Source organism: Haloarcula sp. H-hyl6 (assembly GCF_056934455.1).
The window spans coordinates 768,122-877,106 of record NZ_JBRIIK010000001.1; the positions used below are offsets into that span (position 1 = coordinate 768,122).

A 108,985-nucleotide genomic window follows, 5' to 3' on the forward strand; every position below is an offset into this window, starting at 1 on the left:
CGATACGCAACGTGCGGAACACGCTGGAACTGGCCGACCGCGTGGATACCGACGTTCACGGCCTCGTCCTGACGAAGTCCGGCACGGGCGCTTCGCCCGGAGCCGAGCGGATTGCCGAGTTCCTCGACGTCACCCTCCTCGGGCACGTCCCCGAGGACGACGCCGTCCCCCACTCGCAGGACAAGGGCTACCCGGTGGTGTCGAACGCCCCCAAGAGCGGCGCCGCAATCGCCTACCGGAAGATAGCCCGCCAACTCGTCGAGAGTCCGCCCGCCGACGACCTCGGGGTCGACGACGCCGCGGTCCCGTCCGAGCGAGACGACGAAGTCGAGACAGAGAGCGACCCCCCAACTGCCTCGTCCGGTGTGGCGGACGAGAGTTCGCACGCCGGCCAGACAGTCTCCCCACCGGAGTACGGACGAGCGACGACCGTAGGTCCACCGCCCGAGTCGCCCGATGGCGAACCGGTGAGTGCGGACCCGGCCGAGACCGAACCCAGCGACGGCGACCTGCTGACCGAGGCCGGCAATCGGACGACTGGCGGTGCTGACTCGCCGGTGGACCGGGAGGAGGCCGTCGAGACGGTGGCAGAGCGAGAGACCGCCGGAGCCGTGACCGAGGCGGGCCCTGCGGAGGACAGCGGGTCCGACCGAGGCGACCGAGGAGAGGACGTGACCGACGGCGAGGAGGCGGGCCCGCAGGAGAGCGCCGACGACCGACAGGACGACACGGCGACGGAGACGGAGCCCCAGCCGAGTCAGCGGACGGCGGCGGCCGACGGAGAACCGAGTGTCGCGGCTACCGAGTCGAGAACGGACCGAGAGAAGTCTGGCGACGAGGACGACCCGGAGGCAGAGTCAAAGAACAGTAAGTCTCTCGGCGCCCAGATACGGTCGCTGTTCGGGTTCTAGGCCTCGACGGCGAGGCCGGCCTCGCGGAGTGCGTCGGCGGCCTCGACGTCGTCGTGGACGACGCTGGCGACGGCGCGCGTAATCTTCTCTGGGTCGTCGTGCTGGAAGATGGACCGACCCATCGAGACGCCGGCGGCACCGGCGTCCACCGCGCCCCGGACCATGTCGAGGGTCTCCTCGTCGGTGCCCTTCGCGCCGCCGGCGATGACCACCGGGAGCGACGTCGACTCGACGACGTGCTGGAAGCTCTCGGCGTCGCCGGTGTACCCCGTCTTCACGACGTCCGAGCCGAGTTCCTCGGCGAGGCGGACGGCGTGGCCGACGTACTGGTTGTAGTCGTCGGCCTCGGGGTCGATGTCGGGGCCGCGGGCGTAGGCCATCGCCAGCACGGGCAGGCCGTAGCGTTCGGCCTCGCTGGTCAGGTCCGAGAGCGCGGCGATTTGCTCGCGCTCGTACTCGCTGCCGACGTTGATGTGGAAGGAGACGGCGTCGGCGCCGACGCGGATGGCGTCCTCGACAGTTCCGGTCCGGCGCTTGTCGTTCTCGTCCGGTCCGATGGTCGTCGACCCGTTGAGGTGGACGATGTAGCCCGCGTCGTTCTTGTTCGGGTGGACGCGGTCGGCGATGCCTCGCTGGGTGAGGACGGCGTCGGCCCCGCCGCGAGTGATGGCGTCGATGGTCGATTCGATGTCTTTGAGCCCCGTTACGGCGCCCATGGTGATGCCGTGGTCCATCGGGACGACGACGTACTGGTCGTCTGTCCCGATGCGGTCGAGTCGTGCGCGTGTCCCTGTGTTCATGATATGCGAGAGTGTGGCAAGAGCGATTATGTGCGTTCCGGTTGCGGCCGTTCCTGTGCGCCCCGTAGGGCCCCCTGCTTGAGTTCGCGGGCCAGCGATTCGAGTCGGTCGGCGACGTCCTCTGTCGGGTCGTCGTTCTCGTGACCCTCGGCGACGATGTCGACGAGCGCGGACCCGACGATGACGCCGTCGGCCCCGGACGCGACGATTTCCGCGGCGTGGTCGCCCGTCTTGATGCCGAACCCGACGGCCTTGGGCACGTCCCAATCGGAAAGCCGGGCCAGCGACGACTCGGTGGCGTCGTCCACGTCGTCGCGCGCGCCGGTGACGCCCAGACGGGCCTGCACGTAGACGTACCCCGACACCTGGTCCATCATCCGGTCGAGGCGGTCGCCCCGCGTCGTCGGCGCGACGATGAACACGAGGTCCAGTCCGAACTCGTCGCAGGCCTCCCGGAGCGGGCCGGCCTCCTCTGCGGGCAAGTCCGGGACGACGAACCCCTCGATGCCCACGTCGGCGGCTTTCTCGACGAAGGGACGGGGACCCTCCTCGCTGCCATATTGATAGATGAGGTTGTAGTAGGTCATACAGACCAGCGGCACGTCCACGTCGAGGTCTTCGACGAACTCGAAGAAGCGGTCGGGCGTCATCCCCGACTCCAGCGACCGGACGATAGCGTCCTGAATCGTCTTCCCCTCGGCGATGGGTTCCGAGAACGGCAGGCCGAGTTCGATGACGTCCGCGCCGCCCTCGGCGAGGGCTTCGACGTACGCCAGCGAGTCCTCGTAGTTCGGGTCGCCCGCGGCGAGGTACGGGACGAACGCCGGTTCGTCCGCGAAGGCGCGTTCCAGCCCCATCAGAGGTCACCCCCGCCCACGCGGTTGAGGATAGACATGTCCGGCGCGATGTCGAGGTCACGCTTGCTCGTCTCCTCGATGACGGTTTCGAGGTCCTTGTCGCCGCGGCCGGAGACGTTGACGACGACGGTGTCGCCGAGTTCGTCGTGGTGCTCTTCGAGGTAGCCGAACGCGTGCGCGGTTTCGAGCGCCGGGATGACCCCCTCGTCCTGCGAGAGGCGGTGGAACGCCTCTAGGGCCGCCTCGTCGTCGACGTTGACCGGCGTCACGCGACCCTCGTCGACGAGATAGGCGAGTTCCGGCCCGACGCCGGCGTAGTCCAGTCCGGCCGAGACCGAGTGGGACTCCATAATCTGACCGTCCGAATCCTGCAAGAGTTTCGTCCGTGCGCCGTGGAGGACGCCCTCGTCTCCGGTCGAGAGGGTCGCGGAGTTGGGTGCGACGCCCGTCTCCTCGTCGACGGTGAGCGAGGACCCACCGGCCTCGACGGCCACGAGGTCGACTCGCCCTCGCGGCTCATCGCCGCTCGGGTTCTTCGCGGAACTACGTTCCGCGCCATCGTCTCCGACGAACTCGGCGAACGCGCCCATCGTGTTCGACCCGCCGCCGGCGCAGGCGACGACCGAATCCGGGAGGCCGCCCGTCTTCTCGATAGACTGCTCGCGGGCCTCCTCGGAGATGACCGCCTGAAAGTCCCGCACCATCTTGGGGAACGGGTGCGGGCCGACGACGCTGCCGATGACGTAGTGGGTGTTCTCGACGGTGGTCGCCCAGTCGCGCATCGTCTCCGAGATGGCCTCCTTGAGGGTGCCGCGGCCGACCGTGACCGGGTTGACCTCGGCCCCGTTGATGCGCATCCGGAAGACGTTGGGTCGCTGGCGCGCGATGTCCGTCTCGCCCATGTAAATTTCGCAGGGCATGTCCAGATGGGCGGCGGCCATCGCCGTCGCGGTGCCGTGCTGTCCGGCGCCGGTCTCGGCGATGATGCGCTCTTTGCCCATGTACTTCGCCAGCAGGACCTGTCCGAGCGCGTTGTTGAGTTTGTGCGCGCCGCCGTGGAGCAAGTCCTCCCGCTTGAGGTAGACGTCCGTGTCGTACCGAGCGGAGAGTTGCTCGGCGTGCTGGAGCGGCGTGGGCCGGCCGCCGAAGTCGGCCAGCCGCGCCCGGAAGTCGTCCATGAAACCGTCCTCGTTGTCCAGTACGTACCGCTGGTAGGCGTCCGTTAACTCCTCGATGGCCGGCATCAGCGCCTCCGGAACGTACTGGCCGCCGTACTCGCCGAACTTGGGGTCGTGTGCGTCGTCAGTGCTCATGTCTGTGTCTCAGTCTCCGCGTCTGTCAGTCGCCGCGTGTTCTCGGCCACGTCGGAGTCGCCGCCGTGGTCCATGATGGCCGACCCGACGAGCAAGGCGTCGGCGCCGGCCGCGCGCATCCGCGCGACGTCGTCCGCTGTCCCTATGCCGCTTTCCGCAATGAGCGTGACGCTCTCGGGGGCGGCCGCGGCCGCCGCCGGGAACGTGTCGAGGTCCACCTCCAGTTTCGCCAAGTCGCGGTTGTTAACGCCGACCACGTCGGCACCCGCCTCGACGGCCCGTTCGACCTCCTCAGCGGTGTGGGCCTCGACGAGTACCTGAAACCCGCGGTCGCGCGCCGCCGAGAGGAGCGTTTCGAGGTCGTCGGTCCCCTCTTCCTCCAAGAACCGGACGATGAGGAGGACCACGTCGGCCTCGACCACGTCCAGTTGGGCCTCGTGGAGGACGAAGTCCTTTCGGAGGACCGGGACGTCGACGGCCGCACGGACGCGTTCGAGCGTCTCGGCGGACCCGCCGAAGTGCTCCGGTTCGGTCAGGACCGAGAGGGCGGCCGCGCCGCCCTCGACCATCCGTTCGGCCAGCTCGACCGGGTCGTCCGTTCGCTCGCCCTCGGCGGTCGGACTCGTCGGCTTGACCTCCGCGACAATCGGGACGCGTCCCTCCGTTTCGGCCGCGTCGAAGGCGTCGGTGAGCGACCGCGCGTCGACGCTCACTCGCTCACCCCCACCGCCTCGCTCGCGTGCCGCCGCCAGTATCGACTCGACTGCCGGTGCCATTCCCGCATCGGATTCCATTACTGGTCACTAACGTACAGAAGTGTACATAAGTGTTGTCGTCGCCGTCCGTGCCAATCTTGAAGGCCCGACCGGTCCTCGACTCCGCCATGGAGACTCCGACGAGTGATGCAGGCATCTACGCCCGGGAGTCGGCGTACCTGGACCGCTTCGTCCAGTTCGGCGAGGCGGGCGACCGGGTCATCTCCCTCTCGTTTCCGACGGCCCCGGACGACGACAGCGACTCCGACCACCCGCTGCTGGACCGAATCGAGGACTACCTCAACGGGGCCGAAGACGACTTCGCGGACGTGACTGTCGGCCTGACGGTGCCGACCGACCGGCGGAAAGTGCTCGAGGCCGTGCGAGAGGTTCCCTACGGCGATGACGCGACGGTCGAACAGATTGCGCGGATGACCCCGGACTTCGACGCCGGCGAGCAGGACGACCTGACGCGGGTACGAGAGGCGCTGGCCGCGAACCCCGTCCCCCTACTCATCCCGGACCACCGCGTGCGCGACGGGCCGAGCGCCGCACCGCCGCCGGTCGAACAGAAGTTGCGCGCCGTCGAAGGGCTGTAAGCGGCTTCTGCCGGCCGCGTTAGGCCCGCGTCGAGAAGCGACTGACGCCCAGTCCCTCGTGGACGACGAGTTCCAGCGCGTTCACGAGGTAGTGGGCGACGACGACGGCGAGGAGACTGTTCGTGAGGACGAACAGCGCCGCCAGCGCCGCGCCGAGGACGCCGGTGACGACGATTCCGACCCGGCCCTGCGCGCCGTGTCCGAGCGCGAACGCCACCGACGAGATTACCACCATCGCCCACGCGGGCGCGCCCAGACCGGCGACGGGCACGCCGACGGCCGCCGCGCGGAAGAGCAGTTCCTCGACGACGGCGATGATGGGCAAGACCCCACCGAGGAGGACGACCCACCCGCCGAGCGAGTCCGGCGCGAGCAGTTCTCTGAGCGACTCGTCGAAGGCGATGCCGAACCCGTCGGCGAGTACCGCCGCGAGTTCGTTCCCGACCCAGAACCCGACGCCGGCGGCGACGCCGATGCCGAGCGCCGGCAGCCCCGTCGAGAGCGGGTCGCCGGTGATGCCGAACGCGGAGAGCGGCACTGCGAAGTAGAACGCCCCGCCCACGAGGACGGCGCCGAACAGTCCCTGCGTGAGTGCGACGTTCGCCAGCAACGCACCCGTCGAGAACTCGTCCGGGGCGAGTTGTCGCTCGAGGTGGTCCCGCTGTCGGGCGGCCTCGGCCGTCTCGAACCGTGGGAACGTGGGGTCCTCGGGGACCGTGGGTCCCGCGCGGCCGAGGCCGTCGGCCCGGGCCACCTCGCCCTCGGAGAGCGACCGCTGGGAGAGTCGAGCGAGCGCGAGAAGCGCGGTTAGAAGGAATCCCGTCAGGCCGACGAAGCCGGCCCACTGGGGCATCTACTGCGGGCTGGGACTGCCGCTACCCTGTCGCCCGACCTCGTGTTCGAGCGCCTTGCCCGTGATGGACTTGAGGCGGTCGACCAGCGAGTCCTTCTCGGGTTCGCCGGCGAGTGCGACCTCCAGCACCTCGGAGATGTGGGAGACGGGGATTATCTCTATCATGTCCTCGTACTCCTCCTCTATCATCACGTCCTGCGTGTTGGCCTCGGGGATGATGACCGTATCGAGGCCGGCCTTCGCGGCGGCCTCTATCTTGTGCGTGACGCCGCCGACGGGGAGGACGTCCCCGCGGACCGACAGGGAGCCGGTCATGGCGATGTTCTGCTCGACGGGGACGTTCTCCAGCGCGCTGATGACCGCGGTGGCGACGGTGATGGAGGCGGAGTCGCCGTCGACGCCGCCCTCACCCGCCTGCACGAACTGGATATGGACGTCCTTCTCGGAGATGTCCTCGTCGCTGAACTTCTTGATGATGGCCGAGACGTTCTGGACGGCCTCCTCGGCCATCTCCTGCAGTTGGCCGGTGGCGATGACCTGTCCGGGCCCCTGCGAGGGCGTCACTTCGGCCATCACCGGGAGGACGATACCCGAGTCCTCGCCCATGACGGCGAGACCGTTGACGCGGCCGATGACGTCGCCCGCGTTGACGGTGAGTTCGTAGTCCTTCCGGCGTTCGATGTAGTTGTCCGCGAGCTGTTGCTCGATGGAGCGCGAGCGCTCCTTGGCCTGCAGCACGTCGGCCCGTTCGGTGAAGTCCTTGTCCTCGGCGCGGGCGATGTCGCCGGCGACGCGGACGAGGCCACCGAGGTCACGGAACTTCAGGGTGAGGTGGCCCTTCCGGCCCGCGCGACGGCGGGCTTCGAGGATTATCTCCTCGACGGCCTCCTCGGTGAAGTGAGGGAGCCGACCGTCGTTCTCGACTTCTTGGGCGACGAACCGGGTGTACTTCCGGCGCATCTCGGGGTCGTCCTCGATGGTGTCGTCCATGTACACCTCGTAGCCGTACCCCTTGATGCGGGAGCGCAGCGCGGGGTGCATGTTCTCCATCGCGTCGAGGTTCCCCGCGGCGATCATGATGAAGTCACACGGAACCGGTTCCGTCTGGACCATCGCACCGGAGGAGCGCTCGGACTGCCCGGTGATGCCGAACTCGCCCTCCTGGATGGCCGTCATCAGCTTCTGCTGCGAGCGGATGTCGAGCGTGTTTATCTCGTCGATGAACAGCACGCCCTTGTTGGCCTTGTGGATGGCGCCGGGTTCCACGCGGTCGTGGCTCGGCGTCTCCATCCCGCCGGACTGGAACGGGTCGTGGCGGACGTCGCCCAGCAGCGCACCGGCGTGGGCGCCCGTCGCGTCCTCGAACGGCGCGGTCTTCTGGCTGGCGTTGTTGACCAGCAGGTTCGGAATCATCGCGTCGCTACCGCGGGACCCGTAGCGGAAGGCGAGGTAGATGACACCGGCCGCGAGGATGCCCAGCAGAATCTGCTGGACGATTATCAGCGAGTACCCGATGACGATGGCGATGATGATCCACATCAGGAAGGTCCGCATCTGGTTTCGCTTGCGGGCCTCTTCCTTGTGTGCCTCGACTATCTGTTCGCCCTTGCCGCCGGGCACGGTGCGGACTTTCGGCTCGTTGCCGTCGTCGGGGTTGTGATAGACGAGAACGTCCTGCAGTTCCTCGCGGGGGAGCAACTGGCTCATCGCCTTCGCGAGCATCGACTTGCCCGTCCCGGGCGAGCCGATCATCATCACGTGGCGGCGCTGCTTGGCCGCCTTCTTGATGACGTCGCGTGCGTGGTCCTGCCCGATGACCTGGTCTACGAGGCGCTCGGGCACCTCTATCTCCGAGGTCGAGTCGATGTCGAGACCGCCGAGTAGGTTCTCCTCGTTTTCCCGGAGGTTCGCCTCTCCCTCCACCTCGACATCGCTGCCGAGTGTCGTATCGGACGAAGCTCCCTCCCCGTTCGAGGACTCGTCGACCGAGGGGTCCGACGCCTGTTCGTCGGCCGTCGTGGCCTCGTCGGCGTCGGTCCCGTCCCGGTCCGGGTCGGGGGCCGCGTCAGTGTCGGTGTTGTCGCTCATACAAACGTTGCTAACACTCGCTTGGAAGGACTGTCGACTGATATACTTTCTCCCCGCGTCCGACCTTGCCACACCCCTAGAACCGCCAGACAGCGCCGGAGTAAGCAGTTCCGAACCGGGTCCGACGGGCCCGTCGTCGGGTTTATCAAACCACCCACCACACACTCCGGTATGCGAGGGTTCTACATCGGGCGGTTCCAGCCCTATCACGACGGTCACCACGCGATGGTCGGCCGTATAGCCGACGAGGTGGACGAACTGGTGTTGGGCATCGGGAGCGCCGACGACTCACACACGACCCACGACCCGTTCACCGCGGGCGAGCGCATCATGATGATAACGCAGGCGGTCAAGGACTTCGACCTGACCACCTACGTCGTCCCGTTAGAGGACATCAACCGCAACGCCGTCTGGGTGAGCCACGTCGAGAGCATGTGTCCGGACTTCGACGTGGCGTACTCGAACAACCCGCTGGTCGTCCGCCTGTTCGAGGAGAGCGGCATAGAGGTCCGCCAGTCGCCGATGTTCGACCGGGACCGGTTGGAGGGCAGCGAGATACGCGAGCGGATGATTCGAGACGAGTCGTGGCGTGACCGGGTGCCCGACCCGGTCGTGGACACCATCGAGGAGATAAACGGCGTCAAGCGCCTCCAACACGTCTCGGACACCGACTCGCTCGACCGCTACACGGCCGAGGACGAGGCCGTCGAGGAACCCGACATCGGCGACGAGGAATGATTACGCTGAGTTCGGACTTCGGGTCACCCTATCCCGCCGCGATGAAGGGCGTCGTCTGCCAGCGCACGGACGCTCGCATCGAGGACGTCGCACACGACTTCTCCCGACAGGACGTCCGTACCGCGGCGTTCTGGCTGACACAGACGCTTCCGTACTTCCCGCCGGCCGTCCACTGCGTGGTCGTGGACCCCGGCGTGGGCACGGACCGGGACGCGCTCGTCGTCCGCGCTGACGGCCACGCTCTGGTCGGCCCCGACAACGGCGTCCTCCTGCCAGTCGCTCGCGAGTTGGCCGACGACTACGAGGTGTTCACGTGGGCCTACGACGACCCCGCGAGCACGACGTTCCACGGCCGAGACGTGTTCGCGCCCGCGGCCGCGGCGGTCCACGAGGCCGGCGTCGACGCCGTCGGCGACCTCTCGAAGACGTCGCGCGCGGACGGTTACGAGGACCTCCGGTTCCCCGACGCGACGGTCACCAGCGAGGGAGCGACGGGCGAGGTACTCGTCGTCGACGACTTCGGGAACGCCGTCACGAACGTCCCGGGCGACGCGATTGCCGACCGATTCGGCGAGACGGTCGGCGTGGACGGCGCGTCCGTCCCCGTACGGCGGGCATACGCCGAGTTGGACCCCGGTGCGCGACTCGTCACCGTCGGGAGTCACGGCAACGTCGAACTCGCGGTGAACCGCGGGCGGGGCGACGAGGCGTTCGGCCTCGGCGTCGGCGACGCCGTCGACCTGACGTGGTGAGCGCACCGGCGTTCGACCCGGTCTGATTTAGGCTAGCCGAAAAACCGACACGCTTTTGTTCTTTAGGGACGCCTAAACGAACGCATGAAGGAGAGCCCGACACGGTGGTCGAGACGTGGTCGCCGCGCCTCCGACGAGACGGTCGCCACCGGCCGGGAGGCGCCGCTGACGGCAGAGACGGGAGGTGACCGCGACGACGAGTGAGCCAGTCCCCGTTCGGTCCTCGCGGCGACGGCTACCGTGGGCACGGTTCGCCGGTCCAGTCGGACCGGCGGCGTCGCCGCACCGCGAGTGAGCGTGTCTGTCCCAGTTCTCCGCTCACTGTCCCAGCGATTTCGGGCGCCGGTTCTGGCGCCCTCGGTCGTCACCTGACGACCGCGTCGACTGCGAGTTCCTCCAGCAACAGCAAGGCGTTGTACGCGGCCGTCCCGACGAACCCCGCGAGAAAGTAGACGAAGACCGGGCGGCGCTGTCCCGCGACGGTCACGAGCGCGTAGATTGCCGCCAGCGTCCCGCCAGTCGCCAGTACGTGGATGGTCGAGACGACCAGCGAGGACGGCGACTCCGGCGGCTTCGCAACCTCCGAGACGCCCTGAAACGCGACGACCGCGAGCGACCCGAACCCCACCAGCGCGCCCGCGACGTACGCCAGCGCCCACGTGACGCCGGGGATGCCGAACGTGTGGATGAGCAGCGCCCCGCCGCCCCATATCGACAGCGTGTAGCCGTACGCCTCCGATTCGGCCGCCAGATTCGCCTCAAGACGAGTCCGTGCGTCCATCGAGCGGACGGACGCACCCGAGCCGAGTAAACCTTCAGTCTCCGAGTCCGAGGACGCCGCGGTCGGTCGCCTCCAACTGTTCGATTTCGGACTCCAGATACGACCGCTCGAAGTACAGCAGTTCGACGCCGACGACGACGGCGGCGACCACCAACACGGTATAGAACGTGTTCGGCTCCCGGTTGTAGAGGTTGAACAGCATCAGCGGGAAAAAGCCAGACGCGCCGACGGTGCCCACCGCCGGCAGGACGGTGCTCACGGTTCCCTCGCGCTGGCGGAACGCGAGATAGCTCATCCCGCCGAAGACGACGATGAACGACAGCGACGCGAACGAGGTGATGGCACCGAGGCTCCCGACGGCCGAGAAGGCGGCCGTGACGGCCCCGATGAACAGCATCGTGCGCTCGGGAGCACCGTCCGCGTCGGCGTCGCCGAGGTCGTCGGGGAGGAGGTCGTCCGTGAGCATCCCCTTCGCGAAGTGCGCGGCGGAGAACAGCGTCGCGTTGATTGCGCTCCCGGTGGAGAACAGCGCCGACACCGAGAGGAGGACCGCGCCGACGGTCCCCAGTCCGTACGGCGACAGCATCGTCGACGCCGCGTCCTTCAGCGCGACGTGAGGATGGCTCGTCAGCGCGTTCGGCGCGAGGTTGACGGTCACGACGCCGACGAGGACGTAGACGGCGACGGCCGCCGGGATAGAGATGTAGACGGCCTTCCGGATGGTGTCGACCGGGTCGGAGATGCTCCCTTGGTCGTAGAAGAGCAGTTGCCACCCCTGGAACGCCACGAAGGAGATGGCCGCCGCCACGACGGGGCTCACGGTCGTCAGCCGACCGAACCCGAGTCGGAGCGGCTGGCCGCTGTACCCGAAGGCGTACACCAACCCGAGAATCCCGAACCCGACGAGGATGGCCACCTTCAGCGCCACGAGGACGTTCTCCGCTACCCCCGTCGTGCGCGCCCCGAGCAGGTTCAACCCGACGAACCCGGCGACGGCCAGCACCGAGACGAGCGGCCGTATCGGCAGGCCCGCCACCGACTGCGGGAGGCCCAGCGTGACGGCGAACTCCGCGAACGCGAAGGCGTACATCGCCATCGACCCGATGTACCCGAACAGGAGCGTCCACCCGACCATCCCGGCCAGCGTCGAGTTGCCGAGGTACTGCTGGACGAACGACACCGACCCGCCGCGGGTGTCGCTCTGTGCGTTGAGCCTGTTGTAGGAGTAGCCCGCGCACGTGGCGACGACGCCGGCGAGGACGAACGACGCCCACGTCGCCGCCATCGTTATCTGTGCGACGACCCCGAGGACGGCGTAGATTCCGCCCCCAATCATGCCACCGAGGGCAATCGAGACGCTCTCGGTCAGGCCGAGGTCGGACTCGCTCATACCGCCGGATGTATTCGCGGCTCAGCCGTTTCAAAGTGGTGACTGTCTAGGTCGGGTCGTGCCGCAAAAATTAGGTCGACGTCTGGGAAGCCGTCTCGGCGACGGTGTTCGACGACGCGACTTACGACGAGGAGATGACGTCGTCGATGCGGACGATCATCGTCGCCGCCTCCGTCGCGGAGTCGACGGCCTCGCGCTTGACCGCCGCGGGGTCGAGGATGCCGTACTCGACGGGGTCGCCGACGATGCCCGTCTGGCCCTCGCTGATGACGCCGGCGATACCCTCGCTCTCGTGTTCGGAGCGCAGGTCGACGAGCGCGTCGATGGCGTCCAGACCCGTGTTCTCCGCGAGCGTGCGGGGCAGGACGTCGACGGCGTCGGCGAACGCCTCGACGGCGAGTTGCTTGCGGCCCTCGATGGAGGCCGCCTGCGAGCGGATGTGGTCCGCGATGGCGATTTCGGTGGCCCCGGCGCCGGGGACGACCCCGCCGGCGTCGAGCGCGGCGACGACGACGTCGAGAGCGTCGTTGAGCGCGCGCTCGATTTCGTCGACCACGTGTTCGGTCGAACCGCGGGCGAAGACGGTCACCGACTCGGCGTCGGCGCCGCCCTTGATGAAGGTGACCTCCTCGTCGCCGTGCTTCTGGACGCTGATGCTCTCGGCGAAGCCGAGCGCGTCCTCCGAGAGGTCTTCGACGGAGCCGAGGCGCTTTGCCCCCGTGGACTCGACGACGTCCTTGGCCGTCGAGGAGCTGACGCTCTCGATGGCGAGGACGCCTTCCTTGGCGAGCTGGGAGGCGACGCGGTCGGCGATGTCGTCGGTGACGAAGACCACGTCGGCCCCGGAGTCGACGACGGCCTGCGCGTAGCCGCGGAGTTCCTCCTCCTCGGCGTCGAGCGCGGCGTTGAGCTGGTCGACGTTGGTGACGTTGTACTCGGCGTCGACGTTGCTCTCGCGGACGTCGAGTTCGGTGTCGAGGACGGCGACGGACGCGTCGTCGACGGAGCGGGGCATGTTGTCGTGGACGGGGGTGTCGTCGATGATGACGCCCTCGATGAGCTCCGTCGCGGACGTGGCCGCGCCGGTCTGGGTGTGGACCTCGATGTTGTCGCGGATGACGCCGTTGTCGGCCTTGGCGTGGCGGACGGCCTCGACGACGACTTCGGCGAGGCGGTGGGCGTCGACGTCGCCGGTGCCCTTGCCGGTCATCGAGGACTCGGCGACTTCGACGAGCGTGTCGTCGTCGAGGTCGACGTCGAGCACTTCCGCCTCGATGGCTTCCTGGGCGAGCTGGGAGGCCTCGTGGTACCCCTCGACGATGGTCGTCGGGTGGACGTCGTCGTCGAGGAGGTCCTCGGCCTTCGCCAGCAGTTCGCCGGCCAGCACGGACGCGGTCGTGGTCCCGTCACCGACCTCGTCCTCCTGGGTCTGGGCCACTTCGACGATCATCTGTGCGGCCGGGTGCTCGATGTCCATCTCCGAGAGGATGGTGGCGCCGTCGTTCGTGATGACGACGTCGCCGCTGTCGGAGACGAGCATCTTGTCCATGCCGCGTGGGCCGAGCGTGGTGCGTACAGACTCGCTGACGGCCTTGCCGGCGGAGATGTTCGACGACTGTGCGTCCTTGCCGTGTGTGCGCTGGGCGTCCTCGTCGAGAATGAAGAGGGGCTGGCCGCCCATGCGTCGCTGGCCAGATGACATAGCTGTGTAACCTCACCTAAATCATCGTAAGCGGTTCTATATAAATCTTCCTAACGTAGCCCCACCGGACGCCGCCACGGACCGACGGACGCGGCACCGATAGGCCGGGCCTGCCGACCGCTCGGCCGGGGTCCGACGGCCCGATAATTTAATACCGGGTTCCGCACACAGTGGGGTAGATGCTGGAGCTGGAACACGGGTTCCGGGTCGTCGACGTCCACGCGCGGATAGAGCCCGACGAACAGCGTCGGGACAGACCCGGACTGGGTGACCCGGAGCAACTCGAACGGGAGATGCACCAGGCAGGGGTGGTCCGGGCCGTCGTCTATCCGGGTGCACGGGACGGGAGCTACCTGAAAGCGAACAACGCCGTCGCCCGCATGACCGTGGGTCGGCCGCTCGTGGCGTTCGCACGGGTCAACGGTGCTCGCGACGCGGGGAGCGGCCCCGGCTCGGCACTCCGGAACCTCAGGAGCAGTCGGAACGAGGCCCACACGTCGCCCGAGGACGTCGAGCAGTACGCCTACGACGACCGCTTCTGTGGCTTCAAACTCCACCCGCCGACCGACGGCCTCCCCGACGAGGAGGTGCTGGCGGAACTGGCGGACGTCTCGCTCCCCGTCCTCGTCCACGGCGGCGAGGCGTTCCCGCCGGACGCCGTGGCCGCCGAACTGCTCGACTACGAGTTCCCCGTCGTCCTCTCGCACTTCGGCGCACACCCGCTCCGCGAAGACCTGATGTCGGAGGCCATCGACCTGCTGGAGCAGTACGACGACCTGTATCTCGACACGAGCGCCGTCCGTTACCGAGACCCGCTGGAACGGGCCATCCTCGAACACCCCGACCGCGTCCTGTTCGGGAGCGGTGCCCCCAACGCTCACCCGAACGTCGCGGTGATGGAGATACTGACCCTCGACGTGCCGGAGGACGCGATGAAGAAGGTGTTCTCGAACAACCCGGGCCGCGTCGTCGACGAACTCGCGCCCTGAGTCGGGTCAGCGCCAGTCGTACACCGCGACCGCTCGGTCCGCGCGGACCGAGCGACCGTTGGGGTTCCGACAGTCGGTCCGGTCCCGGTACCGGGCGAGGAAGCCGTGGACCGCGCCCATCCCCGCCCCACGAACGACGTCCCGACCGGTACCGAGCCACTGGGACGGCGGCGTCTCGCCACGTGCGACGTCTTTCAGCGCCTCCGCGGCGTCGCGGCCGGCGTGGCTCACCACGCGCCGGAGGACGGTCGGTCGCACGCCGTAGTTCTTCGCCATCCGGTAGGCCAGCGAGCGGTACTTCCAGTTCCAGTCGGTCTCACGGATGCCGCCGTCGGCCTCGAACTCGCGGCTGACGCACATCCCGGCGTCCCAGCCGACGGTGTACCCCCGTGCGGCCAGTCGGTGGGCCACGTCGCGCGACCCGCCTATCTCCAGGTACTCGTCGAACCCGTCGAGCGCGTCCAGCGCCGTCCGGCGGAACGCGACGTTTCCGGGATTGAAGTACGTCACTTCACGACCGGCGATGGTGCGGGTCTCCTTCTGCTCGGTGGTCATCCCCGCGACGAGTTGCTCGTGGGTCGGACCGGTGACCGCCACCGAGTCGGCGACGCCGGCCCGTACGGCGTCGGCCCATCCGGATTCGACAGAGAGTCCCTGATTGACGAGCGCGACGGCGTCCCCCGTCGCCCGGTCGAGGCCGGCGTTCCGGGCGACGTTGACCGAGCGGTCCGCTATCTCGACCAGCACGTCCACGCCCGGTCTGTCTCGGACCATCCCCGTCGTCCCGTCGGCGGAGGGACCGTTGACGACGATAGTCTCCGCGTCGGGCACCTCCTCGGCGAGTGCGTCCAGACAGCCGGCCAGCTCCTCGCGGCCGTTCAGCGTCGGGACCACCACCGATAGCTCCATACTGCTGGTTACCTCTCCGGAGCCGCTTAAAAGTCGCGGGCGAGCGGACGCGAGACGTGTGATAGCGTCGACCAGTCGCCGGTCGGGACGGCCGGGAACCGTCAGACGTGGGTGTTCCAGTAGGAGACGGAGGCCAGTTTGTCGCCCAGCGGCGTCCCGCCGATGGCGGTGTCGATGGAGCGGAACGAGGCGGCCAGTTCGTTGGGAATCTTTCGGTAGAAGCCGTACGGGAGGACCCAGTCGTGGGCTTCCTCGGTCAGTTCCAGTCCCGCTCCGTCGAGCAGTCGGTCTATCTCCCACCGGGAGTAGAGCCGAGAGCCCATCGGGAGCGCCCAGTTGTACAGCGAGCGCGTGGAGAAGCGGTTGAACGTGTCGAAGAACACCTGTTCCTTCGCGACCCGGCGCATCTCTGCGAGGAACGCCGCCGGCGTGTCCGCGAGGTGGAAAAAGCGCATCGCCAACACCGTATCGAAGTAGTCGTCCGGGAACGGGAGGCGTGCGGCGTCGCCGCGCATGAACTCCACGTGGTCGGCGACGTCGGCGGCCTTGGCCTTCTGGCGGCCCTGCTGGAGCATCGGTCCGGAGATGTCGAGACCGGTGATGTCCGCGCCGCGCTCCGCGAGCATCACGGTGAACCGGCCGGTGCCACAGGCGACTTCGAGAACCTTCTTGTCGTCGACGGGGCCGATAGCGTCGAGGACGGCCTGCTTCTCCCGGCGGTCGATGAGACGACCACCGCGGGAGAAACGCTTGGCCTCGTACTCTTCGGCCACCGTGTCGGCCTGATACCACTCCTGCCCTTTCACGCTACAATCGTCGCCGCCCGGGGGATAAAACGATACTGGAATCGTGGTTCCGCGCCGCCGTCACCCCGACCCGACGCCCCCTGCCGTCGGGACCGGTCGCTCGACCGGCCGCACCCGCGGACAAGCGAACCCCGAAGCGGGATTGTATAAGGTGACATTATACACATTTCACAATCTGTATTGTTTGGTCATGCATATAGCTAAGTTTTACCAGTATCGTTGGACCATCGGTCAGTATGAGCACCACTACCGCGGAGGACGTAACTGCTTCCCCCTTCAGCGAAGACGAGTTCCGCGAGCGTCTGCGCGAACTCCCGCCGAGCGCCAAACTCGTCGCGAAGGTACTCGAAGACGACGCACCGCTCTCACAGGGGCAACTCGCCGAATCCTCGCTCCTGCCGGACCGGACGGTCCGCTACGCGCTGAACCGTCTCGAAGAGTCCGAACTCGTCGAGTCCCGGTACAGTTTCACGGACGCCCGCAAGCAGGTCTACTTCCTCACCGCGTAACCGCATCCGCCGGAGTTTTCCTCGCTCGTCCCCACCGAGTAGCAGATGACGTGGACACGGTTCGACGTCCCGGTAGCGACGCGCGCGCCGACCGGTCGGACGGCCGCGTACCTCCGTGCCGGCCCCGACGCCGTGCTCGTGGACCCCTGCGGGCGGACCGACGCACTCGACGAGGCCGTCGCCGAGGCGGGCGTCGGTCACGTCGCCGTCACGCACCACCACCCCGACCACGTCGGCGGGGTCGCACACTACGCCGCAGAGACGGGGGCCACCGTCTGGGCACGCCGCGGGCGCGCGGACGATTTCGAGGCGGCGACGGGCGTCACACCCGACCGGACGTTCACCGAAGGGACGACGATTTCGGCCGGCGACGGCGTCACGGTCGTCGAGTTGCCCGGCCACGCGCCGGAACACGTCGGCTTCGCCACCCCGTCGGGCGTCGTCAGCGGCGACGTGGCCGTCGCGGAGGGGAGCGTCGTCGTCGGCGCTCCCGAGGGCGACCTCCGCGCGTATCTGACCTCGCTCCGGCGTCTCCACGCCCGACAGCCACCGCGTCTGTTCCCCGGTCACGGCCCCACAATCACCGACCCGCGGGACGCGTGTGCGCGACTCCTCCGCCACCGACTGGCCCGCGAGCGCCGCGTCAGAGACGCCGTCGAGGAAGGAGCGACGACACCCGAGGACGTCCTCGACCGGGCCTACGAGAAGGACCTCACGGGCGTCCGTGACCTCGCGCGGGCCACCGTCGTCGCCCATCTGGAGAAGTTGGCCGTCGAGGGAGCGGTGCGGTGGGACGGCCGGCGCGCGACCGAGATAGTCTGACCACCCCACGTGAGGACGACACATCAATCAGTATCCAGATAGGTGTGTAAAAAGTACCATGCCACACCTTGCACCACGAATACGGAGCGTAATGTGAACAATTCCCCACGTGCACTGGCACCACTCGCCATTTCCTGTACGAAATCATATACTTTTTCACGCGCAGTGTTGTACTGGTGAGTACAGACGCCGGCCCCTGCGCCGGTCCCCGTCACACGACGTATGACACGACTCTCGCCCACCACCATCGCACACGGCGCACCGCCCGCTGACGACCACACCCTCGGTTCCACCCTCGCGTTCCCGCTCGTTCTCGCGGCACTCGTCCTCGCGGCGAGTTACCCGGTGGCGACGGCGCTGACCGTCGCCGGCACGGCCCTCCTCCTGAAGGCCGGACAACTCGGCCTCGCGGCCCTCGTCCGCCGGGCCGGTGACCGCATCGGCCAGGTCGAACTCCCCGGCGTCGGCACGGTCAGTGTCCGCATCTCGCCGCGGTGAGAGACGTATTCGGACGACGCGCGCCGACTGACGCCTTTTTCAGCCTCGACGCCAACGGCTAGCCATGGAGTCGCTCGAATCCGAACTCGAACGCGCCCGCGGGTTGGACGTCGCGGCGCTGGCCGACGCCATCGAGACCATCGGGTTCGAGTGTACGCGCTGTGGGGCCTGCTGTAAGGGCGAGACGACCTGTGGGGACGAACCCGACGACGAGACGGACCCCGACCCCCACACGGCGACGGTGTTTCCCGACGAGATTCGGACGTTGCAAGCGGCCGGGGACTACGACTTCCGCGACGTGGCCCGTCCCATGCCCTACGGCGTCGAGGAGACGCCCGAGGGTCCGCACGGCGAGACGTTCGAGTGGGCGCTCCAGACCGACGCCTGTGGCGACTGCACCTTCTACGCGGAGGGCGACGACGGCACCGGCGCGTGTACGGTCCACGAGGACCGCCCGCTCATCTGCCGGACCTACCCGTTCAGCGTCGCTCTCGGCGGGACGAGCCAACCCATGGGCGAGACCGTCGACAGCGTCGCGCTGGAAGGGCAACGGGACGCCGGTGACACCGACGACGAGGAGGTGGCGGTCCGCGCTCACGAGTGCGAGGGACTCGGCCGGGACATCGACCGGAGCGAGGCCGAGGAACTGGCCGCGGCGCTCAAAGAGCGGGCGGTTCGCGAACTCGAAGAGGCCATCGGCGTCAGAGAGAACTACCGGCCGGTCGACGCCGACGGCGTCGTCGTCCACGACTCCGAGGGACAGAAGCGGCCCGACGGGACGTCGCTGGACGGGTGAACCACCGACCCCCGACGACGGCGCAATCGCTGTGAGTCTGCGGCCGCGAGCGGTGACGGCCGTGCCCTACACGTCCTCGTCGAGAATCTCGCCGACCGCGAAGTTCGATTTGACCTCCGTCACCTCTATCTTCACCCGTTCCCCGATGTCCGCGCCGGGGACGATGATGACGTAGCCGCGTTCGACGCGAGCGATGCCGTCGCCCTGCTTGCCGATGTCCTCGATTTCGACGTAGCGGGTCTCGCCCGGTTCGACCGGCGGTTGGGGCTGGTCCGGCGGCGTCTCCGTCTCGGCGCTCTCGGTCGTGTCGTCGCTCTCTACGTCCGCGGAGATGAGTGCGACGCGATACGTCCCCCCGGCGTCGACGGCCCCCGTCTCGACTTCGCGCCGCGGCACTTCCACGACGTATCGCTCGCCGTCGTCGCTAACCTCAGCACTGAACAGACACAGGAGTTCGTCCGAGATTTCCAATGTAGTAGACCTCCGTTCGGCATACTGGCCCCCACTATTAAAGAACTGCCGGACGCACAGACCAGAGCGCTCGTCGCCGCTGTCGCGGGTTTCCCCGACGTACCAACCGCGCCGGTGGCGCTCCGATAGCCGTCCCATTCGAACGCGTTTCGACGACAAAACCGCAAGACAGCGGGCCGTTAACCGACTGTACCAAACCCACTAAGGGTGCACCTACCGAACAACCGTGTGTAGCAATGAGCGCGACTGCACAGGCGGCCGACGGCCCACTTTCGGAGAAACAGCGGCGCATTCTGGAGTACCTCCAGTCCAACGCCGACGAGCAAACCTACTTCAAGTCACGGCTCATCGGCGACGAACTCGGCCTCTCGGCGAAGGAAGTGGGGACGAACATGACGGCGATTGCCAGCGGCGACCACGACATCGACGTCGAGAAGTGGGGGTACTCCTCCTCGACGACGTGGATGGTCGAGGCCTGACTGTTCACGGTTGCACCACCGTCGGCCTCGTTCTCCGTTCTCCGACCCGCGAGCGACCGCTACGGGTCGTATCGGAACAGCGAGTCGGCCTCGCTCGCCAGTTCGACCGCGTCGTCGCCGAACGAATCGGCGTACCGAATCAGGAGCGTCAGCACCGTCTCCGGTTCGGTGACGGCGTAGCCGTCGTCGCGTGAGAGCAGGCCCGCCGACTCCAGGTCGGCGGCGTAGTTACTGATTGTGGGCCGGGAGACGTCCAGCGCCGACGCCAGTCCGGAAGCGGTCACCGTCGGGTCCCGGAGGAGCGTCACCAGCATCCCCCGGGGCGTGGCCCGTCGCAGGTAGCCGAGCGTGGTCTGTTCGAACTCGCTGAACTGGTCGGCCGGGAAGTAGCGGCGGTAGTCGCCGTCCTTCCGGGAGGTGACGACGCCCTCGTTTTCGAGGCGGTGGAGGTGATGCTGGGCCTCGCCGGTGCCCAGTTGCAGGTCGTCGCGCAGTTTCGAGAAGTGGGTGCCCGGGTGGGCGGAGACGTAGCCCGCGATGGCGTCGGGAGCGTCGCTGTCGCTCCCGTCGTCGGTGAAGCGGACGAACGGACTGGCGGCGCCGAGAGCGGCGAAGCGGCGAAGCGTCGCGCGCTTGTCCTCGTCGACGCCACCGTCCCGTGACATACTCAGGGAGAGGCGATTCGGCTACAAAACGTCTTCGGCTAGGCTTATTGGTCGTCGCGCGACGTGTCGTCGGGGCCACCGGCGACGTCCGTCTTCTCGCCGTCGATTTCGGCGTCCATCTGCTCGATGACCTCGTCGGCGCTATCGACGCCGGCGTCCTCGCCGTGCTTTATCTTCTGGGCTTCCTCCTCCATGGCTTCGACGTCGACTTCGGCCTCCTGGTCTATCTGGCCGAGAATCTCCTCGATGTCGTCCAGTCCGAGCATCTCGCGGGTCTCCTCGTCGAAGTCCAGTCCGTCGAGGACGTGACCGTTCTCCTTGACGTCCGACCCGGTGAGGTGTTTGCCGTAGCGGCCCACGAGCGACGTGAGTTCCTGCGGGAGGATGAACGTCGTCGACTCGGACCCGCCGATTTCGGCGAGCGTCTCCATGCCCTTGTCGATGACGGCGCGTTCGCCCATCGACTCGGCGGACTTCGCGCGCAGCACCGTCGAGATGGCGTCACCCTGCGCTTCGAGAATCTGGCTCTGCTTCTCACCCTGCGCGCGGATGATGTTGGACTGCTTGTCACCTTCCGCCGTCTCGATGGCGGAGCGGCGTTCACCCTGCGCTTCGAGAATCATCGCACGGCGTTTCCGCTCGGCGGAGGTCTGTTGCTCCATTGCCTGCTGGACGTCCTTCGAGGGGTTGACCTCGCGGACCTCCACGCTCTCGACCCGGACGCCCCACTCGTCGGTGGGTTCGTCCAGTTCGCGGCGGATGCGGGCGTTTATCTCCTGTCGCTTGTTGAGCGTGTCGTCCAGTTCCATGTCGCCCAGCACGGCACGGAGGGTCGTCTGGGCGAGGTTCGAGACGGCGCGCTCGTAGTTGTCGACTTCGAGGAACGCCTTCTTCGGGTCCATCACCTTGATGTAGACGACGGCGTCGGCGGTCACCGGCGAGTTGTCGCGGGTGATTGCTTCCTGTCGCGGGACGTCGAGCGTCTGGGTCCGCATGTCGAAGCGGGTGACGTCCGAGACGAAGGGGTAGATGAAGTGAATCCCCTGGTCGAGGATACCCCGGTACGTCCCGAGGACGGTGTACGCGCCCTTCTGGTACGGGCGGATGATGACGACGCTGGAGTACACCAGCGCGATGGCGATGAGGAGGAGTATCACCGTCACGAAGCCGATGATACCGCCTCCGAGGCTCTGCAGCGGCACTAACGCGGGGAACATGACGGTTGAGACTCGGTGACGCTGAAAGAAAAGCCTTCGGTGCCTGTGTCACAAACTCACGTTTCGCAAGGTCAGGCACGCTCGGACTCGGTGTCGCGTTCCGCCTCGCTCGACCGGTCGCGTTCCAGCGCCCGGTCGATGTCGTCGTCCTTCCCGCTGACCGCCTCCACGGTGAGGACGTTCCCGCCGCCCGGGTCCACCACCATCACTTCGGCCCCCTCCTCGATGACGCCGTCGACGCTCCGGGCCTGATAGTACGGGTTGAAGCCGCCGTCCTCCAGTTTGACCTCGCCGGAACTCTTCGTGACGCGTTCGGTGACGGTGCCGAACTGCCCTTGGAGCGAACTCGAACTCAGCGTCTGGCCACGGCCACCCCCGGCGAAGTCGAGTTGGCGATACCCCCACAGGGTCGCGGCCGTCGTCGCCAGCACCACGGCGGCGAGGATGATAGGCGCGAGGATGCCGAGACTCGCCGGGATGAACAGGCCGACGAGGCCGGCCGTCAACAGGGCGATGCCGAGGACGAAGAAGTGCGTCCCCGGAGCGAACGCCTCGGCGACCACGAGACCCGCACCGACGAGAAACAGCAGCAAAGAGAGCGACAGACTGAACAGTGGGTCGACCTGGGCGGGCGCGAGAGAGAGGGAGACCAGGGGGACTACCATGTACGGACTTAGGGCGGGCGCGGGATTAAGTGTCGGGGTCCGTCCGGACGAGAATCCCGTAGCAGACCAGCGTTCCGACGGCGACGGCGGCCGTAATCGCCGCCAGCGTCTGAGGCGCGTAGACGACCGGTCCGGCGAACATCTGTCCGACGGCGAGGATGGCGACGTACACTCCGAGGGCGACGAACAGGACGTTCTCGGGGGCCGGTGACCCCGGCCGGACCTCGACGGCCGGCGCGAACGACCCCGCGACCGCACCCTCCTCGGTCTCGTCACTGTCTTCGACGTCGATGACGTCGGCCTCGGTGGCGAACTCGTACTCCTCGACGAACCCGTCGTCTCCGTCGGCGACGCGGTCCTCGTCGTTCCCGTCGGCGTCCATATGTCCCGCCGTACGCGCGGCGGCTACAAAAAGGGACGGCGACGCCGTGGCCGTTACTGCACTCGCGTCCCGAGCGGTGCGTCCTCGTGGGTGGTCAGCAGGTCGGCCTCGTCGCCGGCCGCCAGCACCATCCCGTCGGATTCGATACCGAACAGTTCCGCCTTCTCCATGTTCGCCAGCAGGATGACCCGCGTCCCCGGCAGGTCGTCGACGTCGTGGAGTTTGGCGAGGCCGGCGACGACCTGTCGGACCTCGTGGCCGATGTCGACCTCCAGTTCGAGGAGTTTGTCGGCCCCGTCGACCGGTTGGGCCGAGACGATTTCGCCGACCCGCATGTCGACGCCCTCGAAGTCCTCGAAGCCGATGCGCTCCTCGACGAGAGGTTCGAGGTCGGCGGCCTCGTCACCCGCGCTGTCGTCCTCCTCGTCCACGTCCTCGCTCTCGTCGTCTTCGCTGGCCGCTTCGACTCGTTCCTGCAGTTCCTCGTTCAGCCCCTCGATGTGGTCGTCCTCGACCTGTTCGAACAGTTCGTCGGGGGCGTCGAACTCCGCGGGCGGGGCCTCCAGCGCGGTGTCGAGCGAAACGTCCGCGACGGAGCCCTCCTCACCCAACTGCCCCCAGAGCCGTTCGGCCTTCCCCGGCAGGACCGGTTGCATGACCACGGCGACGGCCTTCGTCAACTGGACGCAGTCCCGGATGACCTGTTCGGCCCGCTCCGGGTCGTCGTCGACGAGGTTCCACGGCTCGTTGCGCTGGATGTACTCGTTGCCGTAGTTCGAGAGGTCGGTGGCGACGTCGGCGAGCGTCCGCACGTCGTAGTCACGCACCGCGGCTGCGAAGTCGTCGAGCGCCTCCTCGATGCGGTCACGCACGTCGTCGCTGACGTCGGCGTCTGGCGTGCCGTCGTAGTTGCGCTCGGCAAAGAGCAGCGAGCGGTAGATGAAGTTGCCGACGTTCCCCACGAGTTCGCCGTTGACGCGCTCCTGGAAGCGGTCCCACGAGAAGTCCACGTCCGTCTCGAGGCTCGCGCCGGTGGCGATGTAGTAGCGGAACAGGTCGGGGTGGAAGCCCGCGTCTAAGTACTCGTCGGCCCACACCGCGCGGTTCCGAGAGGTCGAGAGCGCCTTGCCGTCGATGCCGACGAACCCGGTGGCGAGGATGGTCCGCGGTTCGTTGTAGCCCGCGCCGCGGAGCATGGCCGGCCAGAAGACGGCGTGGTGCTGGATGATGTCGCGGCCGATGACGTGGATTATCTCGCCGCTGTCCTCGCTCCACGCCTCGTCCCACTCGGTGCCGTGTCGGGTCTCGCCGCCGACCTTCCAGACCTGCTCCCAGTCGTACTCGTCCGCGCCGACCCGCTCCGAATACTGCTTCGTGGAGGCGACGTACTCGATGGGGGCGTCGACCCAGACGTACAGGACGAGGTCCTCGGGGTCGTCTTCGTCTTTCGCGGGGTAGTCGATACCCCAGTCCATGTCTCGCGTGATACAGAGGTCCTGCAGTTCGCCCTCTATCCACTCGCGGGGCTGGTTCTGGGCGTTGTCGGTGCCCTCGACGCGGTCGAGGAACCCCTGTAGGTACTCCTGAAAGTCCGACAGGCGGAGGAACTTGTGTTCACGGGTGCGGTACTCGGCGGGGTTGCCGGTGATGGTGCTGACGGGGTCCTCTATCTCGCCGGGTTCGAGGTGGCGCTGACAGCCCTCGTCGCACTCGTCGCCGCGGGCCTGTTCGCCGCAGTACGGACAGGTGCCCTCCACGAAGCGGTCGGGGAGTGGCTGGTCCTCCTCGGTGTCCCACGCGACCTGAATCTCCTTCTCGTGGACGTGGTCGTTGTCGACCCACGAGCGGACGAACTCCTGTGTGAGTTCGGTGTTGGTCTCGTCGTCCGTGTGGCCGTAGTTGTCGAACTCGACGTTGAACTGCGGGAACGTCTCGGCGTACGTCTCGTGGTACTCCAAGGCGAACTCGCGGGGTTCGACGCCCTCCTCGGCGGCGTTGACGGCGACGGGCGTGCCGTGCATGTCCGACCCGCAGACGAAGGCGGTCTGCTGGCCGAGGCGTCGCAGGGCCCGCGAGAGGGCGTCCCCGTCGACGTAGGTCCGCAGGTGGCCGACGTGCAGGTCGCCGTTCGCGTACGGCAACCCGCAGGTCACCACCGCTGGCTGCTCTGTCGGGAACTCGTCGTGGCTCATACCTGTTCGTGAACCGCCCACGGGTCAAAAGGGGGTTGGTTTGGCGCGCCGGAACGTCCCGGCGAGTCAGCTAGTCACGCTGACGCCGCCGAAACTCGCGAGGCCGGTGACGACGAGGTCGACCGCCTCGTGTTCCTCCGGCGACCGGGTCCGCTCGTCGGCGGCGGCACCCAGAATCGGGAGGACGTCCATCCGGACGTTCCACTCCCGGGGGACGACGACTTCGACGCCGCCGAAGATGGCCGTGGCGTTGACCGTCGCCGTCTCGCCGTCGGGAATCGCGGCGTCTCTGAGGTCCAGTTCCGCGCCGCCGAAGATGGCCGTGAGGTCCGCGCCGCGGAACGCCTGCGAGGCTGACCGCTGTTCGCTCCCGCCGAAGACGGCGAGACCGGTGACGGTCCCCGCCGTCGTCTCCCGCGCTCGGGTCCTGAACTGCCCGAGCAGGAGGGAGACGCCGAAGAGGACGACGGCGAGCGGCCAGAACTGCCAGACGTCGCCCCACGCGAGATAGTCGAGCGCGACGGCCTGCCACGCCCCGGCGACGAGGACGACCAGGAGGGGACCCGTGACGTTGCGGAGTCCGCTCGTCACCAGCGCGTACAGGCCGACGAGGACGAACAGCGAGGGGACGAACCGCAGGAGGTCCGCCGACGGGTAGAGACCGGTCGTCTGACCCAGCAGGACCGCCCCGACGAGGACGACGAGCACCCCGACGAGGGTCTGTGGTGAGGGGGTTCTGTACTCCATGCTAGATGTTCGACGCCGGAGGCGATAAAGTTCGACTGACGGCCAGTGACACGGTACCGCGGCGCTCAGAGCAACGCGAGCGTGCCGCTCGCCAGTCCGAGCGTGAAGAGCAAGCGCCCGGCACTACCGGCGAAAGTGGCCGCGCCGAACCGGAGGTAATCCTCTTCGAGGACGGTGAACGCGTATATCGAGAGCGTGTCGGGGAAGAACGGCACGCAGAGCGCCAGCGCGAGGCCGACGTAGCCGTACTTCTTGGCGAGTTTGATGGTGTTCTTCTCGGACCACGCGATGATGTCGAACCGAGAGCGCTGAATCCGCCGGACGAGCGGACCGTACTCCTTGGCCTCCTGTCCGATGTGGAAGGCGAAGAGGCTCCCGACGGCCTTGCCGAACGCGCTGACGACGATGATGGCCGCGAGGTTGCCCGTCGTCGAGAAGCCGAGTCGAAGCGTCTCGGCCGGGACGAGGACGACTTCGCTCGGGAGGGGGAGGATGAAGGCGATGAGAAACGAGTAGACGGCGATGATGGCCAGCCCCGTCGGGCCAGTGGCAGTGCAGACGGCCTCCTCTAAGGGGGAGAGGGCGGACCCTGTCGTACACTCGCCGACCAAGGCAATCAGCGCCGGAAGCGGGACTACCGAATCCACACCCCCCGATTACCCATACGGGGTCCTAAATCTTGGTATGTTCACTCGGGAGCCCTCTGTATATCGACAGTTCGGGGACCCGACGGCGGCCACGAGCGACAGCGCTCAGTACCCGCGAACAGCAACCCACAGTACTCAGAGCGACTGCTCTCAGTACCAGTCTAGGTCCGCCACGAACGACCGCAGCATCGACCGCGTCACGTGGGGCATACAGACGACGCGCATCTCCCCGGCACCGGTCTTCGAGACGCGCCACCCGCGGTCACGCAGTTCGTCGGTCATCGGGACCGAGAGGTCCGCCGCGACGAGGGGGAGTTCCGGGTCCACGACGTCGTGACCGCGTGCCCGCAACTGCTCGGCCAACCAGTTTGCGTTCTCCATCGAGCGGTCGTACTGCTCCCGGTAGCCCGCGGGCCACAGCGACTCCATCGCCGCGACGGCAGAGGCGACGCCGGCCCCCGACCGTGTGCCCGTCAGCGTCAACTGGCTCGTGGATTCGAGGTAGGGCGTCTCGACGGCCAACTCGTCCAGTAGCGTCCCGTCCCGCGCCAGCAACCCGCCCGCCGGCACCGCCGCCTGTCCGACCTTGTGGGGGTCGATGGTCATCGTGTCCACGTCGGCGTGCCCGAAGTGCCAGTCGTGGCCGGTAAACGGGAGGTAGAAGCCGCCCCACGCCGCGTCGACGTGACAGAGGGCGTCGGCGTCGTGCGCGAGTTCGGCGATAGCCGGGATGGGGTCGACGTAGCCGTACTCGGTGGACCCTGCGACCCCCACCACGCAGACGGTGTCTTCGTCTATCAGTTTGGCCATGGCCTCGAGGTTCACGCGGTAGCCCTCGGCCGGCGCCGTCCGTAACTCCACCCCGAGGACGTCCGCCGCCTTGGTAAAGGAGAAGTGGGCGTGGACGGGCGCCACGACGTTCGGGTCGTCGGTGTCGGCGCGGTTGCGGGCGATGCGGACCGCCTGCACGTTGGCTTCGGTGCCGCCGGAGGCGACGTACCCCGACGGGTCCGGGAGGCCGGTCACCTCGCCGAGGTAGTCGACGGCCTCGGTTTCGAGTTCGGCCACCGTCTCGTAGGTGCCGGGGTCGCCCGGGTTGGTGGCGAGGAAGCGTTCGGCGGCGTCGCGGGCCGCGGGGTGCGGGACGGTACACATCGAGGAGAGCACTCGGTCGAAGTCCTGTGGCTCGGCCCGCTGGAGCATTCTATCGGTAGGCATGGGGGCGAGCGGTTTAGCCGTTTTGCTCGGCCGAGCGTCACGTCGTCGACTCGCTCACCAGTTCGAGGGGTCCGACACGAATCGTAGACGCGTCTCGAAACCGTTCGAGCGCAAAGGCGGTCAGAAAGCGCGATATCTACCGATAGATGTCCGTCAGCGGACCGATTCGAGGAGCAGGCGCTGTTCGACGCGCTTGACCTCGTGTTGCACGTCGCGCACGGCGTCGATGTTCGCGGAGATGGAGGTGACGCCCTCGTCGACGAGGAACTGGACCATCTCCGGTTTCGAGGCCGCCTGCCCGCAGATGCTGGTCGCCACGTCGTACTCGCGACAGGTGCCGATGACCCGTCCCATCAGGTCCAGCACGGCGGGGTGGAGTTCGTCGAAGCGGCCGGCGACGTTGCCGTTGTTGCGGTCGACGGCCAGCGTGTACTGGGTGAGGTCGTTCGTCCCGAAGGAGACGAAGTCCAACCCCGTCTCACAGAGGTCCTCGATGCACAGCGCGCTGGCCGGCGTCTCGACCATCACGCCCCAGTCTCGCTTCTCGGGGTCGATGCCGACCTCCTGCATCAGCGACTTCGCCCGCAGGACGTCCTCGGCGTCGGTCACCAGCGGCAGCATCAACTCGACGTTGTCGTAGCCGAGTTCGTAGAGGCGCTCGAACGCCCGGAGTTCGAGTTTGAACTCGCCGGGCCGGTCGAGCGACCGCCGGATGCCCCGATAGCCGAGCATGGGGTTGTGCTCGCTGGGTTCGTCCTCGCCGCCCTGCAACTGGCGGAACTCGTCGGAGGGTGCATCGAGGGTACGTACGCGTACCGGCCGGGGGTAGAACGCCTCGGCGACGCTCCGTACCCCTTCGACTATCTCCTCGATGTAGGCCCGTTCGCCGTGGTCCTCGACGTAGCGGGACGGGGTCTTGTCCGTCGAGAGAATCATGTGCTCGATGCGGAGCAACCCGACGCCGTCCGCGCCCGTCGCGGCGGCCCGTTCGGCCGCCTCCGGGATGGAGACGTTGACCTTCACCTCGGTCCCGGTCATCGGCTTGACCGGGGAGTGTTGCTGGTCCACGTCGGGGGCGGCGGGTTCCTCGTCTTCGTCGGCCTCGGCTATCTCGGTGCCCTGTTCGACGGTGCCCATGTCTCCGTCGATGGTGACCGTCTGGCCGTCCCGGAGTTTGTCGGTCGCGTCCTCGGCCCCGACGACGGCCGGGACGCCGAGTTCGCGGGAGACGATGGCGGCGTGACTCGTCATCCCGCCTTGGTCGGTGACGATGCCGGCGGCGCGTTTCATCGCCGGCACCATGTCGGGGGTGGTCATCTCCGTGACGATGATGTCGCCCTCCTCGACCTTGTCGAGGTTGTCGAGTTTCGTCACGATGCGGACCTCGCCGGTCGCTTTACCGGGGCTAGAGCCGATACCCGACAGACGCACGTCCTCGGACTGGCTCTGCATCGACCCGCCGTCGGCGACGCCCGCGCTGTCGCCGGCCCCGCCGGACGCCTCGGCGTCGATGCTCTCGTCGATAGTCGTTATCGGGCGGGACTGGAGGAGGTACACCTCGCCCTCGTAGACCGCCCACTCCACGTCCTGCGGAGTGCCGTAGTGGTCCTCCACGCGTTCACCGACCTCGACGAGGCGGTGAATCTCCTCGGGGGAGAGGACGCGCTCGTTCCGTTTCTCCTCGGGGACCGAGCGCTCGACCGTCTCGCCGTCGTCGCCGCGGACGCACATCACCTTCTTGTCGGCGACGGTGACCTCCTCTATCTCCTCGGTCTCGCGGTCGACGACGTAGTTGTCGGGCGAGACCGCGCCGGAGACGACCGCTTCGCCGAGTCCCCACGCGGCTTCGAGGATGGCCGTGTTCGCGCCGGTCGAGGGGTGGCTCGTGAACATCACGCCGGACTTCTCGGCGTCGACCATCTGCTGGACGACCACCGCGATGTCGACCAAGTCGTGGTCGAACCCCTGCTCGTTGCGGTAGTAGATGGCCCGCTGGGTGAACAGCGACGCCCAGCACTCCTTGACCCGCTGGAGGAGGTCCGCCCGCGAGACGTTCAGGTACGTGTCCTGTTGGCCGGCAAAGGAGGCGTCGGGGAGGTCCTCGGCCGTCGCGGAGGACCGCACCGCCACGTCCTCGTCGCCCATCTCGTCGTAGGCCGCGAGTAGGTCCTCCCGGACCGACGGGGGCGTGTCGGTCGAGAGAATCAGGTCCTGTGCGCGCTCTGCCGCCTCCGCGAGCGCCTGCGAGTCGTCGCTGTCGACGTCGACGACGGCGAACAGTTCCTCCTCGATACCAGTTTCTTCGATGAACGACCGATACGTGTCGGCAGTGACGACGAAAGCCGACGGGACAGGGAGCCCCGCCGCGGTCAGTTCTCCGAGGGACGCCGCCTTGCCGCCGACCCGCTCTAGGTCGTCGGCACCGATTTCGTCGAGCCACAATGTTGGCATTGACTCACGTTCTGGTTCATGAACGACTGTTATGGACTTTCCGGTGGCGGCATCTTCGGGGGGTCGTTCACTCGAATCCGAGCGAATCAGACCTCCAGAATCTCGTCGTCCTCGTCCGCCTCGGGAACGGTCAGCGTGCCCGAGAGCGTCGTCACCGCCCGCCCGCCGACCCACACTTCGGTCCCGTCGGTGTCGACGCGGACGGTGCCCGGCCGGTCGAGGAAGTGGCCCTGTTCGACGACCACCTGTTCGATAGTGTCGTCGAGCGCGCCGTACCGGCGGACGTACGCGCCACAGGCCCCGGCAGCGGTCCCCGTCACGGGGTCCTCGCTGATGCCCGCCCGCGGCGCGAACGCCCGGCCGTGCAGGGTCGACTGGCCGTCGATGGTGTCGAAGGTGAACGCGTACAGGCCCATCGCGTCGACGGATTCACACACCGACGCGACCGCCGACTGGTCCGGGTCGGCGCCGCTCAGGTGTTGGAAGTAGTTGACCGGCACGAGGAGCCACGGGAACCCGGTGTCGGCGACGGCGAGCGGGAGGTCAGCGCCGACGTCCTGCAACGTCGCCACGTCGACGCCGATGGCGTCGGCCGCGTCCTCGAGCGCACAGTCGACCTCGCGGACGTCGGCGTCGCCCTGTTCCATCCACACCGTCCCGTCGGCCTTCGTCTCCACGTCGAGGGCGCCCCGTTCGGTCGCCATCGTGTGCTGGCCCGTCTCGACAGCACCGCGTTCGAACAGGGCGGCGTGGGCCGCGACAGTCGCGTGCCCGCAGAGGTCCACCTCCCGTTCGGGCGTGAAAAAGCGGAGGCGACGGTCTGTCGCCTCGTCCGCGAAGACGAACGCCGTCTCGCTGGCCCCCAGTTCGCCCGCGATGGCCCGCATCTGGTCGTCGGTCAGTCCGTCGGCGTCCGGCACCACCCCGGCCGGGTTGCCAGCCATCGGTTCCGCGGCGAACGCGTCGACGAGCAGCGCTTCTCGCGTCTCCATGGCACCGTCTTGTGGGACCCCGCGGATAACAGTTCGTGCTGTTCGAGCGAGTTACGCCTGTGACAAACGGTAACAAACGACAAACGATTAAGCGCCCGGTCCGCGAACAACTAGCCTGCATGACAGTACTGGAACCGCTGGCGTTCGAAACCGAGGGGGACAGGCGCATCTACCAGTACGTCGAGCGACACGGCAGACCGGCCACCGAGGAGGTGGCGGAGGCCGTCGGCCTCCCGTCCGACGAGTTCGAGGCGCGACTCGACTACCTCGCAGAGCGGGGGTACGTCGGCCGGACCGACGGACACCTCGAACTCGAACTCGACGTCGGGACCGAGCGAGAACACGAGACGCAGGACGTCACGTACGTCGTTCGACCGGCCCGCGAGGAGGACTTCGAGGAGTTGGTCGACACTATCGTGACCGTCACGGACAAGCAGACGTACGTCATCGGCGAGAGCCTCGCCGAGGAGTTGCAGTACGAGAACACCGTCACGCGACACAACACCGTCTGGTCGCGTCTCTTCTTCGTCGCCACCGTCGACGACCACGTCGTCGGGTGGTCCCACCTCGCGCTGCCGCAGGTCGAGAAATTGCGGGACACCGCGGAGTTGACGCTGGGGGTCCGGCAGGAGTACCGTGGCTACGGCATCGGCGAGCGGCTCCTCGAACGGGCGCTGGACTGGGCGGAGGCCCACGGCTACTGGAAGGTGTACAACAGCCTCGCGCGGACCAACGGGAACGCCATCACGTTCCTCGAACGGCATGGCTGGGAGACGGAGGCGGTCCGGGAGGACCACTACCGCCTCGGCGAGAACCGGGTGGACGAGGTGATGCTGGCGTACACGTTCTGAAACCGTTAAGGTCGCCCGTCCACGCTCTCCCCTATGGGCGAGTTACCGGAGGAGTTCCAGTGTACCATCACCAACTGGGAGTACATCTACGGCCTGTGTCGGGACGTCTCGGACGACGTGAAGGCCGCCGACTTCGAACCCGACGTGGTCGTGGCGTTGGCGCGCGGCGGGTGGTTTGCCGGGCGCTGTCTCTGTGACTTCCTCGGACTCGACGACTTGGCGAGTCTGAAGGTCGAACACTACGTCGGCACCGCGGAGAAGGGCGACGAACCCGAGGTGCGCTACCCGCTGGCCGACGGGGCCGTCGAGAACAAAGACGTCCTCGTCGTCGACGACATCGCCGACACCGGCCAGTCTATCGAGACGGCCGCCGAGTGCGTCCGCGACCGGAACCCGAACAGCGTGCGGACGGCGACGCTCCAGTTGCTCCAGACCAGCGAGCACGAACCGGAGTTCGTCGGCGAGCGTCTCGACGAGTGGGCGTGGGTCGTCTACCCGTGGAACTTCGTCGAGGACATGATAGAACTCCTCACCGGCGTCATGGAGAAGAGCGACCAGCGAGTGCACACCGAGGAGGACGTGCGCAAACTCCTCAAGGAGTACCACGACGTGAGCCACACGGCGATGGAGATAGCCCAACCCGACCGGTTCGACGAGGTGATGGCGGAGATGGTCCGCCGGGACGTGGCGGTCGCTACCGACGACGGCTGGCGACTCAGCGACGACTAGAACGGGCTCTGCCTGCGGTCTCGGCGCTCAGCGACGGCGGCGGCCGTCGTCGCGCACGTACTCCAGCGCGGCGACGAACTGCTCGGTATCGACGCGGCCCTCCGACTCTTCCAGTCGTTCCCGTATCTTGGTCGGAGTCATGGTCACTGGTAACATACTACTTGGAACGGCATAGTTCTTTCTCCCAGCTAACAGTTCCGCGTCGCGGGCTCTGGCCCACAGCTACTTCGGCCCGGACCGCGTCTGTGGACGCATGTCACGAACTACCGTCATCGCCGGCGTCGGACCCGGCCTCGGCGCGTCGCTCGCGCGTCGGTTCGTCGCGGAGGGCTGTAACGTGGGCCTGTTCGCTCGCTCGGAGGACTACGTCACCGGCCTCGCCGACGAACTCGGTGAGAGCGCGCTCGCCGTTCCCACGGACGTGACTGACCCGGAGGCCGTCGCCGCCGGGTTCGAGCGGGTGCGTGACGAGTTCGGTCCCGTCGACGTGCTACTCAACAACGCCAGCGGCGGCGCGTGGAAGGGCCTGCGAGGCATCTCCGACGAGGAGTTCGCACACGCCCTCGACGTCGGACCGAAGGGTGGCCTCTACTGCTCGCAGGAGGCCGTCGCGGACATGCTCGACGGCGGGGGCGGAACTGTCGTCTTCACCGGTGCCACCTCCGCGGTCCGGGGCCGTGGGGGTGCCATCGGCTTCAGCGCCGCGAAGTTCGCCGTCCGGGGGATGGCCGAGTCGATGGCCCGGGAACTCGGTCCCGAGGGAATCCACGTCGCCCACGTCGTCGTCGACGGCCAGATTCTCGGCCCCGACGCTCCCGCGCCGGACCGCGACCCCGAGGAGTACCTCGACCCCGACGAGATAGCGGCGTCGTACTGGCACCTCGTCGAACAGGACCGCTCGGCGTGGACGCTCGAACTCGACCTGCGACCCCACGTCGAGTCGTTCTAGTCGTCGCTCCGTCGCTCGACGGTCCGGTCCTCGTGGAGTTCTATCCACTCTCTGAGCGGCTGGCGGATGCCGTCGACGGTGACCGTCACGTCGCCGTCGAACCGCCACCGCGCCCGCGGCGCGTCGTCGCCGAACCGTATCGGCACGTCCACCTCCAAGTCCTCGACGGACACCGCGAGCGCGTCCTCCCGGTCGACCGTCTCGTCCAGGAGTCGCTCGACCGCCGTGCGGAGTTGCTCGAAGTCCGGTTCCGGAACGCCCGCTGACTCGCTCATAGGCCCGTGTTCACGCTCCACCTATCTCCGTGTTTCCCCCGTCGGCCTACCGAGCGGACCCGTCGGAACCCGCGGAGTCTTACCGGCCCGGCCGATACTGTCCCCATGGAGCAGCGAACGGGTCGGTTCCGGGTCTATCGGGTCGTCGAGTCCGTCCCGCACGTCAACTTCTTCGACGCGGCGGCCGCGCGACTGTACACGGTGTACCAGTCGGGATACGGGGACCGACAGGAGCGCATCGATGCGCTCCGGACCGGTGACCTCGTGAACGCGACGCTAGCGGGCGACCCCGACGACCCCGAGGAGGCGTGGTCCATCCAGTCGCTGGAGCGCGTCGGCGGCGTCCGGACGTCCTTCGTCGTCAACGCCGACGTCCCCGCCGTCGCCGACAACCTCTGGTCGGACGGACGGACCCGCCCGGTCAGTACCGTCCTCGAAGCGAACGGCGACCCGGTCGCCGAACTGCACGTCCAGCCCCGCGCCCCACTCCCCGGCGGGTCGTTCGTTCCGAGCGTTCTCACCGGTCTGGTCCCGATGGAGGAGACGCTCTCGACGCTTCCGACCGTCGGCGACCCGGTGACCGACGCCCTCTTTCTCGACCCCGATCCGCCCGACGCCGACCGCTACTCCCGACCGTTCGGCGTCGTCGTCCTGTTCGGAGAGCGAGCAGACGCCCTGCTGACGGAGTGGTGCGAGCGATACGGCGTGGACCCCGAGTCGGACACTCGTCCGGCGTACGACCCGTACGGCATCTGAGCCCCCGACCGGCGGTCAGAGCGAGATGGCGATGGGGACGGGCGCGAAACACAGCAGTCCGAGGAGGAGCGTCACCGCGCCGACCGCCCGCCGCTTCGGGCCGACCGGCGTCTCGTCCAGCGGCGTCACGGACCCGACGCGGCCGAAGATGAGCGTCAGGACGCCCCAGAACCCCCACAGCATCGCCGCCTCGCCGTTCTCGAAGAGGAAGAGGTAACCGGCGAGTCCGAACAGGACCGCCGGGACGGCCGCCTGCACCGCGGACATGCGCTCACCGAGGAGCGAGCGGGTGACGTGTGCGCCGTCGAGTTGCCCCACCGGCAAGAGGTTCAGGAACGTGACGAACGCGCCGACCCACGCGCCGATGACGACGGGGTTGGGAATCAGGGACGGGTCGGCGTAGACCACCTGCTCGCCCATGAGCGCCGCGATACCTCGAATCAACAGCGGGTAGCCGAGGTCCACCTGTGCGGCGACGCCGCCGGTAACCCGAATCGGGTCCAGCGTGACGCCGACGACAGTCACCGCTATCGTCGCCGCGAGGCCGGCGAGCGGACCGGCCACCCCGATGTCGAACAGCGCCTCCCGGTCGGGCATGTTGTCGTTCATCCGGATGACCGCCCCGAGCGTCCCGATGACGTTGAACGGGAGCGGGATGAAGTACGGCAGACTGGCCTGCACCTCGTGGTACCGCGAGAGCGCGTAGTGGCCGAACTCGTGGACGGCGAGGATTCCCAACACTGCGGCCGCGAACGGCCACGCCCCCACGATGGCGGCGGGGTCCTCGACCACGGCGATGCCGTACCACCGACTCCCCGCGTACAGCGTCGAGAGGAGCGTCGCAATCGCCAGCGCGACGTTGGTCCACGGCACGCCGTCGACGCCCAGCGACCGTTCGCTGGCGACGAGGACGTGTTCGCCCATCTCCCGTTGGAGGCGGACCCGATAGCCGCGCCGGCGGAACGTCGGTCCCACCAGCCTGAGGACCTGTTCGGAGTCGGCCACCGGTTCGCCGTAGTACCGGACGCCGTCCTCTCCAGAGGCGTCTACCTCGTAGACCTGAAACGCGTCGGCCAGTCGCTCGGGCTCCGGAGGGTCGGTCGGCACCGACTGCTGGGCCATTGACGACGCTACGGGCTCGACTCGTTTGAACCTGTTTGCCAGAACACACGCGGCGCGGGCGTCGTCAGTCCGCGAGTGCTTCCTCGGACCCGCTCACGGCGTTCGGGTCCTGAATCCATAGGTCGCCGAACACGTCGTCCTGCTGGAGGTGGACCTGCCCGCGGTGGGCCAGAAAGAGGAGGCCGAGGAACGTCTCGACGCGGGACCCGCCCGCGTCCTCGACTTCGCGGTACAGCACCTCCTCGCGCCCCTGGTCGTACTGCTCGCGGACCGCCGCGTACACGTCGTCGATGATGTCGTCTATCTGCTCGGCGTGGGCCGTGCCGGTGACGTCCGCCGCCGACGGTTCGTCGTCCATTCGCATGTCGTCGGCGCTCCGGTAGTCCAGTTCCTGCGTGCCCCGCTGGAACCCGCTCGGCGACCCGCTGGTGTCGTACTCGCGGGACTCCTTCCACCACGAGTCGCGTTCGGCGTCCCGCAGGTCACGGACAAGTTCGTCCAGCGTCTGGGGCATCCCGCGGGCCCGGCGGCGTTCGAGTCGCCGGTCCATCTCGGACTCCAGAGCGGCGAACGGGTCCGGTTCCTCGATGGGAGCGTCCTCGGTCATCGCCTGCTCCCACGGTTCCGCGGGCGGGTCCTCCGCCTCGCCCTCGCCGAGCATCGCGTCGCTCTTCATTCGGACGAGGACGGACGCGTAGAACAGCGCCCGCCCGCCGGTGCGGAGGTCACCCTCGTCGATGCGGGCGAGGAACTTGTCGGTGACCTCCACCACGTCGATGTCCCACGGGTCTATCTCGCCGTCGTCGGCCAGTTGGACGAGCACCTCGACGGGTTCGGCGACCTCGTCTTCCTCGTCGGCCTCGCTTCCGGACTCGTTCAGCAACTCGACGTCCTCGGGGGTGTCGTCCTCGCTCTCCTCGGCTTCCTCGTCGTCCCCGAACAGCGACGACGCCGAGTCGCCCGGTGGCTCGCGGTCTTCGTGTCCCGTGATGTCCAGCGGGATGTCGTCGTCAGTCATCGCTCACTACCGCCTCCTCCTCGTCCGGTCCCTCGCCCGAGAGGTCGATGCCGGTCACGGCGCTCACGTTGTCGCCCTGCATCATCACGCCGATGGCTCGCTCCGAGCGTTCCAGCAGGGCCGAGCGGTGCGAGACGACGACGAACTGCGCGTCGCCGGCGAGTTCGTCGACCATCTCGCCCACGAGGTCGGCGTTGGCTGCGTCGAGGAACGCGTCCACCTCGTCCAGCGCGTAGAACGGCGCGGGGTTGTGCCGCTGGATGGCGAAGATAAAGGCCAGCGCCGTCAGCGACTTCTCGCCGCCGGACATCGCCGCCAGCCGCTGGATGGGCTTGTCGCCCGGTTGGGCCTTCATCGTGAGGCCGCCGTCGAAGGGGTCGTCCTCGTTCTCCAGGTGGAGGTGTCCGGTCCCGCTGGAGAGGCGCTCGAAGATGTCCTGAAACTGCTCGTTTATCTCGTCGAACGACTCCATGAACGTCTCCTTCTTGCGGGCCTCGTAGCTGTCGATGCGGTCGCGGATGCCCTCGGCCTCCTCGACCAAGGTCTCCTTCTGGTCTTCGAGGTCGGCGAGGTCCTCGGCCACGCGGTCGTACTCATCGATGGCGCGCATGTTGACCGGCTCTAAGGCCTCCATCTCTCCGGTCAGCCGCTCGATTTCGGCTTCCACGGTGTCGTGGTCCGGAACGTCCTCGGGGTCGTAGTCGCCGACCTGCGCTTCGAGTTCGTCTATCTCCCACTCCAGTCGCTCCTCGTCCTCGCGTTCGTCTTCGAGGTCACGTTCCACGTCGGTGACCTTCGACTGCTGTTCGTCGCGGGCCTCCTTCGCGTCCTGCAGGTCCTCGCGCAGGTCCTCGCGTTCCGCTTTGAGGTCGGCGAGTTCCTCCTCCAAGTCGGCGACCTCTTGCTCTTTCTCGGCTTTGAGTTCCTGCTTCTCGGCGACCTGTGCCTCTAGCTCGGCGATGCGCTCTTCCTTCTCTGCCTTGCGGTTCTGGGCGGCCTCGATGTCGTCGTGGAGGTCCTCGATGGCGTCCTCGGCGTACTGCTTCTCCAGTTGCAGTTCGTTGAGTTGGGCGTCCAAGTCGTCGAGTCGGTCCTCCAGCGTGTCTATCTCGCCCTCGATGGCCTCGCGTTCGTCGGTGAGGTCCGGCAGGTCCGAGTCCTGCACCTCGGCTTCGAGGTCGTCGATGTCGGCCTCGACCGCCGCGATGGCCTCGTTCTTGGCCTCGATGTCGGCCTCCAACTCGTCCATCTCGTCGGCGACCTCCTCGCGTTCGGCCGCGATGTCTTCGAGGTCGGATTCGAGCGACGCGATGCGCTCTCGCGCGTCCGTGAGCGCGGACTCCTTGCGCTCGATGCTCGTCTCGATGTCTCGGACCTGTTCGGTCGCGTCGGACTCCCGGTCGCGGGCGTCGTCGAGTCGGTCCTCCACGTCCCGCAGGTCGTCGCGCACGTCCGCTCGTTCGTCCTCCAGTTCGTTGATGCGCTTGGCGACGCGTTCGAGTTGCCCGGCGCCGCCGGAGAAGGAGTAGCGCGTCCCCGACGACGACCCACCGGTCATGGCGCCCGACTTCTCGACGAGGTCGCCGTCCAGCGTCACCATGCGGTACTCGCCCATCAGGTCGCGGGCGGTGTCCATGCTGTCGACGACCACGGTGTCGCCCAGCACGTACGAGAAGATGCCCGCGTACTCGGGGTCGAAGTCCACGAGTTCGTACGCGAAGTCGACCACCCCGTCCGCGCTCGGGAGCGAGGGGAGCGAGCGGTTCTGCATCTGCGTGATGGGCAGGAACGTCGCTCGCCCGGCGTTGCGCGACTTCAGGTACTCGATGCAGGACTGGCCGACGCCGTCGTCGTCCACGACGACGTGGGCGAGTCGGCCGCCGGCCGCCGTCTCACAGGCCGTCGCGTACTCGGGGTCGACCCCACCCAACTGGCCGACGGTGCCGTGGACGCCGCCGCGGTCGGCGTTCAGGATGGCCGTCACCGCGCGGCCGTACGAGGAGTCGCCGTCCTCGCCGGCCTTCGCCTCGAGTTGGGCGTACTCCTGCTGTTTGGCGCTAATCTCGTCTTCGAGGTCGTCTAAGTCCGACTGGAGTTCGCGCTTCTCGGCGCGCAGGTCGTCGACCACGTCGCCGATGGTCGCCTTGTTCTTCTGGGCTTTCTCCAGTTCGGACTCCAAGTCCTCGACGTCGGCCTCCAGCGAGGGTATCTCCGCCTCGGCCTCCTCGATGGCCGCTCGCTTCTCGTCTTCCTCGTTGGAGCGCCGGCGGGCCTCGTCCAGCAGACGGTCCTGCTCCCGCTGGAGGTCGTTGCGCTCGCTCTTGAGCTGTTCGAGGCGGTCGCGCTTCGTCTCGAGTTCGTCCTTTATCTCCTCGAACTCCTCGCCGATGTCGTCGATGCGCTGCTGGACGTCGGCGAGGTCGCTCTCCTTGCTCGCGACGTCCGCCTTGACGTTGGACTTCTCGACTTTCGTCTCGCGGATGTCGGCTTCGAGGTCGTCGATGGTCTCCTGCTTGCGGTCTATCTGGACGAACGCCTGTCGCCGCTCGTTCTCGGCGTCCTCGACGGCCTCCTCGGCGGTCTCTATCTTGTCCTCCAGTCGAGAGATGTCGCCCTTTATCTCCTCGATGTCGCGCTTGATGGCGAGTTGCTCGTCCTCGCCCTTGCGCTCTATCTCCTGGTTGAGTTCGTGGAGTTCGTCCTCCAGACGGACGACCTTGCCCTGCCGCGAGTCGAGTTCTTCCTGCAGGTCCGCGAGTTCGGCCTCCAACTCGGCGATGCGGTCGGAGACGGCGGCGAGTTCGTCGTGCTTGTCTTCGAGTTCGGCGGCCTTCCGGTAGCCCTCGTACTCCTCTTTCTTCTCGCGGAGCGACTGGTACTCCAGCGCCGTCTCGCGTTCGTCCTCCAGTTGGTCGAGACGGGTCTGTTTCTCCTCGATGCGGAGTTCCGCCTCGTCGATGCGGTCCTGTACGACCTCCAGTTCGTCGAAGGCGTCGGCCTTCTTCTGGTCGAACTGGGCGACGCCGGCTATCTCGTCGATAATCTCGCGACGAGACCCGGGCGTCATGTTGATTATCTCGGTGACGTCGCCCTGCATCACGACGTTGTACCCCTCCGGGGTGACGCCGGCCTGCGCGAGCAGGTCCTGGATGTCCGAGAGGTTGACCGAGCGACCGTTGATGTAGTAGTAGGAGTAGTAGTTGTCCTCCGTCTCCTTGACACGGCGCTTGATGGATATCTCGTCGACGTCGCCGACGTCCTCGGTGCCGGCGGCGTTGACGACCTGCGGCCGTTCGAGGGTCCGGTCCTCGTTGGCGAGGATGACCTCGACGCTGGCCTGTCGCTCGCCCGAGACGTCGACGTCCTCGTCGGCGTGACCCGGGTTGTAGATTAGGTCGGTCAGTTTCTCGGCCCGGATGCCCGAGGTACGGGCCAAGCCGAGGGCGAACAGGACGGCGTCGATGATGTTCGACTTCCCAGAGCCGTTCGGGCCGCTGATGGTAGTGAAATCTTCGTAGAACGGGATTCGAGTCTTCCGCCCGAAGCTCTTGAAGTTGTCGAGGACGAGCTCTTTGATGTGCATACGGTGGTCGGCCGTCTCCTACGCGACGATGATGTCGGACCCGGAGTCCTCTTCAGACTCCGACTCGGACGCGGCCTCGGCCTCCTTGTCGGTGTCGTCGGTGGCCTCCGTGTTAGGTGTGTCGGCCTCCGGCGTCAGAATCTCGTCTTCGTTGCTCCCCCGGTCGGCGGCGGCCTCCTCGGCGCCGCCCTTGTGAGCGTCGGCCCCGAAGCCGCTGTCCTCGTCGACGGTGTTCTCCAGTTCGCGGAGACGGACCTTGCACTCGACGAGTTCGTCGGTCAGCCCCTCGACCGACGCCTTCAGTTCCTTGACTTGCTCTTCTAGCTCCTCGACGCGGTTGCCGCACATATCCGAGAACGAGCCACGCTATCATCATAAACTTACGTCAGACATTGACAGTTAATTTGATACGTCGGTCTCGAGGCCGAAACCGGCTCGTTGGCTGTCCTCAGTCGATGGGATACGACAGTCACTGTTCCTGTCGGAGACGAAGAGTCAGGACGCTGGTACTGCACGATTCCCGAGACGTGTCCGAGTAGACAGTAGTTCGAACCGCTCCGGCCGCCGAGATATCTCCGGTTCGGCGAGCGGCCGACTGGTCGGACCCATCACGGTTATGTGTTAGACAGTCAAAACTTCACAGTGAGTTGCCATGGTATCAGTTACCGAATTGCAAGATATGTACGTCGACATGGTGACGGCTCGCCATTACGAAGAGCGGTTGCAGGAGGAGTATCTGGAGGGGAAACAGCCGGCGTTCGACATCTCGGCCGGGCCGATTCCCGGCGAGTTGCACCTCGCCGCTGGCCACGAGGCGGCGGCCGCCGGAGTCTGTCAGCACCTGCGGGACGACGACACGGTGACGGCGACACACCGGCCACACCACGTCGCCATCGCGAAGGGCGTCGACCTCGAGCGGATGACCGCCGAGATATTCGGCCGCGAGACCGGTCTCGGGAAGGGGAAGGGCGGCCACATGCACCTGTTCGACCCCGACGTCAACTTCGCGTGTAGCGGTATCATCGCCGAGGGGTGTCCACCCGCGGCCGGGGCCGCGCTCGCCGCGAAGAAGCGCAACACCGACAGCGTCGCGGTCTCCTATCTGGGCGAGGGCGCTATCGACCAAGGGGCGTTTCTGGAGTCGCTGAACTTCGCGGCCGTCCACGACCTGCCGGTCGTCTTCGTCGTCGAGGACAACGACTGGGCCATCAGTATGCCCAAGGGGCGGGTCACCGACGTCGAAGCGGGGTCACAGCGAGCCAGCGGGTTCGACATGCCCGGCGTCCGCGTCGACAGCGACGACGCCGTCGCTATCTACGACGCCGCGAAGGACGCCATCGGCCGCGCTCGCGACCGGAACGGGCCGACGCTCATCGAGGTGCAGGTCCACCGGCGGATGGGCCACTTCATGGGCGACCCCGAGAGCTACCGCCCGGAAGAGGACCAGGAGGCCGCCGCCGAGCGAGACAGCATCGCCCGGCTGGAAGCCGACCTGCAGTCCCACGGCGTCGACGCCGAGGCCATCGAGGAGATGCGGGACGACGCCCACGAACGCGTCGAGGACGCCATCGAGTTCGCGAAAGACCAGCCAGAACCCGACCCGGACGCGGCACACGAAGATATGTTCGTCAATCCACCGAGCGGCGTGACAGACAGTGAACCTGAGTACGACCTCGCGGGGGGTGGCGACTGATGGCACAGAAAGAGCAACCCGAGGTAATCGAACGCGACCTGACCATGAGCAGGGCGATGGTCGAAGCCATCGCCCACGAGATGCGGGAGAACGAGGAGGTGTTCTACATGGGCGAGGACGTCGCCGATTACGGCGGCATCTTCGACTCCACGCAGGGCCTCTTAGACGAGTTCGGCTACGACCGCATCATGGACGTCCCCATCAGCGAGACGGCCTACCTCGGCGCGGCCGTCGGTGCCGCACAGGAGGGGATGCGGCCCATCGCCGAACTGATGTTCGTCGACTTCTTCGGCGTCGCGATGGACCAGATATACAACCAGATGGCGAAGAACACGTACATGAGCGGCGGCAACGTGAGCGTTCCGCTCGTGTTGACGGCCGCCGTCGGCGGCACCTACAACGACGCCGCCCAGCACTCCCAGACGCTGTACGGAACCTTCGCGCACGTGCCCGGGCTGAAGGTCGTCGTGCCGTCGACGGCCTACGACGCCAAGGGCCTGATGCACAACGCCATCCGTGACGACGACCCGGTGATGTACATGTTCCACAAGCGGCTGATGGGCATCGGGTGGCTCCCGGCCCCCGACGGGCCGAAGACGCCCGTCCCCGAGGAGGACTACACCATCCCCTTCGGCAGTGCCGACGTCAAGCGGGAGGGCGACGACGTGACCATCGTCACTCTCGGTCTGCACGTCCACCGGGCGCTGGAGGCCGCCGAGTCGCTGGCCGACGACGGCGTCAGCGCGGAGGTCGTCGACCTGCGGTCGCTGGTCCCGCTGGACACCGACACCGTCGTCGAGTCCGTCGAGAAGACCGGGAACCTCGTGGTCGTCGACGAGGATTACCGCTCGTTCGGCGTCACCGGCGAGATCGTCGCCAGCGTGGCCGAGGAGACCCTCGACGCTCTCGACAGCGTCGAGCGACTCGCGATTCCGGACGTGCCGATTCCGTACTCCCGGCCGCTGGAGAACGAGGTCGTCCCCGACGTCGAGGACATCGAAGCGGCGGTCGAGCGGACACAGTGACCGATGAGCGGGGACACAGACCGGGTCGAAGTGACGGTCGGAGAGTGGCCCGACGACGCCGACAGCGACGAGGGCGTCGTCGTCAACTGGTTCACGCGGGAGGGCGCGAGCGTCACCGAAGGCGATAGCCTGTGTGAGGTACAGATAGAGAAGGTGAGTCTCGACGTTCTCGCGCCAGCCGACGGCACGCTCGTCGAGGTCGTCTGCGGCGAGGACGACGAGTTCACACGCGGGGACACCCTCGCGTGGGTGGACCCAGCATGACCGACGACGAAGCCGCGGAGCGGACCGTCCGCGAGGAGCGGTCGCTGAGCCCGATGCGCAAGACCATCGCCAGTCGGTTACAGGAGAGCTATCAGGAGGCCGTCCACGTGACCGTCACTCGCAACGTGGACGCGGAGGCACTGCTGAGTGCCGTCGCCGCCGCCGACGCGACCGACGAGGGCGTCAGTCCCTCGATGGTCGACGTGCTCCTCGCCGCGCTCTCGGACACGCTCGACGAACACCGCGCGTTCAACGCCACGTTCGAGGACGAGACGCACGTGCTGTACGAGGAACACAACATCGGCGTCGCCGTGGCTATCGACGACGGCCTCGTCACGCCCGTTGTGGCCGACGTTGGGTCGAAGTCGCTCGGTGAACTCGCCACCGAGCGCCACGAGTTGACAGCGCGCGTCAAGGAGGGCGAGTACACGATGAGCACGTTCCGCGGCGGGACGTTCACCGTCTCGAACCTCGGACCGCTCGGGGTCGACTCCTTCGACCCCATCATCAACCCGCCCGAAGTCGCCATCCTCGGCGTCGGACGTATCAGCGAGCGGGCCACACAGACCGAGGACGGCGTCGCGTTCCGCCGACAGGTGCCGCTGGACCTGAGTTTCGACCACCGCGTCGTCGACGGGGCGGACGCCGCCCGATTCCTCGGGACGCTCGCGGAGCATCTCGACGCGGCCGAACAGTACGTCTGAGACGCCGCGTCGGAGCACTTCACCGCTCGAAACAGCGAGGGAGAGTGACTACTGTACGTACTGTGCGCCGGCCTCGTACGCCCGCGGATAGGCGTCGGCCATCTCGAAGCGACGGAACTCCTCGGAGAGGATTTCGAGGCCCCACGGCCCGTCGAACCCGCCGTCGCGGACGGCGCTGACCCAGTCGGAGATGGGGAACTCGCCCTCGCTCGGTAACTTCCGCAGGGCGATGGTCTCTTCGAGGACCCACCCGAAAAGTCGTCGGGGCGTGGTCTCGTCAGTCCTTCGGCGATATGTCGGCGGCCAGCGTCTGGGCGACGATTTCCCCGTCGCGGACGACGAACGTGTCAGAGGCGTACTCGTAGACGTTCTCGGGCGTCTCCGCGTGCCAGACGATGTAGGCGTACTCGCCTGTGACGACCTGTTCGTCGAGCGATACCGATACCGAGGGGGCGTCGAACTCGTCCAGTAGGTCGACGTACATCGACCGGATGTCGTCGCGGCCGACGAGCATCCCGTCCGCGGAGATGAAGACGGCGTCGTCCGAGTAGTCGTTCATCAGACCGTCAAGGTCGCCCTCACCGAACATCTCGAGGTGGTGCTCCAGCACTGACTGGGTCGAGCTCATGTTATATAATCAACCATTCCGCCCAAATATTTCTATCGGTTGAAACGACTGGGCGGAGCGACAGGGAAGCGACGGCACGACGCCGCCGGGGGTCGTTACCCTTTAGCCAGCCGACGCCGAACGACGGGTAATGACTGCGCAAGCCGCCGAGTCCCGCGAACTCGCGGCCGTCATCGGGCTGGAAGTCCACGTCCAGCTAGAGACGGAGACGAAGATATTCTGCGGGTGCTCGACCGAGCCAACCGAGGAGCCAAACACCCACACCTGCCCGGTCTGTCTGGGCCTGCCGGGCGCTCTGCCGGTCGTCAACGAGGGTGCCGTCGAGGCGGCCGTGAAGGTGGGGAAGGCCATCGACGCCGACATCCCCGAGGAGACCACCTTCCACCGGAAGAACTACTACTACCCCGACCTCCCGAAGAACTTCCAGATAACGCAGTACGACGCCCCCATCTGTCAGGACGGCGAACTGGAGTTCAGCGTCGAGAGCGAGCGACGCGCCGTCGACATCCGGCGGGCACACCTCGAAGAGGACCCCGGGTCCATCAAGCACGTCCGCGAGGGGACCGGTCCGCTCGAATCCCGGACCTGCTCCATCGAGCGCGCGGACTACACCCTCATCGACTACAACCGCGCCGGCACCCCGCTGATGGAAATCGTCACGGAACCGGACTTCCGCGACCCGGGCGAGGTCCGCGCGTTCCTCGAGAAACTGGAGGAAGTCCTCGAGTATCTCGGCGTCTTCGACGCCACGCGGGACGGCAGTCTCCGCATCGACGCCAACCTCTCGATGGTCGACGCCGACGAGGTGGCCGAGGACGGCCACATCGACGAGTCCGTCCTCGAAGACGCCAACCGCACCGAGGTCAAGAACATCTCCAGCCACAAGGGCGCCGAACAGGCGCTCTCGTTCGAGGCATCCCGACAGCGCAAACTCATCCAGTCGGGCCGCGCCGTCGAACAGGAGACCCGACACTTCAACGAGACCCACGGCAACACCGTCTCGATGCGCTCGAAGGAGGAAGAGAAGGACTACCGCTACTTCCACGAGGCCGACATCCCGCCGCTCCGGGTGTCCAGTTGGAAGGAGGAGATAGCCATCCCGGAACTGCCCGACGCCCGCCGCGAGCGGTTCGTCGCCGAGTACGGCCTCTCCGACGAGGCCGCCTCGAAGCTCACGAGCACGAAACAGGTGGCGGACTTCTTCGAGAGCGTCGCCGAGCGATTCGACGCCGACCTCGCCGCGACGTGGGTGGCCGACAACCTGCTGGGCGAACTGAACTACCGCGACATGGAGATTACCGACGTGGACGACCGCTTCGACGAGGTGACGCGCCTGGTCGAACTCGTCGCCGAGGACGAGATTACCGCGAAGAACGCCCGCGAGACGGTCCTGCGGGACATGCTCGACGAGGGCGACGACCCCGACGCCGTCGTCGAGCGTGAGGGCCTCGGCAAGACCTCCGGCGACGAGGTTCAGCAGGCCGTCGAGGAGGCTATCGAGGAGAACCCCGACGCCGTCGAGGACTACCACAGCGGCGAGGGCGGTGCCCTGAACTTCCTCGTCGGGCAGGTGATGCAGAAGACCGGCGGGAGCGCGGACCCCGGCGAGGTCAACGAGATGTTGCGCGAAGAACTGGACGAGGAGTAACGTACCGCTCGCCGAGAGCGAGTGGTTCTTCGCGGACGAGGCGACGCCGGACGTCCGGTAGAAGATATTTACCAGCGCCCCCGGTAGCCGCCGCGTATGCCCTCCCAGCGCTCTCGCCGGTCGGTCCTCGCGGCCTGTACCGGCTTGCTCGCCGCCGGTGGCTGTCTCGAGACCGGGAGCGACTCGCCGGCGACCGGCACGACGACTACCGTGGAACGGACCGACCCCACGACGACCACGGAAGAACAGACCGACGCCGTGACGCCCGACCTCGGCACCGTCTGGGTGACAGACAGCGTCGTCCACACTGCGATGGTGGACAGTCGGATGGTCTCGGGGTCGCCCGACGGGACACAGTTGGTGTTCGCGAGTTGCGTCGACGAGAGTCGCGTCGACCCGGAGGCGTTCTCGCTGGTCGTCGACGGCGAGCGATACGCGCCGAAACCGCCCAGGGACGCCTACGCGGACTTCGACACCATCGCGAACTCGACCGACCGGGTCGCCGACGACGAGACTGTCACCGGGTTCGTCGTGGACGTGCGCGACACCGTGGACAGCGCGACGCTCGAATACGGCGAGGCGTGGTCACACGACCTGTCGGACCCACAGCGCGAGCGACTGACCGGCGACCCGTCCTTCGAGGTGCGCGAGTTCGCGGTCCCCGACACCGTCTCGCCCGGCGACTCGTTGGTCGCCGACGTCACCGTCGCCAACGTGGGGACGGGACCGGGAGCGTTTCGGGCGACCGTCCCGCGGGCGACGGTGTGGCCGACGCTGATAGAACGCGACGTGGCGGCCGGTGAGACTGTGACCGTCACCAGACGGATAACGTGGGGCGCAAGCGACGGCGCACCGCTGGACCGATTGGCGGGCGAGGACTACGAACTCGTGTTGTCGTGGCCCGACGGCCAGCGGTCGGCGACGATTACCGTCACCGAGCAGTCGACGACCACGGACGACTAACTCTCGCTCGCGCTGTCGGCCTCGGCCCGTTCCGCGTGTTCGTTCGGAACGATAGCGGGGTCCTTCCAGAGGAGCGTCACGAAGATGGCGACGCCGAGGGACTCGATGGTCTTGATGGCCGTCTCCAGCGGTTCCGTGTCGAAGTGGTCGAGGATGAGGAACACAGTGCTCTGACTCCCGTGACTGTGGCCGCCACCAGTGGACGCGGCTTGGGCCCCGTCGGCGAGGAAGGCCCCGTGACCGGTGGCGTGCCAGAACACCCACGCGGCGATAGAGCCGAGGAGCAGGACGGTCCCCCCGACGTACGCGGTTCGCAGGCTGACGACCCGGCGAGTCACGAGATAGGGGCCGGACAGCAGGAGCACCGCGAAGACGACGAAGAGGTACGGCCGCGGGTCCGGGACGATACCGCCCGCCGGGAACAATCCGTAGGCCTGAAAGTAGACGATGCTCCGCGGCAGGCCCCACCAGAGGTGAAACGCCGCCGTAGCGAGGACGAGGGCGGCGGCGGCGGCACGGAGTGCCCTGACGGTGCGTCGCTCCATACCGGCAGTTCGACAGAGGGCGACAAGAGGGCATCGGAGTTCGGACCGGTCGTGCGCAAGCGGTGAACAGTCGGTTACGAACCGGTACCCACCAGTCCACAGAGTCTCGAAGCGTTTAATCCCGGGACCCACCGAAAGCGAGTGTGCTCTCCGGTCGTCTCTCGCGCCGAACGCTCGCTCGCGGCGTCGTCCTGTTGCTCGTCGTCGCCCTGCTCACGCCCTCGGTGGTCAGCGCCGTGGCCTACGAACCGAGCGACACGGGGTCGCTCCAGCGCGGCACGGTCACGTCACCGGCCAACGGGACGACAGTCGTCAGCACGCAGGGGTACACCTTCCGCGGGAACACGAACCCCAAGAAGCCCGCCCGACTCGTGGCGCTAGACGAACGGGCCACCTTGGACTGGACCTACCAGAGTCGGCAGGGGACCGACGCGTGGTTCTTCGACGTGGACCCGCTTCCGAACGGGAACCTGCTGGTCGTCTCGCCGCGTTCGGGTAACACCCTCGTCTACGAACTCGACCCGGAGACGCGGACCCGCGAGTGGGAGCAGTTGCTCCCCTACGAGGACACCCACGACGTCGACAAACTCAACGACACCGCGCTGGTCGTCTCGCACATGCGGGCGTGGAACGAGAGCCGGAAGGTGTCCAACGACGAAATCGTCGTCTACAACCGCACCCGCGACGCGGTGACGTGGCGCTGGCGCTACCGGAATCACTTCCCGAACAGCACCGACGGCGGGATGAACCACGACTGGAGCCACAGCAACGACGTCGACGCAGTCGGCGACGACCAGTTCCTGATTTCGCCGCGGAACTTCGACCAAGTGTTGCTCGTCAACCGGACCACCAAGGAGATAGACCGTCGACTCGGCGAAGACGACAACTACAGCGTCCTCCGCGAACAGCACAACCCCGACTACCTCGAAGGGGAGAACGGGACGCCGACGCTCCTCGTGGCCGACAGCGGCAACAACCGCGTCGTCGAGTACGCCTACACGAACGGGACGTGGACCCGGACGTGGAGCGTCGGGTCGAACTCGCTGAACTGGCCGCGGGACGCCGACCGCCTCCCGAACGGGAACACGCTCATCACGGACACGCTGAACCACCGCGTCATCGAGGTGACGCCCACCGGCGAAATCGTCTGGGAGTACTACGCGACCTGGGGGCCCTACGACGCCGAACGGGTCACCCACGGCGACCACTCCACCGGGCCGACCATCCGCGAGCAGAACGCGACGGGCACCTACGAGATAACCGGCAGCGCGGGACTGGTCGCCGGGAGCGGTCAGCGGACGAGCGTCGGGACGTTCATCGCGACGCTGCTCGCCGGGACGCCGCTGTCGAGCGTCGGCGAGGAACTCGGGACCCTGTGGGGCCACTACGCGCCGTGGCTCCGCCCGGTGTGGATGACCGGGTGGGACCTGTTCTACGCGGCCGCTGCGGGCCTGCTCGCTGCGGGGTGGCTCCTGACGGAGTTAGGGGCGGCCGGCTATCGGCGTCTCGGCGACCACGACTCGCTGGACGTCCCGCGCCTCCGCCGCGGGGATTGAGCGACGCGACGGTCGGGACGACACCTTCGCGTGCGCGCCCGTATCGCCCGTAGGCGCCCGCACACCCGCGCTGTCGGCCGATTTTCGCCGAAAGTCTTTAGAACGTCTCCGGGCGTATCGACCCCCAATGACTACCGCAGGTGGTGTCCGATGGAGCTAATCATCACGGAGAAGGACAACGCCGCCCGCCGCATCGCCGAGATTCTCTCGGAGGGGAGCGCGACGGGCGAGCGACGGAACGGCGTCAACGTCTATCGGTGGGGCGACACCCGCGTCGTCGGCCTCTCGGGCCACGTCGTCGGCGTCGACTTCCCGCCGGAGTACAACGACTGGCGCGACGTCGAACCCGCCGAACTCATCGACGCGGACGTGACGAAAGAACCCACACAGGAGAACATCGTCACGACGCTGCAGACGCTCGCTCGCCGCGCCGACGAGGCCGTCGTCGCAACTGACTACGACCGCGAGGGCGAACTCATCGGGAAGGAGGCCTACGAACTCATCCGCGAGGAGACCGACATCCCCGTCTCCCGCGTGCGGTTCTCCTCGATTACCGAACGCGAGGTCCGCGAGGCCTTCGCCGACCCCGAGGAGATAGACTTCGACCTCGCGGCCGCCGGCGAGGCCCGCCAGATTATCGACCTCGTGTGGGGCGCGGCACTCACGCGATTCCTCTCGCTGTCGGCCCGCCAGTTGGGCGACGACTTCATCTCCGTCGGTCGGGTCCAGTCGCCGACGCTGAAACTCATCGTCGACCGCGAGCGCGAAATCGAGGCGTTCGACCCCGAGGACTACTGGGAGATATTCGCCGACCTCCAGAAGAACGGGTCGGGCTTCGAGGCCCAGTACTTCTACGACGACGACGGTAGCGAGGCCGAACGCGTCTGGGACGAGGCCGAGGCCGACGCCGCCTACGCCGACCTGACGAGCGTCGACGCGGCGACGGTGACGAGCGTCCGGCGGCGCACCCGCACCGACAGTCCGCCGACGCCGTTCAACACCACCGCCTTCATCTCCGCGGCGAGTTCGCTGGGCTACTCCGCCCAGCGCGCGATGTCCATCGCCGAGGAACTGTACACGGCCGGTTACATGACCTACCCCCGGACGGACAACACCGTCTACCCCGAGGACCTAGAGGAGGACGCCCTGCTCGACGAGTTCGTCGGGTCGGCGACCTTCGGCGAGGACGCCGAGTCCCTGCTGGAACAGGACGACATCGTCGCCACCGAGGGCGACGAGGAGACCACCGACCACCCGCCGATTCACCCGACCGGCGAACTCCCGTCGAAGGCCGACCTCTCGGAGGACGAGTGGGAGATTTACGAACTCGTCGTCCGGCGCTTCTTCGCCACCGTCGCGGAAGCGGCGACGTGGGAGCGCCTGCGCGTGGTCTGTGAGGCCGGCGGTCGCTCGCTGAAGGCCAACGGCAAGCGCCTGGTCGAACCCGGCTACCACGCCGTCTACCCCTACTCCAGTGCCAGCGAGAACCACGTCCCCGACGTCGAGGAGGGCGAGGAACTGGCGATTTCGGAGGTCCGGTTGGAGGCCAAGCAGACCCAACCGCCGCGGCGCTACGGGCAGTCCCGCCTCATCGAGACGATGGAGGACTTGGGACTCGGGACGAAGGCGACCCGCCACAACACCCTCGAAAAACTGTACGACCGCGGCTACATCGAGGGCAACCCGCCACGGCCGACGGCGCTCGCCAACGCCGTCGTCGAGGCCGCCGAAGAGTTCGCCGACCGGGTCGTCAGCGACGACATGACCGCCCAGTTGGAGCGGGACATGACCCGCATCGCCAACGGGGAGGCCACGCTGGACGAGGTTGCCGACGAGTCCCGGGAGATGCTCCAGCAGGTGTTCGAGGAACTGGCCGCGTCCCGCGAGGCAATCGGTGACCACCTGCAGGAGTCGCTGAAGGCCGACAAGACGCTGGGGCCGTGTCCCGAGTGCGGCGAGAGCATGCTCGTCCGGCGGTCCCGGCAAGGGTCGTACTTCGTCGGGTGTGACGGCTTCCCCGAGTGTCGGAACACCCTCCCGCTCCCCTCGACGGGAGAACCGCTCGTGCTGGACGAGACGTGCGAGGAACACGACATGCACCACGTGAAGATGCTCGCCGGACGGGACACCTTCGTCCACGGCTGTCCGCGCTGTGAGGCCGAGAAGGCCGACGAGAGCGACGACGAGATCATCGGGCCGTGCCCCGAGTGTGGCGTTGCTCCGGAAGAGCAACGAGACGAAGGCGGTGAAGCCGCCGAAGGAGGCGACGAGGAGGGCGGCGAGTTGGCCATCAAGCACCTCCGCTCGGGGTCCCGGCTGGTCGGGTGTACGCGCTACCCCGACTGCGACTACTCGCTACCGCTCCCGCGCAACGGCGACATCGAGGTGACCGAGGAGTTCTGCGAGGAGCACGACCTGCCGGAACTCGTCGTCGACCCCGACAGCGACGACCCGTGGGAACTGGGCTGTCCCATCTGCAACTTCGAGGAGTATCAGGCCCGCAACGCCGTCGAGGACCTCGAAGACCTGAACGGCATCGGCGCCGCCACGGCGGAGAAACTCGCGGCCGCCGGCGTCGAGTCGCTGGACGACCTGCGAGAGGCCGACCCGGACGGCATCGCCGCCGAAGTGCAGGGCGTCAGCGCCGGACAGGTGCAGGACTGGCAGTCCGAACTGGAAGCCTGACCGGGCGTCGTCGCTTCGACGGTCGCTTCTCACTCGTCGACGACGAAGGTCACGCCGTCACACACCGGACACTCGATAGCGTCGGCGTTCTCGGCGGTCACCGAGTCGGCGGCCCCGTAGACGACGGCGTGGGCCACCGCGTCGGCGAGTTGCCGGCCACAGAGCGGACACTCGACGACGCCCGACCGGAGGTCCTCGCGGTCGACGACGTTGGCGTCCCGGTCGCCCGGTTCTCGACCCTCGTCGTCTCTGTCGGTCATGGGTAGCTACAACTGCAGGTGCGACGTCGAACTCGGTCCCTCGTCGTCGTCCGTCCCGCCCTCGTGGTGGAACTCGTAGTCGTCGTCGACCAGAAAGACCGTGCCGTGGCGCTCCGCGACATCGACGCCGGGCAGGGTCGTCCCCGCGGCCTCGCCGTTGTCACAGTCGCCCTCGCAGGCGTCGAACATGGACCCGTGGCGCGGGCAAATTAGCTGGCCGTCGCGCATCGGGACCCCCCGGCCGGTGTCGAACCGCTGGTCCTCGTGGGTACAGCGGTTGACCCACGCCTCGACGCCGTCCTCGCAGGGGACGACGACCACTTCCTCGAGGCCGCCGTGGGGCCCCGCCACGGTGAATAGGTAGGACCCGGTGTCGTGGACCGTCTCCACGGTCGTGAGTTGGTGCATACGGCAGTACGAGGCCGCCGACGGCTAAGAACTGATGGTCGACTCACTCCACGAACGGCGGTGCCGCCCGCGACCGGTGCCACTCCAGATAGCGGAGCGTGGGCGTCTCGTCGGTCGGTATCTGGTCGTACGGGCGCAGGAACACGAGGACTCCCCGCCGGCGGCCGTCTCGGAACCGGCCTGCGAGGGCAGGCTATTTCGGAGGACGCCTCGGAGAAAAGCGCCGTGTGGTCGCGTCCGGCGGGGCCTAACCGCTGTCCGCGGACTCGACCTGTCGGCGTTCGAACCGGTCTGTTCCGCCTTCCGAAGCCGTTATGCCCACAGGCAAAAGTCAAAGCGGTATGAGCGACTGGGCGGACTGGGACCACATCGTCAAAATCGACCCCGACAAGACGCTGGTCGACGGCGAGACGTTCGAGGACGTTGCCGCGACCGGGACCGACGCCATCGAGGTCGGTGGCACCACCGGGATGACCGAGGAGAAGATGCAACGGGTCGTCGACGCCTGCGGGAAGTACGACATCCCCGTCTACATCGAACCGTCGAACCCCGCGTCGGTGGTCCACAGCGACCGCCACGACGGCTACCTCATCCCCGTCGTGATGAACGCCGGCGACGTGACGTGGATAACCGGTGCCCACAAGGAGTGGATTCGCATCGACGACGAGATAGACTGGTCCCGCACGTTCACCGAGGCGTACATCGTGATGAACCCCGACGCCTCCGTCGCCGCCTACACGCAGGCCAACTGCGACTTGGACGCCGACGAAGTGGCCGCCTACGCCGAGGCCGCCGAACACCTGTTGGGACAGGAAATCGTCTACGTCGAGTACTCCGGGATGCTCGGCGACACCGAGAAAGTCGCCGCCGCGGCCGACATCCTGGACGACGCCACGCTGTTCTACGGCGGTGGCATCCACGACTACGACTCCGCGCGGACGATGGCCGAACACGCAGACACGATCATCGTCGGCGACCTCGTCCACGACGAGGGCGTCGACGCGGTGCGGGAGACGGTGAAGGGCGCGCAGGACGCGAAAGCCGCGACGGCCGACCGGTAAGCCACCGTTCTCGTAGCCCCGTTTTGCCGTTCTTTCACGGCGTCGAGTGCTGGCACCGCTCACGGTTCGCGTTGCTCGCCACTTCGCTGTTCGCGGGTCGTTCCTCCCCGCTCGCTTTTCGAGGGCCACTCCCGCCGGTCGTGCCCCTCGCCTCCCTCGCTACGAATGACTTTCCTTAAGTCCCGGCCACCAGAACGCATCCCCATGGAAGACCGCACCTACACCGCGGACGCCGAGCCCGGTGACGAAGTCACCGTCGCTGGCTGGGTTCACGAGATTCGGGACCTCGGTGGCATCGCGTTCCTCATCCTCCGAGACACGACCGGAAAGATTCAGGTCAAGTTCGAGAAGGACGAGATGGACGAGGACCTCGTGGAGACGGGACTGAACGTCCACCGCGAGTCGGTCATCTCGGTGACCGGCGCCGTCGAGGAGGAACCGCGCGCGCCCACCGGCGTCGAAGTCACGCCCCAGAGCGTCGACGTCATCGCGGAGGCCGACCCGGAACTGCCGCTGGACCCCTCCGGCAAGGTCGACGCCGAACTCCCGACTCGACTGGACAACCGGACGCTGGACCTCCGCAAGGAGGAGGTCAAGGCTATCTTCGAGATTCGCGCCGAGGTCCTGCGCTCGGTGCGCGAGGCCTTCCGCTCGCTGAACTGCACGGAAATCAACACGCCGAAAATCGTCGCCACGGGGACCGAGGGCGGCACGGAACTGTTCCCCATCACGTACTTCGGCCGCGAGGCGTTCATGAACCAGAGCCCCCAGTTGTTCAAGCAACTGATGGTCGGCTCCGGCCTCGAACGCGTCTTCGAAATCGGCCCCATCTTCCGTGCCGAGGAACACAACACGCCCCGACACCTCAACGAGGCGACCTCCATCGACTTCGAGTCGGCGTTCTACGACCACACCGAGGCGATGGACGCCTGCGAGCACGTCGTCAAGGCCGCCTACGAGGGCGTCGCCGAGAACTGCGCCGAGGAACTCGAAGCCCTCGGCCTCGAAGAAGAGTTCGAGGCGCCCGAGGGCGAGTTCCCGCGTCTCAGCTATCAGGAGGCCATCGACAGAATCAACGCCACCGGCGAACTCGACGAACCGCTGGTCTGGGGCGACGACCTCTCTACGGAGGCCGAACACGTCCTCGGACAGGAGGTCGGCGAGCACTACTTCATCACGGACTGGCCCAGCGACATCAAGCCGTTCTACATCAAGGACCACGACGACGACGACGAGGTGTCGACCGGGTTCGACATGATGCACCCGTCGATGGAACTGGTCTCGGGCGGCCAGCGTGAACACCGCTACGACCAACTCGTCGCCGGGTTCGAACAGCAGGGTCTCGACCCCGAGGCGTTCGAGTACTACACGAAGATGTTCAAGTACGGCATGCCGCCCCACGCCGGGTGGGGCCTCGGTGGCGAGCGCCTCGTCATGACGATGCTCGGCCTCGACAACATCCGCGAAGCCGTCCTCTTCCCGCGAGACCGGCAGCGGTTGTCTCCCTGACCGTCGGCGAACGTCCTTTTTCAGTCCCGTAACCACGTCGGAACGCCGTCGTCGTCCGTCGTCGGTGGCTCGGCCGACCCGCCGGCCGCGGCGGCCCGCTTCCGGACGACGCCGTCTGCGTGCAGGTAGTTCGGGACGTGGTGGACCCGAATCGGGTCGCCGTGTTCGTGCCTGACTTCCACGTGACCCACGCGCTCGTCGCCGAGCGGTTCCGGGTTGTCGGTCGGATAGAGGTCGCTGGGCTTCAGCGACCCCAGTACCTCGACGCCCGTCACGTCCCGGAGTCTGGCCGTCTCGTCGCGGGCCAGCGGACGGGTCACCGCCACGCTCTCGCCCGAGACGGACATCGTCGCGCCGAGGTCAGCGTACCGGCCGCGGTAGTACCAGACGTGGAGGAGACAGACCAGCGCGAACAGTGCCGCCGGGAGGTACGCGAGGGGGTGGACTGTCCCGGGCGTGGCCTTCGGGACGGCGACCAGCGTCGCGACGAACGCCACGGGCCCCGGCCACACTCTCAGCGCCAGCGTGTACCAGTCGGGTGAGAACGTCACCGTCTCCTCGGCACTCATACGTTCAGGAGCCCGTGGGGCGCAAAAAGCGTTGTCGGTCAGCTCACTCCGGGAACAACTCTTCTTCGCGCTCGATGGCCTCGATGCGCGCTACGTCGTCGGAGTCCAGTTCGAGGTCGGCGGCCGCGAGGTTCGCTTCGAGGTGCGCCCGCGAGGACGCCTTCGGGATGGTGACGACGTTGTCGTAGGACGTGGCCCACGCGATACTGACGGCGGCGGGCGACGCGTCGTGTTTCTCGGCGATGGCTCGAATCGTCGGGTCCTCGAACACCGCGCCGCCGGCCAGCGGCGAGTACGCCACCAGCGGGTAGCCGTGTCGCTGGGCGTCCTCGAGGAGCGACTCGTGCCAGAAGTACGGGTGGAACTCGACCTGATGGGCAGCGACGGTGTCGAGGTGGTCGCGCGCGACGTCGAGTTGGTCCGGTTCGAAGTTCGAGAGACCGACGGCGGCGGTCAGACCGGCCTCGCGCACCGCGTCGACGGCCGGCAGGGTCGTCTCTGGGTCGTAGTCCCCGCGCGGCCGGTGGACGTACAGGATGTCCACGTTGTCGAGTCCGAGACGGTCGAGACTTTCCTCCGTCCCGGGCCGAACCTCGTCCTCGGCGAGACGGTCTATCCACAGTTTCGTCGCCACGGTCAGAGCGTCTCGGTCGACGTCGGCCGCCGCGACGGCGTCCCCGACGACCCGTTCGTTCTCGTACACCTGTGCCGTATCGAGGTGGCGGTACCCGACGTCGATGGCGGCCTCGACGGTGGCCGCGTCGTCGATGCCCATCGTCCCGAGACCGACTGTTGGAAGGTCCATAGTCGTCGCTCGGTCGACGGGAAGAAGGGCGTGTCGGTCGTACTGTCGGCCGTAGCGTCGGGGAGCAGTTCACCACGTCGGCGTGGCGAACTCTGTCACGGGAGTACGGCTGACAGTATCAGAAGTCGGTGCGTTCGGTGACGGCCGCGGCGTGGTCGGCCCACTTCTCCAGCGTCGGCGACCCCCAGTACCGGACGGCCTCGCTCCGTTCGTCGAAGTCGAGGACGCCGATGCGGTGGAGCGCCGGCAGGTGCGTCTCTACGAGAGCGGTTTCGACGGCGTCGACCCGCGTCTCGGCCGCCGGTAGACCAGTTGCCTGTCCCCGTTCCGCGACGGCGGCGGCCAGCGTCGAGACGGCGACGCCGTCCTCGTCACACTCCACGAGATACTGGCAGGCGGCCCGTCGCCGCCAATCCGACAACGCTTCGAATACGCCGTCGACCATAGGCGTCGTGAGGCCTCGGTTCTGTGGTGTCATCCCCCGCCACTCCTCACTGTCTGGCCCACGTGGCTGATTGCTCATGGTCGATTGTGTGTCCCATCGTAGTATCGGAGTATCAACGCAACACCTAGTCTTCTAGGTCCGTCGCGAGAGGACAGCAACACCCCCCTCAGAGGTCCAACAAGCCGTCGAGCAGATTCCGTTCGGCCCGACGGAGGTGCTGGTGGAGGGTCGGGGAGGAGATGTCGAGGGTCTCCGCGAGTTGCTCGGCGGTCGTGTCCCGGGGCCACTCGTAGTACCCCGCGAGGTACGCGGCGCGGAGCACCTCCAGTTGTCGGTCGGTCAGGCGCTCTGCCAACGGCGAGTGGTCGACCACTCGCTTCGGTTGGTGCTCGCGCTCCCGTTTGGCGACGAGCGTGAACGTCCCCCCGGTGGCCGAGAGCGTCTCCTGTATCGTCCGCGGTTCGGCGTCCATCGGCGCCTCGACGGTCACGTTGATTCTGGTCCCGTCCGCGACGGCACCGACGAGACGGACCCCGACGTCGAGGAGCAGCGACTTGTAGCTCTCGTGCTGTCGAAGTTCGAGGACCCCATCGTCCCCCTCCGCGCGGATGACCCGCCCGTCGAGAATCTCCGGGCGCTCCAAGAGGCTGTCGAGGACGACAGACGGCACCGCCCCCTCCACCGAGAGGTACTGCAGAACGTCCTCCCCGATGTCGACACAGCCAGCCGTCTCGAACCGACAGTCGTGTTCGCGGGCCGTCCCGATGAGGGGCGACTCGGCGTCCTCCGAGCGGAACTCCATCTCGACGACCCGGTCGCGTGCCAGCAACCGCCGGTTCTGGACGGCGGTGAAGGCGAACCCGACCATCTCTCCGAGCGCGGTGAAGGCCTCGACGGCCCGGTCGCTGAACGCCTCGGGCCGGTTCGCGTAGACGACGAGCGCCCCGTGGATGGCGTCGTCGTGGCGGAGCGGAACGACGATAGCGGAGCGGTAGTTCCGGGCCAGCGCCTCCTCTGTCCACGACCCCATCCGGTCGTCGGCCGCGAAGTCCTCGACGACCTGCACCTCGCCGGTCCGTATGGCCGCCGTTCCGGGGCCGCTGTCTCGCTCGGCCGACGACGCGCGTTCTGAAACGACGTCGAGGTAGCCCGCGTCGTCGCCGGCGACGGCGTCCTTGGTGAGACGGTTGTCCGGCCCCTCCCGTTCACCGACCCACGCGAGTTCGTAGAGGTCGGATTCGACCAGCCTGTGACAGACGGTCTCGGATATCTCGTGGCGGGTCGCCGCCGACCCCAGTACCCGGATGACGTCCTGAATGAGAACGTGGACCTGTGCGAGCGTCGCCAGTTCGTCGCGCTGTGCCTCCAGTTCCTGCTGGCGTTCCTTCCGGTCGGTGATGTCCTGATGGATGCCGACCATTCGCACCGGGTCCCCCTCGTCGTCGCGTTCAGACACGCGGCCGATGTCACGTATCCACTTGTAGTCGCCGTCTCTCGTCCGCATGCGGTGGTCGCACTGATAGATGTCCGTCTTCCCCTCGAAGTGCGCCTCGATGGCCGCCCACGCCCGGTCGAGGTCGTCGGGGTGGACCAGTTCCTCCCACGTCTCGACCTGCGGGTCGAGGTCGGACTTCGAGTACCCGACCATCTCGGCCCACCGCTCGTCGAAGGTGACCTCCCCGGCCGCCACGTTCCAGTCCCAGACGCCGAGTTCGGCCCCTTCGAGCGCGAGTTCGAGGCGCTCGGTCGTCCGCTCTAGCTCTCGCTTCTGTTCGGTCGCGTCCGTGACGTCTCGATAGAGCCAGAGGTTCGCCTCCCCGTCGGGCAGGTCGACCGGGAGGTAACTCCGCTGCACCATCCGTCCGTCGGCCAGTTGGAGGTCCTCACGGAGCCGCGGCTCCCGGTCCGTAATCGACCGCTCGACCTCGTCGAGGAACGCCTCCGGGTCGGCGAACTGCTCGCTCGCTCGCTCGGCCGCCACGGAACAGTCCGCCCCGACCAACTCCTCGGGTGACTCCGGCACGTCGAAGAGGTCCACGAACCGCTGGTTGGCCGCCAACACTTCCCGGTCGCTGTCCCCGACGAGGATGCCGACCGGCAGGGCGTCGAACAGCGTCGACAGCAGCGCGTTCGACTGTTCGAGTTCGCGTTCCCGCTCGATTCGGTCGGTGACGTTCTGCGAGACGGCCATCCCCGAGACGACGTCGCCGTCGGCGTCGCGTATCGGTATCACCTGCACGTAGTAGTGCCGCCCCTGAAACCCGTCCACGAAGGAGGTCGTTCGACCGGCGAGGGCCGCTTCGTAGGCCTCTTCGAGGAGTTCCGCGTTCTCCGGCGGGAACAGTTCTCCCGGCGTCTTCCCGACGAAGTCTGACGGTTCGAACCCGAGGTCTGCGAGGTCCTCGCCGCCCGCCGCCGTGTACCGGAACTCCTCGTCGAAGAGGAACACGCCGCCGTTCGGGAAGTGCTCGACGAGCCCGTCGAACAGTGCCTTGCGCTCTCTGAGTTCGCGCTCTCGCTCGCGTCGCGCCGAGATGTCCCGGACGACGCCCATCAACCCACGGTACGCGCCGTCGTCGTCGCGGAGGAGCGTGTAGTGGATGGACACCTCACGTTCCGCCCCGTCCTTGCACTGGAGGGTGAGGCCCACGGTTGTCTCCTCCTCGTCGGCCGCGAGCAGGTCCGCTATCGTCTGCTGGCCGGCCTCCAGTTCGCCCGGGACGAGTGTGACGGCCGCGTGCTCGCCGCGCAACTCCTCGGGGTCGTACCCCAACATCTCGGCGAACGAGTCGTTACAGAAGTCGATGACACCCCGTTCGTCGAGAGTGTACAGGCCGTCTTCCGCCCGTTCGGTCAGCAGTTCGAGCATGGACAGTCTGGCCGCTCGGTCGGCCCGGCGGGTGACGTCCTCGACTTCGAGCACTCGGAGCGACCCGGCCGCATCCGGGAGGTCGTACCCCTGCCAGCGGAGGTAGCGCTCGCCGTCCGCCGACTCGACGCGGACCGTCACCGGGTCGGTCGGGTCCGCCCGTAGCCTGTCGGCCGGCGACTCGCCGTCGGGAGCGGCGGCGAGCGAGCGGAGCGCCTCGTAGACGTTCGTCTCCCCGAGGTCGGGGACGCCCCCCAGCGACCCCCGGGACCAGACCGGGTCGCCCGCGTCGTCGACGAGCACTCGCACCCCCTCGTCGGCCCGGGCCTCGACGTCGTCGAGCGCCTGCTGGAACGCCGACGTCGGTCGGTCGGCTACCCTGTCGGTGACGCTGATGGCCTTCTCCGCGAGAAATCCGCCCCGCTGGTCGTCACCTTTCTCGACGAGGGTGGTGGACGCGTCGCGCAGCGTCTCGTCGACGTCGACAGGGTCCCGACTCGTGTAGAGTATCACGGGACAGTCGGCCCGGTCGACGAGTCGCTCGGCGTCGTCGAGTCCGACCGGGTCCACCACGAGACAGTCCGGTGGCGACACCTCGGCCACGTCGAGGGCCCCGTCTGTGCTATCGACTGCCGAGACGTCGATGCTGGCCCGCTGTTCGGCCATCGCGGCCCGTGTGGCCTCCCGCGTCTGGGCGTCGGCGTCCGCGTACAATACCGCGACAGCGTCCGACGTCGCCTCGCTCGACGACGGCCTCTCGGACGCCCTCTGTCGCTTCGGATTCTCTGTCATACGCTAGTACAGTCCGTCGATACTACGCGTACCCACCACCTCTGTCAACTATATACTGTCGGTCAGTTTACGCGCATCGAGGTGCAGAATTTTCTCTCCGCGAACGGACTACTGGTCGACGCCGGCCGCCTCGGCGACGCCCGTCAGCGTCAGCCACGTGTTACACCCGGCCCGGAGGGCGACGAGGTCGTCGGCGAGGACGGTGAGTTCCAGCGTCGCACCGTCCCGGGTGAGCGTCGCCCGCGTCCGGTCGCCGTCGATAGCGCCGAGTTCCGGGCGGATGCTCCGCTCGACGCGGCGTGCCCGCTCCGCGTCGGCGTAGTCGAGCGTGAAAACGGTTCGGTGGGGGGTCGCCACGTCAGTTGACGTCGATTTCTTTGACGTCCGGCGACCGCTCCTTGAGCAGGACGCGGTGGCCGCAGTACGGACAGCGGACGCCACCGTACTCGTCGAGTGTTACGTCGCGCTTACAGCGTGAACACTTGTAGCTCATACCAGATGGGAAGGCGTCGAGGCCCTTTACTCCTCGTCTTCGGCCAGTGCGGCGCGAATCGAGCGGCGGACCGTCTTGCCACCGGGGGTCTCGGGCTTGTAGCTCCCGCCGGTGTACGTGTAGTCACAGTAGCTGCACTGCCAGATGCCGGTGCCCTGCCGGTCGACACGGTCCTCCCCGCAGTTCGGGCAGGTGTGGTCGTCGTTCATGTCCGACTCGATTTCGGCGACGCGGCGGCGAGCGACGCGACCGTAGCGGGCGCCGAATCGGCCGGCGCTCCCGGTTCGTCCTCTCTTGTTGGCCATAGTACTCTGTGGTCGGCCCAGCGGCCACATAAGCCCTTCGAGACGAACGCAGGCCGCCGACTCGGGGCCGAGAGCACACACCACCGTCGACCGCCGGCCACAGCCATTAACCCGCCGCATCTCGAATGGCACGGACGCTATGGACGAAGCACTCGAAGTACTCGAAGTCGTCGCCGACTCCGAACTCGAGGGTGTCGTCACATGGCTACTGCGCCTCGTGGGGCTAATCGTACTGCTCTCGGGGCTGGGACTGTGGCTGTTCACCGAGATGGGACTGCTCGTGCTCCCGGCGTTGCTCATGCTCGTGGGCATCGTGTTACTGGCTGCACCGAGCGTCCTCCTGCTGGCCGCGGAGCTAGCGTAGGGGCAGCCACACCCATTACCGTCGAGACCGAACGGCCAGCGATGGCACCGACCGAGACGCTCCAGGCGCACCTCACCGCCGTCGCACCCGCCACCAGCGGCCGCCTCTCCGACTCCGAGTTCCTGCTGGCCGGGACCGCCGCGGGGGCGCTCGGCTGAGGCGGCACGCAGGCGCTCTCGTGGCTCGACCCGCCGCGGGCCGCCCTCGCCGCGACGGCGCTGTGGGTCGTCCTCGTGAGCCTGTTCGCCGGCGTCACGGTGTTGCACGGCCCCGACGCCGTCCGTTTCTCCGACCCGATGTTCGTCTGGGGAACGGTCAACGGGACGGCGATGGTCGTGACCCTCGCCGGCCTCAGTCCTGTAACTCGGCGTCCCGAAGCGCCTCGTTCAGGTCGGCGCGGACGTGTTCGCCCAGTTCCCGGTCACCGGCCGTCGTGACGACGCGGGTCTCCTGCACGCTGGACCCGTCGCGGATGAGCACTCGGACGTTGCCGTTGGTGTCCGCGCGGGTCGCCTTCGCCCGGACGCCCGTTCGGGACCCCGACCCGCCGGCGTCGATTGGACCGGGGATGACCTTCTTGACGTGGGGGTGGCCCGCGACGGTTTGGATGACCCGCTGGCCCGTCCGGCCGCCGATGAGCGTCGAGTGGCTTCCGCCCAACTTCTCGGCCGGCGCGGCGTCGACGACTTCCAGCGCCGGTTCGCCCTGCCGGTCCAGCACCCGCTGGACGGGGTCCTCGCCCTTCACGCGGAAGAACTCGTGATGTAACTGGCCCCGCACCGCGGCGATGACGTCCCGGTCGCCGGTGACGTACACCTCCTCGGGGCGCTTGCGCCGCACCTCGTCGGCGACGAGGCCCGCGAAGTTCCGCAGTTCGACGACGGCCTTCTCGTCGCTGCCGTCGCCCTCCGGCGTCGTCGTCACCGTCCGCTGGCCGACGACCGACTCGTCGGCGATACAGGAGACGGTCGCTCGGTCCCGGCCGAGTTCGATGACGACCGCCTCCGTGTTGGCAGTGTGACAGACCAGACAGTAGTCGCCCGGTCGGTCGAGCGGCGTCGCACACTGCCGGCAGTCCATGTCTGGACGTAGGGGCGCTCGGCCGGATAAGCCAGACGGTTCGGACCGCCGCCTACGCGTCGGGGTCGCCCTTTCGGAACTCGCGTAAGAGGACCGTCGCGTAGCTTCCCTTCGGCAGCGAGAACGAGAACGTCAGGTCGTCGCCGGTGCGGTCGACGCCGAGGTCCGTCCGGACCATCACGGCCCGCCGCGTCCCGTCGCTGTCGAATTCCCCCGGTAGGTCGAAGTCCCCGGGTTCGAGGCCCACGTCGGCCAGCACCTCGCGCTCTATCTCGCCGGGTTCGCCGTCCGCCAGTTCCGTCTCGGTGCCGACGAGCGGTGCGGTGACGAACGCGCGGCCCCGTTCGCAGTGGCGCTCGACGGTTCGCAGGCGCTTCTCGGTCACGCGCTGAGTGCGGTCGGCGTCGGGCAATCGGAGTCCCTCCGGCGCATCGCTGACCGCGAAGCAGACCACGTCGCCCTCGACGGGCCGGTCGAACGGCAGGCCACGTTCCAGTCGCGCAGAGAGGATGCGGTTGAACACGTACGACTGGGCGGCGTTGACGAACAGCGTCTGGAGGTTCGTCGGGAGCGTCTCGACCGCCTCGCGGAAGTCCGCTGGCGAGTCGGCACCGTTCTCGACGAGCGCGTGACACATCGACCGCTCGTACCCCAGCGCCCGCGGGAGGCGGTCTAGCGCGCCCGCCCAGTCGTGGGTCTCGTCGACGTAGGCGCGGGCGGCCTGCGTGTCCTCGGGTTCCCGTTCGTGCGGGTTGCCCACGTAGGCCAGGACCGCCGCCTCCCACTCCTCGCGGACGATGGCCAGTCCGACCTCGTGGGTGACCGGACGCCGCGACCCGAACCGCTGTTGGCCGAAGTAGTTCGGGACGCCGACGGTCGACTCGGCGGACGGGAGCGAGTCGGCGTCAAGGTCCTCCCGCTCAGTGCCTGCAAAGGCCCGCAAATCTGCCAGTACGCTCGCGGCGTTCTCGGGGTTCTCGCTGTCCCGCACCACGATTTCGAAGGCGTTGCCCGCGAGGTCACCGAACAGCACGGGCCGGCCGGCCCGGCCGACCACCTCGACGTCCGCCCCGTCCACCCTTGGCACGTCGTCGGGAGCGATGCCCTTCACCGAGAACAGTTGTCGGGTGACCGCCCGCTTGTCCTTCGTTCCGGCCCACGAGACGCGTTCACGAGAGATGCCCAGTTTGTCCGAGAGCGCGCTGGCGAAGTCGTTCGTGTCCCAGTCGTGCAACTCGACGCGGAGGACGAGGTGCGGGTAGGCCCCCGTGTCGGCGTCGACGGGCGACGTGTCGAACGCCTCCAGCTCGGTGACGCGGAAGTCCTCGGGCGAGACTCTGAGACGGCCGCCCACGCCGTCGGCGTCGCTGACGTAGTACTCCATGCCGACGACCTGCTCAATCGGGTGGGCCTCGCGCATTGGTCGACTGTTCGGCCGGCCGGGTTTAGCGTTGGCGTTCGTCGTTTGTGAGTCGCGGTTGTGTGAGGAGATGGACACGTGACGGGTGGCAGTCGGAGAGACGCTGGTAGCGCCGAAGAGTAGAGTCGCTGGTTCGTGAAAACGGGACTGTCGAGGTGACCGGGCACTACGAACAGTCGAGCGCGGGTTTAGCGGGGCCGCCGGTCTCTGTCTCACCGAAGCAAGATGAGTACGGCACCGACGAGCAGTTGGCCAACCGGGGCCAAAGCGAGTGCCCCGACCGCCCGGATACCCCGCGTTCGGCCGGCCGCCATCGCCGCGGCGACGGGGACCAACAGGAAGCCCAGATAGAGGACGAGGACGAACCCGAGCGCGACGACCGGTGGTCGAACCGTCGCCGGCGGGAAGCCGAGCGTGAGGACGACGAACCCGGCGAGCGCCAACACTGACGTGACGAGTAGCCAGCCACCGACCGTCGCCACGAGAACCGGGCTCCCGCCCGGTCGTTCGCGGGCGAAGGCCGCCGTGGCCGCGACGGCGGGAACACACGCGTACACGATGGGATACCAGATGCCGTCGGCGAGGCCGAGATCGGCCTCGATAGCGAACGCGAGCACCGCGCCGAGAGCGCCCACGGCGACGGCGAACACGGCCAACTGTCTGTTCCGTTCCATGCGTCGACACCGTACGTATCGACCGCCCAGTCCCTCAACCTGCCGGTCAGTCCGTCACGCGTACGCCTCGAACTCCTCGCCGAAGACGAGGAAGTACGCGACGCCGAGGACGCCGACGGCCGTGGCCAGGCCGAAGGCCAGTTCCGGGCCGGCACGCACCGTCACCCACGCCACGTCGACGGCCCGCGAACTCCCGTAGAGCCACCCGCCGAGCGCGGCGCTCGGGATGACGAGCGTGTTTCGGACGAGGTAGTAACTCCCGGTGACGCGGCCGCCGGCGTCTCGCTGGGCCGGGCCGACGATGAGCGCCTTGTGGGCGGGCAGGCCGGCGAAGCGCAGGCCGGAGTACGCGAAGAGCACGAGCAGTATCCACTGGTCCGCGGGCGCGTAGATGAGCGCCAGCGGAAAGAGCGCGTACACCGAGAAGCCGAGCGCGACGGCGGGTTTCAGGCCGGCGTACTCGGCGAGTTTCGAGACGGGTGCCATCGAGAGGATGGCGACGACCATCTCCACGCCCAGCAGGACGCCGAAGAAGGCGTCGGGTCGCAGGGAGAACCCGAACCCGGTGAACCCCACCGAGAGGAAGTCCGTGACGACGATGACGAAGAAGACGTACACCATGCCGTTGGCGAACCGGACGAGCGTGTCCGCGACGAGCAGTGGTCGGAGCGTCCTCGGCATCCCGCGCAGGTCGTCGAGGACTTGCTGGAACCCCTCGAAGGACTTGCCCAAGGTGTCCTCGCTGGCGTCGTAGAGGGCGTGCTGGGCCACCGTCGCCACCGCGCCGCAGGCGACGGCGACGAGCAAGACGAGTTGGAACCCCCCGACGAACGTCGCCGAGACTGCCAGGAGGCCGGCGGCGAGGAGTGGTCCGACGAGGAACCCGAGGCGGCGGAACACTTCCGTGCTGGCGAATCCCATCGCCAGTCGCTCGGGCGGGACGCTCTGCTTGACGATGGCGAACGTCGCGCCGAGGCCGAAGGACTTCCACGCCTGCGCCAGAAAGAGGCCGACGAAGACGAACGCCCACGCCGGGACGGTCAGCGGCCCGACGGCGACGGTGCCGACGACGGCGGCGAGGTACCAGACGCCGAAGCCGACGGTGGCGAGGACGGCGAAGGCCGTCAGCGCGAACCGGGAACCGAGGCGGTCCGAGACGGCCCCGCCGGGGTAGGGGTAGACGGCGCTGATGAGGTTCCCGACGCTCCCGTACAGGCCGATGACGCTCGCGCTCGCACCCAGCACGCGCATGTACTCGGGGACGTACCGGCTGGTCATCTGGAAGGCCAGCGAGAACGCCAGCATCGACAGCGAGAGCACCAGTACGTCCCGCTCCAGCGCGAAGAACTGCCGGAACGCGTCGAGGAAGTCGACGTCGTCCTCGGCGTGGTCCGTAGCCATCGACCGAAGCAAGAGGCGGCCGGCACTTATACCTGCTTTCCGTCGGTTTCAGGGACTACGTACCGCTAGATACTGCTCTGGAACCGCGCCGTCGGACGGTGGTTAGCATCTCCATAACGAGGACGGTGGGCGGCCGAGGTCCACCCGAGCAAGGACCGTGACCGAACCCGAACCCGAACACACGCCCGACCGCAGACGCGACGACATGGCCGACCGCGTCGAACAGTGGCGCGACAGTGACGTCGAGATAACGGAGTTCAGCGGCCGCACCGTCGCGTACCTCCCCGACGCCGACGAGGCGTGGATATGCGGCTGGGTCGACGTACCGCGCTAAGCGCCGCTCGTGCGACGGAGAAACAGAGCGAAGAAACCGCCGACGGCCGCTCAGGCCGCCGACTCGTAGTCGTCGAAGCGGTCGATGTCGACGCCGTCGCTCGTAACCTCCGCGAGGACGACGCCGTTGCCCGACCCGGTGTCGCGCTCTGCGGCCGCCTCCACGGCGCGGATGGCCAGCGCACGGGCGTCTTCGAGGCTCATCTCGGGGTCGTACTCGCCCTCGATGGTCCCCGTCGCGACCATCGTCCCGGACCCGGTGACGGTGTAGTCGTCCTCTAAGACGCCACCGGCGGGGTCGATGCTGTAGACGTGGCTGCCCTCAGCGTCGACGCCGCCGAGGATGGGGTTGATAGCGAAGAACGGGCCGCCACGGGCGAAGTTACCCGCGAGCGTCGCCAGCGCGTGAATCGAGAGGGGTTCGTCGCGGCGCACCTCGTAGAGGTTCGCCTCCGAGCGAAGCGAGCGGATGAACGACTGCGCGCCGCCGACGCTGCCGACCAGCGTCAGGGCCGCCGTCGGGTGAATCTGCTCGACCTTCTGGACGTTCTTGTTCGAGACGAACCGGCCGCCCAGCGAGGCGCGCCGGTCCGTCGCGATGACGACGCCGTCGTCGGTGCTGATACCGACGGTGGTCGTCCCCGTCTTGGTGACCGTCTCCTCGTCGCGGCCGCTGTCGTCGTTGGGGAGCGTGCCGACTTCGGGTTCGTAGGCGTCGGTCAGTCGGTCGTCGGGGTCGTACATCAGTTCTCACCTCCGAGTTCGAACTCCTCGATGCGACCCGCGATGTCGTCCTCCTCGAGTTTGCTGAACTGCTCCGTCTCGACGTCGATGGTGGCGATGTCGACGCCCGTCGCGTCGAGGCCGTCGTCGTTGACCGAGGCGAGGGCCCGAAGCGCCAGTTCGACGCCGCCTTCGAGGTCCGTCTCCTCGGCGTACTCGTCTTCGAGGAAGGACTGGAGGTCCTCGCGGTTGCCGCCGATGGCCACGGCCTGCCACTCGTAGGGCGTCCCCGAGGGGTCCGTCTCGAACAGGCGCGGTTCGCCGTCCTCGATGCCGCCGACCAGCAGTGCGACCCCGAACGGGCGAGCGCCGCCGGTCTGGGTGTACTGCTGGATGTAGTCGGTGACCTCCTTCGTCAGCGACTCGACGCTGGCCGGTTCGTCGTAGCGCAGGCGGTTGACCTGTGCCTGCCGGCGGGCGACGTCGATGAGTTGACGGGCGTCGGCGACGTGGCCGGCGCTCGCGACGCCGACGTGGTCGTCGATTTCGTGAATCTTCTCGATGCTGTCGCGTTCGATGAGCGGCGAGCGAGCGCGTCGGTCGGCCGCGAGGACGACGCCGTCGGCGGTTCGGACGCCGACGCTCGCGGTCCCTCGCTTGACTGCCTCACGAGCGTACTCGACCTGATAGAGGCGCCCGTCCGGCGAGAAGATGGTTATCCCGCGGTCGTACGCCTGCTGTTCGTTTCCTTGCATTGTGGGTGCTCTCTGGTATTCACCTGAGGTTAGGGTTTCTTGTATATAACGACATCGGCGATGTCGTCCCCGCTGTCCTCAGTACAGCGAGAGGTCGCCAGTGACGCGGTCCACCAGTTCGTCCTCGGCCGGCCCCACCGCGAGGGCGGTGACCGTCCCGGGGTCGAGTTGGGTGTGGCCGGCGTCCCTGACGACGGCATGCGGCAGGCCCTCGCGCTCGGCGACGTCGGCGAGTTCGAACAGTTCGGACTCGCTCGTCGCCTTCAGGACCACCTTCTTCTGGCCCTCGCCTTTCCAGGCTTTGCGGGCCTTCCGACCGGCGTCCTCGTAGGCCGACAGCGAGGCGTGGGCGACCTGCGCGGCGAGTTTTCCCTCGCCCATCCCGACGTCGGCCCGGGCGACGATGGCCTGCTTCATACCCCACACGTAGCGACCCGGACTTAAACTCCCGTCGGAGTACCCGACTGGTTGCACGTACCACAGGGCACTTACCCCGTCGGTGTGCACTCCCGGAGAGTGTCCGCCACAGTCACGACGTTTCTCCTCCGTCCAGGCGCGTTCTTCGAACGGCGCGACGGCCGCCTCAGCGGCGTTCACGGCGCGGGTCTGGCCGCCGTACTCGGCCTCGTCACGACGGTCGTCATCGCCGTCACGCTCTGGCTGTTCAGTCAGCAGTTCACCGGGACGACGACCGTAGACAACCCCGCCTACCCCGGGGACGTGTTCTGCGACGGCGGCACCGGGATGACACCCACTGGCTGTGACGCGTCCCCGACGACGACCGTCGAAATCAGTTCGCTCCTCTGGCGGGAGATACGCGGGACGCTCCCGTGGCTGTTCGTCGGCTTCCTCATCCTCTGGGTCGGTCTCGCCGTGGTCCTCCACGTCGGCGCGTGGCTGGGCGGCGGGACCGGACGCTTCGGCGAGACCCTCGAAGTCACCGCGTGGGGACTGGTGCCGACGGTGGCCGTCACCGTCGTCGCCGGCGCCGTGCTGGTCTTTTTCGCCGCGGGTTTGGACCTCTCGGGGGCGACGCCGGAGACGGTCCTCCCGCGGGTCAGAACGCTCCAGTCGGGCGTCTCGGGGCTCGCCTTCCTGCTGATTCAAATCGCGGGGGCCGTCTGGCAAGCGCTCGTCTGGGCCGGCGGCCTGCGCGTCGCCCACGAACTCAGTCGGCGTGCGGCCCTCGTCGTGGCCGTACTGGTGGCGACGGCCCCGGTGATACTCTCCTGAGTGCGGTCTGTCTCACTCGACCCGTGCGTCGGCCTCGCCGAGACGCTCGTCGTCGTGCAGGAGCGTGACCTCGAACGACGAGCCCTCGGGGACCGAACTGAAGTTCATGGCCACCGTGACGGACCCGTCGTCCTGCACCGTCGCCGTCCGCTGGCGCAGGAAGGGTGCGTCGGAGTCGGTGCTTCGCGCGCGGACGGTGACGGTCGTCCCCGGGTCGAGGTCAGTCGTCCCGCGAATCGTCTGGTCCGCGGCGTTCTGGACCGTCAGCGTCTCGCCCTCGTAGTCGAACGGAGTGTCCGAGTCCGCGCCGGCCCCATCGTCCGACGCGCCCGGGACGTGGACGACCCGCGCGGTGCGGTTGGTGAGTTCCTCGTCGTCGTAGCGGACGGAGACGGTCGCCGAGGCGTTCTCCGGCACCGAAGAGAGGTCGACCGGCACCGAGAACGTCCCGTTCGAACCGACCGTCGCCTCCCGCTGATAGAGGAACGGCGACGCCGTCCCGTCGCTCTGGATTCGGACGGTCACGTTCTCCCCCGTTTCGAGGTCGGTCGCGCCCGCGACAGTCTCGTTCGCCCGGGTCTCGAGGACGAGCGAGTCGTTCACCGGGTAGACGACGGTCCCGTTCACCGCCGGCGGCGTCTCGCCGTCCGCGGGAGCGGTAGGCTGGTCGGACAGCGCCGGGAGCGCGAACAGACCGCCGGCGAGGAGGAGAGCGCCGACGGCCACGACGCTGACGACGGCGGTTCGTCGGGTGTTCATGGACTCACCCCTCGGGCGGTCGGTCGGTCAGTCGGACTGTGCAACCTGTCTTGGAGGGCAGGTGGGCGGCTAGCTGGCATGCACTCGACGCTAAGGGAGACACTCAAATACCCCCGACGGATGCTAAAATTCAGCGTTGAACGGTACGGCCGCCGGCGGCGCCGAGACGGGACGCTTTAGGTATCCGGCCCCGCTACGTCGGGTAATGATACTCTCCGACGCCGACATCGAGCGTCGCCTCAGAGAGGGTGACCTCGTGGTCGAACCGCTCGACGACCCCGACATCCAGATTCAACCGGCGAGCGTCGACCTCCGACTCGGCCGCGAGTTCCTCGAGTTCCAGCACGCCAACATCCCCTGTATCCACCCGAACGCGGAGGGGGAGGTCGCGGACTACGTCGAGGAGACCGAAGTCGACGCCGACGGCGAGTACATCCTCCACCCCGGCGACTTCGTCTTGGGGACGACCCACGAACGCGTCGAGATTCCCGACGACCTCATCGCCCACGTCGAGGGGCGGTCCTCGCTCGGCCGCCTCGCCATCGTCGTCCACGCCACCGCCGGCCTCTGTGACCCCGGCTACAAGGGCCAGATTACGCTCGAACTGTCGAACCTCGGCACCGCACCCGTCGCGCTCACGCCCGGCATGCGCATCTCGCAACTCACCTTCACCGAACTGAAGACGCCCGCCGAGCGCCCCTACGGGTCCGAGCGCGGCTCGAAGTATCAGGACCAGAGCGGGCCGCAAGCGAGCAAGATACAGGGGGACCGCGAGTTCGGAGGCGACCAATGAGCGACGCGTGTGTCGCTCGCACGTCGGCGAGAAACGAAGTGGAGTTCGGAGGCGACCAGTAAGATGCACTTCGTCGAGGAAATCGTCGTCGACGAGTTTCTGCCCACCTTCCGGTCGATGCTGGCCGAGGCGCTCCGCGAGCGCGGTCTGACCCAGTCCGAGGTGGCGGAGCTACTTGGCATCAGTCAGAGCGCCGTCTCGAAGTACGTCCACGGCGACGTCGAGCGAAACGAGGCGCTCCTCGACCACCGAGGCTTGAACGAACTCGTCGAGCGACTGGCCGAGGGACTGGCCGACGGCGACGTGAGTCCGGTACAGGCGCTCGTCGAAGCCGAGGTGTTCGTCCGCGAACTCGAACAGGGCGGCCTGCTCGCGTCCCTCCACGAGGAGGCGGTGCCGGAACTGGCGGAGTACGGCGGCGAGTTCAGCGTCCACGACCCGGACTCGAAGCTCCGGGCGGCCGAGCGGACCCTCTCGACGGTCCGGCAGGGACTCCGGGTGCTCGAGAACACCAGCGGCTTCGCCACGCTCATCCCGGCCGTCGGGTCGAACCTCGTGCAGGCGCTCCCCGACGCCGACGGCATCGAGGACGTGGCCGCCGTCCCTGGCCGGATTCTGGACGTGAAGGGGCGGGCGACCATCCCCGCCGAACCCGAGTACGGCGTGAGCGAACACGTCGCCACGGTGTTGCTCGCCGCCCGGGCCGCCGGGAGCGACGCCCGCGCCGCGCTGAACGTCCGCTACGACGACACCATCGTCGCGGCGCTGGAAGACGCCGGCCACGCCACCGTCGAGTTCGACGCCGAGGAAGCGCTCGAACCCGCAATCGCCGAGGCCCTCGCCGACGCCCCCGACGCCGACGTCATCTACCAGACCGGGGGGATGGGCGTCGAACCGGTCGTGTACCTGCTCGGCGAGGACGCGACGGCCGTCGCCGGATGGGCAAGAGACCTTCTGTGAGCGACGCTCGCGCCGTCTACGGGCGGTGGGCCACGCTGTACGACCGGGTCGCGGCGCTCCCGGTCGTCCAGTCGTGGCGCGCCCGCGCGGCCGACGAACTAGCACTTTCGGCCGGCGAGACGGTCGTCGAGATGGGGTGTGGCACCGGCGCGAACGTGCCGGTCCTCCGCCAGCGAGTCGGGCCGGCGGGCCGCGTCGTCGGCGTGGACCTGACCCGCGAGATGCTCGCACGGGCACGCGGCCACCGCGACCGGACCGGCGACGGCGTCCAGTACGTCCTCGGCGACGCCGCGCGACCCCCGGTCGACGGCGTGGACGCGGTGCTTTCGACGTTCGTCGCCGGCATCTTCGCGGACCCCGCCGCGGCCGTCGACGCGTGGTGTGACTGCGTCGACCCGGGCGGCCGCGTCGCGCTGTTGAACTTCCAGCGGAGCGACAGTCCGGTCGCGGCGCCGCTGAACGTCGCCTTCGAGGGATTCGTCCGGCTCTCCGCCCCCGGGTCGCGGCTCTCGCGGCAGTCGCACGCCGACGCGTTCGAGCGACGGGTCGCCGCCGCCCGCGACCGGTTGACCGAACGGACCGTGGACCGGCGCTACGAGACGTTCGCCGGTGGCTATCTCGGCCTCGTCTCCGGACAGGTGGAGTGACTGGCGACCGGCTTGTAGCGCTCGTCGTCGAGCGAGCCGTCTCCGAGCCACCCGTAGCGTCCTCGACACGTAAACTGGGTGGGACGGCTGACCACTGCCGGAGTGGCTAGGCCTGTCGGTACCGCTCGGCGTGGGCCGGACAGAACTCCGGGTCCCGTAACTGCGCCGCGACGACGCCCGGTTGCCGGTGGGGGTTGTGCAGGCGACAGTGCTCCTCGTCGCAGAACGCCTCGCCGGTCGCGAGGTAGTGGTACGCCTGCAGGACGTACCCCTTCAGGGCCTCGGTGGTCCGCGGGTCGTCGGCCACCAGAAACTCGCCCTCGACCTCGTTCTCCAGTACCTCGCGCGGCGGGGCATCCCCCGAGAGCATCGCGTGTTTCTGCTGTTCCTTGTAGTACTGTTCGGGTTTCGCCGGGGCCTCGTACAGCCCCGGGACGGAGACGAGCGCCGGTTGGCCGAGGACGTTCACGCGCTTGTGCCACCGGCCGTCGTGGTCGCCCCACGTCCCGACCACGCGGTCCGAGAGGACGAGGTGCAGATGGGAGAGCGACCGCTCGGCCTCGGGTATCCGGCGGTGCAAGAGCCGCTGGAGTTCGAGTCCGTCGTAGATGACGCCGCCCGCCCGTTCCGGGTGCTCGATGGCGCGCTCCTCGTAGCGGACGATACCGAGCATCGTGTTGCCCGTCTCACGGTCGTACGGGTCCAGCACGCGCACGTCGGCCAGTTCCTCGGGGAGCGAGTCGTCGGCGTACAGCGAGAGGAAGCGGTCCGAGACGGTCACCGTCGCCTCGACGCGTTCGTCCAGCCACTCGGCCATGGCGTCGGCGTCGGCGGCCGTCGTCGGCGCGCGATAGAGCGTGACCTGCTCGACCATATATGTCGGTGGTACTCTCCAGTGATACGTGTTGTGGAGCGGCCTCTCACTCTCCGAGCGGCGGTCGAGTGGGGACGACGACACCGGAGCGCCGAACCGCAGTCAGGACGGTTCGTGGTCGGTCGTCGGAAGCGCGCTGTCGGAGACCCGTTCGAGCGGTGCCGACGCGTCGTCTTCGAGGACGTCGAGGAACTCGGGGACCGTCCACGTGTGTCCGCCGTCGGTGCAGGGGTAGACGCCGATGACGGCGTCGCCCTCGCGCAGACTCGCCAGCAGCATCGGCGTCGTCAACACCTCCTTGCTGCCGCCGACCAGCGACGACGCCGTTCGCATCTCGAACGGCGGCCGCAGGCTCACGCCGTTGTCGGCCGCCCACGCTTCGAACTCCTCTATGGTCGCCAACAGTTCGCTGTGTCGGTTCCGGTCGGAGACCACTATCTCGTCCGGCCACGTCGTGACCGAGAAGTCCGAGATGGTTTCCGCCGTCCGGAGACTGCTCAACCGGTCGACGACGGTGGCCCGCGGCCCGCACACCGGCCGGCGCGTCCAGAGGTCGACCGTGAGGCTGTTCGTCCCACCCGTCTCGGGCGCCGTCTCGTTCAGGTGCTGTAACCCGTTCGACATTGCTTGTCAATCACTAACAAGAGTGGATGGATATACATAATCGTTGGCACTAGCGCAATATTACTGTAAATGTATGAATGAAAGTGAGTCTTTATAGTTCGTTTGTCTCAGGTGCTCTCGCTATCGCCCATCTTCGTCCAGTAGTCTCTGGGAAGTCGTGATTGTACGATAGAGTACACACTGGCACATCAGTCCGGTCCAGCAGTTCGACGTCGGGGAGCCGTTCCGATTCGTCGGACGGACAGTCGAGGAGTGCAGACGGGGGTTCGGTCTGGAGGGGACGACACTCCGCGGACGGACGGTCCTCGATTGTCCCGGTGGCCCGGGGTCGTTCACGGCCGCCGGGGCGACCGGCCTGTCGGCCCGCCTCGTGCCCGTCGACTACGAGTTCCGACCCGGCGCGACGGAGATGCTCGTCGTCGAGGGTACCGGCGGCTACGGCGGCAGATAAATCGAGAGAACGAGAGCGACGCCGTCAGTCGTCGGCGGTCGCGGCGGCGTCGCGGCTCGTGATGTCGACCGGGTCGGCGTCGACGTCCAGTTCGTCGAGGGCGACCTGCGCGGCGCGCTTGCCCGAGACGAGCATCGCGCCGAACGTCGGTCCCATGCGCGGCAGACCGTACGTCGTCGCGGTGGCCATGCCGGTCACGACGAGGCCGTCGTGTGCGAGACCGGTGTGTTCGACGACGGCGTCCTCGCTCTCGCCGACCCACATCGAGTCGTGCCCCGGCGAGTCGTGCCCCGGCGCGCCGTATGAGTCGTCCCCCGTCTGGTCCATCCCCGAGTTCGTCTTCGAGTCCTCGATGCCCGGCGCGTTCAACACGCCGCGTTCGTCCAGTTTCTTCACCGCCATCGCGTCGTGGCCCGTCGCGTCGACGACGAGGTCCGCCTCCACCGCGATTGGGTCGACGCACGTGATTTCGCGCGGCAGGGCGTGGACCGGCGTCCAGTTCATCACGATGCCGCCCACCCGGTGGTCTTCACGGATGACGATGTCCGTGAACTCCGTCATGTTCTGCATCTTCGCGCCGGCGTCACAGGCCGCCTTGATGAGCCCCGAACACGCTTCCGGCCCGTTGGCGACGTACAGCCCCTCGCTGTCTTTGGACTGCTTGTAGTCCACGTCGAGTTCGTCGAGGACCTGTTGAGCCGGGTCGCGCACCGTGACCTTGTTCATCAGGAACCCGCCGAGCCAGAACCCGCCGCCGAGGTAGTTGTTCTTCTCGACGACCATCGTCTGTACCCCCCGCTCCGAGAGTTCCTTCGCGGCCATCAGGCCGGAGGGACCGCCACCGACGACGATGACGTCCGAGTCCGAGAAGTCCATGAACTCCTCGGTCCACTCCTGACCGATTGCCCGTGTCACTTCCGCCTCGCCGACGTCGCTGAACTTGTCGAAATCGCTCATACAACTTAGTGGTATTCTAGCGTGGTAAATAGGTGTTGTGGTGATGGCGGCGGACCGTCGGTGCCGACCCCACTTATAAATCCCACGCCACAGGGTGGTTTCAGGACTAACACTTTGATGCTGATAGTGTGTGGTAATGTCTACCGAAACAGGCAAAACCTACACAGTCGACACCGAACCGGCGGTCGAGAGCCTCGAGGAGATAGACCTCAACGAGTACGACGTGCGCCCGGTGACGAAGTTCGTCGTCGCGTTCCTCATCGGCGGCGTGTTCTTCCTCCTGCCGGTGCCCTATCAGGGAGAGGTGACGGTGCCGTTCGACATCGTCGTGAGCAACGTCACCGAGACGTTCCCGGACGCCGTCGGCGTCTACTCGCTGGCTATCATCGTCGCGGGCGGCGTCCTGACGACGCTGGCGATGGTCGGCGATAGCGAGGTCGGCGGGTACGACCTGTCGTACTTCGAGACGTCGACGGTCTTCTGGGCGCTCCGGGTCGCCGGCCTCGTGTTAGCGCCGGTGATGTTCTTCAAACTCGGTCCGGAGTGGTTGCACACCCCCGGGACGGGCGGCCTGATGTGGAACACGCTGGTATACAGCGTCGGCGTCATCATCCCCATCGGGGCCATCTTCATCACCATCTTCGTCGAACTCGGCGGGCTGGAGTTCGTCGGGACGATGGCCAGACCGGTGATGCGGCCGCTGTTCAAGGTGCCCGGTCGGGCCGCCCTCGACAGCCTCGCGTCGTGGGTCGGGTCCTACAGCGTCGGTCTGTACGTCACCCGCAACGTCTTCGAGGACGGTGGCTACCACAAGCGCGACGTGTTCACCATCGCCACCTGCTTCTCGACGGTGTCTATCGGGTTCGTCGGCGTCGTCGCGGCCACGCTGGAAATTCTGCCGCTGTTCCCGCTGGTCTTCGGCGCGTACTTCCTCTGTGTCGTCGTGACGGGCGCGATTCTCGTGCGCCTACCGCCAATCGCGACGACGCCCGAGGAGTACATCGCCGAACCGGACCCCGAAGTCGCCTTCTCCGGGTCGCCGACCGACTACGTCCGACTGGCTATCAGCGAGGCCGTCGGGAAAGCCGAGGAGGGCGAGACGTTCGCGCAGGCGGCGAAACGCGGCTTCGTCGACGGCCTGAAACTCACGAGCCTCATCCTCGGGACCATCCTCGCGGTGGGGCTGGCGGCGACCCTGCTGTCGGCGCACACGCCGCTGTTCGACATCCTCGGCCAGCCGCTGACGCCCGTGGTCGCGGCGCTGGGCATCCCGAACGCCGAAGTCGTCGCGCCCGCCACCATCGTCGGCATCACGGAGATGTACGTCCCCGTCCTGCTGGTGACCGAGACGGCGACGAAGGCGAAGTTCTTCGTCGCGGTGCTCGCCGTCTCACAGCTCATCTTCTTCTCCAGCGTCGGCCCGATGATAATGGACATGTTCAGCGACGTGCCCGTCCGCTTCCGTGACCTCGTGGCCCTGTTCGTGATGCGGACCGTCATCCTCCTCCCGCTCATCGCGGGTATCACCCACGCGCTGGCTGCGTTGGGCCTCCTGTGAAGGCAGTAGACCGCGTGGTGCGGTCGCAGTTTTTCGCCGCGTCGAACCGACGCGGCGACGGGAAGCGCCTGTGAACGACCTGCTGGGAGTTCAGAGAGATACGGCCGACCTTCGCGAACCGATACCGGACGCGTAGCATCGGTCCCGTGCCTTACTCCCACCCGCTGGGCCCGATGCCGAGTCTCCTCACGAGAGGGCGATACGCGAAGGCGACGACCAAGACGACCGCCAATTCGACCCAAAAACCGACGTCGCCCACAACTGCTCGAACGGCCGCGAGAACCAGAAATATCAGCATCAACATCGCGATGTAGTGTGGAACGAGCTCCAGCAAACGGCCACTGTCCATACGTCGCCGTACGGGTGGAACACCCTCAAACCCTTCCCCCGCCGCTGCTGGATGGAACCCCGATAGTCAGCACGGCGTGCGTGACGAGGGTCGAAACCGTAGTTAGGACCGTTTTTCGGCGGTCCGCACCTCTCGCGTTCTCCCGCCGAAGAGGGTTCGAGAACTGCTCTCCGACCCCCTACACGAACTCGACGAGCGAGTCGGCCAACTTCTTCTCCGCTCGCCGCAGGTGTTCTTCGGCCGTCCGACGGGTCACGCCGACGGCCTCGGCGATGGCCGCCGTCGACGTCTCCCGCGGGAGTTCGTAGTAGCCGAGGTCGTAGGCCGTCAGGAACACCTCGCGCTGGCGGGCCGAGAGGTCCGGTAGGACGGCGTCGACGGTCAACAGCGGCGCGTCGGGCGTCACCGACCGAATCTCGCGCTTCGACTCGACGGTGACCGCGTAGTCCTCGGCCATCGCCGCGTACACGCCGGACAGCGACTCGGCGTCGAGCGCGAGGACGCGGGCGAGTTTCGTCCCCTCGGTGTACTGGAGCGGCGGCACCAGCAGACACCCGTGGTCCGCGAGGTACCCCTCGACGTTGTGTTCGAGGTGGCCGATGAGACACTCGGCGGTGACCAGTACCAGTTCGTCCCCCTGTCGGAGGTGGTCACCGACGCCGACGGTGTCGCGGACCTCCTCGAGGACGGCGTCGGCACCGCGTCCGCTGACGTGTAGGAGGTCGCGGTGGTCGTTACACCACAGTTCGATGGTCGTGTCGGTGTCGTCGGTGGCCTCGGCGTATGCGCCGTCACCGGCGACGCGGAAGACGGCCTCGTACATAGCTACCAGTACACACATATAATATAAAACAATCACCGTGCGGAGGGGGTTCGCTATCCCGTTCGCGGCCATATGTCGTGCCATGTCACAGCAACACGCATCCGAGGCCGACCACGACGTCGGCGAACCGTCCGAGCAGTGGCGCGAGTATCAGGGCGCACCGACCGGGACCGACATCGAGTGTGAGGGCTGGCGACAGGAGGCCGCCCTCCGGATGTTGAACAACAACTTAGACCCCGAAGTGGGCGAGAGACCGGAGGACCTCGTCGTCTACGGCGGTACCGGCCGGGCCGCCCGGTCGTGGGACGCCTACGACGCCATCGTGGACGAACTCCGCGAACTCGGCGACACGGAGACGTTGCTGGTCCAGAGCGGCAAGCCAGTCGGTCGCTTCGAGACCCACGAGAAGGCCCCTCGGGTCCTCATCGCCAACTCCAACCTCGTGGGTAAGTGGGACAACTGGGAGCACTTCCACGAACTCGAAGCGAAGGGCCTCATCATGTACGGCCAGATGACCGCCGGGTCGTGGGCGTACATCGGCACGCAGGGCATCATTCAGGGCACCTACGAGACGCTGGCCGCCCTCGCGCGGGAGCACTACCCCGAGAACGACGGCCTGCGCGGGAAAGTCGTCGTCACCGGCGGCCTCGGCGGGATGGGCGGCGCCCAACCCCTCGCGGTGACGATGAACCACGGCGTCTGCATCGCCGCCGAGGTGGACGAGGACCGCATCGACCGCCGCATCGAGACGGACTACTGTCAGGCGAAGACCGACGACTTGGACGAGGCCATCGAACGCGCGAGAGAAGCGGCCGAGAACGGCGAATCTTACAGCGTGGGCGTCCACATGAACGCCGCGGATATGCTGGAGGGGATGCTCGAACGCGGGTTCGTCCCGGACGTAATCACCGACCAGACCAGCGCCCACGACGAACTCGAGGGCTACTACCCGTCGGGATACACGGTCGCCGAGGCCGACGAACTCCGCGAGGAGGACCCCGAGAGATACGTCACCGAGAGCCTCGACACGATGGAACGGCACGTCGAGGGGATTCTGGAGATGCAGGACCGCGGCGCTATCGCCTTCGAGTACGGCAACAACATCCGCGGGCAGGTGCAGGAGCACCGTGAAATGACGAACGCGTTCGACTTCCCCGGGTTCGTCCCCGCCTACATCCGCCCGCTGTTCTGTCAGGGGAAGGGCCCGTTCCGCTGGGCCGCCCTCTCGGGCGACTCCGCCGACATCCACCGGACCGACGAGGCCGTCGAGGAACTGTTCCCCGAGAAGGACGACCTCCACCGCTGGATAGAGTTGGCACAGGAGCAGGTGTCCTTCCAGGGGCTCCCCTCGCGGGTGTGCTGGCTGGGCTACGCCACGGAGGACGGTCTGACAGAGCGCGCCCGGTTCGCCCTGCGAATCAACGAACTCGTCGCCGAGGGGGAGATTTCGGCCCCCATCGTCGTCACGCGCGACCACTTGGACGCCGGGAGCGTCGCCTCGCCCAACCGCGAGACGGAGGCCATGCGGGACGGGTCGGACGCCGTCGCCGACTGGCCCATCCTGAACGCCCTGCTGAACTGCGCGGCGGGCGCGGACATCGTCAGCGTCCACGACGGCGGCGGCGTCGGCATCGGCAACTCCCTGCACACGAACAACCACGTCGTCCTCGACGGGTCGGACCTCGCCGCCGAGAAGGCCCGCCGCGTGTTCACCACCGACCCCGGGATGGGCGTGATTCGCCACGCCGACGCCGGCTACGACGTGGCGCTCGAACAGGCCGACGCCGACGACGTGGCCGTGCCGATGCGGGACCGCGAGCGATGACCGACCTCACCCCTCCGCCGGCGTGGGACGGCCCCTCCGAGGACCCGAACGACGAGCAGTTCGGCGACGTAATCGGGGGGGCGACACTGGACGCCGCGGGCGAGTACCGCGCCGTCCTCGTCGGCGAACCGTACGACGGCGCGGTCATCGGCCGGAAGGGGGCGCGCGAGGGCCCCGAAGCCATCCGGCGGGAACTCGCCGGGACAAAGACCCACCACGTCGACCGTGGCGCGGTCGGTTCGGTCGCGGACCTCGGCGACGTGGCGATACCCGAGGGCGGCGTCGAGGCGGTCCAGTCCGCCGTCCGCGAGGTCACGGCGCCGGTGTACGATGCAGGTGCGTTCCCCGTCTTCCTCGGCGGCGACAACTCGCTGACGTACCCGAACGCCGCGCCGCTACTCGAGTCGGGGACGCTCGGGGCGCTGAGTTTCGACGCGCACCTCGACTGCCGGGCGGTCCGAGACACGCCGACCAGCGGCACCCCCTACCGGCAACTCCACGAGGCGGGACTCGACGCCTTCGCCGTCGTCGGCGCGCGTCACTTCGAGACGTCCACCGCGTACCACGAGTACGTCGCCGACCACGGCGGGCACGTCACGACGCCCGAGGTCGTCGAGTCGGACCCAACAGCGGCGGTGGACGACGCTCTCGACGCGATGGGCGGCGTCGATTCCATCTACGTCAGCCTCGACCTCGACGTCCTCGAGGCGGCGGTCGCCCCCGGCGTGAGCGCGCCGACCCCCGGCGGTCTCACGCCCCGCGAACTGTTCACGATGCTCGGCCACGTCGCCGGCCACGAACGGGTGGCCGGGTTCGAGGTGGTCGAGTGCGCGCCGCCGCTCGAGGACGGGTTCCGCACCGCTCGCGTCGCCGCCCGCGCCGTCGCGCACTTCCTCGCCGGACTGGAGGTGGCCCGATGACCGACCTCGACGCGGTGGTCCACGGCGCGAGCGAACTCGTCGTCGGCCCGGACGAGAGCGGTCGGGGCCTCGAAACCGTCGCGGACGGTGCGGTCGCCGTCGTGGACGGCGAAGTGGCGACCGTCGGCCCGACCGACGAAGTCACGCGAGAGTACCCGCCCGCGAACGCCCGCCGTGCCGTCGACACCAGTGGTCGGGCCGTCCTCCCCGGGTTCGTCGACCCGCACACCCACGGCCTGTTCGCGGGCGACCGCTCCGACGAGTTCGCCGCGAAACTCCGCGGGAAGTCCTATCAGGACATCCTCGCCGAGGGCGGCGGCATCCTCCGGACCGTGCGGGCGGTCCGAGAGGCCGACGACAAGACCCTCCTCTCGAACCTGCTCGGCCACCTCGACACGATGCTCGCCCACGGGACGACCACCGTCGAGGTGAAGTCGGGGTACGGGCTCGACACGGAGACGGAACTCCGGATGCTCGACGTCGTCGCCCGCGCGGACGACCGCCACCCGGTCGACGTAGTTCCGACGTTCATGGGCGCACACGCCGTCCCCGAGGGACGCGACGCCGACGACTACGTCGACGAGGTGGTCGAAGAGCAGATGCCCGCCGTCGAGTCGCAGGGCGTCGCCGAGTTCTGCGACGTGTTCTGCGAGGAGGGCGTCTTCTCCGTGTCGCAATCCCGGCGCGTCCTCGAAGCGGGAGAGGCGGCGGGGCTGACCCCGAAAGTCCACGCCGAGGAACTGGCCCACGTCGGCGGGACGCAACTCGCCGCCGAGGTGGGCGCGGCCAGCGCCGACCACCTCCTGCACGCGACGGAGGAAGATATCGACGCCCTCGTCGACTCCGGCGTCACGCCCGTCCTCCTCCCCGGAACGGCGTTCGGCCTCGGCGCGGAGTACGCCGACGCGAGCGCGTTTCTGGAGGCGGGCGCACCGGTCGCCGTGGCGACGGACTTCAACCCCAACTGCCACAGCCACAGCATGGGCTTCGCCATGGCGCTGTCCTGCGTCGAGATGCGGATGACTCCCGCGGAGGCGCTGATTGCCGGAACGCACAACGCCGCGCTGGCGCTGGACCGCGAGGACGGCCGCGGGACGCTCCGTGAAGGTGCACCCGGCGACGTCCTCGTCCTCGACGCGCCGACCCACGTCCACGTCCCCTACCAGTACGGCACGAACCTCGTCGACACCGTCCTCGTCGACGGCGCCGTCGTCTGCGCGGACGGGAGAACGACGTATCAGTGAGTGGTACGTACGTCGACACATGTCACGAGTTGGCACGGATAGCGTCGTCCTCGACGGCGCATCGCTCACCCCCGAGGCGATAGTCGCCGTCGCCCGCGAGGACGCCGCCGTCTCCATCGCCGAGGAGTCGCGGGCGGCCGTTCGCGAATCCCGCGAGCGCGTCGAGTCCGTTCTGGAGAGCGGCGAGGCGGTGTACGGCGTCAACACGGGGTTCGGCGAGCTAGTCGACGAGCGAATCCCACGCTCGGACCTCGAAGCCCTCCAGACGAATCTCCTGCGGAGCCACGCCGCCGGCGTCGGTCGGGAACTGACCCGCGAGGAGGTCAGGGCGATGCTGGTCGCACGCGCGAACGCGCTCGTGAAGGGGTACTCGGGCGTCCGCGAAGCGGTGGTCGACCTGCTCGTCGCCATGCTGAACGAACAGGTCCACCCGGTGGTCCCCTCGCGCGGGAGCCTCGGCGCGAGCGGTGACCTCGCGCCGCTCGCACACGCGTCGTTGGTCCTCGTCGGGGAGGGAGCGGCGGACGTGGCGGGCGACAGAGTGTCGGGCGACGAGGCGCTCGCTCGCGCGGGTCTGGAGCCACTCGCCCTCGAAGCGAAGGAGGGGCTGGCGCTCGTCAACGGCACGCAGTTGACCGTCGGACTGGCGGCACTGGCCGTCCACGACGCGACGACGGCCCTCCGGAGCGCGGACGTGGCAGGCGCGCTCACGACGGAGGTGACGATGAGTTCGACGGTGCCGAGCCACGAGGCCATCTCGGCGGTTCGCCCACACCCCGGACAGGCCGCCAGCGCGCGGAACGTCCGCCGACTCACCGCCGAGTCGGGTATCGTCGAATCACACCGCAACTGTGACCGGGTGCAGGACGCCTACTCGCTGCGGTGTCTCCCACAGGTCCACGGCGCGGTCCGGGACGCCCTCTCGCACCTCCGCGACGCCGTCGAGACGGAACTCAACAGCGCCACCGACAACCCGCTCCTGTTCCCCCGCGAGGACGCTCCGGACCGGGCAAGCGGCACCGGCGACGCGGCGGTGCTGTCGGCCGGCAACTTCCACGGTGAACCGCTGGCGCTCCGACTCGACTACGCGACGGGTGCGCTGACCGAACTCGCGGCCATCTGCGAGCGTCGCGTCGACCGCCTGCTCAACCCGAACGTGCAGGAGTCCCACCTCCCGCCGTTCCTGACCGACCGCGGCGGGGTGATGTCGGGCTACATGATAGCCCAGTACACCGCGGCGGCGCTGTTGAACGAGTGCCGGTCGACCGGCCGCCCGTCGGTCGACTCGACGCCCGTCAGCGGCAATCAGGAGGACCACGTCAGCATGAGCGGGCAGTCCGCCCTCTCGTTCCGTAGCGTCGTCGAGAACGTCCAGACCGTCGTCGGCGTCGAACTACTCTGTGCGGCACAGGCCGCGGAGTTTCTAGAGGACTCCTCCGACCTCTCGCACGGCGTCGGCACCGGCGTCGCCTACGAGACGGTCAGAGAGGTGGTCCCGAAACTCGACGCCGACCGCGAGGTCCACGTCGACATCGACCGGGCGCGGACCCTCGTGTCTGAGGGACTGCTCGTCGAACGCGTCGCCGAGGCCGTCGACCTCGAATAGGTTAGCCCCACGCGTGCAGGCCGGCCGCCGTGAGCACGTCCTGCCCGCCGTCCGGTTGGCAGACGGCCCAGCGCGTCCGGTCCGCGTCGGCGGGGAACAGGTGTTCCGGAACGAGGGGCATCGGCACGGGGGCGTAGCCGCCGCGGCGCATCGCCGTCGGGCCGGGGAACCGTTCGACGACGTCGCCGCTGGCGGTCACCTCGAACCGGCCGTCGTCGGCCCGTCGGTAGGCGTGCTGGAAGGCGTGTCGGCCGGCCTCGCCGAGGGCGTCGACGTGTTCGAAGACGGCGACCACCTCCGTCCCCACGCTCAGTTCCAACCGGGGCCGGTCCTCGTCCACCCGGACCTCGCGCCACTGGAGGTCCGAGGCCGGCGCTCGGGCACAGGCGTAGCTCCCGTCCGACAGCGGCACCCGGTCGGGCCCCTTGTAGAAGTGTCTCCCGTCGGGGCCGTCGACGGCGACGCACGCGGGGTCGCCGAGGACGGTGGCCACGACCTGCGTGAGCGTCGTCCCTGTCGCCTCGGTGGAGGGGACGACGAACAGGCAGTCCCGGTCCTCCCGGAGGGCCGTGGCGAAGCGCGGGACCAGTCCCGACGGCCCCACGTCTGCCTCCGTGAGCGGTTCGATGGCGACGGGGCGCGGGTCGCCGGCGTCGACGAGGCCGATGGCCGACTCGCCGGGTTCGGCGAGCGCCGGCGACCCCTGCAAATCCTCGCGCACTCGCACGTCGTAGCCGGCCCGCTCACACAGCGTGACGCCGTGGTCGCGGACCGAGGGGTAGACAGGCATCTAGCCGAGTGTACGGCCCGCTTCGGCAAGAATCCCCACGGCAATCGAACTGCCGCGGGTCGCGGCGGTCACGTCCCATCTCGAATCGCCCGTTCGGCCGCCGAGAGCGCCTCGTCGGCGTCGAAGGCCTCGATAGCCGCTCGCTGTGCCTCGGGGTCGTCGGCCATCTCTCGCGCGTGGGCGGTCACGTTCGGGATGGCGCGAACGATGTTGTCGATTATCGGGACGGTGGCGACCTGCGCCGACCGGCTGAGGGGATTGAGGTCGACGACGAGTTCCGTCTTGCCCATCTCGCCGAGCGCCTCCGCCCGGTCGCCGTCCTCCAGTGGGACCAACACCACGTCGGCGTCGCCGATGCCGTCGGCGTCCACCTTCGCCCGTTCGTGGTCGAGGCCGGGGATGCGCCCGTCGGCTTCGAGGCCCTTCACGTCCTTGGCCCCGTGTTCGCGGAGGTACTCGGCGATGGCCCGAATCCGCTCCTCGGTGCGGTTGAACAGGTTCACTTCGAGGTCGGCCCCGGTGGCCTCGGCCAGTTCCACGAGTTCGCCGGGGACGAGTGCGGCGGCGTTGCCGTTCACCGAGACGACGGCGTGGTCCGCCTGGAGGATGTGAGCGGCCGCCGCTCGTTCGGCCGCGTCGGCGCTCTCGATGGTCCGCTCGCCCAGCAGGTAGTCGTAGGCCTCGCCGCGCCCCTGTGCGATGAGTCCCTGTCTCGACGTGATGCCGCGGTCGACGCCGTCCTCGATGCGGTGGCGGGTCAGCAACGACTCGTAGCGCGGGTGGCTCTCGGGGACCTCGACCTCGTCGCTCATACAGTCCGTTCGACGGCCGACCGTCGAAAAGTCGTCGGTCGCGGCCCGCTACGGCGGCCCGCTCTCGACGGTAGCGCCGGGCGGGTACACCTCGCAGACGCTGGCGTCGTACCCGGCGTCGGTCAGCCCCGTCCCGAACGCGAAGACGGTCTCGCCGAGCATCGCCATCGCCGCGTCGCCGCCGGCCTCGGTGACGTCCTGTACGACGGTCCGGACGTCCTCTGTCAGCAACTCGGCCTCCCGGGAGAACTGCCGGGCGGCGCGGGTGAAGGTGTCGAGCGTGGGGTCCTCGACGACCATCGAGAGCGCGCGCTCCCCGGCCCGCGTCAGCGTCTCGGTGTCGCCGCCGACCACGTCGGCCGTCGACAGTTCGCCGAGCGTGTGGTACTCGACGCGGGCGCGGGCGGGAATCGCGTCGACGTAGTTGTGCTGTGGCCCGCCCGGTTCGAGTCGAAGCGGGACCCCGCCGCGGGCCTGTCCGACGACGTCGCCCAGTCCGGTCCCGGCCTGCACCTCCGCGCCGTGGGCAATCGTGACGAGTTCGTTGTACGAGAGGTGGCGGTCGAACGCCGCGTTCGCCGCGAGCGCCGTCCCCAGCGCCATCGCGCCGGAGACGCCGAAGCCCGCACCCAGCGGCAGGGGCGTCTCGGCAGAGACGTGCGCCGAGACCCGGAGCGCGTCGAGCACTCGCTCGACGGCCGTCATCTCCACTCGCTCCCCGTCGAGTTCGACGCTCGTCTCCTCGGCGCGTTCGACAGTGACGGCGACGCCGTCCGAGAGCGCCACCCCGCCGCCTCGGGACCCCGTCTTCGTCGGGTCGTCCGCCCGGTCGACCGTGAAAAAGCCGGTCACGTGGCCCGGGACGAACGCCCGTGCGTCCTCGCTCATTGCCAACTCCTCGGGGACCGCCCCGCTTAACGGTTGGCGGTTCCGGCCGCAACGTGCCGAATAGTAAGTTCCCCGACACCGGATTCTCCGACCCCTACTTTGATGTGTGTTTACCTGAGAACACTGTGCAAACAATGCCGACGATAAGCGCGCGGCTCCCCGAGGAGGAGAAGGCCGAACTCGACGACGTAGCGGAACTGCTCTCGGAGGACCGCTCGACGACCATCCGCAAGGCTCTCCGGGAAGGGCTGGAGACCCTGCGCATCCGCGTGGCCGTCGAACGGTACCAGTCCGGCGACATCTCGGCCGCCGAGGCCGCCCAAATCGCCGACCTCTCCATCGCGGAGTGGCTGGACGTGGCCCGCGAGCGGAACCTGACCACGCAGTTACAGCTCTCGGACCTCGAACTCGACGCGGACACCGCCGCGGAGCTATGACTCGCATCTACGTCGGCCCGACCGCGCTGTACAGCCTCGGGCAGGTGGGGGAACTGGCGCTTCTGGACGCCTTCGACGGCGACGTGGTCGTCCCAGACCCCGTCATCGAGGCGGTGCCCGTCGAACCCACGGCCACCAACGTCTCGGAGTTTCTGGCGGCCAGTGACGTGGAGACGGCCGTCGACGAGGCCCACGTCGAACGCGCCCAGTCGCTCCTCGGCGAGACGGACATCGGACCCGCCGCGACGGTGCTGGCCGGCGTTCTGGCCCACCGGGACCAGTCCGACCGCTCGGCCGTCGCCGTGGTCTCGGAGGACCGCACCGTCCGCCGGACCGCGCAGGGACTCGGGGCCGAGGTGACGAGCAGTTTCGGCGTCGTCGTCCGCGCGGCCATCGAGGACAAGTACCTCAGTCCGACGCAGGCCAAACGCATCGTCCGCCGCATCGACCAGCACGGGATGCACCTGACGGGCGAGTTGCGCGAGCGAGCGGTGGGTGAGGTGGCGGAGTAGGCAGGACAGTCGCGAGCGAAGCGAGCGACTGCTTTTTAGCGTAGCTTTTTCGGCGAGCGATTCCCGCAGGCCGCCCCGCGGCCGAGGAAATCCGAGGCCGAAAAAGGTACACCGGCACGAGATGCACCTGGCGGGCGAGTTGCGCGAGCGAGCGGTGGGTGAGGTGGCGGAGTAGGTCGGTCCGACCCGGCGAGTCTCCCCGCGGTCCCACGTCGCCGATAGGTACGAAAGCGTGGGTTTAACACGCCGGGTCCCGACCCTCGGAGTATGCAGGGTAATCTTCCGCCTGAAGCACAGGAGAAGCTCGAAGAACTGCAGGACCTGCAGGAGACTGCACAGCAGGTCGCTGCCCAGAAGCAACAGGCCGAGACGAACCTTCAGGAGTCCCGCACCGCGCTGGACGAACTCGACGACGTCGACGAGGACACGACGATGTACCGCGAGGTCGGCGAACTCCTCGTGAAGACGGAGTTCGACGAGGCACAGGACGACCTCGAAGAGAAGGTCTCCAGCCTCGAAGTCCGCGTCGAGACCCTCGAGAAGCAGGAGGAGCGCGTGCAGGAGCAGTTCGAGGACCTGCAGAGCGAACTCCAGCAGATGCTCGGCGGCGGTCCGGCCGGCGGCCCCGGCGCTGGCGCGTAAGTCGATGCCGACCGACGACGAGGTCGTAGAGACGGCCGCAGACGCGGCCGAGAAGGTCGTTTTTTCGCGGTACGACGCGAACGAGGTCGACGACTTAGACGTGACCGTGACGTTCGAGGACGGCGTCCTCGACGTGGACGTCTACGTCAACGCCCCGGAGAGTCGCGTCGACGAGAAGCGGGTGGCCGACGACGCCGCACTGGCCGCTCGCTCGGCCGTCGACGACCTGTTCGCCGAGGAAAACTAGCGGCCGGCGGTCGGTACGCCGTCGCCGTCACCCGGTCCGGTCGCTCGCGAACCCGGTCCGGAACGCTATCCACCCGAGGACGCTGACGAACAGAATCGGGGGGAGAATCATGAACCCCCACAGCGGGTCGAGTCCCCACCCGAGCAACAGCACGAGGTCGAACAGGCCGATGGCGACGAACGGGGCGATATACTTGGTGGCCTGCCAGCGGTCGACGCCCTCCGTGTCGAGTGTCTCGCCGTCCTCGTCGGCCGACAGCAGGTCCTCGGTGGTCCGGTCGGCCTCCTCGGCGTGGACGGTGTCGTCCATAGAGGGACTCGGTGACGGACGAGCAAAAACACCGCGCTTGGTCGCGACGTCGGTCGCGTCAGCGGAACGGGCGAAGAATCGAGCGGATTACTGCTCGCTGTCGGTCTCGGTTTCGGTCGTCTCGGCGTCGCTAGTCGCGTCGTCGGCGTTCTCGTCGCTCTCCTCGTCGTCGGGCGTCACGTCGCTAATCCGCTCGCCGAGGGTCCCGTCGAGGTCGCCGTTCACGTGCTGGTCGATTAGCGAGTGAATCTCGCCGACGAAGTCCGGCACCTGTTCGGGGAGGTCCGCGGGCGGGCCGCGTTCGCCGTCGGGGCCGACGTCAGCGGGCGGGCCCTGCCTCTCGGCGGCCGCGCTCGCGTTCGCCGCCTCGGCCTCCGAGTCGGACTCGTTCGACTCGGTCATCGCCTCGCCGTCGTCGGCGTGGTCGTCGGGGACCGTGGCGTTCTCGTTCGCGTTCTCGTTCGCGTGTTCGTCCGCCTGTGCGCCGTCCGCGTTGTCCGAAGCCTGTGCGCCTGCCGCCGCGGGCAACGCCGCCGCCGACCCCGTGACGACGAGGACGGCCAGCAGCGCGCCGGCGAGTTTGGTGAGTTTCATCGTGCGTCGACTCCACCCGACCCTGTGGACCGACGGTACATGAAGGGGACAAGCGGAAAAGTCGGATTAACTCGATTTTTCGCTGTTTTAGCCGCCCCCAGTGTCGTTTTAACCCGGATTAAACGGGATTGAGGGGCACTCAGTCGTCCACGTCCGTCAGCGTCCGCTGGCGGCCCCGCCGGTCGCCTCGCGGGACGGGTCCGGTCCGACCGACGAGGTAGCCGTCGGCGTCGTCGGCGGCCCACGGCGGGGCGTCCTGAAGCCACACGGTGGCACCCGCCCCGCGACAGGCGCGCGCCCACTCGCGGGCCAGCGCCTTCGACTCGAACGTCCGGGCGGGCCCCTCGCGGTTGACCCACCGGCCGGCCCGCGCGCTCACCCGACGGGCGGACGGTTTCACGAGGACGCGGTAGGCGGTGTCGGCCACGGACGTCGTTCGGACGCGAGCACCGTAAAACGACCGCGGGCTAGCTTTTCATACCCGCCCGCCGAACTGTGCGGCATGGAACACGAGGCCACGGTCGAAGGAGTCGGCGTCGGCGTCAGCGAGGAGGGGGCGGGGACGCCGGTGGTGTTGCTCCGCGCCCGTGGGGAGATACTCCCGATTTTCGTCAGTTCCGACCAGGCCCAGTCGATGCAACTGGCCATCGACGGCGAACCGTTCGAGCGACCGCTCACCCACGACCTGTTGGTGGAGATGGTCGCGGAGTTCGGGAGCGCCATCGACCGGGTCCGCATCGACGACCTCGCGGACGGCACGTTCTACGCGAAGATAGACACCGAACAGTACCTCGACGACCGGCGCAAGGAGATGGTGTTCGACGCGCGCCCCTCCGACGGCATCGCCATCGCGTTGCGCGTCGACTGTCCGCTGGTCGTCTCCGACGAGGTGGTCGACGCGGCGGGCCGGTCGCCCGAGGAGTTCGACGTCGGCGACGACCCCGGACCCTGAGTGGAAAAGTTCTCGGCGCGTGAGCGCCACCACGTCGGTATGGGCTACGACGCAGTCATCTTCGACAACGACGGTGTCCTCCTGACGTTGACGAGCATGGACACCCACCGGAACGGGACGCGGGACGCCTTCGCCCGCGTCGGCGTCACGGACCCCCACCCCGACCACGTCGAGGCGATGAGCATCGGCGTGTCGGTCGACCAGTTGGAGGCCGTCTGTTCGACCTACGGCCTCGACCCCGACGACTTCTGGTCGGCCCGCGACGCCGCCATCTCCGAGGCCCAGCGCGAGGAGATGACCGCGGGCGAGAAGCGGCCGTACGACGACATCGACGCGCTCGACGACTTCGACACCCCCCTCGGCGTGGTCTCCTCGAACCAGACGGCGACCGTCGAGTTCGCCTTCGACCACTTCGGCCTCGACGGTCACTTCGAGACCGTCCACGCCCGGGAACCGACGGTGCAGAGCCTCGAACGGAAGAAGCCGCGCCCGTACTACGTCGAGCGCGCGCTCTCGGACCTCGGCGTCTCGGACGCCCTGTTCGTCGGCGACAACGAGTCCGACGTGCGTGCCGCCCACGCCGCGGGCATCGACTCGGCGTTCATCCGCCGCCCGCACCGCGTCGACACGGACCTCTCGGTGACGCCGGACTACGAGGTGTGGGGCCTCGACGGCGTGGTCGACATCGCGGAGTGAGTCGGGCGGGCACCGACCGTCGAGGTGGTACGTAACTGGAACGTATCGCTGTACAACTGACGTAGAGGCCGAAATCACACTTTCCAACCCGAGGCACGGACCGGCGTGCATGGAGAAGTCGGTCAGCGACTCGCCGGGAGAGACGAGTAGCACGGGCGGGTCACCGCGGTCGCCGAGAGCGTTTCTGGACACGCTCCTCACACGGCTTCCGGAACCGGCCGTCGTCGTCGACGTGGAACTGCTGGTGCTCGCCGCGAACGAGCGTCTCTGTGCCCTCCTCGGACGGCCGGTCGAGGCCGTCGTCGGACGGCCGCTCACAGACCTGTTCGCCGACGTGTCTCGCGGGTGCGTCGAGGCCAACTGCGACGAGGACGGGGCGTACGTCACGACGGCCTGTGCGGACGAGGAGGCCGACCGGTGGGTCGACCTCTCGTTCGAGCGCCACGACTCTGAGGGCGAGACGGTGTACCTCGGCATCGGCCACGACGTGACGGAGCGCCGCGAACGCGAGCAGACGCTCCGGGAGTACGAACAGATGGTCGAGGCCGTCGACGACGGGGTCTACACCGTCGACGAGTCCGGGACCGTCCGGACCGTCAACGAGGCGCTGACCGCGATGACCGGCCGGGACAGGGACTCGCTGGTCGGGTCCGACGCGAGTCGACTTCTCGGAGACGCGTCGGCGCTGAGGGCCGAGGACACCACGGCGACGGCGGACTTCGACGCGACCGGGAGCGGACCGGTCGCCGCAGAGAGTCGGGTCTCGACGTACGAACTCCCCGACGGGAGCGAGCGAGCGGTGGGCGTCGTCAGGGACGCCGCGGACCGAACGCAGTTCGCGAGTTCACTCGGGGCACTGCAGGACGCCACGCGGGAACTGTTCCGCGCCGAGACGGGAGCGGAGGTGGCGACCGTCGTCGCCGAGACGGCGCGGGAGGCCCCGGTACTGTCCGGCGCGACGGTGTACCTGTTCGACCGGTGTGAGAACGTTCTCCGGCCGGTGGCCACCCAGTCGCCGACGGAGGAGCGCCGCTCTACCGTCGGCCCCGACGAGGGGGTCGTCTGGGACGTCTTCGTGGACGACGAACGCGTCACGCTGGAGACGGGCGACATCTACCGGTCGCTCACGGGCTTCGGCGTGCTCCGTCTAGACGCACCGGCCGACGGCTGGACCGAACGGGGCCGAGAACTGGCAGACGTGCTCGCGAGCAACGCCGAGGCGGCTCTCGCCCGCGTCGAACGGGAGTCGGCGCTCAGAGAACGCGACGCACAGCGGCGGCAACGGAACGAGGAACTCCGCCAGTTGAAGCAGGTCAACGCCATCGTCCGGCGGGTCGACCGCGCCCTCATCGAGGCGGACACCTGCGAGGAAATCGAGCGGGCGGTCTGTGAGGAACTCGCGGCCTCGGAGTGGTTCTCGTTCGTCTGGCTCGGCCGGTCGACGGACGGTGCCGTCGAACCACGCGCTCGGGCGGGGCACTCAAGCGGCTACCTCGACGCGGTCACCCAGTCGACGGAGGGCGAGGGCGGGCCTCCGGCCGTCCAGACGGCCCGGTCGGGCGACCCGACGTGTGTCGCCGCAATCACCGACAACCTCCGACAGGAACGGTGGCGCACGGAAGCCATCTCTCGGGATTTCCAATCGGCCATCAGCGTTCCCCTCGCCGACGGCGACTTCCTCTACGGCGTGGTGACGGTGTACGCTGACCGCGCCGACCGATTCGGGGAGACGCTCGAATCGGTGTTCGCCGAACTCGGCGAGAGCATCGCGAACGCGATACGTGAGGTAGAGTCCCGACAGCGGCACCCCACGGACGGAGCCGTGGAACTCGCGCTCTCGCTCAGTGCGCCGGAGTCGTTCACGGCCCGGTTGGTCCGGCGAATCGGCGGCCCCGTCACCTGCGAGGGGACGGTTCCGGGAGACGGGTCGGCCACGCGCCTGTTCCTCCGACTCCCCGAGGAAGAGGCGGAGGACCGACAGGCCGTGATAGCGTCGATGCGCGGGGTCGACTCGGTGTCGTCCGTCGGCGAGGGTGGGTTGTTCGAGGTGGTCGTCGACAGGGAGACGGTGGTGGGGACCCTCACCGCCCACGGCGCCCGACTCGCCGAACTCCACGCGAGTCAGGACGGCATCGACGTCGTCGTGCAACTCGCCGCCGAGACTGACGTTCGTGCGTTCGTCGAGCAACTGGGGACTCGCTACCCTGACGTACAGTTGGAGGCACGGCGAGAGCGGAGCACGCACCACCCGCACCAGGCAAGCCTCCGGGCGGTCCTCGAAGAGCGACTCACCGACCGACAACTCGAAGTCCTGCGGACGGCCTACCTCAGCGGCTTCTTCGAGTGGCCCCGCGAGACCACCGGCGAGGAAGTCGCGTCGATGCTGGGCATCACGCAACCGACGGTGAACCGCCACCTTCGTGTCAGCGAACGAAAACTGCTAGAGCTGGTGTTCGAGGAGGTGTGAGCCAGTCGCTATCGACGTAGTGCGTTCGCCCGACGGCCTCAATCTGTATAGCCAGAACGCGTTTTTCACACCGGGATAATTGACCGGTAGCGGAGTGCAATCCATGACAGGGAACCAACACGTATACACACCATCACCCTCTGAGCCACTGAGCCAGACGATAGTCTTCGGTATCGCCGACGCCAAGGGCGTCGACCCGATGGATCTCGACGACTGCCTCTACGACTGCGTCGACCCGGAAGCCCTCGACGACTTGTTCGACGCGGCCGACCGCGACCGCGCCGGGACGCTCACCTTCACGATGGCGGGGTGTCGCGTCGAAATCGAGAGCGGCCGAGCAGTCGTCGTGACCCCCCAACGAGAGGAGCAGAAGGCGGCCGAGGCCACCGTTTAGGCAGTCGCTCACCGACCGTCTCGCCGTTCTATTCGACTCTCCGTCGAACCGACCGGGAGAAGCGTCGCCGTCCGTCAGTCGTCGGCGACGAGCGTCTCGTCCTCGTCGGCGACGAGGCGGTCCATCGCGTCGACCATCGCGCGCACGGAGGCGCGGGTGATGTCCGAGTCGCTGGCGGAGACGGCGACGTGGTCGTCCCCGCGGGACATCTCTATCTCGACGGTCACCATCGCGTCGGTGCCGCCGGTGATGGCGTCGACGTGGTAGTCTTCGAGCGACGCGTCGGCGGTGTGCGACAGCGCCGCCTCGGCGGCGTTCATCGCGGCGTCGACGGGCCCGGACCCGACGGCGGCCTCCTTGCGTTCCTCCCCGTCGACGGAGAGACGGACGCTCGCCGTCGGCGTGTCGGACCCCGAGACGGCGGTCAGACCGAGCAGTTCCACGCGACGGTCCTGCTCCTGTCCCGTCACCTCGTCGGCGATGGTCAGCAGGTCGGCGTCGGTGACGCGCTTGCCCCGGTCGCCGATTTCCTTGACGCGGCCGACGATTTCGGAGAGTTGGTCGTCGGTGACGGCCACGTCGTGTTCATCCAGCGCGGCCTGCACGCCGGCGCGGCCGGCGTGTTTGCCGAGCGCGAGACGGCGCTCGCGGCCCACCTTCTCCGGTGGGTACGGTTCGTACATCGCGTCGTCTTTCAGCGTGCCGTCGGTGTGGATTCCCGACTCGTGGGTGAAGGCGTTCTGGCCGACGACGGCCTTGTTCGGGGCGAGCGGGATGCCGGTCCGGTTGGCGATGAGGTCCGCGAGGTCGTACACCTCGGTCAGGTCCATCGTCTCGACGCCGTAGCCGTGGTCCAGCGCGATGGCGACCTCCTCTAGGGCGACGTTGCCGGCCCGTTCGCCGATGCCGTTGACGGTGCCGTGGACGAGGTCCGCGCCGGCGGCGATGGAGACGATAGCGTTCGTCACGGCGAGGCCGAGGTCGTCGTGGGTGTGCGTGCTGACCGGGCCCAGTTCCGAGAGGCGAGAGACGCACTCCAGCGCGCGGTCCGGCGTCGCGTGGCCGACGGTGTCGGCCCAGCAGATGCGGTCGGCCCCGGCGTCGAGTGCGGCCCCGAGCAGTTCTTCGAGGTAGTCGAGGTCGGCACGAGAGCCGTCCTCGCCGATGACCTCGACCCAGAGGTCGTGCTCTTTGGCGTACTCGACGAGTTCGACCGTCGACTGGACGTTGTCGGCCTTCGAGGTGCCGACCTTGTCCTCGATGTGACGGTCGCTGGCCGGGACCACGAGGTTGACGCCGTCGACGCCGCACTCTACCGCGAGGTCGATGTCGTTCCGGATGCCCCGGCAGAAACTCGTCACCGTCGCGTCGAGGTCCAGTTCCGCGACCCGCGAGATGGTCTCGCGCTCGCCCGGTCCGGTGCAGGCGCTGCCGGCCTCGATGACGTCGATACGCGCGGCGTCGAGTTTGCGCGCGATGTCGGCCTTGTCGTCCGGCGTCAGCGAGACACCGGGGGCCTGTTCGCCGTCGCGCAACGTCGTATCGAGAAACTGTACCTCACCGACCTCGTCGAGGGGACGCGTCGCTGGATGGTCCCCGAACAATGTGTGCTGACTCACAGAAGATTCACTTCCGTCACTCTTGGGGGCGAATTTCACACCCAGCCGCCTCGCGGCGACTTCCTCTATCCTCCGTCGGGTGTTCCGACATGGTGATGGATACTCACACGCTCACCCTTTAAAATCTGCCGGATGTTCGGCGTCCCCTCCTCGGCCCGCGCTCACGCTTCGACGACCACCGTGTCCCCCTCGGCCACGCCGTCGGCCGCCCCCGCCGGGAGTTCGAGCAGTGTGTCCGCTCGCGCCCACCCGACGCCGTACCACGGCGGAACGGTCTTGACCGCTTGCACCTCGTCGTCGGCCAGCCACAGCACGTCGATGGGGAACGGGACGAACAGCATGTGGATAGAGCGCGTGTCCACGTCGTCGAACGGAAAGACGAGCGCGTAGTCGTCGGGAATCGACCGGCGGAACATCAGCCCCCGGGCCTGTGCGAGCAGGGAGTCCGCCCGCTCGACGGTGGACGCGAGCGTCCGCGAGTGTCTATCTGGGTCGTGGACGATACGCATGCAGACAGCGTCGGTCGAGAGCGGTTTAGGTGTTCTGTCCCGGGCGGCCGTTCCTATCCGCTGAGAAACCGCGGTCCGATTCATGTTCGACGGAGAACGACGGGTTACCGATGCGTCCTCCCTCGGATACGTCACACCGCTTCGAGCCCCCACCCCCGGTGCGGGCGTCCGTCGAACAGTGGCGATGGGTCGGCACGACTGCACTCGTCTTGCCCGCGGTCCTGGTCGCCGTCGCGACCGCCCGCAGGCTGACGCGACCGGGTGTCGCCCCGTCGACACAGGCCCTCGCCGGGGTCGCGCTCGTCTGTCTCGTGGCGCCGCTGGCTGTGGGTGCCGCGTGGCTCTTTCGAGGGGAAGCGGACCCGTCCGACGTTCGGCGGGTCGTCGTCTGGGCGCTCGTCGGCTCGCTCCCGATTACGACGCTGACGCTCCTCGTCGTCGGCTACCAGCGCGCCCACGGAGTCACCCTCGCGGACCCGTTCCTCGTCAGCGGGTGGGTCTCCGGTGCGGGCGCGGTGGGCGGGCTCCTGACGGGCGTCTACGACACCCGTCGGACTCGCGAGCGACGCCGGTCCGAACGGGCCCAGAGCCGCCTCCGAGCCATCTTCGAGGCGTCGCCCGTCGCAATCGTCGCCATCGACACCGACGGCGACGTGCTGTCGTGGTCCAGCGGTGCCGAGCGACTGTTCGGCTGGAGTGCCGACGAAGTCCGCGGCACCCACTACCCGCTGGTTCCCGAGGACCGGCGCGAAGAGTTTCATCGCCACAAGGCACACGTCGACACCGGTGGCGTCATCGACGGCGTCGAGACGAAGCGCGAGCGCAAGGACGGCGCTCTCGTCGACGTTCGCCTCTGGTCGGCCCCGATTTCGGACACCGACGACAGAGTGTCGGGGCACATGATTGCCCTCGCCGACGTGACCGACCGCAAACAGCGCGAACAGCGACTCGCCGTCCTCGACAGGGTGCTCCGCCACGACATCCGCAACGCGGTCAACGTCATCGAGGGGAACGCGTCCGTCCTCCAGCAAGAGCGCCCCGACGAGTCGGACGCGGCCGACCGAATCGTCGCCCGGGCGCGACAGTTAGAGCGGATGAGCGAGAAGGCCCGCGACGTGACGGAGGTGCTCCGCGCCGACGGGACGGTCCGGCCGGTGGACGTCGTCGAAGTGTTGGACCGACAGCGCGGCCGGTTCCAGCGAGACGACGCCGAGTGTGAGTTCGTAGTGGAGACGCCGACCACGGCGACGGTGCCCGGCGACGAGCGCGTCGAAATCGCTCTCAGGGAGGCCATCCAGAACGCCGTCGAACACGGACAGCGCCAGCAGACGGCCGAGGGCACGTCGAAGGTGTTCCTCCGCGTCGAACGGGAATCCGACCACGTCGTCGTCGACGTGGCGGACACCGGTCCCGGGATTCCCGAGCGAGAGCAACGCCCGCTCAGGGCCGAGACGGAGACCAGTCTCCGGCACACCAGCGGCATCGGCCTGTGGGCGATTCACTGGCTGGTCCGGAGTCTCGGCGGCGAGGTGACAATCGCCGAACGGGACCCCAGCGGCGCCGTCGTGACTATGCGGTTCCCCCGCACTATCGACGGGGACCCACCGGTATCGCCGGGCGAACAGATTGATTAGCGTCCGTGTCCGAGCGAGCGACATGGAGAAGGCCCCGGGCGGCACGAGCGTCGGCGTCGACGACCCCTACGACCACGTCGACCGCTGCGACTTCGTCACCGACGAGGGGAAGTGTCGCTGGGCGCGCGAACACGGCCACCACGACCCGGCGTTCGCCGACGCCCGGAGCGCCGAGGAGTTCCGGTGTCCCGCGGCAGTGGGGCCGGACGGCTCCCCAGCGGGGGCCGAGTGGGACTGGCGCGACTGCCCGCACTTCCGCTGTCTGAACCGGGACCGCGAGTGCATCCGCTGTGGCCTCGAAGAGCGGCGGATGGCCCACTCCGATGAGCGGCCGTTACTGGAGGAGCATCACCTCTCGTACGACGAGACACGGGAGGGCGAGGACCTCGCGCACGAAATCACGGTGTACCTCTGCCGGTGGTGCCACTCGAAGGTCCACAACTCGTGGGCGCGCATCGACGACGACGTGAATCCCGACCCCGAAGCCATCGCCGAGAAGGAGGGCCGACGGTCGAAAGAGCAGTCGGAGATGGGCTTTCAGTCGGCGGCAGAGCGGTACGACGACGGGTGACGGGGGTCGACCGAACGACGGGGTGGGAGCGAGCGAAGCCGGAGGCCTCGCGAAGGCCACGACGCGCCCTTCGGCCCCTTTCTGACTGTACTCGGTCGCTGTGCCAGTGGTTTAGAAAGAAGCCCGTGTCGTCGCTAGCCCCGTTTCAGGGGATATATACGCACCGATGGCGTGACACTACCCAATGACTCACATCGTCGTCATCGACAACCACGGCCAGTTCACGCACTTGGAGCAACGTGCGCTCCGGGACATGGGCGTGGACGTGGAACTACTCGACAACGACACGCCGCCAGAGGACGTCGAGGCGGACGGCATCGTCCTCTCGGGCGGCCCGGACATGGACGACATCGGCAACTGCCCCGAGTACCTCGAACTGGGCGTCCCGGTGCTGGGCATCTGTCTCGGGATGCAACTCATCGCGAACGAACTCGGCGGCCGAGTCGGGAGCGGCGAGTACGGCGGCTACGCCGACGTCACCGTCGATATTCTGGACGCGGACGACCCGCTCGTCGGGTCGCTGGCTCCCGAAACCCGAGTATGGGCCAGCCACGCCGACGAGGTCAAGGAGGTGCCCGAGGGGTTCGAGCGCACCGCGACGTCGGACGTCTGCGGCGTCGAGGCGATGAGCGACACCGACCGTGACCTCTACGGCGTCCAGTGGCACCCGGAGGTCGCCCACACCGAGGAGGGCGAGGCCGTCTTCGAGAACTTCCTCGCCGTCTGCGAGCGACAGTCCGCCCCGCGACAGTAACCGACAGCAAGCGACTGGTTTTATGTATCGCCGCAGGCTGTGAGTAATAAATGACCGCGACACAGGGGAACCTCGCTAGCCTCTCCCGGTTCATCTTTCGGGCCCCCAACTGGTACGCCAGTCTCGCGTTCGCCCTGTTCATCGCCGCCGTCACCGGCGTCGCGGCGTTCGACTCGCGGTTCGTCCTCGACGACGCGTGGCAGGGCGTCTTCTTCATCGGCTTTCCCACGGCCATCGCCGGCGCGGTGACGCCGTGGGTGGACCGCCGCTTCGGCGGGCAGTTGACGCCCAACCGCGCCTCCCTGCTGGCGCTCATCTGCGAACTCGTCACCATCGGCTTCCTGATGGTCGCCGGTGTGGTGGCGCTCGTCAGCCCCACGTTCGGCCAGAACTTCGTCTTCGACGTGTTGCTGGTGGCGCTGGCCTCCATCTTCGCCTTCCGCCTGCTCATCCTGATGGCCGTCTCCCGGCACTCCCTGCTGGTGGCGGCCGTCCCGGCGAGCGTCCAGACCGTCGCCGCCGCGGGCCTGCTGGCGGTCTACAGCGGCACGACCGCGTTCATCCTCGACAACCCCGTGCTCCGGGAGATGCTGGCCCGTGCCGAGCAAGCGCCGCCGGAGATTCAGGGGTTCATCCCCGCCGACTTCGTCCTGCTGGGGGTCATCTGTGCCATCTACGCCCTCGCCGTGTGGCTGTTCCTCGTGGTCATCGACCGGCCGTGGCGCTCCTCGCTGGGCGTCTCCGCGCTGGACTTCCTTCGCGGGTTCATCGGTCACATCGCCGAGGGGTCCGACGAACTGGAGGCGTTCTTCGAGGACATCGGCGAGGAGGCCATCGTCCCGGTGACCGTCCTCTCCGTCCGCCGGCCCGACGGCGAGGAGAAGGCCCGCTTCGTCCTGCCGATGATACACCCCGGGCCGATGGGCGAAATCGGCGGTGGCAACCTCCCCAAACGGGTCGCCGCGTCCGCCGACGGCCTCGCCTTCCCGCCCCACGCCACCGCGGGCCACGACTTCAACCTCGTCACGGAGGGCGAGGTGGACAGGATACTCGAAACCGCCGACCGGGCCTTCGACGACATCGAGTACAGCACCGAGGCCACCGCCGGACAGCGCATCACCGAGGGGGAGGCGACGCTGACCGGGCAGGCCTTCGGCGGCGACGCCTTCGTCGTCACCACGTACGCGCCCGGGTGCGCCGACGACGTGGACTACTCCGTCGGCCTCTCGGCGATGTCGGAGGCCAAGTCCGGCGACATCGAGGACGTCCTCCTCGTGGACGCCCACAACTGCAACGACGGACTGGAGGGCGAGGACCTCGGCCACGTCGTCCCCGGGAGCCAGCGCTCCTTCGACATGATTTACGGGGCCGGCCGCCTCGGCGAACTCCTCTCCGAGGCCGAGACGGGGCAGTTGCGCTGTGGCGTCGCGTGGGACGAGACGCCGTGGGAACCCGAGGACGGCATCGGTCCGCTGGGCATCCGCGTCTGCGTCTTCGAGGTGAACGGCGACCGCACCGCCTACGCACTCGTCGACGGCAACAACATGGAACCCGGTCTCCGCGACCGCATTCTGGACGCCGTCGGTGGGGTCGACACCCTCGAAGTGATGACCAGCGACACGCACATCGTCAACACCGTCGAGGCCGAGAATCAGGTCGGACAGGCCATCCCCGAGGAAGACGTCGTCGCACTGGTCGCCGACCTCGTCGACCGCGCCGTCGCCGACCTCGAACCCGTCGAGGCCGGGATGGCCAGCGACCGCGCCGAGGTGACGGTGTTCGGCAACGACCGCACCGAGACGCTGGCCTCGACGGCCAACGCGATGGTGTCGCTGGGCGGGGCGCTGGCCGCCGCGTTCATCCTCGTCGTGATGGCCGTCAGCGTCCTCATCTTCCTCGTCGCCGGAGTGTGACCGCTAACTCCGGTCCTGTCTGCTCTCGCCCGTGCCAAAATTTTATATCGAGTTCCGAGGAAGATACCCGCGTATGTCCGACACGAACGGGTTCACACAGCGGAGTCTGGGCAAGAGCATCGGATTGTTCGTCGTCACGCTCGGCCTGTACGGCGTCTACTGGTTCCACGAGTTCCACAAGGAACTGAAGGCGGCGGCCGACGCCGACTACTCGCCGGCGCTCAGGACGGTGGGACTGTTCGTCCCGCTGTACAACTTCTACGTGATGTGGCAGAACTCGAAGCTCGTCGAGGAGACGCTCGGCGAGAGTGCCGGCCTGATGTTCGTCCTGTGGCTGTTCCTCGCGCCCGTCTGGTGGGTGCTCCTCCAGTCGAGCATCAACGAGGCGGCGAACTGAGCGGCGCACCCACTGTTCTTTCGAGCCCCGACGCGGCGAGCGACGGCCCCGTGGCTCCCCGTATTGTGTCGCAGAGAAACGCCGAGGAGGAGATTTGAACTCCTGAGTCCGTGAGGACAGTTGCTCTCGAAGCAACCGCCTTGGCCAGGCTAGGCTACCTCGGCTCACTCCTGAGTACCGCCGTCTGCTCTTTAGGCGTTTCGATTCGCCGGAAGGTGTGTTCTCGACACGCATATACCGGATGCGTGACACGCAGGGGTATGGACGTCACTGAGGCTAGCGACGTGACGAGTCAGGTCCTCGACGAGGTGGGGCGGGCGGTCATCGCCGACCGGGAGTTCTTCGAGACGGTGCTACTCGGCGTCGTCGGGAAGGGCCACGTACTGCTCGAAGACGTGCCCGGCACCGGCAAGACGCTGACCGCCCGGAGCGTGGCGACGGCGCTGGGACTCTCCTTCTCCCGCGTGCAGTTCACCCCCGACCTCCTGCCGGCCGACATCACCGGGACGCACGTGTTCAACGAGCAGACCCGCGAGTTCGAGTTCACCCGCGGCCCCATCTTCGCCAACGTGGTGCTGGCCGACGAAATCAACCGCGCCCCGCCCAAGACCCAGTCCGCACTGCTGGAGGCGATGGAGGAGGGGCAGGTCACCGTCGACGGCGACACCTACGCCCTGCCGGAGCCGTTCTTCGTCATCGCCACGCAGAACCCCGTCGACATGGAGGGGACGTTCGAACTCCCCGAAGCGCAGGTCGACCGCTTCCTCGCGAAGAGTTCGATGGGCTATCCCGACGACGAGGGCGAAGTGGAACTCCTCCGGCGGCGGGCGGGCCGAACCGAACAGAGCCCCAGCGTGGACCCGGTCCTCGACACCGAGCGAGTGCAGGCCCTCCAGGCGGTGCCCGAGACGGTCACCGTCGACGACGACCTGTTGGCGTACATGGCCGGCATCGCTCGCTCGACCCGCGAGGACTACCGCGTCGAAGTGGGCGTCTCCCCGCGCGGGACCCAGCGCCTCTTCGAGGGGGCTCGCGCGATGGCGACCATCGAGGGCCGGGAGTTCGTCGCCCCCGACGACGTGAAGCGGGTCGCCCAGCCGGTGCTGGCCCACCGCCTCGTCCTCACGCCGGACGCTCGGGTCGAACAGGTCGACAAGCGCGACGTTCTCGCGGACGTGCTGGGCGAAGTCCCCGTCCCGACGGTCTAGCGGAGACCGTAGACGGACAGCACCACACCGACCAACAGCAAGCCGGCGGTCACCGTGTCGACGGCCGGGACGGCCACGACCAGTCCCGACAGCGAGAGGACGCCGACGGTGAGCGCCGCCATCAGCGTTCCGCCCGCGACCCGAACCAGTTCCGCGTTCCGCGTGACCGCCTCGGAAGAGACGCCGACGTCGAGCGCGACGGCGTAGTGCCCGAAGTCCCACGCGAGCGCCGCGGCCGCCGTCCCGACGAGGAGCGCGACGATGCCGTGACCGAGTGCCCCGGCGACGACGACGGCCGCGGCGAGGCCCGCCGCACCGCCGGTCACGGCCCGCCGCTCCGACCGGAGGACGCCGCCGGTCAGCACCGCGACCCCCGCGAGCGCCACCGGTCCGCCGAGCGTCGTCCCCACCGAGAGCGCCGCGAACAGCGCCGCGACGACTGCGGCGACGCCGACCGGTCGGAGGCGAGTCACGCCGACCACTCCCCCCGCTGTCGTTCGATAGCCGCCGCGAGCGACTCGTCGTGTCGCCAGTTCACCACCGGTATCCCCCGCCGCCGGAGCGTCGAACAGCGCAACAGGCGCTCGGCCGCCCGAACGGTCCCCGCCGCCGTCGGCTGAGTGCCCGGGTCGGGGCTGATGACCGTCACCGGGTGGCCGTACGCCGCCAGATACCGCAACACGCGAACCACGTCGTCGTCCGGCAGGGGCGAACAGCAGACCACCTGCGCGGCGTTGGGCAGTTCCCGTCGGAGCCACCGGAACGTCGGGCCGACGTAGAACTCCCCCTCGGCGGGCGTCGGCCCGACGGCGTCGCTGGTCGAGAGCGTCGTCTCCAGCCGACTCCGGTGGGCGTGGCCGCCGCTGGGCGGGACGTACAGGCGCTCCGGCGAGAGCGCGGCCAGTCCGACCCGGTCCTCCGCGTCGAGTCGAGCGTCGACGACGCTGCGGACGGCGACCACCGAGCGGTCGATAGTGGTGTCCAGTTCCGGGTCCGCGGGCGCGTGGTAGGCGGCGGGACGGGCGTCGACGAGGACCGCTACCGTCGCCGACTGCTCCTCCCGAAACTCCAGCGTCGAGAGGTCGCGGGTGCTCGCGTACCGGTTCCAGTCGATGCGCGAGAGGGGGTCGCCCGGGCGGTAGTCGCGGGTGGCGTAGAAGGCGATGCCGTCTCCGCCCTCGTCGGCCGCAATACGGCCCCGGTGCTGTGTCGTCCGCGACCGGACGGGCACCGAGACACCCGCCGGGGGCAGGGCGACGGACAGCGTCTCCGCGCCGACGACGGTGGGTTCGGTCACCCGGACGGTCGAACCGGCGGCGTCCCCGAGAGCGGCGCGCGGCGGGTCGAAGTCGTGGTCGCCGCGGGTCGCCCGCACGGTGTACTCGACGGCGGCCGTCGCGCCGGGCCGCAGGGCCGTCGCCAGTTGCGGCGTCCCCTCGGTCACCGCCAGCGTGTCGGGCACGCCGTCCGCGACGCGACAGTCGAACAGCGTCCGGTCCCCCTCGTTGCGCACTCGCACCGTCACCGTCACCTCGTCGCTGTGGACCGGGGCCGTCGCGTCGATGGCCCGGTGGACCGTCAAGTCTCCCTCGGGCGTCCGGGACCCCGCGCCGACCGCGAGAGCGACGACGGCGACGGCGCTGGCCAACAGCAAGCCGGGTTGCCGAGCGAGGATACCGACGCCGACGAACGCCAGCGGAACGGCCCGAACCCCGGCCCAGCGCCCGGTCGAGACGACGCCGGTGCCGGTCTGAGAGGTCTCCGCCGAAGGTGCCTCGTCGTCCGCCGGTAGGTCGAGCATGGCTCTGAGCGCCGCCGCCGCGCGGTCCAGCCGATATCCTAGCATCGAGGCCCCCCGGAGTCTGGCGCGTGCGCCGTCGCGTAGCCGCCGGGCGCGACTCTCGCCAGCGCCGAGGGCCGCGGCCGCCGAGGGGTCGTCGGTCCACGACCCCGCGTCGACGGCGGCCGTCGCCTCGGCCTCGTCGTCACCGTCGCGGACGAGCGCCCGACGGAGGAGTTCCCGCACGTCGTCGGCGAGGCGGCGCTCGCGGACCAGACGAGAAGACGGCCCACCAAACCCGTCCGTCGCCGGCGACGGAACCGACAGGTCCCGCTCCGAGGGGTCGCCGAGGACGGCGGCGTCCCGCTCGACGTAGACGCCGCTGTAGGCGACGTAGAGGCCGACGCCGACGCCGAAGATGCCGACGAAGATGACGAACCCCGGCCGGACCGAACTCCCGAGGCCTCCGGCCAGCGCGCTCCCGACGCCGACGACGACGGCGAGTGACCCGACGGCGAGCGCCGCCCGCCGACGGTAGCTCATCGGGACCCCCCGTCGGTCCGCTCGACGTTTCGGAGGGCACGTTCGGCCCGGCGCTCGCGTTCCTCGGTCGCCGGGTGGTCGCCGTAGCGAACGCGCTCGAAGAGGTCAGTCAATGTCTCCACATCCTCGGGGTCCATCCCCGCTCGTTCGGCCGCCGCGGCGAACTCGCCGGGCGTGCTGGCTTCCGGGTTCGGCACGTCCAGCGCGTCGGCCATCTCCCGCCACGCCCGGAACACGGCGTTGTCGAGGGACGCGTCCGCCGCGATTCTGTCGGCGGCCCGTCCCGCGGCGTCAGCGACTGCTTCGGGTGCGTCCCGCGTCTTCTCACTCGACCCCTCCGTCTCCGCATCCTCGTTCGTCGTCGCCCACGTCTCGCCGTCGGTCGCTCGAAGCTCGACGAGGCAGAGCGGGACGGCGAGTGCGACCGACCCGACGGCGGCCAACAGGACGGCACCACCCGGCGCTACTCGGGTCGCCTCGGGGAGACCTGACCCCACCTGCTCCGAGAACTGCGGTGCGGTAGCGCCACTGCCGAAGTCGGTCGACGCGGCCCACAGCAACGTCAGAACGACCAACAAGCCACCCACCGCCGCGACGGCGGCATCCTCGCGGTCGTGTCGCCGGGCGAGGTAGTAACAGAGTCCGGCGTCGACGACGAACAGCGAGAGGAGGACGACCACGCTCGCCGGGGACGCTCCGTCGGTCGTGTCGGCGGGGGCCGACGCCGACACGGACCGGGCCCGCTCCGTTATCCGGTCGGCGTTCTCGACAAGTTGGGTCAGCCCCGTCCCCGGTCGTTCGGCCGTACGGGTCGTCCCGCCAGACGAGAGGTCGTCGAGCGCACCGGCCCCGACCACCAGCCCCAAGACGACGACGCCAGCGAGTCCCACCACCCTGCGCCGACTGGACATTGCTACACCAGTCATCAGCGACCGGCGATAAAATTGTTCTGTTGTTTTACTTCGTACATCGTCTTGGGAGGCGGAAAGCAAGGTCGCCGCAGGGGAGTCACGACTCCCCTCCGTAGACCCGTTCGAGGCTCCGGAGGGCCCGTTCGGCACGGCGCTCGCGTTCCTCTGTCGCCGGACGGTCGCCGTAGCGAACGCGCTCGAAGAGGTCGGTCAGCGTCGCCACGTCCTCGGGGTCCATCCCCGCTCGTTCGGCCGCCGCGGCGAACTCGCCGGGCGTGCTGGCCTCGGGGTTCGACACGTCCAGCGCGTCGGCCATCTCCCGCCACGCCCGGAACACGGCGTTGTCGAGGGGCGCGTCCGCCGCGATTCTGTCGGCGGCCCGTCCCGCGGCGTCGGCGAGTTCCGTCGGGTCCGCCGAGGACGGGTCGGCGTCGTCGGACGCCTCGCTCCCGCCGGCCGTCCACGCCTCGCTCCCGGTCCGACGGAGGAAGACGACTCCGGCGAGCGCCACCACCGCGAACGACCCGACGGCACCGACCGCCCACAGCGACTCGCTACCGGGGTGGACGGCCGTGATGCCGCCGACCGCCGACTCGTTCTCGCCGCTAGCGAAGGCGCCCGCGACGGTCGGGTTCCACCCGACCACGGCGGCGGCCAGCGTCAGCACCACCGTCGTCACGACGGCGAGGGCCGCGTCGTCCCGCCCGTACTGTCTGAGACCGTACCCCAGCGCGACGGCCGTGAACGCGAGGAGGACCGTGACGACGTACTCGCCGACGCCGGGCGACTGCTGTATCTGGACGCTCGTCGAGGGTCCCCGTTGGCCCGCGCCGACGCCGTCGCCACCGCCCGCGGTACTCGGGGCGTCGATGCTCGGTGCCCCGACGACGAGGGCGACGACGACGAGGAGGGCAGCGAGAGCGAAGGGGAGGCGGCCGGGCATGCCCGGCAGTTTGGCCGGCCGCCCGTTAAACCTACGTCGAGTCCGGTGGCCCCTCGGCGTCCTCCTGGTCGCCGTAGCCGCCACCGCCTGGCGTCTCGACGCGCACCGTCGTTCCCGCCGCCACGTCGCGAGTCACCTTCGCCGGCACCCTCTCACCGTCGATTTCGTTGCGCCCGGGCGCCCCGTCCGCGCCGCCGGCCAGCCCCCACGGTGCCGTCCGCCGGCGCTCGGTCAACAGCGAGACGGTCGCCGCCTCCTCGAGGGTGAGTGCGCGGACGAGGCCGTCGCCGCCGCGGTGCCGGCCCGCGCCACCGCTCCCGTCGCGCAGGCGGTACTCGTCGACTCTGAGGGGGTAAGCCGCTTCGAGCGCCTCGACGGGCGTGTTCAGGGTGTTGGTCATGCCGACCTGCACCCCCGACGGGCCGTCGGCGTCCGCGCTCGCCCCCATCCCGCCGCCGACCGTCTCGTAGTAACTGAACTCTGGGCCGCCGACGACGAGGTTGTTCATCGTCCCCTGACCGGCCGCCGGGACCCGCTCAGGGACCGCCTCGGCCAGCGCACGGAACACGACGTCGGTCACGCGCTGACTCGTCTCCACGTTGCCGCCGACCACCGCGGCCGGAGGCTCCGGGTTCAACAGCGACCCCGGCGGTGCCCGGACGGTCACGGGGTCGTAACACCCGTCGTTGGGGGGCACGTCCGGGTCGGTGACCGACCGGACGACGAAGTACACAGCGCTCTTCGCGACGGACAGCGGCGCGTTCACGTTCCCCGCCACCTGCGGGGCGGTCCCCGAGAAGTCCACGTCGAGCGTCGCGCCGTCGACGGTCACCGTCACCTCGATGGGGATGTCCGCGTCGGTGACGCCGTCCCCCTCCAGCACGTCGCCGGCGGTGTAGGTGCCGTCCGGGAACTCGCGGAGTTCCGCCTCGACGCGCTCCTGGGAGTACTCCCGCACGGCGTCGAACGCCGTCAGCAGGCGCTCGCCGTGGTCGGCCAGCAACTCCGCGACTCGCTCGGCCCCGCGCTCGTTGGCCCCGAGTTGCGCCCGCAGGTCGGCCCGCCGTTCGGCCGGGTTGCGGACGTTCGCTTCGAGGAGGTCCCAGACGCTGTCGCGTCGCTCGCCGCCGGCGACGAGTCTAGTCGGCGGGATGCGCAGGCCCTCCTGTTGGATGTCTCGTGCGCCCGCGGGCATGCTCCCCGACGCCATCCCGCCCACGTCCGCGTGGTGGGCCCGCGAGACGGCGTAGCCGACGATTTCGCCTCCGCTCGGCGGGCCCGAGGCGCGGGACGTCTGGCTATCCGGTGCGATGGGCGAGACGAGCGTCACGTCGGGGAGGTGGGTCCCGCCGGCGAAGGGGTCGTTCAGGACGAACACGTCGCCCGGTTCGGGGTCCCGGTCGAGGACGGCGTCGACAGCCTCCGGCATCGCACCGAGGTGGACCGGGATGTGTTCGGCCTGCGCGACGAGATTCCCCGACCCGTCGAACAGCGCCGTCGAGCAGTCCCGGCGCTCGGTGATGTTCGGGGAGAACGCCCCCCTGATGAGAACCTGCCCCATCTCCTCGGCGACGCTCTCTAGCTGGTTGCGCAGGATTTCGAGTTCGACGGCGTCGAGGTCGTGGTCCGTCATCGCGTCACCTCCGGTGTACCGGCCACGAGGTCGTTCGCGCGCCTCTCGTCGGCGGTCATCGCTGTGCCTCCAGTCGGAGGGTCCCGCGGTCGTCGGCGGTCAGCGTCCACTCCGGCGGGACGACGACGGTGCTCTCGCCGCCCTCGACGATGGCCGGGCCGTCACGGTCGGCGTCGGGTCGGAGCGCCCCCCAGTCGAGAATCGGCGTCTCGTGCCACCGCTCACCGAACGACGCGTCGCGCGTCCCCGTCTGTGGCCCCCCGTCGCTCCGGTCGTGGGTTATCTGCGGCATCTCGTGAGGGACCGTCGCGGTCACCCGGAGCGTGACCAGTTCGACGGCGGCCTCGGAGAGGCGGTAGCCGTGGGACTGCTCGTGGGTCGCGTGGAACCGCGCCGCGAGGGTCGCGCGGTCGAAGTCCTCGATTTCGACCCCGAGTTCGTGGCTCTGGCCTGCGTATCGACAGTCGGCCTCGACGGTGACCGTCGCCGCGTCGGGGTCGCCCGTCTCGGCCAATACCTCGGCTTCGAGGTCGGCGAGGACCGACGCCACCGCGTCGGCGTCCACCTCGTCCAGTCGAGTCCGGTAGGTCCGGACAGCGTCGTGTCGCTCGTCGGCGGCGAGCAGACCCAGCGCCGAGAGGACGCCGCTCGCGCGCGGGACGACCACCGTGGCGACGCCGAGTCGGTCGGCGAGCGCCGCCGCGTGCATCGGCCCGGCACCGCCGAACGCCGCGATTGCGAACTCGCGGGGGTCGTGACCGCGCTCGGCCGTGACGCTCCGGATGGTCCGCGTCATCGTCGCGTTCGCCACCCGGTAGACGCCGCGAGCGGCCGCGAGCGGACCGTCCAGTCCCGCCTCGGCCGCGAGGTCGGCCAGCGCGTCCCGCGCGGCGTCGGCGTCCAGTTCGACGGCCCCGCCCAGCGTCGCGTCGGGACCGAGATAGCCCAGCACG

General features: G+C 68.2%; 114 protein-coding genes and 1 tRNA gene (2 of these 115 cut by a window edge). 49 read left to right on the top strand and 66 right to left on the bottom strand.

Going from position 1 to position 108,985, the window contains the following annotated elements; translation table 11 throughout:
- On the top strand, positions 1-911 hold the 3' portion of the coding sequence (locus tag Hhyl6_RS04005; RefSeq protein ID WP_483737935.1) for a P-loop NTPase. Its footprint begins 451 nt before the window's first position; the window shows 911 of its 1,362 coding nt (coding positions 452-1,362); its start codon lies off the left edge, out of view; it ends in the stop codon at positions 909-911.
- Here the strand turns inward: Hhyl6_RS04005 and Hhyl6_RS04010 are convergent.
- The 4 genes from Hhyl6_RS04010 to trpC are packed head-to-tail and all read right to left on the bottom strand — an operon-like array spanning position 908 to position 4,675.
- Positions 908-1,711, bottom strand: a complete 804-nt coding sequence (locus Hhyl6_RS04010) for a 2-amino-3,7-dideoxy-D-threo-hept-6-ulosonate synthase (protein WP_483737936.1) — start codon at positions 1,709-1,711, stop codon at positions 908-910. The two genes, Hhyl6_RS04005 and Hhyl6_RS04010, sit on opposite strands and share 4 nt — an antisense overlap.
- 26 nt (positions 1,712-1,737) lie before the next feature.
- Positions 1,738-2,568 carry a tryptophan synthase subunit alpha gene (gene trpA, locus Hhyl6_RS04015; protein WP_483737937.1) on the bottom strand — a complete coding sequence of 277 codons (831 nt, stop codon included), beginning with the start codon at positions 2,566-2,568 and terminating at the stop codon, positions 1,738-1,740.
- On the bottom strand, positions 2,568-3,881 hold the full coding sequence (gene trpB, locus Hhyl6_RS04020) for a tryptophan synthase subunit beta (protein ID WP_483737938.1): 1,314 nt from the start codon (positions 3,879-3,881) through the stop codon (positions 2,568-2,570). Before trpB ends, trpA begins: the two co-directional genes overlap by 1 nt.
- Positions 3,878-4,675: an indole-3-glycerol phosphate synthase gene (gene trpC, locus Hhyl6_RS04025; RefSeq protein ID WP_483737939.1), complete on the bottom strand. Its 798-nt coding sequence runs from the start codon at positions 4,673-4,675 to the stop codon at positions 3,878-3,880. Before trpC ends, trpB begins: the two co-directional genes overlap by 4 nt.
- A gap of 89 nt (positions 4,676-4,764) precedes the next feature.
- Between trpC and Hhyl6_RS04030 the strand changes: the two genes are divergently transcribed.
- Complete coding sequence (locus Hhyl6_RS04030) at positions 4,765-5,235, top strand: MGMT family protein (protein ID WP_483737940.1); 471 nt, start codon at positions 4,765-4,767, stop codon at positions 5,233-5,235.
- A gap of 19 nt (positions 5,236-5,254) precedes the next feature.
- Here Hhyl6_RS04030 and Hhyl6_RS04035 read toward each other — a convergent pair whose 3' ends face one another.
- Both Hhyl6_RS04035 and lonB read right to left on the bottom strand, forming a co-directional pair.
- Positions 5,255-6,088 (bottom strand): lysostaphin resistance A-like protein, encoded by an 834-nt coding sequence (locus Hhyl6_RS04035; protein WP_483737941.1) that lies wholly within the window; start codon positions 6,086-6,088, stop codon positions 5,255-5,257.
- Entirely contained in the window at positions 6,089-8,176 is a 2,088-nt protein-coding gene (gene lonB, locus Hhyl6_RS04040) for an ATP-dependent protease LonB (protein ID WP_483737942.1), read from the bottom strand.
- Positions 8,177-8,347: 171 nt separating this feature from the next.
- Here lonB and Hhyl6_RS04045 point away from each other — a divergent pair, with 171 nt between their 5' ends.
- Together Hhyl6_RS04045 and Hhyl6_RS04050 are read left to right on the top strand one after the other, a co-directional pair.
- Positions 8,348-8,914 carry a nicotinamide-nucleotide adenylyltransferase gene (locus tag Hhyl6_RS04045; RefSeq protein WP_483737943.1) on the top strand — a complete coding sequence of 189 codons (567 nt, stop codon included), beginning with the start codon at positions 8,348-8,350 and terminating at the stop codon, positions 8,912-8,914.
- Positions 8,911-9,666, top strand: a complete 756-nt coding sequence (locus Hhyl6_RS04050) for an SAM hydrolase/SAM-dependent halogenase family protein (protein ID WP_483737944.1) — start codon at positions 8,911-8,913, stop codon at positions 9,664-9,666. Before Hhyl6_RS04045 ends, Hhyl6_RS04050 begins: the two co-directional genes overlap by 4 nt.
- Positions 9,667-10,030: 364 nt before the next feature.
- Here Hhyl6_RS04050 and Hhyl6_RS04055 read toward each other — a convergent pair whose 3' ends face one another.
- The 3 genes from Hhyl6_RS04055 to thsA form a co-directional block, all read right to left on the bottom strand.
- The gene (locus Hhyl6_RS04055) at positions 10,031-10,447 is read right to left on the bottom strand and encodes a hypothetical protein (protein ID WP_483737945.1); all 417 of its coding nucleotides are present in this window, start codon (positions 10,445-10,447) and stop codon (positions 10,031-10,033) included.
- A gap of 34 nt (positions 10,448-10,481) precedes the next feature.
- A complete protein-coding gene (locus tag Hhyl6_RS04060; RefSeq protein WP_483737946.1) occupies positions 10,482-11,837 on the bottom strand; it encodes an APC family permease in 1,356 nt (451 codons plus the stop codon).
- A 121-nt stretch (positions 11,838-11,958) separates the two neighbouring features.
- Positions 11,959-13,518, bottom strand: coding sequence for a thermosome subunit alpha (gene thsA / locus Hhyl6_RS04065; protein WP_483739667.1), 1,560 nt, complete (start codon positions 13,516-13,518; stop codon positions 11,959-11,961).
- 200 nt (positions 13,519-13,718) lie between these two features.
- Between thsA and Hhyl6_RS04070 the strand changes: the two genes are divergently transcribed.
- Complete coding sequence (locus Hhyl6_RS04070; protein ID WP_483737947.1) at positions 13,719-14,528, top strand: amidohydrolase family protein; 810 nt, start codon at positions 13,719-13,721, stop codon at positions 14,526-14,528.
- A 6-nt stretch (positions 14,529-14,534) separates the two neighbouring features.
- On the opposite strand, the gene Hhyl6_RS04075 is transcribed toward Hhyl6_RS04070, so the two are convergent.
- Both Hhyl6_RS04075 and Hhyl6_RS04080 read right to left on the bottom strand, forming a co-directional pair.
- Entirely contained in the window at positions 14,535-15,437 is a 903-nt protein-coding gene (locus Hhyl6_RS04075; protein ID WP_483737948.1) for a glycosyltransferase family 2 protein, read from the bottom strand.
- A gap of 101 nt (positions 15,438-15,538) precedes the next feature.
- The gene (locus Hhyl6_RS04080; protein ID WP_483737949.1) at positions 15,539-16,243 is read right to left on the bottom strand and encodes a class I SAM-dependent methyltransferase; all 705 of its coding nucleotides are present in this window, start codon (positions 16,241-16,243) and stop codon (positions 15,539-15,541) included.
- Positions 16,244-16,479: 236 nt separating this feature from the next.
- Here Hhyl6_RS04080 and Hhyl6_RS04085 point away from each other — a divergent pair, with 236 nt between their 5' ends.
- The 4 genes from Hhyl6_RS04085 to Hhyl6_RS04100 all read left to right on the top strand — a co-directional run bounded on the left by Hhyl6_RS04085 (position 16,480) and on the right by Hhyl6_RS04100 (position 18,868).
- Positions 16,480-16,752: a MarR family transcriptional regulator gene (locus tag Hhyl6_RS04085; RefSeq protein ID WP_483737950.1), complete on the top strand. Its 273-nt coding sequence runs from the start codon at positions 16,480-16,482 to the stop codon at positions 16,750-16,752.
- Positions 16,753-16,797: 45 nt separating this feature from the next.
- Entirely contained in the window at positions 16,798-17,574 is a 777-nt protein-coding gene (locus Hhyl6_RS04090; protein WP_483737951.1) for an MBL fold metallo-hydrolase, read from the top strand.
- 222 nt (positions 17,575-17,796) lie between these two features.
- On the top strand, positions 17,797-18,072 hold the full coding sequence (locus Hhyl6_RS04095) for a hypothetical protein (protein WP_483737952.1): 276 nt from the start codon (positions 17,797-17,799) through the stop codon (positions 18,070-18,072).
- A 64-nt stretch (positions 18,073-18,136) separates the two neighbouring features.
- Positions 18,137-18,868, top strand: coding sequence for a YkgJ family cysteine cluster protein (locus Hhyl6_RS04100; RefSeq protein ID WP_483737953.1), 732 nt, complete (start codon positions 18,137-18,139; stop codon positions 18,866-18,868).
- A gap of 66 nt (positions 18,869-18,934) precedes the next feature.
- Here Hhyl6_RS04100 and Hhyl6_RS04105 read toward each other — a convergent pair whose 3' ends face one another.
- The gene (locus Hhyl6_RS04105) at positions 18,935-19,339 is read right to left on the bottom strand and encodes a TRAM domain-containing protein (protein WP_483737954.1); all 405 of its coding nucleotides are present in this window, start codon (positions 19,337-19,339) and stop codon (positions 18,935-18,937) included.
- A 236-nt stretch (positions 19,340-19,575) separates the two neighbouring features.
- On the opposite strand from Hhyl6_RS04105, the gene Hhyl6_RS04110 reads away from it, so the two are divergent.
- Positions 19,576-19,818, top strand: coding sequence for a DUF7123 family protein (locus tag Hhyl6_RS04110; RefSeq protein WP_483737955.1), 243 nt, complete (start codon positions 19,576-19,578; stop codon positions 19,816-19,818).
- A 59-nt stretch (positions 19,819-19,877) separates the two neighbouring features.
- Here Hhyl6_RS04110 and Hhyl6_RS04115 read toward each other — a convergent pair whose 3' ends face one another.
- The 10 genes from Hhyl6_RS04115 to Hhyl6_RS04160 form a co-directional block, all read right to left on the bottom strand.
- The gene (locus Hhyl6_RS04115; RefSeq protein ID WP_483737956.1) at positions 19,878-20,483 is read right to left on the bottom strand and encodes a winged helix-turn-helix transcriptional regulator; all 606 of its coding nucleotides are present in this window, start codon (positions 20,481-20,483) and stop codon (positions 19,878-19,880) included.
- Between the two features lie 44 nt (positions 20,484-20,527).
- Entirely contained in the window at positions 20,528-21,700 is a 1,173-nt protein-coding gene (locus Hhyl6_RS04120; protein WP_483737957.1) for an SPFH domain-containing protein, read from the bottom strand.
- A 71-nt stretch (positions 21,701-21,771) separates the two neighbouring features.
- Positions 21,772-22,365, bottom strand: coding sequence for an NfeD family protein (locus tag Hhyl6_RS04125; RefSeq protein ID WP_483737958.1), 594 nt, complete (start codon positions 22,363-22,365; stop codon positions 21,772-21,774).
- A 25-nt stretch (positions 22,366-22,390) separates the two neighbouring features.
- Positions 22,391-22,747, bottom strand: coding sequence for a DUF7312 domain-containing protein (locus Hhyl6_RS04130; protein WP_483737959.1), 357 nt, complete (start codon positions 22,745-22,747; stop codon positions 22,391-22,393).
- Between the two features lie 53 nt (positions 22,748-22,800).
- The gene (gene metG, locus Hhyl6_RS04135; RefSeq protein WP_483737960.1) at positions 22,801-24,939 is read right to left on the bottom strand and encodes a methionine--tRNA ligase; all 2,139 of its coding nucleotides are present in this window, start codon (positions 24,937-24,939) and stop codon (positions 22,801-22,803) included.
- A 66-nt stretch (positions 24,940-25,005) separates the two neighbouring features.
- Positions 25,006-25,686: a LiaF transmembrane domain-containing protein gene (locus Hhyl6_RS04140; protein WP_483737961.1), complete on the bottom strand. Its 681-nt coding sequence runs from the start codon at positions 25,684-25,686 to the stop codon at positions 25,006-25,008.
- Between the two features lie 65 nt (positions 25,687-25,751).
- Complete coding sequence (locus tag Hhyl6_RS04145) at positions 25,752-26,333, bottom strand: YqaA family protein (RefSeq protein WP_483737962.1); 582 nt, start codon at positions 26,331-26,333, stop codon at positions 25,752-25,754.
- A 150-nt stretch (positions 26,334-26,483) separates the two neighbouring features.
- Positions 26,484-27,536 carry a tyrosine decarboxylase MfnA gene (gene mfnA / locus Hhyl6_RS04150; protein WP_483739668.1) on the bottom strand — a complete coding sequence of 351 codons (1,053 nt, stop codon included), beginning with the start codon at positions 27,534-27,536 and terminating at the stop codon, positions 26,484-26,486.
- 168 nt (positions 27,537-27,704) lie between these two features.
- Complete coding sequence (gene ppsA, locus Hhyl6_RS04155) at positions 27,705-30,002, bottom strand: phosphoenolpyruvate synthase (protein ID WP_483737963.1); 2,298 nt, start codon at positions 30,000-30,002, stop codon at positions 27,705-27,707.
- A gap of 86 nt (positions 30,003-30,088) precedes the next feature.
- On the bottom strand, positions 30,089-30,994 hold the full coding sequence (locus tag Hhyl6_RS04160) for a PhzF family phenazine biosynthesis protein (protein WP_483737964.1): 906 nt from the start codon (positions 30,992-30,994) through the stop codon (positions 30,089-30,091).
- Positions 30,995-31,113: 119 nt separating this feature from the next.
- Here Hhyl6_RS04160 and Hhyl6_RS04165 point away from each other — a divergent pair, with 119 nt between their 5' ends.
- From Hhyl6_RS04165 to Hhyl6_RS04175, 3 genes are all read left to right on the top strand, one after another.
- Complete coding sequence (locus Hhyl6_RS04165; protein ID WP_483737965.1) at positions 31,114-31,845, top strand: N-acetyltransferase family protein; 732 nt, start codon at positions 31,114-31,116, stop codon at positions 31,843-31,845.
- Positions 31,846-31,878: 33 nt separating this feature from the next.
- Positions 31,879-32,574, top strand: coding sequence for a phosphoribosyltransferase (locus tag Hhyl6_RS04170; protein ID WP_483737966.1), 696 nt, complete (start codon positions 31,879-31,881; stop codon positions 32,572-32,574).
- A 253-nt stretch (positions 32,575-32,827) separates the two neighbouring features.
- Positions 32,828-33,523: an SDR family NAD(P)-dependent oxidoreductase gene (locus Hhyl6_RS04175; RefSeq protein WP_483737967.1), complete on the top strand. Its 696-nt coding sequence runs from the start codon at positions 32,828-32,830 to the stop codon at positions 33,521-33,523.
- Here the strand turns inward: Hhyl6_RS04175 and Hhyl6_RS04180 are convergent.
- Positions 33,520-33,798 (bottom strand): hypothetical protein, encoded by a 279-nt coding sequence (locus tag Hhyl6_RS04180; protein WP_483737968.1) that lies wholly within the window; start codon positions 33,796-33,798, stop codon positions 33,520-33,522. The two genes, Hhyl6_RS04175 and Hhyl6_RS04180, sit on opposite strands and share 4 nt — an antisense overlap.
- A 105-nt stretch (positions 33,799-33,903) precedes the next feature.
- Here Hhyl6_RS04180 and Hhyl6_RS04185 point away from each other — a divergent pair, with 105 nt between their 5' ends.
- Positions 33,904-34,554 (top strand): hypothetical protein, encoded by a 651-nt coding sequence (locus Hhyl6_RS04185; protein ID WP_483737969.1) that lies wholly within the window; start codon positions 33,904-33,906, stop codon positions 34,552-34,554.
- 15 nt (positions 34,555-34,569) lie between these two features.
- Here Hhyl6_RS04185 and Hhyl6_RS04190 read toward each other — a convergent pair whose 3' ends face one another.
- From Hhyl6_RS04190 to Hhyl6_RS04205, 4 genes are all read right to left on the bottom strand, one after another.
- Positions 34,570-35,676 (bottom strand): site-2 protease family protein, encoded by a 1,107-nt coding sequence (locus Hhyl6_RS04190; RefSeq protein WP_483737970.1) that lies wholly within the window; start codon positions 35,674-35,676, stop codon positions 34,570-34,572.
- Positions 35,677-35,740: 64 nt separating this feature from the next.
- Positions 35,741-36,694 carry a segregation/condensation protein A gene (locus Hhyl6_RS04195; protein WP_483737971.1) on the bottom strand — a complete coding sequence of 318 codons (954 nt, stop codon included), beginning with the start codon at positions 36,692-36,694 and terminating at the stop codon, positions 35,741-35,743.
- On the bottom strand, positions 36,687-40,277 hold the full coding sequence (gene smc / locus Hhyl6_RS04200; protein WP_483737972.1) for a chromosome segregation protein SMC: 3,591 nt from the start codon (positions 40,275-40,277) through the stop codon (positions 36,687-36,689). Before smc ends, Hhyl6_RS04195 begins: the two co-directional genes overlap by 8 nt.
- Positions 40,278-40,295: 18 nt before the next feature.
- Positions 40,296-40,625 carry a DUF7518 family protein gene (locus Hhyl6_RS04205; protein ID WP_483737973.1) on the bottom strand — a complete coding sequence of 110 codons (330 nt, stop codon included), beginning with the start codon at positions 40,623-40,625 and terminating at the stop codon, positions 40,296-40,298.
- A 331-nt stretch (positions 40,626-40,956) separates the two neighbouring features.
- Between Hhyl6_RS04205 and Hhyl6_RS04210 the strand changes: the two genes are divergently transcribed.
- Genes Hhyl6_RS04210 through Hhyl6_RS04225 form a run of 4 tightly spaced genes read left to right on the top strand, consistent with a single transcriptional unit; the run spans position 40,957 to position 43,963 of the window.
- Positions 40,957-41,970, top strand: coding sequence for a thiamine pyrophosphate-dependent dehydrogenase E1 component subunit alpha (locus Hhyl6_RS04210; protein ID WP_483739669.1), 1,014 nt, complete (start codon positions 40,957-40,959; stop codon positions 41,968-41,970).
- Complete coding sequence (locus Hhyl6_RS04215) at positions 41,970-42,995, top strand: alpha-ketoacid dehydrogenase subunit beta (protein ID WP_483737974.1); 1,026 nt, start codon at positions 41,970-41,972, stop codon at positions 42,993-42,995. The genes Hhyl6_RS04210 and Hhyl6_RS04215 overlap by 1 nt, the downstream gene beginning before the upstream one ends.
- 3 nt (positions 42,996-42,998) lie before the next feature.
- Entirely contained in the window at positions 42,999-43,259 is a 261-nt protein-coding gene (locus Hhyl6_RS04220; protein WP_483737975.1) for a lipoyl domain-containing protein, read from the top strand.
- Positions 43,256-43,963, top strand: coding sequence for a 2-oxo acid dehydrogenase subunit E2 (locus Hhyl6_RS04225; protein WP_483737976.1), 708 nt, complete (start codon positions 43,256-43,258; stop codon positions 43,961-43,963). Before Hhyl6_RS04220 ends, Hhyl6_RS04225 begins: the two co-directional genes overlap by 4 nt.
- 277 nt (positions 43,964-44,240) lie before the next feature.
- On the opposite strand, the gene Hhyl6_RS04230 is transcribed toward Hhyl6_RS04225, so the two are convergent.
- Positions 44,241-44,591, bottom strand: coding sequence for a nuclear transport factor 2 family protein (locus Hhyl6_RS04230; RefSeq protein ID WP_483737977.1), 351 nt, complete (start codon positions 44,589-44,591; stop codon positions 44,241-44,243).
- A gap of 130 nt (positions 44,592-44,721) precedes the next feature.
- Between Hhyl6_RS04230 and gatB the strand changes: the two genes are divergently transcribed.
- Together gatB and Hhyl6_RS04240 are read left to right on the top strand one after the other, a co-directional pair.
- A complete protein-coding gene (gene gatB, locus Hhyl6_RS04235; RefSeq protein ID WP_483737978.1) occupies positions 44,722-46,239 on the top strand; it encodes an Asp-tRNA(Asn)/Glu-tRNA(Gln) amidotransferase subunit GatB in 1,518 nt (505 codons plus the stop codon).
- Positions 46,240-46,335: 96 nt separating this feature from the next.
- A complete protein-coding gene (locus Hhyl6_RS04240) occupies positions 46,336-47,202 on the top strand; it encodes a hypothetical protein (RefSeq protein WP_483737979.1) in 867 nt (288 codons plus the stop codon).
- Here Hhyl6_RS04240 and Hhyl6_RS04245 read toward each other — a convergent pair.
- Positions 47,199-47,747: a hypothetical protein gene (locus Hhyl6_RS04245; protein WP_483737980.1), complete on the bottom strand. Its 549-nt coding sequence runs from the start codon at positions 47,745-47,747 to the stop codon at positions 47,199-47,201. The genes Hhyl6_RS04240 and Hhyl6_RS04245 overlap by 4 nt on opposite strands.
- Before the next feature lie 143 nt (positions 47,748-47,890).
- Between Hhyl6_RS04245 and Hhyl6_RS04250 the strand changes: the two genes are divergently transcribed.
- Together Hhyl6_RS04250 and Hhyl6_RS04255 are read left to right on the top strand one after the other, a co-directional pair.
- Entirely contained in the window at positions 47,891-49,303 is a 1,413-nt protein-coding gene (locus Hhyl6_RS04250) for an aryl-sulfate sulfotransferase (protein WP_483737981.1), read from the top strand.
- Between the two features lie 150 nt (positions 49,304-49,453).
- On the top strand, positions 49,454-51,988 hold the full coding sequence (locus tag Hhyl6_RS04255) for a DNA topoisomerase I (RefSeq protein WP_483737982.1): 2,535 nt from the start codon (positions 49,454-49,456) through the stop codon (positions 51,986-51,988).
- 29 nt (positions 51,989-52,017) lie between these two features.
- On the opposite strand, the gene Hhyl6_RS04260 is transcribed toward Hhyl6_RS04255, so the two are convergent.
- Both Hhyl6_RS04260 and Hhyl6_RS04265 read right to left on the bottom strand, forming a co-directional pair.
- Positions 52,018-52,248 (bottom strand): hypothetical protein, encoded by a 231-nt coding sequence (locus Hhyl6_RS04260; RefSeq protein WP_483737983.1) that lies wholly within the window; start codon positions 52,246-52,248, stop codon positions 52,018-52,020.
- Between the two features lie 6 nt (positions 52,249-52,254).
- Positions 52,255-52,656, bottom strand: coding sequence for a Rieske (2Fe-2S) protein (locus Hhyl6_RS04265; protein WP_483737984.1), 402 nt, complete (start codon positions 52,654-52,656; stop codon positions 52,255-52,257).
- Between the two features lie 341 nt (positions 52,657-52,997).
- On the opposite strand from Hhyl6_RS04265, the gene Hhyl6_RS04270 reads away from it, so the two are divergent.
- Together Hhyl6_RS04270 and aspS are read left to right on the top strand one after the other, a co-directional pair.
- A complete protein-coding gene (locus tag Hhyl6_RS04270) occupies positions 52,998-53,717 on the top strand; it encodes a phosphoglycerol geranylgeranyltransferase (protein ID WP_483737985.1) in 720 nt (239 codons plus the stop codon).
- A gap of 204 nt (positions 53,718-53,921) precedes the next feature.
- On the top strand, positions 53,922-55,226 hold the full coding sequence (gene aspS / locus Hhyl6_RS04275) for an aspartate--tRNA(Asn) ligase (RefSeq protein ID WP_483737986.1): 1,305 nt from the start codon (positions 53,922-53,924) through the stop codon (positions 55,224-55,226).
- 20 nt (positions 55,227-55,246) lie between these two features.
- On the opposite strand, the gene Hhyl6_RS04280 is transcribed toward aspS, so the two are convergent.
- From Hhyl6_RS04280 to Hhyl6_RS04310, 7 genes are all read right to left on the bottom strand, one after another.
- Positions 55,247-55,795, bottom strand: a complete 549-nt coding sequence (locus tag Hhyl6_RS04280; protein WP_483737987.1) for a hypothetical protein — start codon at positions 55,793-55,795, stop codon at positions 55,247-55,249.
- Positions 55,796-55,838: 43 nt separating this feature from the next.
- On the bottom strand, positions 55,839-56,600 hold the full coding sequence (locus Hhyl6_RS04285; protein WP_483737988.1) for an aldo/keto reductase: 762 nt from the start codon (positions 56,598-56,600) through the stop codon (positions 55,839-55,841).
- 118 nt (positions 56,601-56,718) lie between these two features.
- Positions 56,719-57,045: a DUF7344 domain-containing protein gene (locus Hhyl6_RS04290; protein WP_483737989.1), complete on the bottom strand. Its 327-nt coding sequence runs from the start codon at positions 57,043-57,045 to the stop codon at positions 56,719-56,721.
- A gap of 166 nt (positions 57,046-57,211) precedes the next feature.
- Positions 57,212-60,706 (bottom strand): PAS domain S-box protein, encoded by a 3,495-nt coding sequence (locus Hhyl6_RS04295; RefSeq protein WP_483737990.1) that lies wholly within the window; start codon positions 60,704-60,706, stop codon positions 57,212-57,214.
- Positions 60,707-60,814: 108 nt separating this feature from the next.
- Complete coding sequence (locus Hhyl6_RS04300) at positions 60,815-61,063, bottom strand: KEOPS complex subunit Pcc1 (RefSeq protein WP_483737991.1); 249 nt, start codon at positions 61,061-61,063, stop codon at positions 60,815-60,817.
- 1 nt (position 61,064) lies between these two features.
- Positions 61,065-61,199: a DNA-directed RNA polymerase subunit P gene (locus tag Hhyl6_RS04305; protein ID WP_162316872.1), complete on the bottom strand. Its 135-nt coding sequence runs from the start codon at positions 61,197-61,199 to the stop codon at positions 61,065-61,067.
- Positions 61,200-61,225: 26 nt separating this feature from the next.
- Positions 61,226-61,534: a 50S ribosomal protein L37ae gene (locus Hhyl6_RS04310; protein ID WP_483739670.1), complete on the bottom strand. Its 309-nt coding sequence runs from the start codon at positions 61,532-61,534 to the stop codon at positions 61,226-61,228.
- Between the two features lie 109 nt (positions 61,535-61,643).
- Here Hhyl6_RS04310 and Hhyl6_RS04315 point away from each other — a divergent pair, with 109 nt between their 5' ends.
- Positions 61,644-61,868: a hypothetical protein gene (locus Hhyl6_RS04315; protein WP_483737992.1), complete on the top strand. Its 225-nt coding sequence runs from the start codon at positions 61,644-61,646 to the stop codon at positions 61,866-61,868.
- A 351-nt stretch (positions 61,869-62,219) separates the two neighbouring features.
- Here Hhyl6_RS04315 and Hhyl6_RS04320 read toward each other — a convergent pair whose 3' ends face one another.
- From Hhyl6_RS04320 to Hhyl6_RS04335, 4 genes are all read right to left on the bottom strand, one after another.
- A complete protein-coding gene (locus Hhyl6_RS04320) occupies positions 62,220-62,948 on the bottom strand; it encodes a DUF2103 domain-containing protein (protein WP_483737993.1) in 729 nt (242 codons plus the stop codon).
- Between the two features lie 52 nt (positions 62,949-63,000).
- Entirely contained in the window at positions 63,001-64,368 is a 1,368-nt protein-coding gene (truD, locus tag Hhyl6_RS04325) for a tRNA pseudouridine(13) synthase TruD (protein WP_483737994.1), read from the bottom strand.
- 212 nt (positions 64,369-64,580) lie between these two features.
- Positions 64,581-65,042, bottom strand: a complete 462-nt coding sequence (locus Hhyl6_RS04330; protein ID WP_483737995.1) for a hypothetical protein — start codon at positions 65,040-65,042, stop codon at positions 64,581-64,583.
- 54 nt (positions 65,043-65,096) lie between these two features.
- Entirely contained in the window at positions 65,097-66,443 is a 1,347-nt protein-coding gene (locus Hhyl6_RS04335) for an MFS transporter (protein WP_483737996.1), read from the bottom strand.
- Positions 66,444-66,600: 157 nt separating this feature from the next.
- Here Hhyl6_RS04335 and Hhyl6_RS04340 point away from each other — a divergent pair, with 157 nt between their 5' ends.
- Complete coding sequence (locus Hhyl6_RS04340) at positions 66,601-66,777, top strand: hypothetical protein (protein WP_483737997.1); 177 nt, start codon at positions 66,601-66,603, stop codon at positions 66,775-66,777.
- Positions 66,778-66,827: 50 nt separating this feature from the next.
- Here the strand turns inward: Hhyl6_RS04340 and psmB are convergent, their stop codons facing one another.
- From psmB to pth2, 3 genes are all read right to left on the bottom strand, one after another.
- On the bottom strand, positions 66,828-67,520 hold the full coding sequence (psmB, locus tag Hhyl6_RS04345) for an archaeal proteasome endopeptidase complex subunit beta (RefSeq protein WP_483737998.1): 693 nt from the start codon (positions 67,518-67,520) through the stop codon (positions 66,828-66,830).
- Entirely contained in the window at positions 67,520-68,254 is a 735-nt protein-coding gene (gene psmA / locus Hhyl6_RS04350) for an archaeal proteasome endopeptidase complex subunit alpha (RefSeq protein WP_483737999.1), read from the bottom strand. The genes psmB and psmA overlap by 1 nt, the downstream gene beginning before the upstream one ends.
- A gap of 78 nt (positions 68,255-68,332) precedes the next feature.
- On the bottom strand, positions 68,333-68,671 hold the full coding sequence (pth2, locus tag Hhyl6_RS04355) for a peptidyl-tRNA hydrolase Pth2 (protein ID WP_483738000.1): 339 nt from the start codon (positions 68,669-68,671) through the stop codon (positions 68,333-68,335).
- 99 nt (positions 68,672-68,770) lie between these two features.
- Here pth2 and Hhyl6_RS04360 point away from each other — a divergent pair, with 99 nt between their 5' ends.
- Positions 68,771-69,487, top strand: a complete 717-nt coding sequence (locus Hhyl6_RS04360; protein WP_483738001.1) for a YIP1 family protein — start codon at positions 68,771-68,773, stop codon at positions 69,485-69,487.
- Between the two features lie 12 nt (positions 69,488-69,499).
- Here the strand turns inward: Hhyl6_RS04360 and Hhyl6_RS04365 are convergent, their stop codons facing one another.
- Complete coding sequence (locus Hhyl6_RS04365; protein WP_483738002.1) at positions 69,500-70,246, bottom strand: BGTF surface domain-containing protein; 747 nt, start codon at positions 70,244-70,246, stop codon at positions 69,500-69,502.
- A 205-nt stretch (positions 70,247-70,451) separates the two neighbouring features.
- On the opposite strand from Hhyl6_RS04365, the gene dcd reads away from it, so the two are divergent.
- From dcd to Hhyl6_RS04380, 3 genes are all read left to right on the top strand, one after another.
- On the top strand, positions 70,452-71,039 hold the full coding sequence (gene dcd / locus Hhyl6_RS04370) for a dCTP deaminase (RefSeq protein WP_483738003.1): 588 nt from the start codon (positions 70,452-70,454) through the stop codon (positions 71,037-71,039).
- A 63-nt stretch (positions 71,040-71,102) separates the two neighbouring features.
- Positions 71,103-71,999: a thiamine-phosphate synthase family protein gene (locus Hhyl6_RS04375; RefSeq protein ID WP_483739671.1), complete on the top strand. Its 897-nt coding sequence runs from the start codon at positions 71,103-71,105 to the stop codon at positions 71,997-71,999.
- Complete coding sequence (locus Hhyl6_RS04380; RefSeq protein WP_483738004.1) at positions 71,978-72,646, top strand: class I SAM-dependent methyltransferase; 669 nt, start codon at positions 71,978-71,980, stop codon at positions 72,644-72,646. The genes Hhyl6_RS04375 and Hhyl6_RS04380 overlap by 22 nt, the downstream gene beginning before the upstream one ends.
- A gap of 106 nt (positions 72,647-72,752) precedes the next feature.
- Here the strand turns inward: Hhyl6_RS04380 and Hhyl6_RS04385 are convergent, their stop codons facing one another.
- The 3 genes from Hhyl6_RS04385 to Hhyl6_RS04395 form a co-directional block, all read right to left on the bottom strand.
- Positions 72,753-73,520 (bottom strand): DUF7001 family protein, encoded by a 768-nt coding sequence (locus Hhyl6_RS04385; protein WP_483738005.1) that lies wholly within the window; start codon positions 73,518-73,520, stop codon positions 72,753-72,755.
- Between the two features lie 102 nt (positions 73,521-73,622).
- Positions 73,623-74,144: an HTH domain-containing protein gene (locus Hhyl6_RS04390; RefSeq protein WP_483738006.1), complete on the bottom strand. Its 522-nt coding sequence runs from the start codon at positions 74,142-74,144 to the stop codon at positions 73,623-73,625.
- A gap of 475 nt (positions 74,145-74,619) precedes the next feature.
- Positions 74,620-75,552 (bottom strand): sulfide-dependent adenosine diphosphate thiazole synthase, encoded by a 933-nt coding sequence (locus tag Hhyl6_RS04395; RefSeq protein ID WP_483738007.1) that lies wholly within the window; start codon positions 75,550-75,552, stop codon positions 74,620-74,622.
- A 136-nt stretch (positions 75,553-75,688) separates the two neighbouring features.
- On the opposite strand from Hhyl6_RS04395, the gene Hhyl6_RS04400 reads away from it, so the two are divergent.
- A complete protein-coding gene (locus Hhyl6_RS04400; RefSeq protein ID WP_483738008.1) occupies positions 75,689-77,110 on the top strand; it encodes a YjiH family protein in 1,422 nt (473 codons plus the stop codon).
- Positions 77,111-77,261: 151 nt separating this feature from the next.
- Here the strand turns inward: Hhyl6_RS04400 and Hhyl6_RS04405 are convergent, their stop codons facing one another.
- Both Hhyl6_RS04405 and Hhyl6_RS04410 read right to left on the bottom strand, forming a co-directional pair.
- Positions 77,262-77,459, bottom strand: coding sequence for a hypothetical protein (locus Hhyl6_RS04405; RefSeq protein WP_483738009.1), 198 nt, complete (start codon positions 77,457-77,459; stop codon positions 77,262-77,264).
- Positions 77,460-77,637: 178 nt separating this feature from the next.
- Positions 77,638-78,282, bottom strand: coding sequence for a helix-turn-helix domain-containing protein (locus tag Hhyl6_RS04410; protein ID WP_483738010.1), 645 nt, complete (start codon positions 78,280-78,282; stop codon positions 77,638-77,640).
- Positions 78,283-78,364: 82 nt separating this feature from the next.
- Here Hhyl6_RS04410 and hutU point away from each other — a divergent pair, with 82 nt between their 5' ends.
- From hutU to hutH, 4 genes are read left to right on the top strand one after another with little or no spacing between them, the layout of a single operon-like run.
- Positions 78,365-80,107 (top strand): urocanate hydratase, encoded by a 1,743-nt coding sequence (gene hutU / locus Hhyl6_RS04415; protein WP_483738011.1) that lies wholly within the window; start codon positions 78,365-78,367, stop codon positions 80,105-80,107.
- The gene (hutG, locus tag Hhyl6_RS04420) at positions 80,104-81,027 is read left to right on the top strand and encodes a formimidoylglutamase (RefSeq protein WP_483738012.1); all 924 of its coding nucleotides are present in this window, start codon (positions 80,104-80,106) and stop codon (positions 81,025-81,027) included. Before hutU ends, hutG begins: the two co-directional genes overlap by 4 nt.
- Positions 81,024-82,271: an imidazolonepropionase gene (hutI, locus tag Hhyl6_RS04425; protein ID WP_483738013.1), complete on the top strand. Its 1,248-nt coding sequence runs from the start codon at positions 81,024-81,026 to the stop codon at positions 82,269-82,271. The genes hutG and hutI overlap by 4 nt, the downstream gene beginning before the upstream one ends.
- A 19-nt stretch (positions 82,272-82,290) precedes the next feature.
- On the top strand, positions 82,291-83,877 hold the full coding sequence (gene hutH / locus Hhyl6_RS04430) for a histidine ammonia-lyase (protein WP_483738014.1): 1,587 nt from the start codon (positions 82,291-82,293) through the stop codon (positions 83,875-83,877).
- 1 nt (position 83,878) lies between these two features.
- Here hutH and Hhyl6_RS04435 read toward each other — a convergent pair whose 3' ends face one another.
- The 3 genes from Hhyl6_RS04435 to Hhyl6_RS04445 form a co-directional block, all read right to left on the bottom strand.
- Complete coding sequence (locus Hhyl6_RS04435; RefSeq protein ID WP_483738015.1) at positions 83,879-84,667, bottom strand: hypothetical protein; 789 nt, start codon at positions 84,665-84,667, stop codon at positions 83,879-83,881.
- A gap of 68 nt (positions 84,668-84,735) precedes the next feature.
- Positions 84,736-85,479 carry a 4-phosphopantoate--beta-alanine ligase gene (locus Hhyl6_RS04440; protein WP_483738016.1) on the bottom strand — a complete coding sequence of 248 codons (744 nt, stop codon included), beginning with the start codon at positions 85,477-85,479 and terminating at the stop codon, positions 84,736-84,738.
- Between the two features lie 48 nt (positions 85,480-85,527).
- Positions 85,528-86,367: a pantoate kinase gene (locus Hhyl6_RS04445; protein WP_483738017.1), complete on the bottom strand. Its 840-nt coding sequence runs from the start codon at positions 86,365-86,367 to the stop codon at positions 85,528-85,530.
- A 134-nt stretch (positions 86,368-86,501) separates the two neighbouring features.
- Here Hhyl6_RS04445 and Hhyl6_RS04450 point away from each other — a divergent pair, with 134 nt between their 5' ends.
- From Hhyl6_RS04450 to Hhyl6_RS04465, 4 genes are all read left to right on the top strand, one after another.
- Positions 86,502-86,804, top strand: coding sequence for a UPF0175 family protein (locus Hhyl6_RS04450; protein ID WP_483738018.1), 303 nt, complete (start codon positions 86,502-86,504; stop codon positions 86,802-86,804).
- Positions 86,801-87,316: a PIN domain-containing protein gene (locus Hhyl6_RS04455; protein WP_483738019.1), complete on the top strand. Its 516-nt coding sequence runs from the start codon at positions 86,801-86,803 to the stop codon at positions 87,314-87,316. The genes Hhyl6_RS04450 and Hhyl6_RS04455 overlap by 4 nt, the downstream gene beginning before the upstream one ends.
- 267 nt (positions 87,317-87,583) lie before the next feature.
- The gene (locus Hhyl6_RS04460; RefSeq protein ID WP_483738020.1) at positions 87,584-87,958 is read left to right on the top strand and encodes a prefoldin subunit beta; all 375 of its coding nucleotides are present in this window, start codon (positions 87,584-87,586) and stop codon (positions 87,956-87,958) included.
- Positions 87,959-87,962: 4 nt separating this feature from the next.
- Positions 87,963-88,205: a DUF3194 domain-containing protein gene (locus Hhyl6_RS04465; RefSeq protein WP_483738021.1), complete on the top strand. Its 243-nt coding sequence runs from the start codon at positions 87,963-87,965 to the stop codon at positions 88,203-88,205.
- 27 nt (positions 88,206-88,232) lie between these two features.
- Here Hhyl6_RS04465 and Hhyl6_RS04470 read toward each other — a convergent pair whose 3' ends face one another.
- The 3 genes from Hhyl6_RS04470 to Hhyl6_RS04480 form a co-directional block, all read right to left on the bottom strand.
- Positions 88,233-88,514, bottom strand: coding sequence for a DUF8142 family protein (locus tag Hhyl6_RS04470; protein WP_483738022.1), 282 nt, complete (start codon positions 88,512-88,514; stop codon positions 88,233-88,235).
- 87 nt (positions 88,515-88,601) lie between these two features.
- Positions 88,602-89,108 (bottom strand): hypothetical protein, encoded by a 507-nt coding sequence (locus tag Hhyl6_RS04475; RefSeq protein WP_483738023.1) that lies wholly within the window; start codon positions 89,106-89,108, stop codon positions 88,602-88,604.
- A gap of 139 nt (positions 89,109-89,247) precedes the next feature.
- Positions 89,248-89,535: a DUF8081 domain-containing protein gene (locus Hhyl6_RS04480; RefSeq protein ID WP_483738024.1), complete on the bottom strand. Its 288-nt coding sequence runs from the start codon at positions 89,533-89,535 to the stop codon at positions 89,248-89,250.
- A 75-nt stretch (positions 89,536-89,610) separates the two neighbouring features.
- On the opposite strand from Hhyl6_RS04480, the gene Hhyl6_RS04485 reads away from it, so the two are divergent.
- The 4 genes from Hhyl6_RS04485 to Hhyl6_RS04500 all read left to right on the top strand — a co-directional run bounded on the left by Hhyl6_RS04485 (position 89,611) and on the right by Hhyl6_RS04500 (position 93,617).
- The gene (locus tag Hhyl6_RS04485) at positions 89,611-90,060 is read left to right on the top strand and encodes a bifunctional nuclease family protein (RefSeq protein ID WP_483738025.1); all 450 of its coding nucleotides are present in this window, start codon (positions 89,611-89,613) and stop codon (positions 90,058-90,060) included.
- 39 nt (positions 90,061-90,099) lie between these two features.
- Positions 90,100-90,756, top strand: a complete 657-nt coding sequence (locus tag Hhyl6_RS04490) for an HAD family hydrolase (RefSeq protein ID WP_483738026.1) — start codon at positions 90,100-90,102, stop codon at positions 90,754-90,756.
- Positions 90,757-90,865: 109 nt separating this feature from the next.
- Complete coding sequence (locus tag Hhyl6_RS04495; protein WP_483738027.1) at positions 90,866-93,223, top strand: bacterio-opsin activator domain-containing protein; 2,358 nt, start codon at positions 90,866-90,868, stop codon at positions 93,221-93,223.
- A 103-nt stretch (positions 93,224-93,326) separates the two neighbouring features.
- On the top strand, positions 93,327-93,617 hold the full coding sequence (locus tag Hhyl6_RS04500; RefSeq protein WP_483738028.1) for a HalOD1 output domain-containing protein: 291 nt from the start codon (positions 93,327-93,329) through the stop codon (positions 93,615-93,617).
- 74 nt (positions 93,618-93,691) lie between these two features.
- Here the strand turns inward: Hhyl6_RS04500 and Hhyl6_RS04505 are convergent, their stop codons facing one another.
- Both Hhyl6_RS04505 and Hhyl6_RS04510 read right to left on the bottom strand, forming a co-directional pair.
- Positions 93,692-95,236 carry a (R)-citramalate synthase gene (locus Hhyl6_RS04505; RefSeq protein WP_483738029.1) on the bottom strand — a complete coding sequence of 515 codons (1,545 nt, stop codon included), beginning with the start codon at positions 95,234-95,236 and terminating at the stop codon, positions 93,692-93,694.
- 161 nt (positions 95,237-95,397) lie between these two features.
- Entirely contained in the window at positions 95,398-95,745 is a 348-nt protein-coding gene (locus Hhyl6_RS04510) for a DUF192 domain-containing protein (RefSeq protein WP_483738030.1), read from the bottom strand.
- A gap of 110 nt (positions 95,746-95,855) precedes the next feature.
- Between Hhyl6_RS04510 and Hhyl6_RS04515 the strand changes: the two genes are divergently transcribed.
- The 5 genes from Hhyl6_RS04515 (at position 95,856) to Hhyl6_RS04535 (ending at position 101,014) form a co-directional block, all read left to right on the top strand.
- Complete coding sequence (locus Hhyl6_RS04515; protein ID WP_483738031.1) at positions 95,856-97,379, top strand: PAS domain S-box protein; 1,524 nt, start codon at positions 95,856-95,858, stop codon at positions 97,377-97,379.
- 22 nt (positions 97,380-97,401) lie between these two features.
- Positions 97,402-97,950 (top strand): DUF7097 family protein, encoded by a 549-nt coding sequence (locus Hhyl6_RS04520; protein ID WP_483738032.1) that lies wholly within the window; start codon positions 97,402-97,404, stop codon positions 97,948-97,950.
- Between the two features lie 184 nt (positions 97,951-98,134).
- On the top strand, positions 98,135-98,704 hold the full coding sequence (locus Hhyl6_RS04525) for a GMP synthase subunit A (RefSeq protein WP_483738033.1): 570 nt from the start codon (positions 98,135-98,137) through the stop codon (positions 98,702-98,704).
- 50 nt (positions 98,705-98,754) lie between these two features.
- On the top strand, positions 98,755-100,617 hold the full coding sequence (locus tag Hhyl6_RS04530) for a DUF2070 family protein (protein WP_483738034.1): 1,863 nt from the start codon (positions 98,755-98,757) through the stop codon (positions 100,615-100,617).
- A gap of 73 nt (positions 100,618-100,690) precedes the next feature.
- Positions 100,691-101,014 carry a DUF4234 domain-containing protein gene (locus Hhyl6_RS04535; protein WP_483738035.1) on the top strand — a complete coding sequence of 108 codons (324 nt, stop codon included), beginning with the start codon at positions 100,691-100,693 and terminating at the stop codon, positions 101,012-101,014.
- A 79-nt stretch (positions 101,015-101,093) separates the two neighbouring features.
- On the opposite strand, the gene Hhyl6_RS04540 is transcribed toward Hhyl6_RS04535, so the two are convergent.
- A tRNA-Ser gene (locus tag Hhyl6_RS04540) sits at positions 101,094-101,178 on the bottom strand.
- Positions 101,179-101,274: 96 nt separating this feature from the next.
- Here Hhyl6_RS04540 and Hhyl6_RS04545 point away from each other — a divergent pair.
- Positions 101,275-102,222, top strand: coding sequence for an AAA family ATPase (locus tag Hhyl6_RS04545; protein ID WP_483738036.1), 948 nt, complete (start codon positions 101,275-101,277; stop codon positions 102,220-102,222).
- Here Hhyl6_RS04545 and Hhyl6_RS04550 read toward each other — a convergent pair.
- The 6 genes from Hhyl6_RS04550 to Hhyl6_RS04575 form a co-directional block, all read right to left on the bottom strand.
- Entirely contained in the window at positions 102,219-102,695 is a 477-nt protein-coding gene (locus Hhyl6_RS04550; protein ID WP_483738037.1) for a DUF7519 family protein, read from the bottom strand. The genes Hhyl6_RS04545 and Hhyl6_RS04550 overlap by 4 nt on opposite strands.
- Positions 102,692-104,545, bottom strand: a complete 1,854-nt coding sequence (locus Hhyl6_RS04555; protein WP_483738038.1) for a DUF58 domain-containing protein — start codon at positions 104,543-104,545, stop codon at positions 102,692-102,694. The genes Hhyl6_RS04550 and Hhyl6_RS04555 overlap by 4 nt, the downstream gene beginning before the upstream one ends.
- Positions 104,542-105,456 (bottom strand): DUF4129 domain-containing protein, encoded by a 915-nt coding sequence (locus Hhyl6_RS04560; protein ID WP_483738039.1) that lies wholly within the window; start codon positions 105,454-105,456, stop codon positions 104,542-104,544. Before Hhyl6_RS04560 ends, Hhyl6_RS04555 begins: the two co-directional genes overlap by 4 nt.
- A gap of 97 nt (positions 105,457-105,553) precedes the next feature.
- Positions 105,554-106,399 (bottom strand): DUF4129 domain-containing protein, encoded by an 846-nt coding sequence (locus Hhyl6_RS04565; protein ID WP_483738040.1) that lies wholly within the window; start codon positions 106,397-106,399, stop codon positions 105,554-105,556.
- Between the two features lie 31 nt (positions 106,400-106,430).
- Positions 106,431-108,032, bottom strand: coding sequence for a hydantoinase B/oxoprolinase family protein (locus tag Hhyl6_RS04570; protein WP_483738041.1), 1,602 nt, complete (start codon positions 108,030-108,032; stop codon positions 106,431-106,433).
- A gap of 55 nt (positions 108,033-108,087) precedes the next feature.
- On the bottom strand, positions 108,088-108,985 hold the final stretch of the coding sequence (locus Hhyl6_RS04575; protein ID WP_483738042.1) for a hydantoinase/oxoprolinase family protein. It continues 1,091 nt past the right edge of the window; 898 of the gene's 1,989 nt are visible here — the last part of the coding sequence; the start codon falls outside the window, past its right edge; its stop codon occupies positions 108,088-108,090.

Coding starts and splice junctions, on each gene's coding strand:
- Hhyl6_RS04075 (WP_483737948.1), bottom strand. CDS start 15,437: ATGGAGCTATCGGTGGTGGTCCCGACGCTGAACGGCCGCGAGGAGCTG.
- Hhyl6_RS04560 (WP_483738039.1), bottom strand. CDS start 105,456: ATGTCCAGTCGGCGCAGGGTGGTGGGACTCGCTGGCGTCGTCGTCTTG.
- hutI (WP_483738013.1), top strand. CDS start 81,024: ATGACCGACCTCGACGCGGTGGTCCACGGCGCGAGCGAACTCGTCGTC.
- Hhyl6_RS04180 (WP_483737968.1), bottom strand. CDS start 33,798: ATGAGCGAGTCAGCGGGCGTTCCGGAACCGGACTTCGAGCAACTCCGC.
- Hhyl6_RS04435 (WP_483738015.1), bottom strand. CDS start 84,667: ATGCCTGTCTACCCCTCGGTCCGCGACCACGGCGTCACGCTGTGTGAG.
- Hhyl6_RS04565 (WP_483738040.1), bottom strand. CDS start 106,399: ATGCCCGGCCGCCTCCCCTTCGCTCTCGCTGCCCTCCTCGTCGTCGTC.
- Hhyl6_RS04205 (WP_483737973.1), bottom strand. CDS start 40,625: ATGTGCGGCAACCGCGTCGAGGAGCTAGAAGAGCAAGTCAAGGAACTG.
- Hhyl6_RS04050 (WP_483737944.1), top strand. CDS start 8,911: ATGATTACGCTGAGTTCGGACTTCGGGTCACCCTATCCCGCCGCGATG.
- mfnA (WP_483739668.1), bottom strand. CDS start 27,536: ATGCTCCAGCGGGCCGAGCCACAGGACTTCGACCGAGTGCTCTCCTCG.
- Hhyl6_RS04170 (WP_483737966.1), top strand. CDS start 31,879: ATGGGCGAGTTACCGGAGGAGTTCCAGTGTACCATCACCAACTGGGAG.
- Hhyl6_RS04295 (WP_483737990.1), bottom strand. CDS start 60,706: ATGACAGAGAATCCGAAGCGACAGAGGGCGTCCGAGAGGCCGTCGTCG.
- Hhyl6_RS04100 (WP_483737953.1), top strand. CDS start 18,137: ATGGAGTCGCTCGAATCCGAACTCGAACGCGCCCGCGGGTTGGACGTC.
- trpC (WP_483737939.1), bottom strand. CDS start 4,675: ATGGAATCCGATGCGGGAATGGCACCGGCAGTCGAGTCGATACTGGCG.
- Hhyl6_RS04265 (WP_483737984.1), bottom strand. CDS start 52,656: ATGCACCAACTCACGACCGTGGAGACGGTCCACGACACCGGGTCCTAC.
- Hhyl6_RS04160 (WP_483737964.1), bottom strand. CDS start 30,994: ATGGAGACGCGAGAAGCGCTGCTCGTCGACGCGTTCGCCGCGGAACCG.
- gatB (WP_483737978.1), top strand. CDS start 44,722: ATGACTGCGCAAGCCGCCGAGTCCCGCGAACTCGCGGCCGTCATCGGG.
- psmB (WP_483737998.1), bottom strand. CDS start 67,520: ATGTACGACCCCGACGACCGACTGACCGACGCCTACGAACCCGAAGTC.
- Hhyl6_RS04190 (WP_483737970.1), bottom strand. CDS start 35,676: ATGGCCCAGCAGTCGGTGCCGACCGACCCTCCGGAGCCCGAGCGACTG.
- Hhyl6_RS04035 (WP_483737941.1), bottom strand. CDS start 6,088: ATGCCCCAGTGGGCCGGCTTCGTCGGCCTGACGGGATTCCTTCTAACC.
- Hhyl6_RS04210 (WP_483739669.1), top strand. CDS start 40,957: ATGTACGTCGACATGGTGACGGCTCGCCATTACGAAGAGCGGTTGCAG.
- Hhyl6_RS04545 (WP_483738036.1), top strand. CDS start 101,275: ATGGACGTCACTGAGGCTAGCGACGTGACGAGTCAGGTCCTCGACGAG.
- thsA (WP_483739667.1), bottom strand. CDS start 13,518: ATGGGCGGCCAGCCCCTCTTCATTCTCGACGAGGACGCCCAGCGCACA.
- Hhyl6_RS04140 (WP_483737961.1), bottom strand. CDS start 25,686: ATGGAGTACAGAACCCCCTCACCACAGACCCTCGTCGGGGTGCTCGTC.
- Hhyl6_RS04280 (WP_483737987.1), bottom strand. CDS start 55,795: ATGAGTGCCGAGGAGACGGTGACGTTCTCACCCGACTGGTACACGCTG.
- Hhyl6_RS04535 (WP_483738035.1), top strand. CDS start 100,691: ATGTCCGACACGAACGGGTTCACACAGCGGAGTCTGGGCAAGAGCATC.
- Hhyl6_RS04530 (WP_483738034.1), top strand. CDS start 98,755: ATGACCGCGACACAGGGGAACCTCGCTAGCCTCTCCCGGTTCATCTTT.
- Hhyl6_RS04335 (WP_483737996.1), bottom strand. CDS start 66,443: ATGGCTACGGACCACGCCGAGGACGACGTCGACTTCCTCGACGCGTTC.
- aspS (WP_483737986.1), top strand. CDS start 53,922: ATGGAAGACCGCACCTACACCGCGGACGCCGAGCCCGGTGACGAAGTC.
- Hhyl6_RS04385 (WP_483738005.1), bottom strand. CDS start 73,520: ATGGTCGAGCAGGTCACGCTCTATCGCGCGCCGACGACGGCCGCCGAC.
- Hhyl6_RS04375 (WP_483739671.1), top strand. CDS start 71,103: ATGCACTTCGTCGAGGAAATCGTCGTCGACGAGTTTCTGCCCACCTTC.
- Hhyl6_RS04450 (WP_483738018.1), top strand. CDS start 86,502: ATGCCGACGATAAGCGCGCGGCTCCCCGAGGAGGAGAAGGCCGAACTC.
- Hhyl6_RS04225 (WP_483737976.1), top strand. CDS start 43,256: ATGACCGACGACGAAGCCGCGGAGCGGACCGTCCGCGAGGAGCGGTCG.
- Hhyl6_RS04570 (WP_483738041.1), bottom strand. CDS start 108,032: ATGACGGACCACGACCTCGACGCCGTCGAACTCGAAATCCTGCGCAAC.
- Hhyl6_RS04445 (WP_483738017.1), bottom strand. CDS start 86,367: ATGAGCGAGGACGCACGGGCGTTCGTCCCGGGCCACGTGACCGGCTTT.
- Hhyl6_RS04070 (WP_483737947.1), top strand. CDS start 13,719: ATGCTGGAGCTGGAACACGGGTTCCGGGTCGTCGACGTCCACGCGCGG.
- dcd (WP_483738003.1), top strand. CDS start 70,452: ATGATACTCTCCGACGCCGACATCGAGCGTCGCCTCAGAGAGGGTGAC.
- Hhyl6_RS04230 (WP_483737977.1), bottom strand. CDS start 44,591: ATGAGCTCGACCCAGTCAGTGCTGGAGCACCACCTCGAGATGTTCGGT.
- Hhyl6_RS04055 (WP_483737945.1), bottom strand. CDS start 10,447: ATGGACGCACGGACTCGTCTTGAGGCGAATCTGGCGGCCGAATCGGAG.
- Hhyl6_RS04410 (WP_483738010.1), bottom strand. CDS start 78,282: ATGTACGAGGCCGTCTTCCGCGTCGCCGGTGACGGCGCATACGCCGAG.
- Hhyl6_RS04245 (WP_483737980.1), bottom strand. CDS start 47,747: ATGGAGCGACGCACCGTCAGGGCACTCCGTGCCGCCGCCGCCGCCCTC.
- pth2 (WP_483738000.1), bottom strand. CDS start 68,671: ATGAAGCAGGCCATCGTCGCCCGGGCCGACGTCGGGATGGGCGAGGGA.
- Hhyl6_RS04110 (WP_483737955.1), top strand. CDS start 19,576: ATGAGCGCGACTGCACAGGCGGCCGACGGCCCACTTTCGGAGAAACAG.
- Hhyl6_RS04290 (WP_483737989.1), bottom strand. CDS start 57,045: ATGGTCGACGGCGTATTCGAAGCGTTGTCGGATTGGCGGCGACGGGCC.
- Hhyl6_RS04460 (WP_483738020.1), top strand. CDS start 87,584: ATGCAGGGTAATCTTCCGCCTGAAGCACAGGAGAAGCTCGAAGAACTG.
- Hhyl6_RS04365 (WP_483738002.1), bottom strand. CDS start 70,246: ATGAACACCCGACGAACCGCCGTCGTCAGCGTCGTGGCCGTCGGCGCT.
- smc (WP_483737972.1), bottom strand. CDS start 40,277: ATGCACATCAAAGAGCTCGTCCTCGACAACTTCAAGAGCTTCGGGCGG.
- Hhyl6_RS04310 (WP_483739670.1), bottom strand. CDS start 61,534: ATGTGGCCGCTGGGCCGACCACAGAGTACTATGGCCAACAAGAGAGGA.
- Hhyl6_RS04455 (WP_483738019.1), top strand. CDS start 86,801: ATGACTCGCATCTACGTCGGCCCGACCGCGCTGTACAGCCTCGGGCAG.
- Hhyl6_RS04195 (WP_483737971.1), bottom strand. CDS start 36,694: ATGACTGACGACGACATCCCGCTGGACATCACGGGACACGAAGACCGC.
- Hhyl6_RS04390 (WP_483738006.1), bottom strand. CDS start 74,144: ATGTCGAACGGGTTACAGCACCTGAACGAGACGGCGCCCGAGACGGGT.
- Hhyl6_RS04125 (WP_483737958.1), bottom strand. CDS start 22,365: ATGGTAGTCCCCCTGGTCTCCCTCTCTCTCGCGCCCGCCCAGGTCGAC.
- Hhyl6_RS04130 (WP_483737959.1), bottom strand. CDS start 22,747: ATGGACGCCGACGGGAACGACGAGGACCGCGTCGCCGACGGAGACGAC.
- Hhyl6_RS04515 (WP_483738031.1), top strand. CDS start 95,856: ATGCGTCCTCCCTCGGATACGTCACACCGCTTCGAGCCCCCACCCCCG.
- Hhyl6_RS04405 (WP_483738009.1), bottom strand. CDS start 77,459: ATGGACAGTGGCCGTTTGCTGGAGCTCGTTCCACACTACATCGCGATG.
- Hhyl6_RS04485 (WP_483738025.1), top strand. CDS start 89,611: ATGGAACACGAGGCCACGGTCGAAGGAGTCGGCGTCGGCGTCAGCGAG.
- Hhyl6_RS04525 (WP_483738033.1), top strand. CDS start 98,135: ATGACTCACATCGTCGTCATCGACAACCACGGCCAGTTCACGCACTTG.
- ppsA (WP_483737963.1), bottom strand. CDS start 30,002: ATGCCAACATTGTGGCTCGACGAAATCGGTGCCGACGACCTAGAGCGG.
- Hhyl6_RS04175 (WP_483737967.1), top strand. CDS start 32,828: ATGTCACGAACTACCGTCATCGCCGGCGTCGGACCCGGCCTCGGCGCG.
- Hhyl6_RS04010 (WP_483737936.1), bottom strand. CDS start 1,711: ATGAACACAGGGACACGCGCACGACTCGACCGCATCGGGACAGACGAC.
- Hhyl6_RS04315 (WP_483737992.1), top strand. CDS start 61,644: ATGGACGAAGCACTCGAAGTACTCGAAGTCGTCGCCGACTCCGAACTC.
- Hhyl6_RS04490 (WP_483738026.1), top strand. CDS start 90,100: ATGGGCTACGACGCAGTCATCTTCGACAACGACGGTGTCCTCCTGACG.
- Hhyl6_RS04060 (WP_483737946.1), bottom strand. CDS start 11,837: ATGAGCGAGTCCGACCTCGGCCTGACCGAGAGCGTCTCGATTGCCCTC.
- Hhyl6_RS04400 (WP_483738008.1), top strand. CDS start 75,689: ATGTCTACCGAAACAGGCAAAACCTACACAGTCGACACCGAACCGGCG.
- Hhyl6_RS04115 (WP_483737956.1), bottom strand. CDS start 20,483: ATGTCACGGGACGGTGGCGTCGACGAGGACAAGCGCGCGACGCTTCGC.
- Hhyl6_RS04510 (WP_483738030.1), bottom strand. CDS start 95,745: ATGCGTATCGTCCACGACCCAGATAGACACTCGCGGACGCTCGCGTCC.
- lonB (WP_483737942.1), bottom strand. CDS start 8,176: ATGAGCGACAACACCGACACTGACGCGGCCCCCGACCCGGACCGGGAC.
- trpB (WP_483737938.1), bottom strand. CDS start 3,881: ATGAGCACTGACGACGCACACGACCCCAAGTTCGGCGAGTACGGCGGC.
- Hhyl6_RS04465 (WP_483738021.1), top strand. CDS start 87,963: ATGCCGACCGACGACGAGGTCGTAGAGACGGCCGCAGACGCGGCCGAG.
- Hhyl6_RS04555 (WP_483738038.1), bottom strand. CDS start 104,545: ATGAGCTACCGTCGGCGGGCGGCGCTCGCCGTCGGGTCACTCGCCGTC.
- hutH (WP_483738014.1), top strand. CDS start 82,291: ATGTCACGAGTTGGCACGGATAGCGTCGTCCTCGACGGCGCATCGCTC.
- Hhyl6_RS04120 (WP_483737957.1), bottom strand. CDS start 21,700: ATGTTCCCCGCGTTAGTGCCGCTGCAGAGCCTCGGAGGCGGTATCATC.
- Hhyl6_RS04320 (WP_483737993.1), bottom strand. CDS start 62,948: ATGGACTGCCGGCAGTGTGCGACGCCGCTCGACCGACCGGGCGACTAC.
- trpA (WP_483737937.1), bottom strand. CDS start 2,568: ATGGGGCTGGAACGCGCCTTCGCGGACGAACCGGCGTTCGTCCCGTAC.
- Hhyl6_RS04185 (WP_483737969.1), top strand. CDS start 33,904: ATGGAGCAGCGAACGGGTCGGTTCCGGGTCTATCGGGTCGTCGAGTCC.
- Hhyl6_RS04095 (WP_483737952.1), top strand. CDS start 17,797: ATGACACGACTCTCGCCCACCACCATCGCACACGGCGCACCGCCCGCT.
- Hhyl6_RS04260 (WP_483737983.1), bottom strand. CDS start 52,248: ATGACCGACAGAGACGACGAGGGTCGAGAACCGGGCGACCGGGACGCC.
- Hhyl6_RS04470 (WP_483738022.1), bottom strand. CDS start 88,514: ATGGACGACACCGTCCACGCCGAGGAGGCCGACCGGACCACCGAGGAC.
- Hhyl6_RS04475 (WP_483738023.1), bottom strand. CDS start 89,108: ATGAAACTCACCAAACTCGCCGGCGCGCTGCTGGCCGTCCTCGTCGTC.
- psmA (WP_483737999.1), bottom strand. CDS start 68,254: ATGCAAGGAAACGAACAGCAGGCGTACGACCGCGGGATAACCATCTTC.
- Hhyl6_RS04045 (WP_483737943.1), top strand. CDS start 8,348: ATGCGAGGGTTCTACATCGGGCGGTTCCAGCCCTATCACGACGGTCAC.
- hutU (WP_483738011.1), top strand. CDS start 78,365: ATGTCACAGCAACACGCATCCGAGGCCGACCACGACGTCGGCGAACCG.
- Hhyl6_RS04395 (WP_483738007.1), bottom strand. CDS start 75,552: ATGAGCGATTTCGACAAGTTCAGCGACGTCGGCGAGGCGGAAGTGACA.
- Hhyl6_RS04165 (WP_483737965.1), top strand. CDS start 31,114: ATGACAGTACTGGAACCGCTGGCGTTCGAAACCGAGGGGGACAGGCGC.
- Hhyl6_RS04305 (WP_162316872.1), bottom strand. CDS start 61,199: ATGAGCTACAAGTGTTCACGCTGTAAGCGCGACGTAACACTCGACGAG.
- Hhyl6_RS04330 (WP_483737995.1), bottom strand. CDS start 65,042: ATGGAACGGAACAGACAGTTGGCCGTGTTCGCCGTCGCCGTGGGCGCT.
- Hhyl6_RS04270 (WP_483737985.1), top strand. CDS start 52,998: ATGAGCGACTGGGCGGACTGGGACCACATCGTCAAAATCGACCCCGAC.
- hutG (WP_483738012.1), top strand. CDS start 80,104: ATGACCGACCTCACCCCTCCGCCGGCGTGGGACGGCCCCTCCGAGGAC.
- metG (WP_483737960.1), bottom strand. CDS start 24,939: ATGAGCCACGACGAGTTCCCGACAGAGCAGCCAGCGGTGGTGACCTGC.
- Hhyl6_RS04380 (WP_483738004.1), top strand. CDS start 71,978: ATGGGCAAGAGACCTTCTGTGAGCGACGCTCGCGCCGTCTACGGGCGG.
- Hhyl6_RS04030 (WP_483737940.1), top strand. CDS start 4,765: ATGGAGACTCCGACGAGTGATGCAGGCATCTACGCCCGGGAGTCGGCG.
- Hhyl6_RS04440 (WP_483738016.1), bottom strand. CDS start 85,479: ATGAGCGACGAGGTCGAGGTCCCCGAGAGCCACCCGCGCTACGAGTCG.
- Hhyl6_RS04240 (WP_483737979.1), top strand. CDS start 46,336: ATGCCCTCCCAGCGCTCTCGCCGGTCGGTCCTCGCGGCCTGTACCGGC.
- Hhyl6_RS04285 (WP_483737988.1), bottom strand. CDS start 56,600: ATGGACCTTCCAACAGTCGGTCTCGGGACGATGGGCATCGACGACGCG.
- Hhyl6_RS04085 (WP_483737950.1), top strand. CDS start 16,480: ATGAGCACCACTACCGCGGAGGACGTAACTGCTTCCCCCTTCAGCGAA.
- Hhyl6_RS04500 (WP_483738028.1), top strand. CDS start 93,327: ATGACAGGGAACCAACACGTATACACACCATCACCCTCTGAGCCACTG.
- Hhyl6_RS04090 (WP_483737951.1), top strand. CDS start 16,798: ATGACGTGGACACGGTTCGACGTCCCGGTAGCGACGCGCGCGCCGACC.
- Hhyl6_RS04255 (WP_483737982.1), top strand. CDS start 49,454: ATGGAGCTAATCATCACGGAGAAGGACAACGCCGCCCGCCGCATCGCC.
- Hhyl6_RS04520 (WP_483738032.1), top strand. CDS start 97,402: ATGGAGAAGGCCCCGGGCGGCACGAGCGTCGGCGTCGACGACCCCTAC.
- truD (WP_483737994.1), bottom strand. CDS start 64,368: ATGCGCGAGGCCCACCCGATTGAGCAGGTCGTCGGCATGGAGTACTAC.
- Hhyl6_RS04495 (WP_483738027.1), top strand. CDS start 90,866: ATGGAGAAGTCGGTCAGCGACTCGCCGGGAGAGACGAGTAGCACGGGC.
- Hhyl6_RS04215 (WP_483737974.1), top strand. CDS start 41,970: ATGGCACAGAAAGAGCAACCCGAGGTAATCGAACGCGACCTGACCATG.
- Hhyl6_RS04220 (WP_483737975.1), top strand. CDS start 42,999: ATGAGCGGGGACACAGACCGGGTCGAAGTGACGGTCGGAGAGTGGCCC.